Origin of the sequence: Hyphomonas sediminis (assembly GCF_019679475.1) — a bacterium.
Taxonomy (GTDB): domain Bacteria; phylum Pseudomonadota; class Alphaproteobacteria; order Caulobacterales; family Hyphomonadaceae; genus Hyphomonas; species Hyphomonas sediminis.
Window position 1 is genome coordinate 2,577,529 of sequence record NZ_JAIEZP010000001.1, and the last position, 113,370, is coordinate 2,690,898.

Consider the following 113,370-nt stretch of genomic DNA (forward strand, 5'->3'; position numbering starts at 1 on the left):
CCCCGGCAAACAATCAGTAATTCAACCATTATTATTCTGCATTGTAACCCCTCTATGCGCCCCATCTGGACAAAGACTGACGCGCCCTATCTAATTCCCTTTATGACCAATTCGCACCAGACCGACCTCATCGCCCGCCTGCCCAAGGCTGAGCTTCACCTGCATATCGAAGGCAGTTTCGAGCCGGAGCTGATGATGGCGCTGGCGGCGCGCAACAAGATCGACCTTCCGTTCAAGACGCTGGAAGACGCAAAGGCCGCCTACAACTTCTCAAACCTGCAGGAATTCCTCGACCTCTATTATCAGGGCATGCAGGTGCTGCGCACGGAGGAAGACTTCTTCGACTTGACCTTGGCCTATCTCCAGCGCGCCAAGGCCGACAATGTCCGCCATGTCGAGATGTTCTACGATCCGCAGGCGCACACTGAGCGCGGCGTGCCTTTCGGCGTCGTCACCGATGGCATCCTGGCGGCCATCCGGAAGGGCGAGCAGGAACTCGGCATCAGCTCCTATCTCATTATGAGCTTCCTGCGGCATCTCTCCGAAGAAGACGGCTTCGACCTCCTGGTGGAGTCCGAGCGCTGGCACGACAAGTTCGTGGGTGTCGGCCTGGATTCCTCAGAAGTCGGCCACCCGCCGCTGAAGTTCGAGCGCCTCTACCAGCGCTGCGCCGAGATCGGCTTCAAGCTCTGCATGCATGCCGGCGAAGAAGGCCCGCCTTCCTATGTCCGGGAAGCCCTGCTCGACATTGGCGTTGACCGGATCGACCATGGCAACCGCTGCATGGAAGATCCCGAGCTTGTCAGCATCATCCGCGACATGCAGGTTCCGCTGACCAATTGTCCGTTGTCGAACTTGTCCCTCTGCGTCATCGACGATCTGAAGAAAAGCCCCGTGAAAGCGCAGCTCGAGCAAGGCCTGCTCGTAACTGTGAACTCGGATGACCCGGCCTATTTCGGCGGCTATATCGGTCGTAATTACGAGAAAACCGCCGAGGCGCTGGACCTGTCAAACGACCAGCTCATCCAGCTCGCCCGCAACAGCTTCACCGGCAGCTTCCTGCCGGAGGCAGCCATCAAGGCGCATCTCGCGAGCATTGACGAATCGATCGCCTGAAGACTTTCGGCCCACAAAATTGAAACGGCCGCCCCAGTTGGGGCGGCCGATAATTTTTAGCTGTTGGTGGCGGCGGGCTCTGCCTCTTCGTCCGCCTCTTCCTCAGGCTGGACCTGCGGAACCGCGCCCGGCGCCGGGTGGCATGCGCGGACAACCGATTTAAGCATGGGATCGGTTTCGAAGACCATGCCACGCGAGCCCGATACGACGCGCAGATCCCCCGCGCCCGAAGCCAGAACAAAGGTCTGTTGGCTCACAGGTTCAGCCATGCCTGCTGCTGTGTCGGGAGACAGGTCAGGCGCCGCCGGAACGCGTGCATTCCCTGCCGAGGTGAACAGGTCGATGGCGCCGACCGTATCTTCAGCAGATGCCGCCTTGATGACCATCATCTTGTTGCCGGTCTCAGTGTCTGCCGGAATGCAGGACGCTGAAAACAGCATCTCGCCGGTCGCAGAGGTAAACGTTGCCGTGTCCCGTCCGCCTGCGGAAGACCGCTCCCACACGCCTTCCACATTCGTTGTCGTGACTTCCGGCGGCGGCGCTTTTTCTTCTTCAGGTTCAGCTTCCCTCTCTGCCTGTTCGGCCTGCGCTTCCGCCGGCTGATCTTCAGCGACGGGTGCTTGCGTCTGCGCATGGGCCCATCCGGCAATCAGCACGGCGGGGACAAGGGCAATCAACGGGTTCCGCATAATCTGGCTCCTCTGATGCGTCACTTGAGTTTGCCAACGCATCAATTCGCCGCCGGTTTCACCCGCCGCAGCATTGCCCCGAAATGGCCCCGAACATTACGGTTCCGAATAAGTGGAATAAGCCGCTTTCTCCGCGAGCGCTGCGTGCCCGTCGATCATGCGCCGGACCTGATCCTCGCGCACATCGAGTGACCAATCGTCCGCGTTGTGGCTTCCGCCCAAGACAAGACCTGTCTTGCGCGGGAACATGTAGAGCCCGCCCACAATGTAGGAATAATCAATTTCGGGCTGGGGCAGCAGATGTGTCAGCTGGCCACGGATCGGCGTCAGGGTTTCATCGCCAAACAGTGTCCGCGCGCCAAGCCCAGTACAGTTGACAATCACCGGCTGCGCCAATGCCAATACCTCATCCAGCGTCTCGAACCGGCGCGCAATGAACTTTGCCCCGGCCGCCTGCGCATCCTTCATCAGCATGTCGAGGTAATAGTCCGGATCGATCATCAGCGAATGGCAACGCTCTTCATAGGCAAAGCCAAACCGCGTCTCACGCGTCAGGATTTCCAGATCCGGATACAGTTCATCCCCGCCCGGCAGTTCGCGACGCTGCTCCGGCACGGTGTTCGTCAGATCAGAATGCTGAACCCAGCTGACGCCGTATCCCGGTCGGTTCACATAAGGCAGGAAGCCCCGATGCGCCTCGCGCGTCACCTTCGCATTCAAGGCAAGGAACTCTTCGGTCGCCACATCCCGGCTGTAAAGGCTCGACGGTCGCCAGAGCGCCCCAGCGATATTCGAGGTCGTGTTTGGGTGCATCGCTTCGGCATAGACAGTCACCACATACCCCCGCCGCGCCAGGATCAACGCACTGGTCAGCCCCATGACGCCGCCACCAAGCACCGCCACGTCAAGCCGGCCGGCCTCCCCCGCCATCACGGCCGCCCGCTGGCTGGTGCCCCAGGATAGGGTGACGCCGCTGCCGCCATGCCCGTAATTGTGCACCACAATCTTCTCGCCAAAGCGCTCCGCTTCCAGTCGGAACCCCTGTGCCCGGTAGGGCCGCAAGCCAACCACCGTGCGAGTAATCCTGTCGCGCTCTACCAACACCTTCGGAAAAGGCCGCGCAGGCGGCCACGTCACCACGCTCGTCGGCGCCGTAACACAGGCCGCCAGCGCGCTCGCGCCCAACCCCAGAAGAACAGACCGGCGAGTTAGGTTTGGCATCGAAGGCGCTCCTTTTGCGGCATCGTAGGGAGGGAACAGAACTTACCGCAATGGCGCGCCGCAGCCGGGATCCGCCCAACACGTGAAGCATGACACGGCGTGAGTGATCAACGAAAGCGCGTGATCAATGCACGCTGCCCTATAGCGGAGGGGAAAGTTCACGGCTAAACGGCTGAGATGACCGAAACACGCCAGCAAGAACTCCTGACCACCGCCTCGCGCCTGCGCGCAGAGGGCCGGGTTCCCGAAGCCATTTCCGCTTACCGCGCCCTTCTGGGAGCATATCCCGATCTCCCGGACAGCTGGTACAATCTAGGCTGGCTCCTGCGGCAAAGCAGCCAAGCCGACGAAGCTCTGACAGCATACGACGAAGCACTGCGCCGCGGTGTTCAGGACGCCGAAGAGGTACACCTCAACCGCGCTGCGATCTTCTCCGACGCCTTGGCCAGACCCGCCGACGCGAAGGCGGAACTGGAGAAGGCTCTAGAGCTGAACCCGAAATACATCCCGGCGCTGGCAAATCTCGGCAATCTGCATGAGGATCTCGGCGAGCGTGATGCTGCACGTTCCGCATACGAGCGTGGCCTGCAGATCGCGCCGGACAACGCAGTCCTCCTTTATCGGCTCGCGGGCCTCGGAATGGCTGCAGATCGGCAAGACCCTATGATCACCCGGCTGCGCACCCGGATGGCAAAAGCCGACCTTCTGCCCGCAGATAAGGCCTTGCTACAATTCGCCCTGGGCCGCCTGCTCGACAGCTGCGGCGCTTATGGCGATGCGACCGAGAACTTCAAGAATGCCAAGTCGAACGCACGCATTGCTTCCCGCGGCACGCTGGCCCCCTATGACGGTATCAATGAGCAGAAGCGAGCCGAACGCATCGGCGCCGCGTTTGTCGCAGCGCGCGACCGCCGCGCTGGAATAGAAGCCCCCCAGCCTCGCCCGGTCTTCGTGCTGGGCATGTTCCGCTCAGGATCAACGCTTGTGGAACAGATTATCGGCGCGCATTCCGCCGTTGCCGCTGGCGGAGAGTTGGACATGGTGCCCCGTATCGCACGCGGCCTTGGCAGCATGCCGGAACAGATTGCCAATGCTTCGGATGAGCAGATTAAGGAGTACGCGGAAGCCTACCTGAACCGAACCCGCATGCTTTACCCCAGCGCTGAAGTGGTCACCGACAAGCGCCCCGACAATTTCTGGCACGTTGGCCTGATCAAGCTGCTCTTTCCCAATGCCAAGATTATCAACACTGTGCGGCACCCGCTCGATACGTTGATCTCGATCTGGGGGCAAAATTTGGATGTCACCCTCAACTACAGCTTTGAAATTGAAGACATCGCCGCCCACATCCACGCCGAGCGGCGCATGATGAGCCATTGGAATCGCCTGTTTGCAGGAGACATCCTGACAGTTCCTTATGAAGCCGTCGTCCTGCAGCCCGACCAGGAAGTGCGCCGCATTCTCGACTTCCTCGGCCTGCCCTTCGAGCCTGCCTGCCTCGAATTCCACAAGTCCAGCGCCCCGGTGAAAACCGCCTCAGTCTGGCAGGTGCGTGAGCCGCTGCACGACCGCTCTATCGGCCGTTGGAAGAATTACGAGACATATCTGCGTTCCCTGCCGCCGCATCCTGCACTCGATGCGCTTCTGGCGGTTGAACAACCCGCCAAACCAGCCTAGCGCTGCGCCAAATCTTACGCACGGACCGATCCGATGACCGATACCGCCGCCATTCTCTCCCATCTCAAGGCCGAACAGGACGCCGCCTCCGGCGTCGAGCACGGCATCAAGGCCGATGAATGGGAGCGGCTGGTCAGCCGCCTTGGCCGCAAGCCCAACCTTGTCGAACTCGGCATCTATTCGGTGATGTGGTCGGAGCACTGCTCCTACAAATCCTCGCGCCGCCACCTGTCGAAATTCCCCACCAAAGGCCCGCGCGTCATCCAGGGCCCCGGTGAAAACGCCGGCGTGATCGACATCGGCGACGGTCAGGCCGCCATCTTCAAGATGGAGAGCCACAACCACCCCTCCTATATCGAGCCCTATCAGGGCGCGGCCACCGGCGTCGGCGGCATCCTGCGCGACGTGTTCACGATGGGCGCGCGCCCCGTGGCGCTGGTCAACGCCCTGCGCTTTGGCGATCCGAGCCACCCGAAAACCCGCCAGCTCGTCTCCGGCGTGGTCGCGGGCATCGGCGGCTATGGCAACTGCGTCGGCGTGCCGACGGTGGCCGGCGAAACCCAGTTCGACGAAGGCTATAACGGCAACATCCTCGTCAACGCGATGGCCGTCGGCCTCGCAGACCAGGACAAGATCTTCTACGCCCGCGGCGCCCTGCCAGGCCTGCCGATCCTCTATGTCGGCTCAAAGACTGGCCGCGACGGCATCCACGGCGCCACCATGGCCTCCGCCGAGTTCACGGAAGGCGAGGAAGACAATCGCCCCACCGTTCAGGTCGGTGACCCCTTCACTGAGAAGCTCCTCATTGAAGCCTGCCTTGAGCTGATGGCGACCGATGCGATCCAGTCCATCCAGGACATGGGCGCCGCCGGCCTCACCTCGTCCTCCGTTGAGATGGCGGACAAAGGCGGCGTCGGCATCGAGATGGACCTCGACGCTGTTCCCCAGCGCGAAACGGGCATGACAGCCTATGAAATCATGCTGTCGGAGAGCCAGGAGCGTATGCTGATGATCCTGAAGCCCGGCAAGGAAGCCGTGGCCAAGGCCATCTTCGACAAATGGGATCTCGACGCCGAAGTGATCGGCATCACCACCGAAACCGGCCGCCTCGTGCTGAAACAGTTCGGCGAAGTCGTGTGCGACATCCCTGTCGCGCCGCTGGGTGAAGATGCCCCGAACTATGACCGTCCGTGGACGGAGCCGCCGCAGCGCACCGCTTTTGACGTTTCGAAATATCCGGCTCCGGCCAGCTATAGCGATGTCCTCGTGAAACTCATGTCGACGCCCGACATGGCCTCCAAGCGCTGGGTTTGGGAACAATACGATCGCCACGTCATGAACGACACGATCGACAGCTCGCAATCGGGAGGCGACGCCGCTATTGTGCGCGTCCACGGCACCAACAAAGCGCTGGCAATCTGCTCGGATTGCAACCCGCACTATGTGGCGGCAGATCCCTATGAGGGCGGCAAACAGGCCGTGGCCGAAGCCTACCGCAACCTTTCCGCCGTCGGCGCCACGCCGATCGCGATCACCGACAACCTGAACTTCGGCAACCCGGAAAAACCGGCCACGATGGGCTACATCGTCAAGGCCATCGAGGGCATGGCCGAAGCCTGCCGCGTGCTTGAGTTCCCGGTCGTTTCCGGCAACGTGTCGCTCTATAACGAGACCGATGGCAAAGCCATTCCGCCCACCCCGGTTGTCGGCGGCGTCGGCCTGATCGACAATCTCACGAAAATTGCGACACTCAAAGGCGCGCAAGCCGGCGACACCTTGATCATCATTGGTGAAACCGAGGCTGAATTCGGCGCCTCGCTCTACGCCCGCAAATGGCTGGGCGTGAAAGGTGACGATCTTGGCCCGCCACCGCGCGTCATCCTGGAAGAAGAAATCCGCAATGCGGATATTGTTCGCCAGCTGATCGCCAAGGGCCTCGTTCACGCGGTCCACGACATCAGCGATGGCGGCCTTGCTGTTGCCGCCGCCGAAATGGCTCTGGCAGGCAATGTCGGCATCATGCTCGATGCGCAGGAAGACCGCCTCGGCGGCCTTGGCGCGCTGGCCTATCTCTTCAGCGAGACTCAGGGCCGTTATCTGGTCGCCGCGAAAAATGAAGATGCCGTTCTGGACGCGCTCGGCGACACGCCGGGCTTCTTCGCCGGCGTTGTCGAGAATACCGGCGCGATCACCTTCATGCACGATCTGCGCAAGAGCCAGAAAACCGTTCTCCCGCTGAAAGATCTGCGCACTGCCCATGAGGGCTGGCTGCCGGGATACATGAACGCCATCTGAGGTGCTTCCACCCCAAAAGAAACGACGCCCTCCCCCGAATTCGGGAGAGGGCGCCCTCGGCCTGGTGAGCCGCTACCGCTCTTCTCAGAACTTGTAGCCGACACCCAGCATCACACCGCTCGTGTCCGTGCTGTCGAAAGAGTAATAAGTGTAATCACCCTTCAGATAGAGGTTGTCGCTGAGATCATAGCTCATGCCGGCACCAAAAGCCGGACCATCGGCTGAATCTTCCACATTGATGTCGAGACCACCCGGAGTGGCAAGCGATGCATCAAGATCAACATACGCATAGCCGGCCCGGGCGTAAGCGTTCAGCCGCTCCGTAAGCGGAAGGCTCGCCTTACCGTAAATGCCCGTCAGATAGTTCAGGCCGATATCACCGGACGCCGCAATAACATCGCTGAGGTCGCCATCATTGTTGTCGTCGAAGTTGAGAGAGTCCTCGTCGACATTATAGTCGAACTCGCCATCATCAATACCAGTTGCCAGCTCGGCCTCAAGGCTGAAGATGTCGTTGAAACGCCAGCCAGCACGTGCCGCGATAGCATTGGTGTCAACGCCACTGTCGGCGCCGTCAGGCTTGATGTCGAGATACTGGTAACCGCCTTCAAGATAAGGGCCGGTTTCCTGTGCGTGAGCAGCCGCGGCAAGGCCGGTAGCGGCCGTCGCAATAAGCAGGGATCTGAACATTTTGTCTCCTTCCAGAAACGCTACTGAAGATTTGGGTGACCGCCGTTCTGGCGGGGCACGCGAAGACAACGGACAGAAATCCTGTCCGGTTCCAGTGAAACTGCCGCAATCTGCATGTGTTGCATCCGCGCCACACCCCAGATTCAGTTAATCTTTTTGCGATCCGCCGGAATAAGGCATTGTTTCCAAACAAAAGCGGCGGCTGTTGCCAGCCGCCGCCTTCAGACCTGAATAGACCGCAATCTGATTAATTACGCAGATGTCACGCAGCCGGCACCAGGAAGTCGCGCTTTCCAAGCGCCACGCCCTGCTTGCGCAACAGGCCATACGCCATGGCGGCGTGAAAATGCAGGTTCGTCAGCACGAAACCGGAGAGATAGGCTTTCCCCTCCATCGGAACCGTGTTCGGCCCCATCGGGATTTGCAGCGTCACATCGGCATTGGCGTCAATCTTCGCGTCATCGACCGAATTGACGTAGGCAATCGCCTTCTCGCACCGCGCGATCAGCTCCGCAAAGCTCTGCTCCGTATCCGGAAAGCTCGGCATGTCGATCCCGGCAAGCCGGGCCGCGCCCCGCGCCACGGTATCGCAGGCAATCTGCACCTGCCGCGTCACATCAAACATATCCGGATAGAGCCGCGCGGAGAGGAGCACCCTATCCTCCACGTTCAGCGCCCGCGCATAGGCCTCGCCCTTGATGAGGATGCCCTTGAGCGCGCCCAGCGTCTGCGCGGTCGAGGCTTTCAGGATATAGGAGACCATGTTGGTCATTCGGCGTTTCCTTGTGGTTGATCTGTTGCTGCGGCCGGTTCCCGGCGCAGGGCATATATCTGGGGAAGCTCTGCGTCCGCTGCCAGTGCCGCCATGACCAGCGTGTCGGCCGCGCGCACATAGAAGTCGAGCGTCACATTGTCGAAGTCATCGGTCGGCTTGTGATAGTCAGGATGATCCTCCACCCCGAAATAGAGGATCGGAATGCCCGCCTGATGGAACACCGCATGGTCGGACTGCATCGTCCAGTCATTTGGCCCTTCTTCCGGCCGGTCATGCCCCATCAGCAGCGTTACGGGCGCGCCGGCCGCCACCTGGCTCACCATCTCCGCCAGTGCCGGCGTATGATACGTGCCCGACACATAAAGCTCGCCCACGTCAGACCGGCTCACCATGTCGAAGTTCAGATTCAGCGCCACGCGCGAGAGGTCAAACCCCTCCATCCGCGCCAACGCCCGCGCGCCGAGAAAGCCAATCTCCTCCCCGTCCAGCGCCGCAATGAAGATGTCGTGCTCGGGCTTGTGCAGCGCGAAATACTCCGCCACCGCCACCAGCGCCGCCGATCCCGACGCATTGTCGTCCGCGCCGTTGTAGATCTCGCCGCCCCGGATGCCGAGATGGTCGTAATGCGCCGTAATCAGCATGGCTGGTCCCGCGCCCGGCGTCTTGCCCGGGATCATGCCAACAAGGTTGGCCCCCTCGATCGGCGCGGCGTCCGCCTCACGCGGCACAATCGGGAAGCTGTGCGTGTAGGCCTGAAAGCCCGGCAATGGCAGCAGGCCGATTTCCTCGAACCGCTTGTGGATAAAACCGCGCGCCGCTTCGTTTCCGGCCGTGCCGCTCGCACGGCCCTCCAGCGCATCAGAGGAAAGCACCTGCGCCAGGTGCAGCATTTCCCCCGCATCGGCATAGACAGGATGATACGTCACGCCGGGCAATTCTTCGTCCCCGCGCGGCCAGAACAGCCAGACAGCCAGCATCACGGCTATCATCAGGCCGCCGCCCAGCAGCATGTCCCGGTTTGCGTAATGCCAGTGGGCTTTGTGGGGCTTCTTGTCGCTCATGCCTTGACCCTTACGCCGCGCCGCCGCATGTGCCTAGCCCACCGTCCCGCCGAGGAGAGCTGCCATGGGCATGAGCCGCGACACGCTGATGAAATACCTGACGGATGCCTTCCCCGAGGCTGAAATCACACTCACCGACCTCGCGGGCGACGACAATCACTGGCAGGCCGAAATCGTCAGCGCCAAATTCGCCGGCGTGCCCCGCGTGCGCCAACACCAGATGGTCTACGAAGCCCTGAAGGGCGACATGGGCGGCGTCCTCCACGCCCTCGCCCTCAAGACGCGCGCGCCCTGAGCGCCATCTTTTCCGTCACCGATTGACGTAGCGGCCGGTTCGCGGTCTCCTTGGGAAAGCATCCCTGGGAGGGCTCCATAATGATGCGTCAAATCCTGAAACCCGCCATGATAACGGCGAGCGCTGCGGCGCTTGCAGTCGCGCTCGCGTCCTGCGGACCTACCAAAACCAAGATCGACCCCGATGCCATCGCCATGGAAGAAAAGGCGATCGAGGCCCGCGCCTTCCTGAAGGACGCCGAAACACGCATCTCCGCCAAGAGCCATGAGGCCGCCCAGGCCTACTGGAACCAGGCCACCAACATTACCGACGAGACCAACGCCGCCGCCGCCTCGCAGGGCGCCGAGTTCACGAAACTCACCGTCAGCCTCGCCAACACCTCCAAGAAGTTCGATGTGAAGGAACTGCCCGCAGACGTTGCCCGCAAGATGCAGATCCTGCGCAGCGGCATCACCCTGCCAGCCCCCTCGCGCGACGGCACCGCCGAGGAGCTGGCCGACATCACCACCCGCCTCGACGCGACCTACTCGACCGGCAAGTTCCTCTATAATGGCCGCGAGATCGACCTGCTCGAAGCCTCCCGCATCATTCAGGACTCGCGCAATCCGGCTGAGCTCAAAGCCATGTGGGAAGGCTGGCATTCAATCGCCGCGCCCATGGCGCCCGACTATGCCCGCATGGTCACCATCGCCAATGAAGGCGCACGCGAGCTGGGCTATCCCAGCCTCGACCAAATGTGGCTGTCGAATTACGACATGCCGCCCGCCGAAATGGAAGCGGAAGTCCAACGCCTGTGGACGCAGGTGGAGCCCCTCTACAAGGAGCTTCACTGCTACGCGCGCACGCGCCTGAACAGCTATTATGGCGAGGCCGTCCAGCCCGCCACCGGCCCGATCCGAGCAGACCTGCTCGGCAATATGTGGGCGCAAAGCTGGTCGGGTGTTTACGACATCCTCAAGACCGACACGCCCAGCCCCAGCTATGATGTCACCCAGCGGCTTGTCGAACAGGGCTATACGCCGCTGAAGATGGTGCAGACCGGTGAAGCCTTCTTCACTTCACTTGGCCTGCAATCCCTCCCGGAAACCTTCTGGGAACGGTCGATGATCACCAAGCCGGAAGACCGCGAAGTCGTCTGCCATGCTTCGGCATGGGATCTCGATGACTTTGAGGATGTCCGTATCAAGATGTGTACGCAGGTGAATTCGGAAGACTTCTACACCGTGCACCACGAACTCGGGCACAACTACTACCAACTCGCCTACCGCTTCCAGGATTTCCTCTACAAGAACGGCGCCCATGACGGCTTCCATGAGGCCATCGGGGATTTCATCGCCCTGTCGATCACGCCGGAATATCTGGAACAGATCGGCCTCATCACGGCAGAGGAAAAGCCCGGCCCTGACGCCGATACGGCGCTCCTCCTGCGCACGGCGCTCGACAAGATCGCCTTCCTGCCCTTTGCCCTGTCAGTCGACAGCTGGCGCTGGGGCGTCCTCTCCGGCGATACCGCGCCGGAGCAATATAATCAGTCGTGGACGGACATTCGCCTGAAGAACCAGGGCATCATCCCGCCCGGCCCGCGCCCCGCGGATGCGTTCGATCCCGGCGCGAAATACCACATCCCCGGCAACACGCCTTACCTGCGCTACTTCCTCAGCTTCATCATGCAGTTCCAGTTCCACAAGGCAGCCTGCGAGCAGGCCGGCTGGGAAGGCCCGCTCCATCGCTGCTCCATTTATGGCAACAAGGAAGTTGGCCGCCGCTTCGAAGAAATGATGGAAGCCGGCATGTCCGAACCCTGGCCGGACACGCTGGAAAAATTCACCGGCACCCGCGAAATGGATGGCAGCGCCATCATCGAATATTTCGATCCGCTGATGGTTTATCTGAAGGAACAGAATGAGGGCCAGAGCTGCGGATGGTGAGCAGGAAAACAGGCAAGAAGACGCCGATAACCAGGCGCTGGTCTTTTCGGATCTTGGTTACCGGCGCGCTGCTTTGTCTTGGTATATATGTGTCTGATCCAATCGCCAGCCTTTGGGCGTGGATAACACTTTCACCGTCCGGGATGAATACGAGCATCGACCGGCATATGCGGGAAGTGCATTCGGACATCGAGTTTGCGTGCCTCTATACGGTCGATTGTGGCGGCGACACACACGGAATCCGGCGCCTGAACGCACTTTCTAAGAATGATATTTCCGCCATTAAGGACACTATATGGCGCCGGAAAGTTGAAGGGTACTGTCCGCAGGGAGGAGACAATTTCGTACTCAAGCACAGTGATCAGCGCGTCGATATTTTTGTGATGGGCGCGGGATGGGGCGGCGCAAAGGATATCGGCAACATCTACCGTTCAGAAGTTTGCGAGGCATCTTCAGCTTACTGGAGTCGTGAACAAGGTATCCTGCATCCTTTATAGGGCAACGTATCGAGGGTTTAAGAAGGGATAAGCCCCCCACCTTATCCACCACGCCCCACCCGCACCGGAAAACGCGCAACGATTACCTCCCCCCCCAAACCTCACCCCCCGTGTCATCCCGGCCAAGGCCGCGCAGCGGCCGCAGAGCCGGGACCTTCTCGAGGGCGCACGCAAGCGGAGAGAAGGTCCCGGATCGGCCCTGCGGGCCGTCCGGGATGACACCGCAGAAGGAAAACTTATCCGCCCTAGTGCTCCCATCCCGCAAACTCCCCTCATCCTCTCACAAGGAGCCGGGCCGGTACCGTTCGGTTTGTGAGGGGTCGCCCCGGAGGATGGGAGCGGTTGGGGCTAACGGTCCAGCCAATCCCTAGGGACGTTGATCCAGGTGAGCCGGACCAAAAAGCCCGGACTTCTGTAGCAAGCGCACCAACTTCGCGCCTTCCCTGAGTCTCCCTGATTTGGGATTCTCTGGCAATGACAGATCACGTTATTTCAGGGCTGGTACGGAAGCGCGCAGAGCTTGCCGGACAGATTGCCCAGCTACAAGAAGACCTGCGCCACATAGACGGGGCACTGATCGTCTTGGGCTATAGCAACCCGCAATCCATAGACGCCATCAAGCGCAGGCGGCTTCCTGCCATGTTCAGGGCTGGCGAGCTGATGCGCCTGGTTGGTGATGCCTTGAGAGAAGGGCACGCCAAGCCTCACCAGATCACGCTCTACGTCATGGAACGCAGGGGGATGGATCATCAGGACGTGGACTTGCTGGGCCGCGTGAAGGCCAGCGTGCGGGCTTGTGTGAAGCGGATGAATAGAAATAACAGACCTAACGCCCGATTGATTTGAGATACTTAAGTATGCGTTTTGGTATGTAGTCTGAGGCTTCGGCACCCTTGAGAATTTTCTCGACTAGCTCTTCGGACGCGGCGTCGCCGGGCGTGAAGTATCGAAGACCGACCATTTTCGTCAGTCGAGCAGAAACATGCACATCTGCCAACCTGTAGTTCATATAGCTTTTGTGCTTGATGAAAGGATGCTCCCCGACCTCAACAACGCAAGCCGGATCGAAATGGACGCCCTCATAAATGGACGTGACATTGACGAGCAGATGGCACCCTTGCTTGCACGCATCGTTCAGAATGAAGAAAAGATGTTTATCGTCTTTTATGTTGGACGGAATAAATAACGTCCCACACTTCGCTGGGACGTAGGTCATTAGTTCCTCGAAAGAGCAGCTCGAAGCCCGTACTCGGTATCAAGCCGACGAGCCATTTCATCCGCAGTTTCGGGCTTCAGAAACTTGAAAATTCTCTCTCTAGGAATTTCCTTCGAGCTGTCACCCGGATCTTCCCACTCAGGACAAATTTTATGTGTCAACTCGGCCAACTTGAAGCGGTCCATGTCGCCAAAAGTCGCCCAAACCTCTTCCAGAATCCGCTCTTCAAAGCGGCTTAATTGGTCGGAATCATCATCTGTCAACTTTCGGGCCAGCCCGACGGTATGTTTCTCAAGGTCAACAATTAAGTCATCCCATTGTTCGGACTCTGTTTCCCCTTTGATGAGATTGTAGGTCTCCGATACAACGGGACCAAACTTCATTGAGACGAACTTGTCGTACACAACTGGCGATCCAGACCGTTCCATACTGAGCCGGTCCGATAAATACATAAGCTTTACAAGCTTGAGAACATTGATCTTTCCGCCTGCTTTTAAACAAAAGAAGGCGGCGACCTGAGCTGATTTTTTGGGGTCAAATGAGGCTGGCATTGCCTGTTACATATAGCAACGCCTCCATTAACGGAATCGGAATTTTTGCAGTTAGGCCCGCTGCCAGTACCCCTTAAATACCCGGCTGACCGGCGCAGCCATCGCATTGCGGCTTTTCAGCCGCGTTCTTGCTGCAATGTCTGAAGGCGATCGGCTCTTCCACCCTGTCACTGGAAGTCTAGCAGCAATTTTCCTGATGCTGCTGGCTGCGGGCTTGGTGGGCCATAATAACCGCTATCATTCATTCGCGCCTGTTGTTCCTGATACTGATCTCAGCCAACAAATAGCCAACAACGGCGCCCAGCAAACCGAGCAATCCGCCGATCTGAAGGCCCAACAAAGCATGGCTCTGGCTGCCTGGGCCGCTGTTGGCGTAAGCGTTTGCGGGTTGGTGGGATTGTTCTTTACCGTCAGATACGCGCTCTTTGCTTGGAAGGCCGCTGAGAAATCCGCGAACGCCGATAACGAAGCCCTGATACTGACCAGAACCCAGCTTGATGAAGCTCGGGCGTTCAACATGGCCCAAACCCGAGCTTGGTTGTCGGTTCAAGATTTGACGGTTACGAACTTCTATGTCGGTGGGAAACCGAGATTTGAATTTTTGATACGAAATTCTGGCAACACTCCCGCCTATGAAGTTCGCTATATTGCTCAAGTTTTCCTGAGCGACCCGGCAAGTAAGCCAAAAATCAGGTTCTCTAATACTGATTGGCTCTCTAAGATGATTATTGCACCAGCTTATGCCAACACGGGGTACGTAGGCGGAACAATTGAAATGTCCCAATCCATTTATGATGGTATTATGAGCAAGAACATTGTCCCAGTTTTGGCCGGATATATCATTTATCGTGACGTGTTCAAAAAGCGTCGGTTTGTGACCTTTCAAGCCTACTTGGACCCAGAGCACATGGGAGATGGCATCGGCTTTTTGACACTGGCCGAAAAACATAATCACGCAAACTAGCAGCATCCCCCTAATCACGGGCGCCCCCGTTTGGGCTTGGTGCGCTTGCTACATAAGTCCGAAAAAGCCGGTAGAGAAACCCGACTGGCCCGCCTTCCCCGCAAGGAGAAGGCCACGAGAGTTGACGGGTTCCGAGGATCAGCAATCGCACTGCGATTGCCCGAGGGACAGGCAAGACCTGGCAGCGCCGAAGTCATCCCGATAACTGCCCGAAACTCCGGCGGCAGATGCGCGGCGGGCGAGGTGCCCACACCGCAAACACATTTTCTTTCCCGGGCGCCGCGGCGCCCGCCGCGCGAGGCTCCGCATCAGGAGCCAACACCTGCCCCAAACCCGGATGGCCCCGCCAGTCCGGCCAAACTCGCATGGAAACAAACATTGCACACACAGCCTGACATCTCACAAGCAAAGCGCAGGCGCAGGCGGGCTGAGACCGAAGAGCTCAGCAACACCGCCGAGCAAAAAAGGCAAAGCCAGTCCGGCCAATGGCATATGGAACCGCCCCTTGACCCCGCCCGCCCGCCGCATCACATGAACGCAAACGCGGAGATACCCACATGACCGACCAGGCAACCCTCGACGCCATCGACAAGGCCGTCAAAGAAAACGACGTTGTCCTCTTCATGAAGGGCACGCCGACCTTCCCGCAATGCGGCTTCTCCTCGGTCGTGGTCCAGATTCTGGACTATCTGGGCGTCGAATATGTCGCCACCAACGTGCTGGCCGATCAGGCCGTGCGCGAAGGCATCAAGGCCTATACGAACTGGCCAACCATTCCGCAGCTCTATGTGAAGGGCGAATTCGTCGGCGGCTGCGACATTATCAAGGAAATGTTCGAGAATGGCGAGCTCCGCGACCTGATGGCCGAAAAAGGCATCGCGCTCGAAACCGAGTAACTGGTCAGCCAAAAAAGTAGAAATACGCCAGTATCAGCAACGGGATGACCGACATTCCGAACAGGTTGCGCGTGAACACATAAGTGCCCACCCACCGTTCGGTCTCGGCGTCCTCTGCCGGCTTGGTGTGGGTCACCATCTCGACATTGTCGCCCTTGATGACGGTCTCGTCTTTCAGGATGTACTTCTGGAGCGAGCCCTCGGTCAGCAGCGCGCCAAAGTAAAACAGGGCGCTGAACGTGATCGCAGCAAAGGCGAAGGCCAGCGCCGCCGTCGCCACCTCCGGCGCCCGGAACACATCCATCATCCATCCCGCCCCGGCAAAAACAATGACGCCGGCCATGATGGCGACCAGCCGCAAGCGGCGCAGTCTCGCAAAATCCGGCGTTGACGGTGGCTTCTCCATGAGCCTTCTTCCCCAAACCCCAGTTTCATTATAGCAGGGCGCGCATGACGATAACACCCTCCGCCCCCGCCCCGATCCGCCCCACAAAGGCGCCCAAAGTCGGCATCGTGTCCCTTGGCTGCCCCAAGGCGCTGGTCGATTCCGAGCGGATCATCACCCGCCTCCGGGCTGAAGGCTACCAGATTGCACCCGACTATTCCGGCGCAGACCTCGTACTGGTGAACACCTGCGGCTTCCTCGACTCCGCCCGCGATGAAAGCCTCTCGGCCATCGGTGAGGCAATCGAAGCCAATGGCCGCGTCATCGTCACCGGTTGCCTCGGCGCCGAGCCCGAAGTAATCGAGAAAGCACACCCCAAGGTGCTCGCCGTTACCGGCCCCCATCAATACGAAGCGGTCATGGACGCGGTGCATACGCACCTGACGCCGCCGCACAATCCGCACCTCGACCTCGTGCCCGAAAGCGGCCTGCGGCTCACCCCGCGCCATTATGCGTACCTGAAGATCTCCGAAGGCTGCAACAACCGCTGCAGCTTCTGCATCATCCCCAAACTACGCGGCGATCTTGTCTCCCGCCCGATCCACCATGTCCTCTCCGAGGCAGAAAAGCTGGTGGCGGCGGGCGTCAAGGAACTCCTGGTGATCAGCCAAGACACCTCCGCCTACGGACTGGATGTGAAATACAAGCCGGAAACCTGGCGCGGCGGAGAATACCAGACCCGCTTCCTTGATCTCGCCAAAGGCCTCGGCAGCCTCGGCGTGTGGACGCGGATGCACTATGTGTACCCCTATCCCCACGTCGATAATGTCATCCCGCTGATGGCAGACGGCCTGATCACGCCCTATCTCGACATTCCCTTCCAGCATGCCTCCGCCAATGTGCTGAAGGCGATGAAACGCCCCGGCAATCAGGACAAGGTCCTGAGCCGCATCCAGAAATGGCGCGAGCAGGTTCCAGACCTGGCCATCCGTTCGACCTTCATCGTCGGCTTTCCCGGCGAGACGGAAGAAGACTTCCAGGTCCTGCTCGACTTCATCCGCGAAGCAAAAATCGACCGTGCAGGCTGCTTCAAGTACGAGAACGTTGCCCATGCCGAAAGCGGCAAGCTGGAAGGCCACGTTCCGGAAGACGTGAAGGAAGACCGCTGGCACCGCTTCATGGCGGCGCAGGCAGAAGTATCCGCCGCCCGCGCCGAAGCGCAGGTCGGCCGCACACTGGACGTGATCATTGATGGCCCCGGCGAAGAGACCGGCGAAATGATCGGCCGCACGCAGGCCGACGCGCCGGAAGTCGACGCCGTCGTCTATCTTGACAATGCGAGCCACCTGAAGCCGGGCGAAATCATCAAGGCCGAAATCACCGGCGCCGACGATTACGACCTCTACGGCACACCTGCCTGAACTTTCAGCCAGGCGCCTTCCTGCTGGCCGCGGCTGGCTCGCTCGATGAGCGCCTGGATGCGAACCGCATCTATGTCCGCGACGGCAAGTTCCGGACGTCGGCAGGTATTTCTGCAGGCATCGACCTTGCCTTGGCAATTGTGGAAGATGATCTCGGACCGGATGTCGCTCAAAGAGCGGCGCGCGAACTCGGCATTCATCAGCGGCGGCATGGCGACCAATCCCAGTTCTCGGTGATGCAAGATGTTCACCGGGCCAACGGAAAGTTCGACGTATTGATCGACTGAGTCCGCGCCAACCTTTCGCATGACATCCGTGTAGAAACTATCGCGGAAAATGCGGGAATGAGCCCGCAAAATTTTGCGCGGGTTTTCAGATCAGAAGTCGGAACAACGCCCGCTCGGTTTGTTGAAAAACTCCGCCTGGAAGCGGCCCGGCAAGGCGTTGAAAGAACGTCGCTGTCTCTTCAGCAGATTGCATCGGAAACCGGGTTTGGCGACCCGGAAAGAATGCGGCTCGCCTTTCTACGGGTCTATGGACAGCCCCCCATGGTCCTGCGACGCCAAAGCAAGAGGGATACAAATTTCTGAAAATTATCGAAAAACAACGATTGACTTATCGTATTTCGATAACAATATGGACTTCAAGTTACTTCCACCCCCAAGGAGGCCAGAATGTTGAAACCCCTCGCCACTACCGCTGCCATCGCCCTCATCGCGGCTCCCCTCGCCTTTGCTGGCACCAAATCCGTCGACACACGCAATTTCGATCAAATCGAAGTCAAAGGCGCGATGACCCTGATTTATACGCCAGGCCCAAGCACTTCGGTCTCGATCGAAACCGATGGCAACGACTTTTCCGACGCGGATGTATCCGTAGACGGAGATACTTTGGTGATTACGCGCAAAAGCCTGGAAAAGCGTGGCCTGTTCGGCAACGGCGCAAGCCTGAAGGTGTCGAACGACGGCAAGAGCGTCAAGGTCAATGGCAAGAAAGTGCCCGCCTACACCGTTCGCGTCACCAGCCCCGATTTGGAAAGCGTTCGGGTGGCACAATCCTCGCGAGCCGATGTAAGCGGCGTCGACGCTGAAAGCTTCACCGCCCGTACTTCATCTGCCGCAAAGCTGACCCTGTCCGGGCGCGCCAACGATGCGGAGATTGCCGCCTCTTCCTCTGGCGAAATCTACGCGTCGGAATTTGAAGCCCGCACTCTGGACGTGGACGCCTCTTCGTCTGGTGAAGTGGAAATCGCGGTCGCCGGCACTGGCGAAGTTGAAGCTTCGTCGTCTTCCTCCGGTGAGATCTCGATCCGCTCCCTGAACGCCGCAAACTTCACTGTGAACTCGTCGAGCGGCGGCGAAGTAAGCCTTGCCGGCGCCTGTGGCCGGATCAGCATCAGCGCTTCGTCCGGCGCAGACGTGGACGCAAGTGCCCTCAAATGTGAAGTTGCCACAGCCCAAGCCTCCAGCGGCGCCGACATTGAGGCCTTCGCCTCTGTATCGGCAACCGGCTCAGCTTCCAGCGGCGGTGACATCAGCTTTGAAGGCCGCCCCGCCGAGCAGCAGGCGAACAAGTCCAGCGGCGGCGACGTGACTTTCAACTAACGCCGCGCCTGGCCGAAAAGTCAGATTTCATAAGACCCCGGATCATGTCCGGGGTCTTTCCATTTGAGGTCCATCTCTTCGAGTGCTCCGCGAACGAGGCGTGCGATCATGGCGTTCCGGCGCGTGCGGCTGTCTGCGGGGATGATGTGCCAGGGCGCGTGCTTGGTGGAGCAGCGATTGATCGCTGTCTCATACGCGTCCATGAATTGCGGCCACAGCGCACGGTCGTCCAGATCCCCCGGATTGAACTTCCAGAGCTTATGCTCCTCCTGCAGACGTTCCTTCAGCCGGACGCCCTGCTCCTCATGCCCTATATTCAGCATGCATTTGACGATGACGTAGCCGTTCTCGGTTAGGTGTTTTTCGAAGGCGTTGATCTGATCGTAGCGCTGCTCGATGTCTGCTGCAGGCGCAAGGCTGCGGACCTTGGCGACCAGAACATCTTCATAGTGCGAACGATCAAAGATGCCGACATGCCCGCGCCGGGGCACCGCGTTGTGCACGCGCCACAGATAATCCCGCGCCAGCTCCTCGCTGCTGGGCGCCTTGAACGCCTTCACTTCCATCCCCAGTGGCGTGGTATCTTTGAAGACGGATTTGATTGTTCCGGACTTGCCGGCCGTATCCATCCCCTGCAGCACGACGAGCAGCGCACGCTTCCCTTCGGCGTAGAGCTTGTCCTTCAGCTCGTTGATGCAGGCCGCATCCTTCTTGAGGCTGGTCTCGGCCTCCTCCTTGTTCGGGAACAGCGCCTTGTCTTCAGTGGAAAGGTCCTTAAGCACAAAAGGCTTACCTGGGCGTGCAATCAGCGCCTTGCGGACGTCAGCGATAGTCGGAATGGCCAAGAATATCTCCCGGAATAAGAAAAGGCCGCACCAGTCTGGCGCGGCCTTCCCAAAAGTTCAAGAAATTCAGTCGCCTTACGACGAATAGAACTCGACCACCTGGGCCGGTTCCATTTTCACCGGATACGGCACATCGGCGAGAGCCGGGATGCGCTTATAGGTGGCAGTCATCGCTTTGGGGTCGACTTCCACATAATCCGGAATGTCACGCTCGGGGCTGCCGAGCGCTTCGAGCACGAGGGCCAGGTTACGCGATTTTTCGCGGACCTGAACAACGTCGCCCGGTTTCAGGCGAGCCGAACCGATGTTGCAGCGGCGACCGTTCACCGTCACGTGACCGTGGTTGATGAACTGACGAGCCGCAAACACGGTCGGCACGAACTTGGCGCGGTAGACGACGGCATCGAGGCGCGATTCCAGAAGGCCGATGAGGTTTTCAGCCGTGTTGCCTTTTTGGCGCGCGGCTTCCTCATAAACTTTCAGGAACTGTTTCTCGGTGACGTCACCGTAGTAAGCCTTCAGCTTCTGCTTCGCCATGAGCTGCATACCAAAGTCAGAGACTTTGTTACGACGGTTCTGGCCATGTTGGCCCGGCTTGTAGTTGCGCTTGTTGAAGGGAGACTTGGGGCGGCCCCAGATGTTCTCACCGACGCGACGGTCGATCTTGTATTTCGCACTATGGCGACGAGACATATCAATGTCCTTCATTCTTGACGCGGGCCGGTGGACTGCTGCTCAAGAAAAGAGCCCACGATTACAACGGCGGCACCGCATCACCCCGTCATGAAGCGGCGGGTAAAACACCAATATCCCCCTCGCGTCAAGCACGGAGACTGTTAGTATTTCCCGCAAAAATGGGAGGAATCAATGACATCGGTTAATGGCAAGGTCGCAATCGTTACGGGCGGCGCGAGTGGGATCGGTCGTTCGACAGCGTTGATGCTGGCGCGAGACGGCGCCGCCGTCATGGTAACGGACATCGACGAGGCTGGCGCAAAGGCCGTCGCCGCGGAAATCGGCAAGACTGGTGGCAAAGCTGCTGCCTTGAAGCAGGATGTAACTGATGAGGCCCTGTGGGACAGCGTCTTTGCCGATACCAGCGCCCTGCTCGGTGCCCCCTCTATCCTGATCAATAATGCCGGCATCGCGATCGGCGGCGCAATCATGGACTTCACGCTGGCCGACTGGCGCAAGCAGATGGAAGTGAACACTGACAGCGTGTTCCTGGGCACCCGCGCAGCCATGCGCACAATGAAGGGCACCGGCGGAGGCTCCATCGTAAACCTCTCCTCCGTCGCGGGCCTGCGCGGCGCACCCGGCGCCAGCGCATATTGCGCATCGAAAGGCGCGGTTCGGTTGTTCACCAAGGCCGCTGCGATGGAATGCGCACAGCTCGGGCTGAATATCCGAGTGAATTCGGTGCATCCCGGCATCATCGACACCCCGATCTGGCAGAAATCGCTGACCCGGATGACCGAAACGATGCAGAAAGAACAATCCGCCATGCTGACAGCGGCGCATGGTGGCAACGGGCTAGATCCCAACCTCATCGCGGCAGGAAGCGCGCCCCTTGGACGCCCAGGCACACCAGAAGAAGTGGCCGAACTTATCACGTTCCTGGCCTCAGACGCCGCGAGCTACATCACCGGCCACGAGTACGTCGTCGATGGGGGAATGACGGCGCGCTAGAACGGCGTGCCATCCTTACGCGTGTAATTCGGAGAAGCGTCGGAGTATCGGCTCGGGTGCAGATGCATGTCGATGTCGGAGTATCCGCACGCGTCCTTGTCATCCCGCGATCCGGCGATGAGCAGCTTTGCCGGGGCATCACTTTCATTGATGAAGTGGTGCCCGTTCCGGCTGCCCGCAGGAAATCCCGCACAATCGCCCGCCCGCATAAGCTCGCGCCCTTCATCGGTGACCATAACGACCTCACCTTCGAGCACCCAGACGAACTCGTCCTCATGCGTGTGCCAATGGCGCTGTGAAGACCATACGCCAGGGTCCAGCGTGAGTAGATTTACACCAAATTGAGTAAGCCCTGCGGCATTACCCAAGGCGCGCCAATGGCGGTCCCTGCAAGGTTCTCCATAGGGGGCAGGATAACGCGTGCCTTTGCCTTCGGGGACCGTCGAGATGTCGATTTTCGGCATGGCTTGCCCTCCTAAACGATGCCACTCGCGCGAAGCTTGGCAATTTGGTCCGGCGTCAAATCCAGCAGCTCCGTGAGCACCTCTTCAGTGTGCTGACCGATCTCCTCCGGCCCCGCCCAGCGAACACGCCCCGGCGTCGCGGAAAGCTTCGGAAACACATTCTGTTGGCGAATGCCAGGCCACTTCTCGCTCGGCACTTCAGTAAGCGAATCCCTCGCCGCATAGTGTGGATCAGACAGCATATCGGCTGCGCGATAGACCTTCCCGACCGGCACACCGTTTTCGATCATGATGCGCTCGATTTCGTCGATCGTGTAGGCGCTCGCCCATTTCTGGATCAGATCGTCAAGCTGCGCCTGATTTTTCCCGCGCGCGACATGTGTCTTGTAATCGGGATGATCCTTCAGGTCTGGCTGGCCAATCGCAGCACAGAGCCGGGCAAACACCGTATCCTGATTGGCGGCAATGATGACCATGCCGTCGCTGCCTTCATAGATGTTCGACGGCGCGATATTTGGAAGGATCGAGCCGGAGCGCTCTCTTGTGTAGCCTTCAAACTGATACTCGGGGACGAGCGCCTCCATTACCCCGAGTACGGACTCATAGATGGTCGCATCAATCATCTGGCCTTCACCCGTTTTCTCGCGGTGATGCAACGCCGCCAGCGCGCCAACGGCCGCGAAGATGCCCGCCAGGCTGTCACCCAGTGAGATGCCCGCGCGTGAGGGGCGCCGGTCCGCCTCGCCCATGACATACCGCAGGCCGCCCAATGCTTCACCTACAGAAGCGTATCCAGCGCGCGATGCGTAAGGCCCGGTCTGGCCATAGCCCGACACTCGGATCATGATCAGCCGCGGATTGATCTTGCGCAGCTCGTCATATCCGAGGCCCCATTTTTCGAGCGTTCCCGGCCTGAAATTCTCAAGCAGGAAATCGGCCTGCGCGACGAGTTGTTTCAGAATTTCCTGACCTTGTTTCTCGCGCAGATTTGCGGTCACACAGCGCTTGCCGCGCGCGACGACGGACCACCACAAGGGAAAGCCCTCCCGCCCCCAATCGCGGAGTGGATCGCCCTGGCCGGGCGGCTCGACCTTGATTACGTCGGCGCCCATATCGGCAAAGATCTGACCACAGAACGGGCCGGCAATCAGCTGCCCAAGTTCAATGACGCGTAGATCGGTCAGCGGACCGGTGCGCGGAAGCGGCGATGACATGGATTTCCTCCGGAATGCGCCTCTGTTCCCAATCAGGAAAACAGCCTGGCAGCAAGCCGGAGATCAGGTAGACCTTGCGTCAGCGAACCCCGATGCGGCGGCGGGCGGGCTCACCGGACCCATCATTTGCGGGAGGCGGCGGAACCGGCTTCTCATTCAGCACCTTCCCGCGGCTGCCAATCCGGCGACGGATTGGAAGTGTCGTCACGACGGGCGGAACCACGCCTTCAGGCACTTCTCGGCAGATGACCTGATTGCGGCCTGATCGCTTCACTTCATACAGCGCGCCATCCGCACATTCGATGGCGGCGTCCAGCGACGTTTCCGGGCTCATCATGCAGAAGCCGAAGCTTGCAGTTACGGAAACATCCTTGTCATTGACGTCAATGGCGGTGTCTTCAATCCGCCGGCGTAACCGCTCGCAAACCGAAGCCGCCTGCTCCTCGGAAACGCCACTCAGCAGCACCACGAATTCTTCGCCACCCCAGCGGCCAAGGCGATCAAACGGGCCGCGCAGCTCCGAATGGGCGATTGCTGCGATTTCACGAAGCACAAGATCTCCACCGGCGTGCCCATAGAGATCATTCACTTCCTTGAAGTGATCGAGGTCTATCAACACGACAGCGGCGCTCTGCTTTGTGCGGCGCATACGGGCGCGCTCTTCCTCGGCGGCGTGAATGAAAAAGCGCCGATTCAGCAAGCCCGTCAGCGCATCCGTCCAAGCCATCTCTTCGAGCCGGCGCTGATAGGAGCGCATGTGAAAGTCATGCAGCGACGCAATGATAGCCGTTGGCACCGCCACGCAGCCCGACACAAACAGGTTTAACCGGACATAGGACCCGATATCTGTCGGCAGGCCGAGCTTGAAGAAAAACAGCGAGACCGTAAACGACAGCGAAAGCGCCGTGCACGCGACAAGCATGAAAAAGTTCAGCGCGCTCCAGATCTCACTGCGTGCAGTCGTCATTTGCCCGGCTCCTCCTGGCGGCTGATCGCATGTGTTTAACTCAGGAGTTTTGATTTCCGCCTTGCGCGTGCGTTTCAGTTATCGATTGCAATGCAAGGCTGCGTTTACCAAAACCGCCTCAATGCGGTTCTGTCCTGCCACCTGAAGATCGCCTTCCGCCAAGCCTCGGCCGTCAAAAGAAAGATAGAATCCGAACGATCGCCCGCCACGCTCAACCTAACGGTGCTGGCAGCATCACACCTCCCTCACCTCCCGCAACCCCGCCGCCGAGCGTTCAGGCAAACGCCAAATATGGCGGCAGCAACAGTCAAAAAATTCCAAGCCCGGATATTTCTTTCCCAAGGGAATTCAATGTACTGCGGTCGAATTTGACAGTCTTACGCTCTCCATGACGCCACTTCAAAAAACGTTCACCGTGTCCCCGTTGACGCCGCAGGGACTATTCCCTATCTCCGGCACGTCGTTAGCAGTCGGCTCGGGTGAGTGCTAACTGATGCGCGCTTCATGCGGCGCGACGGCCCGTCCGTCACTTTATCCAGTCCCGAGGAAGCTTTTGATCCAAGAGGCAGTGAACATGAAACTTCGTCCCCTGCATGACCGCGTTGTCGTGCGCCGCATCAAGGAAGAAGAGAAAACCAAGGGCGGGATCATCATCCCCGACAACGCCAAGGAAAAGCCGCAGGAAGGCATCGTTGTCGCTGTTGGCAACGGCGCTATCGGCGATGATAACGAGCGCGTTCCGCTCGACGTCAAAAAAGGCGACCGCGTTCTGTTCGGCAAATGGTCCGGCACCGAAGTGAAGATCGACGGTGAAGACCTGCTGATCATGAAAGAAAGCGACATCATGGGCGTTCTGGACAAGTAAGTCCGCCGCTCTCGCTCTCTGACCCCAAGACACATACCAAGAGGTAACTCCTATGGCTGCTAAACACGTCGTATTCGGCGCTGATGCCCGCGAGAAAATGCTCCGCGGCGTCGACATTCTCGCCAACGCTGTGAAAGTGACGCTCGGCCCGAAAGGCCGTAACGTTGTCATCGAAAAATCCTTCGGCGCTCCGCGCACCACCAAAGACGGCGTGACCGTCGCGAAGGAAATCGAGCTGGAAGACAAGCTCGAGAACATGGGCGCCCAGATGCTGCGCGAAGTGGCATCGAAAGCCAACGACACCGCTGGCGACGGCACCACCACTGCTACGGTTCTCGCTCAGGCCATCGTGCGCGAAGGCATGAAGCGCGTTGCCGCTGGCATGAACCCGATGGACCTGAAGCGCGGCATCGACAAAGCCGTTGCAGAAGTCATCAGCGACCTGAAGCATCACTCCAAGAAGGTGAAAACCAACGAAGAGATCGCTCAGGTCGGCACCATCTCCGCCAACGGCGAGACCGAAATCGGCGCGATGATCGCTGAAGCTATGGCGAAAGTCGGCAACGAAGGCGTGATCACGGTTGAGGAAGCAAAAGCCCTCGAAACCGAACTCGACGTCGTTGAAGGCATGCAGTTCGATCGCGGCTACCTGTCGCCCTACTTCATCACCAACGCTGACAAGATGACCGTTGAGCTCGAAGATGCAGTGATCCTGCTTCACGAGTCGAAACTGTCGAGCCTGCAGCCGCTCCTCCCGATCCTCGAAGCTGTTGTTCAGTCGCAAAAGCCGCTGCTCATCATCGCTGAAGACGTGGACGGCGAAGCACTCGCAACCCTCGTGGTCAACAAGCTGCGTGGCGGCCTGAAAATCGCTGCTGTCAAAGCTCCGGGCTTCGGCGACCGCCGCAAAGCCATGCTGCAGGACATCGCAGTTCTCACCGGCGGCCAGGTGATCTCCGAAGACCTCGGCATCAAGCTCGAGAACGTCGGCATGGAAATGCTCGGCCGCTCGAAGCGCGTCTCCATCGACAAGGACAACACAACCATCGTCGACGGCGCCGGCAAGAAGAAAGACATCGAAGCTCGCGTTTCCCAGATCCGCAAGCAGATCGAAGACACCTCTTCCGACTATGACCGTGAGAAGCTCCAAGAGCGTCTCGCAAAGCTGGCTGGCGGCGTTGCCGTGATCAAAGTCGGCGGCGCAACCGAAGTCGAAGTGAAAGAGCGTAAAGACCGCGTCGACGACGCCCTGAACGCAACCCGCGCTGCTGTCGAAGAAGGCATCGTCCCCGGTGGCGGCACGGCCCTGCTCCGCGCTTCGCGCCACATCGACGTTGTCGGCGCTAACGACGACGAAAAAGCCGGCATCGACATCGTTCGCAAGGCTCTGGAAGCACCGCTCCGCCAGATCTCCGAGAACGCAGGCGTCGAAGGCTCGGTGGTCGTCAATACGATCGTCAGCAACAAGTCGCGCTCCTACGGCTTTAACGCCCAGACCGAAGAGTACGGCGATCTCGTCCAAATGGGCGTCATCGACCCGGCGAAGGTTGTCCGCTCGGCTCTGCAGAACGCTGCTTCGGTGGCTGGCCTGCTGATCACGACGGAAGCCGGCATTGCCGAAGCTCCGAAGAAAGACGCTCCGGCTGGCGGCGGCATGCCCGGCGGCATGGGTGGTATGGGCGGCATGGACTTCTAAGTCCGGCCCAACCATCACCTGCATGACCAGACAGCCCTCCGGATCGCTCCGGAGGGCTGTTTACTTTGGGTCACGATTGCAGCCGTGCCCACACCTACGTAGCATCGCGAAAAAGAATGCTGCGGAGGAAAACGGATGGACTGGAATTTCGGCGACATGCTCGATGCCGTTGGCGCGGCGCTCGGCCCTGAGGATCTCGCGCTGGCGCATGGTGACCGGCGTATCTACTGGCCTGAATTCACGGCGCGCTCGAACAGGCTTGCCAGGGCGCTGCTCAGCCTGGGCGCGGTACGTGGCGACAAGGCCGGCTTCTACATGCGCAACCAGCCCGAATACATGGAAGCAATGGCGGCCACCTTCAAAGCCAGCCTGTCGCCCGTGAACGTCAATTACCGCTATCTGGATGACGAACTCGTCTACATCATAGACAACTCGGACTCGACAGTGGTGTTCTTCGATGCCGAGTTCCTCGCCGAAGTCGAACGTGTGCGCACGCGCCTTCCGCGTGTCATCGCCTGGGTTCAGATCGGCGGCGACAAGGTTGCCCCCTTCGCACACGGATACGAAGCGTTGGCGACCGAAGGCGACCCATCCCCTCTCAAAGGGGAGCGCAGCGGCGACGACATTTTCCTGCTCTACACGGGCGGCACGACAGGCCTGCCGAAGGGCGTGATGTGGACCCACAACATCTGGCGGGAAGCCAGCATGGAAGGCATCCGCAAGATGGGCGGCCCGGTCCCTGAAACGATGGATGAGCACGTTCAGGGCGCGCTTGCCCTCGGCCGCTTCTCCCGCCAGCTACCCGCCTGCCCGCTAATGCACGGCACAGGTTGGTTCACTGCCATGGGCTCCATGTTGAATGGCGGCGCTGTCGTCACGCTGTCAGAGAAGACGAAGTTCATCCCGGAGAACCTCTGGGACACCGTTCACGCAAATGGCGTCACGTCGATGGCCATCGTCGGCGACGCCTTCGCCAAACCGATGCTGCAATCCCTCAACGACAACCCCGGCCGATGGAACCTGTCGAGTGTGCTGGCGATTGTCTCATCTGGCGTAATGTGGAGCGCCGAGGTGAAGCAGGGTCTTCTGAAGCACATGCCTCAAGCGGCCCTGAATGACAGCTTTGGGGCATCCGAAGCGGTCGGCTTTGGCAGCTCGGTCACAACGGCAGAAGGCGGTGCACAGACTTCCAAATTCGAGATCGGACCAAGCTGCAAGGTGTTCACGGAGGATGACCGCGAAGTCGCCCCCGGAAGCGGTGAGCCTGGCTTTATCGCCCGCGGCGGGGCCGTGCCGCTCGGCTATTACAAGGACCCCGAAAAGACCGCCAAAACCTACAAGACCATCAACGGCATGCGCTACGCCATCCCCGGAGACTGGTGCACGGTCGAGAAGGACGGAACGATCACGCTGCTGGGGCGCGGGTCCAATTGCATCAACACGGCAGGCGAAAAAGTTTACCCGGAAGAAGTCGAAGAAGCGCTGAAAGCCCACGCGGCCGTCTCTGACGCGCTCGTCGTCGGTGTTCCCGATGACAAATGGGGCCAGGCCGTAACGGCGGTGGTCTCGCTGGATGGTCAGGCTACGGAGGATGAACTCCGCGCCTTTGTCCAGTCGAAGATTGCGCGCTACAAGGCGCCCAAGCGGATCCTGTTCAAGGACAGTCTCGGCCGCGCGCCGAATGGAAAGGCTGACTACAAATCCATCAAGGCGTTTGCCCTTCAGGAACTCGGCATTCCGGGATGATCAATCCGCCTTGCGGCGCACGGTCCGGAAAACTGCTGTCGCCCGCGCCGCAAGGCCGCCATCTTCCTTCACGATCCGCGCATTGACGTGAACAAACTCGCCATCCACCGAAGATACATCGGTATGGGCCTCGATCCACTCGCCTTCACGCGCGATTTCCATGAACTCCAGCGTGAGCCGGATCGTAACGGACATCTTTCCCGTGGCGCTCCAGACCGCCCAGGCCAGCGCGCTGTCAGCGAATGCGGACAGCATCCCGCCGTGCAGGAAGCCCATGCCATTGCAGTGGCGATCGAGCACCCAAAGGCCGCTGCGCATGTCACCCGGCGCGGTCGCCCGGTAGCTCGGGCCATTGTGTAGCGTGAACTTTCCGCGCGAGGGCGTCGGCGAAAAGCCTTCCCGGGGCGCGCGAGGCGCCTCGGTATCAGCCACCGGCTTGTCCAAACAGCCGGTGAACCACCTTGTCGCCCGGCTCAATGCCAAGTTCCTTGGCGCGGCCACCCGGCAGCTCCAGTACGGCGCGAACCGGCACGCCAGGGCCGATAGAGCGCAGCGAGCCCGGCTGTGCGTTGCGCGCGATCGCGACAACGCTGCCATCCTCGAGGATGAACAGCATGTCTAGCGGGATCAGCGTGTTCTTCATCCACATGCTTGCCTGGCGGGTCATGCCGAAGTCGAACAGCATGCCGGCATCCGGGGCGAGGCTCTCACGGAACATGAGGCCCTGCTGGATCTCCTCGGGCGTCGTCGCCATTTCCACCGTGAAGGCGTGCGTTTCGTCGCCAGACTGGATGCTGAGCGGCTCCGTGGGAAGCTGCGCGAAGGCTGCCTGAAGGAACATGGCAGCGGCGAAAACGAATGAGAAGATGAAGCGCGTCATGGCGCTGGTTTACCGGTGGGATTTGCAGGCGGCAAGCGCTGACGCGCGGTTCTAGCGCCGGGCTTTTACAGCCGAGACATGCTCGCCCTTGGAGCCGGCCTCGATCACCACCTCAATGCGCGTGCCCGGCTCGATATCATCATACCCGGCCTTCCGCAGGGCAACTGCATGCACGAACACATCTTCATCCCGTCCGTCGCGCAACACGAAGCCATAGCCGCGCGCGCGATTGAACCATTTGAGGGTCACTTCCTCATAGTCAGGCCGCAGGCCTTTTTCCTGAGCGATGACCGCTCTGGGGCGCTCCATCTCGATGATGTGCACCGTTTGCCAGCCACGCTGTTTCTCCACAGCGTCGCAAACGATCTTCGCGCCTTCATCGGCATAGGATTCGCCATAATCGCGCAGGCAGGAGATGTGAAGCATCACATCGCCCGTAAGCTCTGATTCTGAAGTGGATTCAGCGACAATAAAGCCATAGCCCTTGGCGCTATCGAACCATTTTACACGGCCAATCACGCGCACAGCTGTTTCACCGGCGAGCGCTTCCGTTTCAGATTTCGCTGCAATCTTAGTCATCAACCCAATTTCCCCAGCAAGGAAACCTAGAGCGTGACAAGGCCCTTGTCACGCGATCTTAACCTAGAAAGTGGGGATCTCTGGGTAACGCTGCTCAGAAACCGATCAGTTCTGAGAAAGTCTGGTGGCAGTCCCTAGGGGAGTCGAACCCCTCTTTTCAGGTTGAAAACCTGACGTCCTAACCGATAGACGAAGGGACCGCACCGGCTTGAAGACCGGGCATATAGCGGGTGATTTCGCACCCTGCAACCCGTTTCAAACGCTGTTCTGCAGAAGATTCACAGCATTGATGCATCAATGATTTCAAATTGCACGCGGCGGCGGCCATTCCACTGGTCCGCTTTCAGCCGGCCGGCCACATTCACGCGCTGTCCTGACCGCAACAGATCACCCATTGGCTCATCAGCGGCCCGCCAGGCGATGCATTCGATGCGGCCGGTATTGTTCTCTGCTGTGAAGCGCAGGTGGTTGGCACCGATCCGGCGCGCGCCGGTTGGCATCACTTCAGTCATCGCAAACACCGGCTCCGGCGCGCCCATGCCGAATGGACCGAGAGCGGCAACCTGATCGAACAGGTCGGTTGTCGCGCTGCCCGGAGACAGCACAGCATCAATATGCAGGTCCAGCGCGGCGTCCCGTTCTGCCTTGAAGTCTGCCATATGGGCGACCATCCAGTCGTCAAAGCCAGGCACCTGATGGGGCTCCAGGCTGAGCCCGCCCGCCATTGCGTGCCCGCCGCCAGACAGGATCACGCCTTCGCGCGCCGCTGCGGCGATGGCGTCGCCAAGATTGACGCCGGTAACCGATCGCCCAGATCCCTTGGCGACAGGCCCAAGCCCCTCACCCCATCCGATGACGATGCTAGGCAGGTGGAAGCGGTCCTTCAGGCGGCCCGCCACGATCCCGATCACGCCGGGGTGCCAGCCTTCACCGGATGCGATGATGACGCCCCGCTCCGGATTGGCGGCCAGCGCGCGTTCGGCCTGCGCGGTTGCCTCGTCGAGGATTGCCGCTTCGACAGCGCGGCGCTCATCGTTCAGCGCGTGCAGGCGTTCGGCCAGCGCAATCGCTTCGCCGCGATCGTCCGTCGCCAGAAGCTTCGCCGCGAGCCAGGGATCGCCCACGCGGCCGCCCGCATTGAGGCGCGGCCCAAGCAGGAAGGTCGCGTGATAGACGCTTTCGATCTGGCCAATGCCGCTGACATCGGCCAGCGCGCGCAGACCGATATTCTCGCCGCGCGCCATGATGCTGAGGCCCTGGCGCACGAATGCGCGGTTCACGCCGTGAAGGGGCGACATATCGCAAAGCGTGCCGAGCGCGCAGAGGTCGAGATAATGCAGGATATCCGGCAGCCCCCCGGGCGGCGCCAGATTGCGCTGGCGGGCCAGCCGGTTCATCGCCGCCGCGAACACGAACACCACGCCTGCTGCCGCCAGATGGCCATTGCCGGAGGTGCAATCGGGCCGGTTCGGATTCACGATCGCCGCCGCCTCGGGCACATGGCCGGACATCAGATGGTGATCAATTACCACGACCGGCAGGTCGATGGCCCGCGCCTCGTCCAGCGCCTTCACCGCAGCCGCGCCGCAGTCGACGGTAATCACAAGGTCATAGCCCTGCGCCTTCAGGAAATGGAATGCTTCCGGCGAGGGGCCATACCCTTCTTCCAGCCGGTCGGGCACATAGAGGCCAAGCTCCCTGCCCCAGGCGCGGAAATATCGCGCGAGAATGGCGGAGGACGTGCCGCCATCCACATCATAGTCAGCAAACACGCAAACGCGTTTGCCTTCCAGAATGGCGTTCAGAATGATGTCAGCCGCCTTGTCCATGTCGGCAAAGCTGCTGGGATCGGGAAAGAACTCCCGCAAGGTCGGCGCCAGATAAGCCTGCGCCGTTTCCGGCAGCACGCCGCGCCCGGCCAGCAGGCGCGCGATCAGGTCCGATCCGCCCGCTGCCGGCAACAAACGGCGCACCAACGCCTCGTCCACACCGGCCAGCCGCCAGCGGCGGCCACCCGCCGAGCGTTCGACGCCCAGGAAAGGCGCTGGTTTGGCAGTCGCTGGCTCCGACATTCGGCTTCCTCGATAGAATCAGAGCGTCAGATTAGCCCGAAGCGGCGATTTGATGAAATCGATGGCTGCACAGGACTGGCGAAACCCGCCCATACGGCCTATGGCGGCAGCCAAGTCCCACCAGGAACAAGAGCGAACCATGATTCCCCGTTACACCCGCCCGGAAATGGCCGCCATCTGGACACCCGAATCCCGCTTCCAGATCTGGCTCGACATCGAAACACTGGCTGCAGAGGCCATGGAGCAGATGGGCCAGATCCCACAAGGCACCACCGCTGCCGTGCGCGAGCGCGCCAGGTTTGAAGCTGACCGCATCGACGAGATCGAGCGTGAAGTGAAGCATGACGTGATCGCCTTCCTCACCAATGTCGCAGAACATGTCGGCGATGAAGCCCGCTTCCTGCACATGGGCATGACCTCGTCGGACGTTCTGGACACATGCCTCAACGTCCAGCTCGTCCGCGCAGCCGATCTGCTGCTCACGGGCATCGACCGCGTGCTGGCCGCGCTGGAAAAGCGCGCCCGCGAGCACAAACTCACGCCAACCATTGGCCGCAGCCACGGCATTCACGCCGAACCGACGACCTTCGGCGTCAAGCTGGCCACCTTCCATGCCGAATTCCAGCGCGCCCGCGCGCGCCTGCTACTGGCCAAGGAAGAGGTCGCCACCTGCGCCATCTCCGGCGCCGTTGGGACTTTCGCCAATATCGACCCGAAAGTGGAAGAGCATGTCGCCGCCAAGCTCGGCCTGACGATTGAGCCTGTCTCGACGCAGGTTATCCCGCGCGACCGCCACGCCATGTATTTTGCCGTGCTGGGCGTAATCGCCTCCTCGGTGGAGCGTCTGGCGACGGAAGTGCGCCACCTGCAGCGCACCGAGGTTCTGGAAGCGGAAGAGTTCTTCTCCGCGGGCCAGAAAGGCTCCTCCGCGATGCCACACAAGCGCAATCCTGTGCTGACGGAAAACCTGACCGGCCTTGCCCGCCTTGTTCGCTCGGCTGTTACGCCGGCGCTGGAAAACGTCGCCCTCTGGCATGAGCGCGACATCTCCCACTCCTCCGTCGAGCGCGGCATCGGACCGGATGCGACGATCCACCTGGACTTCGCGCTTCACCGCCTTGCCGGCGTGGTCGAAAACCTCGTGATCTATCCGGAGAACATGCTGGCCACGATCAACTCCATGGGCGGCCTGCACAACTCGCAGCGCGTCCTGCTGGCGCTGGTGGAGAAAGGCGTCAGCCGTGAGGATGCCTACCGCCTGGTGCAACGCAACGCGATGCGCACCTGGAAGAAGGAAGGCCCGCTCAACGAACTGCTGAAGGGCGACGCCGACGTTTCCGCGCGCCTCACGGGCGACGAGATCGATGCGCTGTTCGATCTCGACTACCATTTCAAGCATGTCGACACGATCTTTGCCCGCGTTTTCGGCAAAGCCTAGGACACGCTTCCAAAGTGACCTCGATCAGGGCGGCCTTGCGGGGCCGCCCTTTTCTTTACAGGCACAGCGGTTGACCCGGCCCGCGCCGGGGTGAACATCACGCCCATCCTATCGAGTCGTAGAAGCAGGGCTGATCACATGAAAAAACTCCTCCTCAGCGTAGCACTTGGCGCATTGCTGGCTGCGTGCGCGCCGGACGCGCCCCAAAGCGCCGAGACAGGTGTGGACAAGGCGCCCGCGACGGCAGCCGCCCGCACGCCTGCGGAGGATTTGCATTTTCGGACGCTGGTGCTCGATACCCACCTCGATACGCCCGCGTATTTCCACAATCCCGACTACACCTTCTCCAAGCGTGGCAACTTTGACGAGGACGGCACGCATGTGGACCTGCCGCGCATGAATGAAGGCGGCCTCGATGGCGGCTTCTGGGTGATCTTCACACCGCAGGGTCCGCTCGACGAAGCCTCCTATCTCGCCGCCCGCAACATGGCGGTGCTGCGCCAGATGTCGATCCGCGAACTGGCTGCGAAATATTCCAGCGATGTCGCGCTGGCCTTCTCGACGGCGGATGCGGAGCGCATTGCCGCCGAGGGCAAGAAAATCGTCTTCCAGAGCATGGAAAACGCTTATCCGCTGGGCACCGACGTTTCGATGCTCGACACCTTCTACGCGGGCGGCCTGCGCATGATTGCGCCGGTTCACTTCCGCAACAGCCAGTTTGCCGACAGCGCAACAGACGTGAACCCTGCCTATGGCGGCCTCAGCCCGCTGGGCGAAGCGCTGGTGCGCCGCGCGAACGAACTGGGCGTCATGCTCGATGGCTCGCATGCTTCGGACGAGACCGTGCGGGACATTCTGGCCCTCTCGACGACGCCGATCATCCTCTCGCACTCCGGCCCCAAGGCCGTTTACGACCATCCACGCAACGTGCCCGACGACCTGCTGATCGCAATCGCGGAAGATGGCGGCGTAATCCAGATCAACGCCTATGGCTCCTATCTCGAAGCCCTGCCGGCAAGCCCGGAGAGGCTGGCTGCCATCGCGGAACTCGAGGCGCAGTTTGGCCGGGACACCTCCGCCATGGATGACGCGACACGCGACGCCTATCGCGCGGCCTACAAGGCGCTGAACAAGGCCTTCCCGCCGCCACGCTCCACCTTCGAGAAGTTCATGGAACACCTGCTCTACACGCTGGAGCTGGTCGGGCCGGAGCATGTCGGCGTTGGCGCAGACTGGGATGGCGGTGGCGGCGTCGATGGCATGAAGGACATCGTCGACCTGCCGAAGGTAACGGCGCGCCTGATCGAGGCCGGTTACTCGGAAGAAGACATCGCCAATATCTGGGGCGGCAACGTCCTTAGGCTGATGTCCGAAGTCGAAGCCGCACGCACGGCGGATCTCGGCTCACCGGACGTGCTGAACTGAGCCATCACCTCGCGTCAGGGTTTCCGATTACCGGTTGATGAGGCTGGCGGGCTGAAACAAGGTTCCGCCAGACATCAGAAACTGGAGGAAACCCATGGCCCGCAACCTGTTTGACCTGAGCGGAAAGATCGCCCTTGTGACCGGCGGAAGCCGGGGCCTGGGCTTTGAAATGGTCAAGGCATTTGCGGAGAATGGGGCCGACGTGATCATCGCCAGCCGCAAGCTGGACGCGTGTGAAGCCGCGGCTGAAGAAGTGCGGAAAATGGGCCGGAAGGCATTTGCCTTTGCGGCCCATTGCGGGCGCTGGGACGACATCGACGCGCTGATCGAAGCCTCCTACGGCCATTTCGGGCGCGTGGATATCCTCGTGAACAATGCCGGGTCCGGCCCGCGCATGGCGAGCCATGAGGTGACCGAAAACCTTTTCGATTCAGTGCTGAACCTGAATTTCAAAGGCCCGTTCCGGCTGGCGAGCCAGGTGGCCAAACGGATGGCGGATGGGGATGGCGGCTCGATCATCAACATCTCCTCCTCGGGCAGCCTTGTGCCGCTGCCGCATGTGGTGCCGTACGGCGCTGCCAAGGCGGCGATCAATGCGATGAGCCTGTCGCTGGCGCATGAGTATGCACCGAAAGTGCGGGTGAACACGATCTGCCCCGGCCCCTTCCTGACCGACATTGCCAAGGCCTGGCCCGAGCAGATGCGCCAGTCGGCAGACAACGCGCTGAACCGTCCGGGCTACCCCGAGGAGATCGTCACGGCAGCGCTTTACCTGGCAAGCCCCGCCTCGAGCTTCACGACCGGATCGCTGCTCCGCGTGGATGGCAGCGCGGCCTGACGGCCAGCGCCACACAATGTCATTTCGTGTCAAAGGCCCGCGCTTGCGGGCCTTTTCCGTGTCTTTTTGAGGACTCCCAGTGACAGTTTGGGACACTTCGGGTCATTTTCGGCCCTTGCCTGGGTCGGCTTACCTGAATAATGATACATTATTACATTACTAAAAGTGAGTCCTCCCAGATGAAACGCACGCTCCTGCTGACCGCCCTTTCCGGTCACCTTCTCTCCGGCATTGCCCTCTCTCAGGAGACCGATGCCCCGCGCGTCGAAGCCCCGATCATCGTGACCGCCCCCGGCCCCGCGCGCTCCAGCGACGAGCTGATCGGCAACGCGACGGCGCTCGACCGGGCGGAAATCACCGCGCGCCTTTCCGGCACGCTGGGCGACACGCTGGCAGGTGAGCCGGGCGTTTCGACGACCTTCTTCGGACAGGGCGCGAGCCGGCCGGTGCTGCGCGGGCTTGGCGCCGAACGAGTGCAAGTACTGACCAACGGGATCGGCGTGGTGGACGTTTCCGCCGCAAGCCCGGACCACCAGGTGAGCGCGGACGGCATCGATGCCGACAAGATCGAGATCCTGCGCGGGCCGGCAGCGCTTGCCTATGGCGGGCAGGCCATCGGCGGCGTGGTCAATGTGATCGACGGGCTGATCGTGGACACCCTGCCCGAAGCGCCGGTGAGCGGCGAAGCCTATGGCGCCTATAACAGCGTGAATGACGGCACTGAGGCAGGCGCGCGGGCAGCCTTCACCACCGGGCCGCTGGTCTTCTCGCTTTCCGCTTCCCGGCGCGACTTTGGCGACTTCAACATTCCGGGCCTCGCCGAGTCCCGCCAGCTGCGCCACCGGGAAGAACTGGAAGAAGCGCTGCATGAGCATGAGGACGGCGAAGACCACGACCACGACCACGATCATGAAGACGCCGGCAACGGCACCCTGCCCAACTCCTTCCTCGAAACGCAGACGCTGGGCGCGGGCGTAAGCTGGGTGGGCGAGCGGGCGTTTGCCGGCTTTGCCGTGCGCCAGCAGACTTCCCAATACGGCATCGCGGGCCATTCGCACGCACATGAGGAAGATGAAGAGGAAGGCGCCGAGGAAGACCATGACGAAGCCGCGCCCTATATCGACTTCGAGCAGATGCGCTACGACTTCCGCGGCGGGCTGAACCTTGACGGCGACATCCTGAAGAAAGTGACCGCAACGCTTTCATACTCCGACTACGAACATAGCGAGATTGAAGGCGGCGCGGCGAGCTCCATATTCAAGAGCGAAGGCTTTGAGGGCCGGATCGAACTCGACCATGCGCTGGCCGGCTTTGAAGGCGCGGTGGGCCTGCAATTCCTCGACAAGTCACTCGACGCGAGCGGCGGGGAAGCCTTCCTGACACCGACGGATACACAATCCATCGCCCTGTTCGTTTACGAGACGCGCGACTGGGACAGCGGATTTGGCGTGGAAGGCGGCCTGCGGCTGGAACAGCTGGAGCATGACAATGCCGTGGCCGGAAAGACCGAGTTCGACCTTGTGAGCGCCTCCGGCGGCGTGCACCAGCATTTTGGCGACGGATGGTTTGCCGGGGCGCAGGTGGCCTATACCGAACGCGCGCCCAATGAGAGCGAGCTGTTCGCCTTCGGCCCGCACCTGGCGACCGAACAATTCGAAGTGGGCAATGCCGACCTCAGCAAGGAAAAGGGCCTGAACCTTGAGGCGACACTGCGCTGGCGCGGCGCCAATGCCAGCGTGGGCGCAAACCTCTTCCGCACGAGCTTCACCAACTTTGTGTATCTCGCCCCCGGCACGATCGAAGAAGATGGCGAACTGATCAGCGAGGAGCATGGCCTGCCCGTCTACCTGTTCAGCCAGGATGACGCGACCTTCACCGGCGGCGAGATCTATGGCGAATACTATCTGGATAACGGGCCGCTGGCGGCGGACTGGACCTTCCGCTCCAGCCTCGACTATGTGCGCGCCGAATTCGACAATGGCGGGGACGTTCCCTTCGTGCCGCCGCTGCGCGCCACGGCCAGCGCCGAGGCTGACTGGGAGCGCATCGAAGCGGGCATCAGCCTCGAATGGGCCGACAACCAGAAATATGTGGGCGATGGCCAGCTCGGCACCAGCGACTATACGCTGATCAACCTGCGCACGGCGCTGAAACTCTCCGAATACGGAATTGGCAAGGAAGGCACGCAGCTGTTCTTCGAAGTGCGCAATGCCGGCGATAAGGAAGTGCGCCTGGCGACATCCGTGCTTCGTGACATGGTGCCCATGCCGGGCCGGAATGTGCGCGCGGGGCTGCGGTATACGTTCTGAGGCTTGCGTGTTGTAACGCCCTGCGGGCGCCCCTCACCTCCCACCGCCAAAGGCGGTGGGCCCCTCCTCTCCCGTAAACGGGAGAGGGGTTTGGCGTCGCGCTATTGGTGCCCCCTCACCCCTCTCCCTCTGGGAGAGGAGGGACCCGCGCCCGGAGGGCGTGGGAGGTGAGGGCTGCGGCGCGCGCCCTGCGACAGCGATCAGACGTGGATCACGCGGCCTTCGGCGTCCAGCACGGCTTCGTGCATGGTTTCAGACAGTGTCGGGTGCGGAAAGATCGTGTGGATCAGGTCCTGCTCCGTCAGCTCGCCCTGCCGGGCGATGACATAACCCTGGATCAGCTCGGTGACTTCCGCGCCGATCATGTGGGCGCCGAGCAGTTCGCCGGTTTTCTTGTCGAACACGGTTTTCACCATGCCATTCTCCGCCCCCAGAGCAATCGCCTTGCCATTGCCAATGAAGGGGAAGCGGCCGACCTTGATGTCATAGCCCTTCGCCTTGGCGGCGGCCTCGGTAAGGCCAACGCTGGCGACCTGCGGATGGGAATAGGTGCAGCCGGGAATGTTTGACGCGTCAAACGGCTCGGCATGGTTTTTCCCATGAATGCCTTCGACGCAGACGATGCCTTCATGGCTGGCCTTGTGGGCGAGCCAGGGCGGGCCGGTGAGGTCGCCAATGGCATAAAGGCCGGGCACGCCCGTGCGCCCGAAGCCATCCACCACAACATGAGTTTTCTCGATCTTCACGCCGAGCGCTTCGAGGCCGAGATTTTCGACATTGCCGACGATGCCGACGGCGAGGATGGCGCGGTCGAATTCCTTCGTTTCCTTCTTGCCATCCTTGGTGGTGATTTCTGCCGTGAGCGTATCTTTTCCGGGCTTCAGGTTTTCGACCTTCGCGCCGGTGAGGATGTTCATGCCCTGCTTCTTGAAATCCTTCTCGGCGAGGCCGGAGATTTCAGCGTCTTCCACCGGCAGGATGCGCTCCATTACCTCGGCGACGGTAACCTCACTGCCCAGCTCGTTATAGAAGCTCGCAAACTCGATGCCGATGGCGCCCGAACCGATCACCAGCAGGCGCTTTGGCATCACATCCGGCGTCATCGCTTCGCGATAGGTCCAGACAAGTTTGCCATCTGCTTTCAGGCCGGCCTGCGGAATATCGCGGGCGCGGGCGCCGGTGGCGAGCATTACATGCTTGGCCGTATACGGCGTATCCTTGCCATCCTTGCCCTTGACGATGACCTTGGGCGCAGGCGCGTCCTTCTCCAGACGGGCCGTGCCTTCGATCACGTCGATCTTGTTCTTCTTCATGAGGAACTTGACGCCGTTCGACAGCTGCGAGGCAACGCCGCGCGAGCGCTTCACCACTGCCTCAAGATCGAAAGACGGGTTTTCGATCTTCAGGCCGAAGGATTTGGCATGCTTGGCAAGATGGAGCACTTCGGCCGAACGCAGCAGCGCCTTGGTGGGGATACAGCCCCAGTTGAGACAGATGCCGCCGAGGCTTTCACGCTCGACAATCGCCGTTTTCATGCCGAGCTGGCTCGCGCGGATCGCCGCGACATAGCCGCCGGGGCCGGAGCCGATGACGATGAGATCGTATTGGGTGGACATTTGCATTCTCCTTGGCCTGACGGCTCATGGTGAGCGAAGTCGAACCATGGGCCGCCCGCGCATCCTTCGACTTCGCTCAGGATGAGCTACCCTGTTACTTCACCAGCTAAAGCAGCATCGCCTCCGGCGTTTCGACATAGCGTTTGAACGCTGCGAGCCATTTGGCGCCCTCTGCGCCGCCAATGACGCGGTGGTCGCAACTGAGCGTCACGCTCATGACCGTCCGGGCAACGATGTTGCCGGTCTCGTCCACCACGGCGCGTTTCTCGCCCGCGCCGACCGAGAGGATCATGCCTTCGGGCGGATTGATGATCGAGCCGAACGACTTGATGCCGAACATGCCGAGGTTCGAGATCGAGAAGGTGCCGCCCATATATTCCTGCGGCTTCAATTTCCGCTCCCGCGCGCGGGTGGCGAGGTCCTTCATCTCTTCGGAGATTTCAGCGAGGCCCTTCTCTTCGGCCTTGAAGATGACCGGCGTGATGAGGCCGCCTTCGACCGCCACGGCGACCGAGATGTTGGCGTGCTTGTGATAGGCGATGCCTTTGTCCGTGTAGGACGCATTGCAATCGGGCTCGTCGATCAGGGCGAGCGCGGCAGCCTTGATCAGCAGGTCGTTGACCGAGACCTTCACGCCTTCACGCGCGGCATTGTTGATGGCCGCGCGGGAGGTGAGCAGGTTGTCGAGCTGAATGTCGATGTTCAGCGGGAAATGCGGCACCTGCATGAAGCTTTCGGTCAGGCGGCGCGCGACCGTCTTGCGCATACCGTCGAGCGGCTTCAGCTCATAGCTGTCCGGCGCATAGACACGGTCGTCCAGCACCTGCGGCATGATGAGGCCATCGACGCTGACCGGGCCGCCTTTGGAGGCTTGGGCCGTGGCGGCCTGCGCGCCGGGCTTGGCCGCTTCCACATCGCGCTTGATGATGCGGCCATGCGGGCCGGAGCCTTCGAGGGCGGCAAGGTCCACGCCCTTGTTGGCGGCAATGCGCTTGGCCAGCGGAGAGGCCATGACGCGCGCGCCGCTGGCGGCTTTTGCCGGGGCGGCAGCAGGCGCTGGCGCAGGCGCAGCGGCGGGCTTGGGGGCGGCCTGGGGCTTTTTCTCCTCAGGCTTCTTTTCTTCCGCCTTCGGAGCAGCTTCCTTCTTCGGCGCAGCCTCGGCGGCCGGCGCGGAGACGGCAGACGCATCTTCGCCATCCTCGGCCAGGACGGCGATGACGGTGTTGACCTTCACGCCTTCGGAGCCTTCCGGGACAATGATCTTGGCGACCTTGCCTTCATCGACAGCTTCGACTTCCATCGTCGCCTTGTCGGTTTCGATCTCGGCAATGATGTCGCCAGACTTGACCGTGTCGCCTTCCTTGACGAGCCATTTGGCCAGTGTGCCCTCTTCCATCGTAGGGCTGAGCGCGGGCATGGTGATGTTGATGCTCATCAGAACGCTCCTTCGCAGACTTTACGGGCCGCCTCGACGATATCATCCGCATTCGGAAGGCTGAGCGCCTCAAGGTTTGCGGCGTAGGGGAGCGGCACGTCTTTCTGGTGGACGCGGACCGGGGGCGCGTCGAGATAGTCGAAGGCTTCGGCGACCACGGTGGCGGCGATCTCTGCGCCGACGCCCATGAAGCGCCAGCCTTCTTCGCAGCAGACGAGGCGGTTGGTTTTCTTCACGCTTTCGATGACGGTATCGGTGTCCAACGGGCGCAGGGTGCGCAGGTCGATCACTTCGGCGCTGATACCTTCCTCAGCGAGACGCTCGGCCGCCTGAAGGGCGAAGCCGACCATGCGGGAATGGGCAACCAGCGTGACATCCGTACCCTCGCGCTTCACGGCCGCCTTGCCGATGGGCAGGACATAATCGTCCAGATCCGGCACCGGGAAAGAGTGACCGTAGAGCAGCTCATGCTCCAGGAACACGACCGGGTTGGGATCGCGGATGGCAGCCTTGAGGAGGGCCTTGGCGTCGGCCGCATCATACGGCGCGATGACCTTGAGGCCGGGGATCTGTGCGTACCAGGCCGAATAGTCCTGGCTGTGCTGGGCGCCGACGCGGCTGGCCGCGCCGTTGGGGCCGCGGAACACGATGGGGCAGCCCATCTGGCCACCGGACATGTAGAGCGTCTTGGCGGCGGAGTTGATGATCTGGTCAATCGCCTGCATGGCGAAGTTGAAGGTCATGAACTCGACAATCGGCTTCAGGCCCGCAAACGCGGCGCCGACGCCGAGACCGGCAAAACCATGCTCCGTGATCGGCGTATCGATCACGCGGCGGTCGCCAAACTCCTGCAACAGTTCACGGGTCACCTTGTAGGCGCCCTGATACTGGGCGACTTCCTCACCCATGACGAAGACGCGCTCATCGCGGCGCATCTCTTCGGCCATCGCGTCGCGCAGGGCGTCCCGCACCGATGTCTCGGTGAAGGTGGTGCCATCGGGCAGTGAGGGATCGGAGTGGACAGCGGCGCGCGGCGGCTCGGGCGCTTCAGCGCGGGGGGCCTCCGCTACCGGGGCGGCTTTGGGCGCCTCTTCGGCTTCCTTCGGCGCGCTTTCAGCTGTCGCTTCTGCCTTGGGCGCGGAGGATGCAGCGCTGGAAACGTCTTCGCCATCTGCGGCGAGCACCGCGATGATGGAGTTGACTTTCACGCCCTCAGTGCCTTCCGGCACGACGATGCGGGCGAGGACGCCTTCGTCCACGGCTTCGACTTCCATCGTCGCCTTGTCGGTTTCGATTTCGGCGATCACGTCGCCGGACTTGATGGCATCGCCCTCTTTCTTGAGCCATTTGGAGAGCGTGCCCTCCTCCATGGTGGGCGACAGCGCAGGCATAAGGATGTCTACGGACATTTAGGATACTCCGGAAAACGGAAGAACTTGAAGAAACATCATCACAAGACCGACGACGCCGACGAAGAACACCAGCGAGCGGACGGCCGGAACGCCGAACCAGTAAAGCGGCGCAAAGGCGAGACGCGCGAAAAAGAAGATGGCAGCACCAAGCTCTGTCCACTGATTGGACCGGCCCGACGCCTCCACGAGAAGGACGAGCGGCACGAACATGCACATCGCCTCGACCATATTGGCCGTGGCACGCTTGGCGCGCCCCATCAGAGGGCCATACGGCGCGAGATTGTCCCGCGCGCTGAGCAGTTCCTTGCCGGAATACTGACGGTGACCGGCATACGCCTCGCCGAGAATGTAAACGACGAAGAGCCCCACCGTGGCCGAAAGCCAGGAAAGCTCAACGCTCATCACACACCCTCTTCGATCAGAACATCCGTCCACAGCTCGCTCGGATCGGGCTCCGGGCTCTCCAGGGAGAAGTCGGCGGCCTCTTTCACGATGGCTTTGATTTCGTTGTCGATCTTCTTGAGGTCGTCCTCGGTTGCGTGGCCCAGCTCCAGGATCTGGCCCTTGAGGCCTTCAATCGGATCGTGGTGGGTGCGGATGTCGTCGACTTCCTCACGCTTGCGATACTTGGCCGGGTCGGACATCGAGTGGCCGCGATACCGGTAGGTCTTCATCTCGAGGATGTAGGGGCCCTTGCCGCTGCGCGCATGCTTGACGGCTTTCTCGCCCGCTTCGCGCACTGCCAGCACGTCCATGCCGTCGACTTCCTCGCCTTCGATCTCGAAGGAGATGCCGCGCTTGTACAGCTCGGTCTCGGAGGCGTGGCGCTCAACGCTCGTGCCCATCGCGTACATGTTGTTCTCGATGACGTAGATCACCGGCAGCTTCCAGAGCGAAGCCATGTTGAAGGCCTCGTAAACCTGGCCCTGGTTGGCCGCGCCATCGCCAAAGTAAGCGAGGCTGACATTGTCATTGCCGCGATATCTGTTGGCGAAGGCGAGCCCCGTGCCCAGCGGCACCTGCGCGCCGACGATGCCGTGGCCACCATAGAAGTTCTTCTCTTTCGAGAACATGTGCATGGAGCCGCCCTTGCCGCGCGAAAGCCCGCCAATGCGCCCGGTCAGCTCTGCCATGACGCCGTTGGGGTCCATGCCACAGGCCAGCATGTGGCCGTGGTCGCGATAGCCGGTGATGACCTGATCGCCTTCCTTGAGGCAGGCCTGCATGCCGGTAACCACCGCTTCCTGTCCGATATAGAGGTGGCAGAAGCCTGCGATCTTGCCCATGCCATAGAGCTGGCCGGCTTTTTCCTCGAAACGCCGGATCAGCAGCATCTCGCGGTAGTAATTCAGCATCTCGGCCTTCGAGGCCTTAGCGGGTGCCTTTTTGGTACTTTTAGGTTTTGTCGCCATAACGATGTGCCTCCCAGAGGCTTTATGTCGCCGCATTATTGCAACGACAAGTCAGACCATCGTTGTCAATTTGCAGAGCTACGTTCGGGGGTAAGGAGAACAATTTCTCCCGGATAAGCAAAAGCGAGCTTATCACGTGCTAACGCTTCCACATAATCAGGGTCAACTGAACCTGGCGTAAGACGCCGGATATCCACCCGCAGACGATCGATTTCCTGCTGGATATCGGCCAGTTCGGTCTTGCGGTTTTCCAGCTCTATCTGGGCATCCGTCCAACGGCCAAGCCCCTTCTCCCCCGCGAACGCGTGGAAGGCAAAGTAGAGCACCAGCAAGCTGAGCCCAAGAGCCTGAAGCCGTGAAACCATGCTCATAGGCATGCCGTGCGTTGGTTAAAGGATGGTGACCATTAACGAAAACGGCGCATCCAGAAACAGTTCGGGGCCCGCGAGGGGCCCCGAAACATCACGAAACATCAGTGGAAATCGGTAAAATCAGCTCGCATTGATGCGGGCGAGACCGGCGTACATGCCGATCGGGCCAAGCTCTTCTTCGATACGAATCAGCTGGTTGTACTTCGCAATCCGGTCAGACCGGCTGAGCGAGCCGGTTTTGATCTGGCCGCAATTGGTGGCCACGGCAAGGTCGGCAATCGTCGAATCCTCGGTTTCGCCCGACCGGTGGGACATGACGGCGGTGTAGCCGTGCAGGTGGGCCAGCTCGACCGCATCCAACGTTTCCGACAGCGTGCCGATCTGGTTGACCTTCACGAGAATGGAGTTGGCCGCGCCGCGCTGCAGGCCGATGGCCAGGCGGTCGGGGTTGGTCACGAACAGGTCGTCGCCGACGAGCTGAACGCGGTCGCCCAGCATTTCGGTCAGCGCGATCCAGCCATCCCAGTCGTCTTCAGCCATGCCGTCTTCGATCGAGAGAATCGGGTAACGGCCGCAGAGGTCTGCGAGGTATTGGGCGAACTCGCCCGAGGAGAGCGACTTGCCCTCGCCGGCCAGCTCATACTTGCCATTCTTGTAGAACTCGGTGGAGGCGGCATCGAGGGCGAGCGCGATGTCTTCGCCGGGGCGGTAGCCGGCCTTCTCGATGGATTTCATGATGAAGCCGATGGCCTCGTCTGCCGAAGCGAGGTTGGGAGCAAAGCCGCCTTCATCGCCGACATTCGTGTTGTGGCCGGCGTCATGCAGGGTTTTCTTCAGGGCGTGGAAGACTTCCGCGCCCATGCGGACAGCTTCCGAGATGCTCTCGGCGCTGACGGGCATGATCATGAATTCCTGGATGTCGATCGGGTTGTCCGCATGGGCGCCGCCATTGATGATGTTCATCATCGGCGTCGGCAGGATGCGGGCATTGGCGCCGCCGATATAGCGGTAGAGCGGCTGGGAGCAGGATTCGGCAGCGGCCTTCGCGACGGCCATCGAGACGCCGAGAATGGCGTTGGCGCCGAGACGGGATTTGTTGTCCGTGCCGTCCAGGTCGATCATCAGCGTATCGATCAGGCGCTGGTCGGTGGCGTCCATGCCGGTCAGCTCGTTGCAGATCTCGCCGTTGACGGCATCGACGGCCTTCAGGACACCTTTGCCGTTGTAGCGGGACTTGTCGCCGTCGCGCTGCTCGTGGGCCTCGTAGGCACCCGTGGAAGCGCCCGATGGCACGGCGGCGCGGCCAGTGCAGCCGTCGTCCAGCGTGACATCGACTTCGACCGTCGGATTGCCGCGGCTGTCGAGAATTTCGCGGGCGTGAATGTCGATGATTTCGCTCATGGAGAACGTCCCCTCAGTGGCGTTTTGCGTGCAAATGAAAAGCGCCCCCTGCGAGGTGCAGGAGGCGCCGGAACCCTTAGGCTGGTGCGCTTATGAGCGCAACCGGGGCAAACTAGATTTCGTCGCTCGGCTCGAGGATCTGCTTGCCGCGATACATGCCCGTTTTCAGGTCGATGTGGTGCGGACGGCGCAGTTCGCCCGAATTGGCGTCTTCGATGTAGGTGTTCATCGCCAGACGGTCATGGGAGCGGCGCATACGGGTGCGCGATTTGGATTTCTTACTCTTGGGGACTGCCATGGCACTCTTCCGGAATCTGATGGGACCCACGAGCTTTTGGTTCGTGGGAAAGCGGGCCTGTTAACGCAGGCAGGCGGGGATGGCAAGCGCGAAACGGCAGGATTTTCCCGCCCTGGCGCAGGGATAGGGGATTTCCCCAGGCCCGGACACAAAATGGCCGGCCAATGAGGCCGGCCAAGGTATGCAAGAAGGACGCCGGCGCTTCGCCCTGGCAACTGCCTGATATGGCTCTGCGCCGACAGTTTTAGTTAATACGGGAATGAGTCTGAATGGTGACGCTGCGGTGACGTTATCTGGGGTTCAGGTTCGGGATCACTCGCGCGTGAGGGGAATGGCCCGAAGTGCCGGAAGGCGCAGACGGGGCGCGCTGCTCTGCCTGGGCTAACGCCGCCCTATTCCTCCGCAGGCCGGGTGAAGATGGCTTCGAGGCTGCGCAAGTTCATCCCGTTTTTCAGGTAGTTAGCGGGCGTCAGGTTCACCGCCTTGATCACGCCGCGCTCAACCACGGTGCCCTCCCCGCTCTCGGCGGGCACCAGGTCGAAGTCGAGAATATTGATGCAGCCGGTGTCCTGCTCGAAGCCCGCACTGGCGCCGAGCGGCGCGCCGATAATGTCGGCCAGCAGCATCCGGTTCACGACCTCGTGAGCGACAACCAGCGCTGATGCCCAGTTTGGCCGGGCCAGAAGCGCCGCCAGACCCTCACGGATGCGAATCAGGGCGTCGGCGAATCGCTCGCCGCCGGGAAGGAACTCCGCCCCCTGCTCGCCGGCCTGTTCGAAGGTGAAGGTCATCACCGCCGCCAGATGCTCGGCGGAATGGAAGTCCATATAGCTGCCCGAACGCAGCTCGCCCCAGCGGCCGTCTTCCTCCAGCGCCGGGGCGCCGGGATGCTGGGCGAGGACGAGTTCTGCCGTCTGGCGCGTGCGGGTGAGGCCCGAGCAGAGCGCCAGATCGAAATGCACTTCGGAGAGGGCGATGCCCGCCGCGCGCGCCTCCTCTTCACCCCGCTCCGTCAGCGTGGCGACCTTGGGATCGCGCGCGGCGCGCACGGCCGGGGACGTGTAGTCCACAAAGCCGTGCCGCATCAGATAGATGCGCCGGCGCCCGGTGGTGCCGGGCAGCGCGCTCATCAGCGGGAGACGCCCCAATCCTTGAGGATCTCTTCAGTGTGCTCACCCAGGCCCGGCGGGCGGCCCTGAATGGCGCCCGGCGTGGCCGAGAAGCGCGGAGCCGGCGCGGGCTGAACCACGCCTTCGATCTCGACGAAAGTGCCGCGATCTGTGTTGTGCTTGTACTTCGGCGCGTCCGCCATGGAGAGCACCGGCGCGTAGCAGATGTCGGTGCCTTCCATGATCTCGTTCCACTCGGCCTGGGTCTTGGTCTTGATGACTGCCATGACCTTCTTCTTCAGCTCCGGCCACTGGGCGCGGTTCATCTGGGCGTCGAAAGCAGCATCGGTGAGGCCGGCCTTCTCCCGCAGGATGGCGTAGAATTGCGGCTCGATGGAACCGATGGACACCCATTTACCGTCCTTGGTTTCGTAGGTGTCGTAGAAGTGTGCGCCGCCATCGAGCATGTTGGCCTCGCGGTCGTCGGTCCACACGCCCATGGCGCGCATGCCCCAGAACATGGCCGTCAGCGACGCCGCGCCGTCAGACATTGCCACGTCAATCACCTGGCCCTTGCCGCCATTCTTTACATTGATGATCGCCGCCAGCAGGCCCATCGCGAGATAGAGCGCGCCGCCACCATAATCGCCGACAAGGTTCAGCGGCGGACGCGGGCGGCCATCGCCATCGCCCATCGCATGCAGGGCGCCGGTGATGGCGATGTAGTTGAGGTCATGGCCCGCCGAATGGGCGAGCGCGCCATGCTGGCCCCAGCCGGTCATGCGGCCATAGACCAGCTTCGGATTGCGCGCGAGGACCACATCCGGCCCGAGGCCGTTGCGCTCCATCACGCCGGGACGGAAGCCTTCGATCAGGCCGTCTGCCTGCTCGATCAGCTTCAGGGCGACTTCCACGTCTGCCGGATCCTTCAGGTTCAGGCCGATGGAGCGGCGGCCACGGCCAACGACATCCGCCGCATGGCCCGGCTTGCCACTGCCCGGACGGTCGATGCGGATCACGTCCGCGCCCATGTCAGACAGCAGCATCCCGCAGAACGGCCCAGGCCCGATGCCTGCAAATTCCACAATTCTGACGCCTGCGAGGGGCCCCTGAGCCATGATTAGTCTCCCTTATGTCCAGTTCGTAATGGTCGAGTTAGCGGAACTTTAAGAGCGTAAAGAGCAAAAGGAAGGGGTGCCGCGACGTCGCGTCCGGCCAATCCCAAGCGAGTTTTCAGCGAGTTTCAGGCGCGTACCAGCATGCTGGATTTTTCATTCTACGATCCTCCGATTGAGGTGGCTGCGGGTTCGCCGCGCCTTGAAATGATCGTCGCGCGCCTCAAGGCGGCGGGCCTGCGCCCCTATGTGGCCAGCGAGAAGCTCGACTTCTCGGTTGCAGACCCCCTGCTGGTCGATGTCGACAGCGCGAGCCCGCAAACCGTGACCCATCTCGCCCGCGCCGCGATGATCGGCATGCCCCGCCAGATCGTGCTGGTGAACACCGCCGGCGCGCAGGTGCCCCGCATCGAAGGCGCGGTTCACCTGCGTCAGGATAAAGACCTCTCCACCCTGCGCAGCCGCCTGGCCGCGCTGGCCCGCCGGGGCAGCCGCCAGCGCGAAGCTGCCATCCGCCGCGAGAGCGCGCAGGAACTGGGCGCCAGGCTGCCGCCGGTCGATGTCGATGCTGTTCCCGCCCTGCTCTATCTGGGAGACGGATCCCCCTTCTTCCTGTCGCTGCAAGGCGCCCTGCGCCAGCGCGAAGTGGAGCTGACGGCGGCCTTCTCCCGCCCCACAGCGCGCCAGCATATGGCCAGCAAGCGGTTTGCCGCCGCGCTGATCGATCTCAGCATGGCGCAGGAAGATGCCGGTGGCATGGGCCGCTGGATCTCAGAGGAAGATGGCCTGGCCGGCCTGCCGCTGATCGTCATCAGCCGTCCGCAGGCAGAATATACCGAGCGCGAGCTGGCCCTGCTGAGCCATGCCAGCGAAATCATCGATCCGGCAGAAGACGATGACGTGATCGTCTCGATCATCGAAACGCTGTGCCGGCGCCTGCATGCCAATGCGCCGATGATGCCCCTGCCCGGCCTTTCCACGCTGAAGGTGACCGATCTTGTTTCCGGCCTCTTCACGCGGGGCTTCTTTGAAGCGCACCTGCCCCGCCAGATGCAGGTGGCCCATGAGCAGGCCGAAGCGTTTTCCGTGCTGACCCTGCGGCTGGATGTGGACGCGGCGAAATCCCTGCCGGCCCAGAAAGCCGCCGGCGAGGTTATCCGCCGCCTCATCCGCGACACCGATTTTGCCGCGCTGGCAGAGCCCGGCGTGTTCGTCATCTCGCTGCCCGCAACGCCCTATCGCGGCGGCGTGCGCCTTGCCGAACGGATTGCGGACGGCTTCTCCCGCGCGGGCGACGCGGCGGGCTTCAGCTGGCGCGTGACCGAGCGGCGCAATTACCACACGCCGCAAACGCTGCTTTCAACCGCGCTGATCGGCCCGTTCGTGCGCGCCCGTATCGCGGCCTAGTCTTCGCTCAGCAGGCCGCTTTTCATCGGCTTGGCCCATTTGTCTTCCGGCGCCGCCGCCTTGCGCGAAGGCATGGCAGCAACAGCATCCGTAGAAGCGGGCGAAACAATCCCGCAAGCCGCTTCCAGCTCCCGCAGGAACGCCTTCGCGCTCGACAGGCGGCGCTCCGGCGAGCCACCCATGCCGGAATGGACGAGCTTTGAATCCGGGCGCAGCTTCAGCTGGCTCGGCCGCGTGCGGACGATCTGCATCAGCTTCTGCGGGTCCATAATGGTGTCTGTGCGGAAGGTGAAAACAGCGCCCTTCTCGCCAGCGTCCAGCTTGGCAATGCCCAGCGCCTTGCAGGAAACCTTGATCGCCGTCACGTCCAGCAGCTGGCGCGTTGCATCCGGCAGCGGGCCGAACCGGTCGATCAGCTCGGCAGCAAAGGCTTCGCGGTCCTGCGCGGTCACGATGTCCGACAGGCGGCGATAGAGCGACAGGCGGACATTGAGATCGTCCACATAGTCTTCCGGGATGAGCACGGCGACGCCGAGATTGATCTGCGGCGACCAGTCGTCCGCCACATCGCCCTCATCGGTGGCGCCTGCGCGCAGGGCTTTGACCGCGTCTTCCAGCATCGACTGGTAAAGCTCCACGCCAACCTCTTTCACCTGGCCGGACTGCTGGTCGCCCAGCAGGTTGCCCGCGCCGCGCATATCGAGGTCGTGGCTGGCGAGCTGGAAACCCGCGCCAAGGGAGTCGAGCGACTGCAGCACCTTGAGGCGTTTCTCGGCGCTCTCGGTGATGACCTTATCCTTCGGCGTCGTGAAGTACGCATACGCACGAAGCTTCGAGCGGCCCACGCGTCCACGCAGCTGGTAAAGCTGGGCAAGGCCGAACATGTCGGCGCGGTGTATGATCAGCGTATTGGCGCGCGGAATATCAAGACCGCTTTCAACGATGGTGGTCGAGAGCAGAACGTCATACTTGCCTTCATAGAAGGCGGTCATGATGTCTTCCAGCTCGCCCGCCGCCATCTGGCCGTGGGCCACGATGAAGGAAACTTCAGGCACATGCGTGCGCAGGAAGTTTTCCAGCTTGTCGAGATCGGTAATGCGCGGCGCCACATAAAACGCCTGCCCGCCGCGATACTTCTCGCGCAGCAGCGCTTCGCGCAGCGTGACGGTGTCTTCCTCGGTGATGTAGGTGCGCACCGAAAGCCGGTCGACCGGCGGCGTGGCGATGATCGAAAGATCGCGGATGCCCGTCAGCGCCATTTGCAGCGTCCGCGGAATGGGCGTTGCCGAAAGCGTGAGGACGTGTACGTCCGATTTCAGCTCTTTCAGGCGCTCCTTGTGCTTCACACCGAACCGCTGTTCCTCGTCCACGATCATCAGGCCAAGGCGCTTGAAATTCATTTCCTTGGCGAGCACGGCATGCGTGCCGACCACTACGTCGACCGTACCTTCGGCCAGGCCGTCACGCGTTTCCACCGCTTCGCGCGTGCTGACAAAGCGCGAGAGCGGGCGCACCTTGATGGGCCAGCCGGCGAAGCGTTCTTCAAAGGTCTTGAAATGCTGACGGGCGAGCAGCGTCGTCGGCGCAATCACGGCCACCTGCTTGCCGCTCATGGCCGCGACGAAGGCGGCGCGCAGGGCGACCTCTGTCTTGCCGAAGCCCACATCGCCGCAGACGAGACGGTCCATCGGCTTGCCGGAGGAAAGATCGCTGATCACGTCCTCGATGGCGGACAGCTGGTCGTCGGTTTCCTCATATGGGAACCGCGCGGCGAATTCTTCATAGAGGCCCTGCCCGCTCTGAACGGACTCGGCGCGTTTCAGCTCGCGGGCCGCTGCGATGTTCATCAGCTCGGCGGCCATCTCCAGGATGCGCTTCTTGGCCTTGGCCTTGCGCGTCTGCCAGCTGACGCCGCCCAGCTTGTCGAGCTGGCCTTCGGCATCCTCGGAGCCATAGCGGCTGATGAGATCAATGTTCTCTACCGGGATGAAAATCATGTCGCCGCCCGAATATTCGAGCTGCAAGCAGTCATGCGGCGCGCCGGTCACTTCCAGCGTCTTGAGGCCGACATATTTGCCCACGCCATGATCGACGTGCACGACAAGATCGCCCGGCGTCAGCGAGGTGGCATCCGTTATGAAGCTCGCCGATTTGCGCTTCCGGCGCGGGGCAGCCAGACGGTCGCCCAGAACATCCGCCTCGGAAATCATGGCGATGCCCGGCAGGCTGAAGCCTTCCTCGATGGGCACTTCGGCAACCGTGAAGTCCGTCTTCATGGCCGCGTCCATCGTGTGGACCTGCGCGAGGCCTTTCAGGCCGTGATCGGTCAGCACGTTGATGAGGCGGTCTGCCGAGCCGGTCGACCAGGCGGCGAAGACCACCGGCTTGCCGGACGCATACAGCGTGCGCGCATGGGCGATCACAGTCTCGAAGATGTTTTCGTCCGAACGCAGACGTTCAGGCGCAAAGTCCCGCCCCCGGCGCCCGCCCATGTCGAATGTGTTGGGCGAAGGCTCAGACGGCGAAAACCGCACCACGGCATGGGTCGCCAGCAGGTTGTCGAGTTCTTCAAGGTCGAGATAGAGGCGCCCCGGCGGCAGCACGCGCGCCTTGCGGATGTCGCCGCCGCCCGCCTCAAGACGCGCCGCGTAATAGTCCGCCGCCTGCGCAAGACGCTCATGCGCCGCTTCGCTGGAAAGGTGGCCCAGGCCGATCAGCGCGTCTTCGCCGATATAGCCGAACAGTGTGTCGAGATAGGGATGGAACAGCGCGAGCCAGGATTCCACGCCCTGCCGGCGGATCGAGGCGCGGGCCGCCTCATACATCTGGTCGCCGGATGGGGGACCGAACGTCTCCAGGAACCGGTCGCGGAAGGCGGCCAGCACATTGTCATTGAACAGGATCTCACTGACCGGCGCGAAGGTGACCGCCTCGGCCTTGCCGGTGGAGCGCTGGGTTTCGGTATCGAAGGTGCGGATGGTCTCCAGCACGTCGCCAAAGAAGTCGAGCCGGAAGGGCTCCTGCGCTGTGGGCGGGAAAATGTCGATGATGCCGCCGCGCACCGCATACTCGCCCTGCTCACGCACGGTGCCCGAGCGGATATAGCCGTTGAAGGCGAGATATTCGGTGAGGTCGTCCGCCTTCACCGTTTCGCCGGTGCGGATCGAGAGGGAGGCTTTCTTCAGCGTCTCCAGCGGCGCGGCGCGCTGCACCAGCGAACCTGCCGTGGTGATCACCAGCAGCGGGCCCTGCGATTTCTCATAGCGCGAGATGCGCGCCAGGCCCGCGCAGCGGCGGGCGGCAACAGCCGGCGTCGGGCTGATCCGGTCATAGGGCAGCACGTCCCAGCCCGGCAGGTCCACCTGCTCCAGTCGCGGCGCCGCAAACAGCGCCATGCGCCGCGCAGCCTGCGCCAGCCGGTCGTCGCGCGCCACGTAAACGCCGATGCCGCCGCGCTTCTGAAGCGCTTCGCAGAAGACGATCAGGTCGGCGCCAAACGGCGCTCCGGCAAAAGCGGTTGGTCCGCTCGAGGATGAAAGGACATCAGCGGGTGTCATGGGCATCTCGTTCTGGGTGGCCGCCCGGATGGATCAACCACCGCGTGGGGCGTAGCGGAAGGCGATCAGCTGGTCCAGCACCGGACCCTGATAGTTGGCCGGAACAGGCTCCCGGCTCACAAGCCAGGCAAACATTTCCCAGTCGGCCACGTCGAGCAGGCGTTCGAACTCGTCGAGCCCGGCCTCGTCCAGCGAATCAAGATGCGCGTCGGCAAAGCTGCCGATGAGGAGGTCCAGCTCCCGGAAGCCCCGGCGCCAGGCGCGGAATTTGAGCTTGCTGCGGCGAGAGTCTTCCATGACGCCTCTGGTCCTTCTGCGGGCAGAAAAACTCCAACGCCGTTGGAGTTTCCTTGGAGGAAAATGGCCGCTCGTTGGAGGAACGGTTGGAGTTTTTTCGGCACTTATCCACGGGACAGGCGCGCGGCTATCCACCTAGTTTCGCTGCTGGCGAAAGGCAATTGAAACGCCGCAGATTGTTCCGCGCCGCCCAGCCGCCTAAACTCCCCCCGATGCGTGACGAGCGACTGAATCCCCTGTTTGAACGGCTTGAAACGCTCTCGGGCGTTGGCCCGAAGCTGACGCCGCTGCTGCAGAAGCTGGTGGATGGCAAGTTCGTGTGGGATCTGCTGCTCCACCTGCCTGATCGCTGGCTGGACCGGCGCGTGCGCGAAAGCTTCGCTGACACCGTGCCCGGTGAGATCGCCACGGTTCAGGGCGAGGTGCACGCCTACCACCAGCCATTCAATGATCGATCCCCGCACAGGGTGCAGCTCGTTGATTCAAGTGGATTTTTGACGCTTGCCTTCTTCCGCGCCGATCCGCGCTGGATGAAATCCCAGTTCCCGGTGGGCGCCATGCGCATCGTTTCGGGCAAGGTGGAAGAGTATCGCGGCGAGCGCCAGATCACCCATCCTGACTTCGTGATCGACCCCGCGAAGGGTGAAACGCCGCCCACTGTCGAGCCGATCTACCCCCTCACCGCCGGCCTGACGAACCGCCGGGTCCACACGCTGGCCCTGCAGGCGCTGCAGCACGTTCCGGAAGACCTGCCCGAATGGGCGGACAAGCATCTGATCGCCCAGAAGGGCTGGCCGAGCTTCCGAGAGGCGCTCGTCTGGCTGCATGATCCGCCCGCTTATGACGAAGATCGCTTCGCCCTGGCGCGGGAACGGCTGGCCTATGACGAAGCGCTCGCCCGCGAATCGGCCTTCGCCCTCGCCCGCGCCGCCCGCCGCCAGCGGCCTGCCCCGATCATCAAGGCGCCGCCGAGCGCCGTGAACCGCCTGATCGACAAGCTGCCCTATCGCCCGACAGGCGCGCAGATGCGGGCCGCCGCCGATATCAGTTCCGACATGACGCGCGGCTATCCTATGCGGCGCCTGCTGCAGGGCGATGTCGGCGCGGGCAAGACGCTGGTGGCGGCCTTTGCCGCCGTCGAGGCGGCTGCCGCGGGCTTCCAGTCTGCCTTCATGGCGCCGACTGAAGTGCTGGCCCGCCAGCAATTCGACACGCTGGACGCCCTGCTCTCGCCGCTCGGCTACACAGTCGCCTCCCTCTCTGGCCGCGACCGTGGCAGCGCCCGCGAAGCGACGCTGATGGGGCTGGAAGATGGCTCGATCCAGATCGTTGCGGGCACGCACGCACTATTTCAGGAGGCTGTGAACTTCCGCAGCCTCGGCCTGATCATTGTGGACGAACAACACCGCTTCGGCGTTTCGGACCGGATGAAGCTCGCCACTAAGGGCGACAGCCCGCACATGCTGGTGATGAGCGCGACCCCCATCCCGCGCACACTGGCGCAGACGGTTCATGGCGATCTCGACGTTTCGATCCTCGATGAGAAGCCGCCCGGCCGAAAACCTGTGGAAACGCGCGCTGTGCCCGATACGCGGCTGGAAGATGTGGTCGAAGCCATCGGCCGCGCCCTTCAGCGCGGGGAGCGCGCCTTCTGGGTTTGCCCGCGCGTGGACATTGATGACGACGACTCCTCCGCGGTTGCACGCCACGCCATGCTTGAGGACGAGCTGGGCGTGCAGGCCGGGCTGGTGCATGGGCGGCTCAAGCCCGCCGAGAAGGACACCGCCCTGGAAGACTTCCGCACCGGACGCACGCGCATTCTCGTGGCGACGACTGTGATCGAGGTGGGGGTCGACGTGCCGGAAGCGACAATCATGGTGATCGAGCGCGCCGAAGGCTTTGGCCTCGCCCAGCTGCACCAGCTGCGCGGGCGCGTTGGCCGGGGCGACAAGCCTGCCTTCTGCATCCTGCTCTACCGCCCGCCGCTTGGCGAAACGGCGCATGAGCGGCTGGACACGCTGCGGCGCACGGAAGACGGCTTTGAAATCGCTGAGGCAGATTTCCGCCTGCGCGGCGCGGGCGATGTGCTGGGCGTGCGTCAGGCCGGGGCGACGGACTATCGCGTGATCGACCTGGCAAAACATGCCCCGCTGCTGGAGATCGCCCGCAAGGACGCCGAAGCCGTGCTGGCGAGCGACCCGGAGCACAAGAGCGAGCGTTGGCAGGCCTTGCGCATGGCGCGCGAGCTGCTGACGCCCCGCGTTGCGCAGGGCGCCGACACGGACTCCTGACGATCTATTTGCCGACCGGCATGCTTTCAGGCGCAGCCTGCGGGAAATCCGGCACCACAAGGCCGCCAGAGAAGATGATCTTGGCGCCTTCTTCCACCGTCATGTTCAGGCGCATGACTTTCTCTTCGGCCACATACAGCAGGAAGCCGGAGGTCGGGTTCGGCGTCGTCGGCACGAAGATGCCGATATAATCCTCGCCAAGGCGCTGGCGCAGTTCGCCTTTCACAGGCCCGGCAACGAAGCCGATCACCCAGCTGCCCGCGCGCGGATATTCTACCATCGCGACTTCCTTGTACTGGCCAGCCGTATTGTTCTGGAAGACATCGCGGATCTGCTTGAAGACCGAGTAGACAGAGCGGACGACTGGCACGCGCGTCAGCACGCGGTCCGTCAGGTTCACGAGGAACTTTCCGAGAAAGTTGGTGGCGATTGCGCCCACGAAGGTGAGGAACACCAGCAGGATCAACAGGCCAAAGCCAGGAACCGCATAGTCCAGATAGGTTTCCGGACGCAGGCTGGGCGGCAGCAGCGGCACGACGCGGCTGTCGATGAAGTTGATGAGGAACTGCAGGATCACGAATGTAGCTACGATCGGCAGGGCGATCAGCATGCCGGCAACAAACCGGGCACGCAGCCATCCCAGAATACCCTGTTTGGGAGGCGTCTCCACAGCGACGATCCCGTAATCAGGTTTTTCGTTATCCGACATTCAATAGCCCCTGTGACGTTGCGGCCTTCCTCAGGGTGACCGCTTGGCGCGCCCCTTCTTCCGCGTAATTGTGGCGAAGATGGGAACCGCAAACGATATAGAAAAGGCCCTCACTGAATGGGCCAGAGAGCATTATGGCGCACCCGCCGCGATTGCAGGCCTGCGCCGTCTCTCGGGGGGCGCGAGCCAGGAAACCTGGGCGTTTGAAGTCAATGCCAACGAGAAGAGCGAACCGCTGATTCTACGTCGCGCGCCGGGCGGTGTTTCCGCGCCGCGCGGCTCTGAAGCAGTCACACTTGCTACAGAAGCGGCGCTACTCGCCGCGACGGACAAGGCTGGCGTCCGCGTGCCCGGCGTGCGGCACGTCTCTGCCCCCGGCAGCCTGCTTGGTGAAGCTTTCATCATGAAACGCATCGACGGGGAAACTCTCGGCCGGAAGATTCTCCGCGATGCAGAGTTCGAGACCGCGCGAAGCCGCCTGACACAGCATTGCGGCGAAGCGCTCGCGGGTATTCATTCCGTGCCGCTTGAGAACCTTCCCGAGCTTCCAACCAGCCTGGGACGCAATCAGATCGATAAATATGAGGCGGTCTACCGCGAATTTGGGCTGCCTCGCCCGGTCTTCGAAGTCGCCTTCGCCTGGCTAAAGGCAAATGAACCTGAACCGGCAAAACCCGTGCTTGTGCATGGAGATTTCCGGCTCGGTAACCTGATCGTGGACGCGAACGGCCTGGGCGCTGTGCTCGACTGGGAACTCGCCCATATTGGCGATCCGCGCGAAGACATCGCCTGGCTTTGCGTGAACTCCTGGCGCTTTGGCCAGACGGAAAACCGCGTCGGCGGCTTTGGCGATCTGGGCGACCTGCTGGACGCCTACGCCGCCGCCGGAGGCGCACGCTATCGCCCAGCCGACATCGACTGGTGGGAGATCATGGGCAGCCTGAAATGGGGCGTGATGTGCATGACCATGTATGGCGCCTTCAAGACAGGCGCTGACCCCAGCGTCGAGCGGGCCGCCATTGGCCGGCGCGTGTCGGAAAACGAGATTGATCTCATCAACCTGTTCGAGGGACTTGAACGCCATGCATGACGCGCCTTCCGCCAAGGAACTGATCGAGGCAGTCAAATCCTTCCTCGACAAGACCGCCATGGTGCAACTGCAAGGCCACGCAGCCTTCCACGCGCGGGTGGCCTCCAATGCGCTCGCGACAGTGCTGCGTGAGATGGAGCAGCGCCCCGCCGCCGAAGCCCGCGAACGGGAGCGGCTGCAAGCTCTTCTGAAGTCGGATGAGACCAATGTCGGCGCGCTCAACCAGGCACTTTGTGAGGAAATCCGCGCCGGAAAGCTTGACCTGGCAAGCCCAGGCCTGTTGACCCACCTAAAATCGACCACAATTGACCAATTGTCTGTCGATCAGCCGGGCTATTCGGGACTTCGCACCGCAGCCCGCTAAACCAGCGAGGTTGTGAATGAACAGGGCTCTACTCATCGGAATTGGCGCAGCTGTTGTTGTCGCTGGCGGCATTGCCGCGTGGAAACTCTATCCCACTCCCGAGCCCGAACCCGTCCACCTGCCCCCCTACAACTACTCACTAGCCGAAAGCTGGGACGTGAAACCCACCGAGGAGCCCGCTGCGGTTTGGGAAGACGGCTGGGCCATAGATGTTGTCCAGCTGACAACGGACACCAAACGCAAGCCCGAAGAAGTCGCTGCAGCGCTGAGCGCTATCGGACCGGTGTATGCGCCCAAGCTGCGGAAGCAGCACTTTGGAGACGATGCCGCCGAAGCCCTTCAGCAGTATCTGGAGGAAAACAACCATGGGCGGGCCTTCGTCATTGCGTCGAACCTGCCACTGCCACCCAGCACCGTGCCGTTGATCAACGCCGACCCGATGGTACGCGCACGGTTTGGCGGCGTTTTGCTTCTAGACGGTCAGGTTGCTCCGTTCGCTCCAGGCGTAAACCCCGCCAGCATTTGCTCCGACCGGTTTGGCGCCGGTGAAATCTGCGCCGCAGCAGTGGAGATCGGCAAACAAGACGGCGAATGGGTGATCAAGACACAGGAAGGCGAGCCGATGGGCGGTCCCGTCATCGATGGCTTCGCAGAATGGCTGCATGGCAGCGCGCCGAAGCTCGCCGAACCGCTGGGCGACCTGGAGGAGATCGAAATTATCGACATCCGCCGCCCCGGCCAGACCGACGACTAGGACGCTTTGGCCGCAGGCTGATTTTCCGGTGCGGCGCGCTGAAACGCTTCAAGCTCGCCGCAGGCGGCATCAATAGCCAGCAGGCGCGGGAATCTGTCCAGTCCGACCTTGAAGCGGCGCGCATTGGCCATTTGCGGGATCAGGGCGATCTCTGCGAGGCCGGGCGTATCGCCGAACAGGAACCTGCTGTTTTCAGAGCCAGCCACAGATTCTTCCAGCGCCGTGAACCCACGCACAATCCATTCGGCATACCAACGGTTCACCGCCGCCTCGTCTGCGCCAAATTTCTTGCGGAGGTATCCGAGCGGGCTGAGGTTGTTCAGCGGGTGAATATCGCAAGCGATGACATCCGCGAAAGCACGCACTTGCAGGCGCTGCCAGGGATCTGCCGGCAACAGCGCCGGCCCCGGTAGAGCTTCGTCGATCCACTCGATGATCGCCATCGACTGACCGGCAACGCGGCCGTCGACCTCGATCGAAGGCACACGCATCTGGGGGTTCACACGGCGGTATTCGTCCGTCTTCTGCTCATCGACACCGCCGAGGATGTTGACCGGGATAAGGCTGTAGTCCGCGCCTTTGAGATTGAGCGCGATGCGAACCCGGTAAGCAGCCGAAGACCGCCAGTAATCATAGAGACGGATCACGCCAGATCCTCCAGCTCAAGAATTTTCAGAAGTTCCTCGCGCGCCACGCGGCACTCATCGGCGAATGACGGATCTGCGAGATCTTCCGGTGAAAGGCGGTCGCGGTAAGTGCGGCGTACGGCGGCCTGCAATTCGTCGATCAGTTCTTCATCAAGGATGACGCCGGAATGGCATTCGGCCAGCTCATCCTCCGTCATCACCACGCGCAGGCGCAGGCAGGCGGGACCACCGCCATTGCGCATAGACTGGCGGACATCGACAAACTCTACCCGCCCAATGGGGCCATTGCCCGCAACCATTTGCTCGCAGAAGCGCGCGGTGGACGCTGTTTCCTTCGCCTCCAATGGCGCGACAAGAACCAGTCGGTCTTCGTCCGGGAACTGCAGAAGCTGGGAATTGAAGAGATAGGACCGGATCGCATCTTCGAGCGGAACTTCCGCCTCGGGAACCATAACGGGCTTCAGGTCAAACAGACCATCGCCAGCGCGGCGCAGCGCTTCCAGGGTCGCGGCAGTATCTTCAAAAGCGGCTTCGTGGAAAAACAGTGTATCGAGCGCGCCAACGCAGACCACGTCATTGTGGAAGGCGCCCGCCTCAATCGCACGCTTGGCCTGGCGGACGATAACCGTGCGGGCCGGATCGAGGCCATGGCTGCGGGCAACGGACTCGGCCGCGAGCCGCGTTTGCCGGGCCGGAAAGCCCGCGACGGATTCTGCGGCGTCGCGCCCATAAACAAAAAGCTCCACACCCCTGGCGCCATGCTCCGCGCACAGGCGGACATGATTGGCTGCGCCCTCATCAGAAAAATCCGGATGCGCCGGTAGCGCTGCGTGCACGGCGAACCGATGATCTCCGGCGAAAATCGAAATGAGGCTCGCGGTCGTGTCCGGATGCTCAAGGCTACGGTGAAGCATCGTGGACAAGTTGGCCGGCGTGAAATGCAGCAATCCGTCAGATGTGTCCGCAGACGGAGAGACGGTGGCCGCATTTGCCGTCCACATGGAGCTGGCGGAATAGGCCGCCTTGAGAAGCCGCGGCGCCTGACGGGCCGCTGCCTCGATGATCTGCGTGTCGCTTCCTGTGAAGCCTGCGGAAACGAGCAGGTCAAAGTTTGGCCGTGGCAAGGGCGGCAGGACGCCCTGCACCAGGCCCGCGCGAACGAGGGATCGCATCTTCTCCAGCCCCTGCACCGCCGCTTCGCGGGGATTCGACACATCGCCGGAATTGCGCGCGCTCGCCAGATTGCCATCCGACAGGCCGCCATAATTATGGCTTGGTCCGATCAAGCCATCGAAATTCACCTCCACGGCAGGCTTCATGCGACGGCCTCAACGATCCACGCTGCGGCAGCAAGATGAACCCGGCCATCAGGCCCGGCGAGTTCCTTCAACCTGACTTCGACAGCCGCCTTGATAGACGCCAAATCGAGCGCGCTATCGGAAATGGCACGCGCCAAGGGCCCCATCTCCAGCATAAACTGCGCTGATTCAGCAACGGACGCGCCCGGCAAAGTGAGTGACCCATCCCACGGGGCAATACGGATGTCTAACCATCCGCTTTCCATCAGTATACGCTCGATATATTCCTTATCCGCAAATGCAAACGGGCCGGGAGTTCCCGGCGGAGGCGGCATCGGCGCTTCGGACAACAGCGGCAAGGCAGCCTGCAGCGGCGTCAACGCCCAGGCATTCTCCTGAAGCGACCGCCAACAGGCAAAAGCAATCCGTCCGTCCTTGTGAAGGGATTTCCGGATATTGGCGAACGCCGCCACAGGATCCGCGAAGAACATGACACCGAAGCGGGAGATCGCAAAATCTGCGAGCACTTCCGGCTTCCAGACAGCAGCGTCTCCATTCACGAACGTGGCCTTTGCGCCGACCGCCGCCGCGCGGGCCCGAGCGACCGCCAGCAGAGGCTCTGAAATATCAACACCTGTAACCGCAACGTTTACAGACGAAGCGGCCAGGTTCAGCGAAAGGGCGCCAGCACCACAGCCGATGTCGATCACGCTTTGGCCAGGCTTTGGCGCGATCCGCGAGATGACCGCCTCGGCGAAGGGCGACAGCATCACATCCATACGGTCCGCATCGCGCACCCATTTCTGACCGGCCGGGCCATTCCAATAGTCGATCTGAGCAGAGTTATCCATGTCGTTCCCTTCAGGCCGGAAAACCAGGCGCAGACATGCGCGCGGCTTTGGATGAGAGCTGGCTCGCCTGCGGCCAGGCGCAATAGTCCGCCGCGTAATATGCCCCCGGGCGGAAATTTCCGGACAGACCGGGACCGCCGAAAGGCATGGCCCCGCTTGCGCCGACTGTTGGCCGGTTCCGGTTCAGAATACCCGCGCGCATTTCGGAGAATGCCGTTTCCCAGAGCGCATCATCGTCACTGACGAGCCCACCAGAGAGGCCATATTTCGTATTGTTTGCGACGGTCAGCGCACCTTCGAAAGTCTTTGTCCGGTAGATTTGAACGAGCGGACCAAACAACTCCTCATCCGGAACACCCGTCGCATTTGTCACATCGACGATACCGGGCGTCACGAAGCCGCCGCCCTGCTCGCCCGCCGCCAGCGGAAGGATCGAGCGGCCACCTTTTGCCAGCAGCATTTCGTGGAACCTGACCGCCTGATCCGCCGCATGATTCGACACCAGCGGCCCCATGAAAATATCCGGTTCGTTCCACGCACCGATGCGGAGCCCCCCGGCGCGCGCAGCGATTGCATCCACAACAGCATCCCCGAACGCGCCCTCTGGAAGAATGACGCGCCGTGCGCAGGAACACCGCTGACCAGTCGTAAGGTACGCAGATTGGGCTGCGATGTCCGCTGCCGCATCTACATCGACTGGATCCCAGATGATCAGCGGATTGTTGCCGCCCATTTCCAGCGCCAGCATCACTTCCGGACGGCCGGCGAAATGTTTGTGGAAGAACACACCTGTGCTCGCCGAACCCGTAAACGCGAGGCCGTTGATCGGTTGATCAATCAGCGCGGCGCCCGTCTCGCGCCCGCCCTGAACGATGTTGAGGCATCCCGGCGGCAAACCGGCCGCCTCAAACGCATCCGCCATCAGGGCGGCAACCGATGGAGCAAGTTCGGACGGTTTGAACACACAAGTGTTCCCGGCCAGCAGGGCCGGCACGATATGGCCGTTTGGCAGGTGGCCAGGAAAGTTGAATGGTCCGAACACGGCCATTACGCCGTGTGGCCTGTGAACCAGGCGCGACTGACCAAATGCAGCCGCCTCTTCCCGCTCGCCCGCGCGCTCTTTCATCGCGGCAATCGAAACGGCAATCTTTGCCTTCATGGTCGCCGCTTCGCCCTGCGCATCCCAGAGCGCCTTACCCATGTCACGGCTGATCGCTTCGGCAATCGGAGCGGCGCGCTTACCAATTTCGTCGGCATACCGTTCCAGAATTGCAATCCGTTCCGCAACGGGGGTGCGCGCCCAAACTGCGAATGCCGCGCGACAGGATGCTACCGCCGCGGCGACATCAGCCGCGTCCGCCGCCACCCCCTCCCAACTGGTTTCACCGGTCGCCGGACAATGCTTTGCGAAAGCAGCACCCTTCCCGGAGCGCCACTTGCCATCGATATAGACACCGTTATTCATTATTTACTCCGTACCCAGATGCGCGCCGGCATCCCAGACTTCAGGTGCAGGGCTTCGAGAACTTCAGGCGAGGCGACGATTCCGTCCTCCCCCTTCCTCACAAACTTACCGAGTGAGACCCGAAAATCTGGCAGGCGGTTGCTCGATAACAGGCCCTGCCGGGCGTCGGCATCACCTTCCACGTCCCCAGCCTCGACCGTGACAATCCGGCTCTCCTGGATCGTCCGAATATGGCGCTTCTGGGCGGAGACGAGCGGACCGCCATCAAAGATGTCGACCGTCCTATCGAAATCGAAGCCTTCCCATTGCAGCAGCTTGTAAGCGCCCACGCCATCAGAATGGCAGCGGCCGATCACCTCGCGCGCCTCCGGCGGCAGCAGGTCCACATAGATGGGATAGCGCGGCATCAGATCGACGATGAACTGGTTATCCGTTGTCGCCGAAAGCCGGTCCGCTTCGGCGAAGTCCATCCGGAAGAAATGCCGGCCGAGGCACTCCCAGAAGGGCGATACGCCCATATCGTCCACGACACCGCGCAGCTCGGCCAGCACCTTCTCGCTGAACCGTTCTGGCGCCGCCGCCATCAACAGATAGCGCGACTGCGCGGCCAACCGCCCAGCGCCACCTCCACGATGGTTTGGCTTCAGGAAAAGCGTGCCGACTTCCGTGTAGCCGACATATTCGTTGGTCAGCACCAGCGCGTCCATGTCGAACCGGAGATTGCCTGCCGCATGGCTCGCCTGCGCCAGTGTGATAATGCGGTAGTTGAAGAAGGGCTGGTCAATGCCTGTACCGGCCTTCACAGCGGAGCAGCCGACGACCTGTCCGGTCGGCACATGCTCCATCATCATCAGATACTTTCCGTACTGAAGATTCTTCTGCCGACCGTGGAAAGCACGCTCTGATTTCTCCAGGCGCTCTCTCAGGATCGGCTCATCAACCGGCAGGCTGGTAAATCCGGGACCAGACAGGTCTGCCAGTTCCATCAGGGCATCAAGATCGTCGAGCCGCGAGGGACGCATCACATACTGAGTTGTCATGGTCAGCGTCCCATCAATTCCTTGATACGCTTGCCATCCATCCGTCCATCCGCGAGACGGTTCAGAATCAACGCAGACAACGTTGCCCGCTCTGCAAAGCTGTCGGCAATCACGAACTCTTCGTTGGAGTGAATACGTCCGCCACGCACGCCAAGCGTATCAACGTTCGGAACTCCCGCGGCAAAAATATTGTTGCCTTCGCAAACGCCGCCCGTGTCAACAAACTCAAGGTCGAGCCCGATGGCACGGCCGGTGGCATGCACGGCATCGAACAAGGCTTGCTGCGCTGAATTACGAGGCTTCGGTGGCCGATAGAAACCGCCATGCAGATGTCCATGAATGCCGTCGCGCGCAGCCGCACGAGCAAACAGGCGCTCGACCTCTTTTGTCGCCCAGGCAGAAGCATCGGCATCCGGCGCGCGGGCGCCGAAGCGAACCACCGCCAGATCCGGCACGATATTGACTGGACTTCCGCCTTCAATTGCGCCGACATTGAACGTCACGCCGTCGCGCTGACCGTTCAGCCCCTCAAGGCCCACAACCAGCTCCGCTGCGGCTTCGATGGCACTGCGACCCTCTTCCTTCGCGCGCCCCGCATGCGCGGCGCGGCCATGCAGCACAATGTCAAATACGGCAGACCCCTTGCGTCCCCCGGACATTGCGCCCGTTTCCATAGCCGGCTCATAGGTCATGCCAATTAGCGCACCGGACTTCGCCGCGTCAGTCAGCGCAGCTGAACTGGCGAAATTTCCGATTTCTTCGTCCGGCGTCATCACGATTCGGTATCCGAGACGCTCCTTGAACGGACCAGATTCGAATGTCTTCAGGGCTTCAAGCATAAGGCTGAGCCCCCCCTTCATGTCCGCCATGCCGGGCCCGTTGATCTGCCCATTTTCCAGGTCGCGGATGGTTTCAAATGTTTCAGGCGGGAACACCGTGTCGTAGTGCCCTGACAGGACAACCTGAATCGGTGCGGTAGGTCTCGCAATCACCTGCACTATCGGTCCGGTGTGCATCTGGGTTACCTTCCCATCTGCGCCGACATTGTCGAAGCCGGGCCCTTCAACCAGTGCGACGTCTGCTTCCAACGCGGAAAAGGCATCCGCCAGCTTGGGAGCAAGCGTCTTGAGACCATCGATATTATAACTGCCGGTATTAATCGCCGACCAGCTGCGGGTGCGGGCGATCATTTCGGCGGCGGCCGCGGCGAGGCGCTCACGCGCTGCCTCATCCTCGCGGGAAAGTAGGCTGAGTTCTGTCATAGCTCTTGGTTTCACAGCTCAAGGCAGGCGGCAAGCCTTCGCCTTTCCCCTGCGAAAACAAAAACGGCCCGGCGCAATGCCGGGCCGCTTCCTGTCAGATGACGATCTTCGTTACTGAACGATGATCGTAACTTCCGAACGGCGGTTCAGAGGCTCGCGAACACCGTCAAGCGTTGCTTTAGCGAGTGCCGTTTCGCCTTTACCGTCTTTCGAGATCAGCGTGTTGGCAATGCCGCGCTCGGAAAGAGCTGCTGCAACCACATCAGCGCGGCGAACCGACAGACGTTGGTTGTAGGTAGCGTTACCCGAGGTGTCGGTGTGACCAATGATGGTCACCGAACCAGCTGCGCAACCCTCGACCGAGCGGATGTTCGCCACAGCCTGATCGATAACAGCCGAAGCCTGGCTCGTCAGATCCGAACGATCCCACTCGAAGTAAACCACGAACTCCTGGCTGAGCGCAGAGCACTGCTGGGCCAGAGGCGGAGTGGTCTCTTCCGGCGGCGGAGGCGGCGGAGGAGGAGGCGGGGGCGGCGGAGGCGGCGGCGGCGGAGGAGGCGGCGGAGGCGGCGGAGGCGGCGGAGGCGGCGGAGCGCCGAACGAATACCGCAGACCGATGGTCGCCGTGTGATCCTGATAGTCCGCATCGTAGCTCGGGCCACCGTGCTTGCCGTCGAAGTTCAGATCTTCAACAGTGAAGTACTTGTAGCCAACGTCCATGGTCATGCGCTCGGACAGCTTGAAGCCGACGCCGAGGAGGCCCTGGTAAGCAATGCCGGTCGCTTTGTCGGTGAAACCGTTCAGAGCGCTACCGCCGCTAGTCACCCGGCTGGATGCTTTTGCGTCAACACGCGCACCACCAACACCGAGACCGATGTACGGACGAATCGTGCCGCCTTTGTTGAAGTCATAAAGACCGTTGACCATCAGGTCGGTCACGTTTGCATAGCCGCTTGCCTTGGTAGTAGCGCCTGGAAGCGTGCCATTGATACCCGACGGGATATCGAGCGGGCCACCGCGTTGACCAAGGACGCCCTCGAGGCGAAGACCATTGGCAAATGCGTAACCGAGACCGATGTCAGCGCCGCCGGTTTCGGACGCAGAACCGTCTCCAACCATGGTACCGTTGATGCCGGTAGGAGCATCATAATCCAGGGTGCCGTCGAAGCTGAACTGCGCATCCGCGCGACCGTACCAGCCTTCTTCCTGGGCGTGCGCTGTAGCGCCGGCAGTCGCGAAAGCGGCCGCGGCAGTCGCGCACAACAGAGTTTTCTTCATACCTAATCCCCTTTTGTGTGCCGAAAACGGGATTGTCCTCGGCCGCAGGTTCATACGGGTTTCATCCGCATGCTTTGGTGTTAAACGTTTTTTCCGCCTTCCGCGAGTATTAATCAGGCCATTGCACTCGATTGCGGTGGAAATTTCTACTCACCGAGACCCTTTTGCAACAGGTCCCATATGCCGTCAAACCACGGTTTCTTAACGTGCGCTGAACAGCGATTTACAAACGCTGGTTATCTGACTTGGTTCCATACAAGTTCGATTTATTTGGGCCAAATGGGCGAATTCCACAGAGCAGACGAGAGTCGCCCTTACGCATCATTCACGTGAGTGATTCTCTCAGCGACGATCTTGCGGCGGCAGTCGACAACCAAGCGCCGAGGCAGGAAATCCACCATGCGCAATCATTTCTACTTTTGGGATAAATTTTCGCCGATATCCGGGGCGCAAGGCAGAGCAATTTAGCTCAGAGAGAATGGTACCACCTCCCCGGTTCGAACGGGGGACCTCTAGATCCACAATCTAGCGCTCTAACCAACTGAGCTAAGGCGGCAACCTTTCCGGCGACATACAGCCACAAGAAATTCATTTCAAGCGGCGAGCAGCGCCCTGAAGCACCCGCCCTGCCGCAAAATGATCAGATCTTCACAACCTGATCGAAGTCGAGATCGACCGGAGTGCCCCGACCGAAAATCGACACGGTGACTTTCAGGCGGCCATTGGCTTCGTCGATTTCCTCGACAGCACCTTCGAAGCCCTGGAACGGGCCGTCGTTGACTTGAACCTGTTCGCCAATCTCGAAGCTGACCTTGGGACGCGGACGCTCCGCAGACACATCCACCGACCGGCCGAGAATACGATCAACTTCACGCTGGCGGACCGGAAGCGGCTTCTTGCCCCCCTCAGCGCCGAGGAAGCCGGATACCTTCGGCGTATCCTTGACGAGATGGTAGATATCGTCCGTCAGCTGTGCCTTCATCAGTACGTAGCCAGGGAAAAAGCGCTTCTCGACAGTCTTTTTCTTACCACGCGCGACCTCGACAACCTCTTCTGTCGGCACCTCGATCTCTTCGATCAGGTGCAGAAGGCCCTTACGCTCGGCTTGCTCACGAATCGTGGAAGCCACCTTCTTTTCGAAGTTGGAATAAGCGTGGACGATATACCACTTGGCATCAGGCATGAGGCGGACGCGCTCCGGAAGGTCTGCTTGTGTCTCGGCAGTCATCAGACGCCGCGGACAAAATTCACGAAAAGGGTTATGACGGTATCGGTCAGGAAAAGGAAGATTGCGATCAGGATCGACATGATGACGACGAAGATCGTCGCCTGGATCGTTTCCTGACGAGAAGTCCAGGAGACCTTGTTACCTTCCGCGCGCACCTGGCGCAGGAACGTGACCGGGCCAACCCGCTTTTTCTTTTCCTTCTGGTCCTTACCGGCCATATCATCACTCACTTGAAAGGCGGGCGGATAGCCCTTTTGGGCGTCCACGTCCACGGCAAATATGCATGGAGTTGCCCTTCTGGGCCCCCGATAGCTGCAGATGTGAAGGGAGTTGCGCTTCGATACAAGCCCTCACCTGCCCTTGATCAGAGGAATCAGGGCTTGGCGAACTCCCGCGGCGCAAGCCCCTGCACATCTACTTCTACGGCAAACAGGCTTCCTGAAAGGGGGCGCGCGTCCAATTGCGGAAAGCTGAGGCCAGTTCTGGCAGTGGTTATGAACAAGGTACGCATGTCCGGGCCGCCGATCGCGCAGCCCGTCGGCAACGGCGCAGCGAGGATGATCACCCGGTCCAGCTCCCCATCCGGCGCAAACCGCGCTACGCGTGAGGCGCCGTGAAGACAAACCCAGAGCCCGCCTTCGCTATCCACGGTCGATCCATAAGGCAAACCGCCCAGTTCATGCGTGAATGCGAAGGTTCGCCGGCCCGAAAGCGCGCCGGTTTCCGGGTTCACATCAAACGCCAGGATCTCCGATTCCGCCGCGTCGCAGGTGTAGAAAGTACGGCCATCGGGCGAGAATTGCATGGTCTTGGTGACGAGCACTGAGGGCAGGCGCAGCTGCGCAACGGCTTTGTCGGCACCATAGCGATAGTAGACGCCGCTCGGCTCGCGCTCGGCATCATCCATCGTGCCGAACCAGAAGGAACCATCCGGCGCAACACCCCCATCGCTGGTGCGGTTGGTGGCCGGCTCGTCCTGCAAAACGCAGAGGCGTTCGTACATTTCGTCGGCAGGATCGAAGAAACCGATTTCGCGATCTGCCGCCATCAGCAGGTGACCACCATAAAGCGCCAGACTGCTCGCCTTGACCGGAAGGTCGTATCGCCGGGTGTTGCCAGTACGGGGGTTGTAGCGATGCAATTTGGCCCGGCGGACATCGACCCACCAGAGGAATCCCTCGGTTGGGCTCCAGAGAGGGGCCTCTCCCTGCATACAGCCGGTGGGGGCAACGCATTCGGGGGACAGGATCATGACTACCAGACTATCTCTGTGGATAACGGGGGCGGATTAATCCTCGCCGAGAAGGCCTGCAAGGTCCGCCAGTTCAAACAGGCCCTCCTGCAGTGCTTCGGTGGCGGAAATTTCATCGACATCGGCGCCAAGCGCATCGAAAGCGAGACCGTAAGCCTCGCGCAGCGGATCGTCAGCGACCAGCAGAACTTCGTCGCCCGGATCGTAATGAGTGGCGACATCGCGCCCGATCAGCAGGCCCGCGATGGCGGCAGATTTGAGCGCCGGATCAAGCTGGCCGGTCAGGACCGCTGCCTCCACGGCGAAAACCGGGGGCGCCTCGGCGATATCGAGCGCGCGCTCGACCCATTCGCGGAAGACGGCAGCGTCGAAGCGCTGAGCCACCCCATCGCGCAGCGCCAGGGCGCCGGAGGTGAGCAGGAGATCGCGCAACTCGGTCGTGATCTCGGTCGACATGCGGGTGATGCGGCCATGCTGCAAAGTGATGTGGCGCGTATGCCGGCCAACGATGCAGACGGCGGCGTGATCCTCATCCAATCCAACAAGAACCGTCTCGGTGCCGCAGGAGATATCCGGGGGATAAGTCTGGCGCACCCAGGGGACGATCCACATGCCATCCTGCGGCAGAAGGCTTTCAGACAGTGTCGAAAGCGATACGGGCAGTGTCATTTTGAGTACGTTTGAGGACTCTTCGCGCCCATCCAGGGACAGAATGCCCACTTCGCCGGACACGATGACCGGCACTTCCGGCCATGCGCCAAGCCACTCGGCGACATGAAAACGAATACGGGCGACAAGCTCCGAAGGGGCAAGGTGTTCGGCCTCATGCATGACAGCGGAGGAGAGCACCTCCCCCTCATCATCATACGCCCAGGCTGTCAGCCGGGAGCCGGACCAATTGACACCAATCAGTGCAAGCCTGTCGTTCATCTCACCTGCTATCCCGGCGGCCGGCGCATCCGGCGCCCTAAGGTAACCGGTGTGGGCCACCGACCGCCACAGCGCAAGGCGCAAGATGCCGTATTGCCCTTGCGGGACATGGCGGCGGGCCTAAACACGGGAGACAGGCAGCACAGCGCGGGAGCTGACGGATGACCTCTACCCCATCAACGCCAGAAGAAGCGGCAAATGCGCTAATCACTCTGGTCGACATCATGGCGCGCCTGCGCACGCCGGTAACGGGCTGCCCCTGGGATCTGGAACAGACCTTCGCGACCATCGCGCCCTACACGATTGAAGAGTCGTATGAGGTGGCCGACGCGATCGAGCGCGGCGACATGAGCGACCTGCGCGAGGAATTGGGCGACCTGCTGTTCCAGGTGATTTTCCACAGCCGGATGGCGGAAGAAGACGGCGCCTTTGCACTGGCCGACGTGGTGGACGCGATCAACACCAAGATGATTCGCCGCCACCCGCATGTGTTCGAAGCGGCAGACGGGCGCGACGCCGATGGCCAGACTGCCGCCTGGGAAGAGATGAAAGCCGCCGAACGGGCGGCAAAAAGCAAGAAGGCCGAGGACAAGAGCGCGCTGGCGGGCGTTGCCCTCTCCCTGCCCGCGCTGCTGCGCGCAGAGAAGCTGCAGAAGCGGGCCGCGCGCACGGGCTTTGACTGGACCGAAGCGGCGCACATCTTCGACAAGCTGGAAGAAGAAACCGGCGAAGTGAAGGACGCGATGGCGAGCGGCGACGCCGATGCCATCGAGGACGAAATCGGAGACCTGCTGTTCGTGGCGGCCAATCTGGCGCGGCGGCTGTCGGTTGATCCGGAACAGGCCCTGCGCCGGGCGAATGCGAAGTTCGAACGCCGCTTTCGCGCGATGGAAGCCGCCGCAGCCAAAGCCGGCGTCGACTTTGCGTCCCTCAGCCTCGACGAGCAGGAAGCCTACTGGCAGGGCGTGAAGAAAACCGAACGGGCGTAACCCGCACGCGCCGCCCCGACGATCAACCGAGCGCGGCGATCAGCTGACGGACACGCTCGGCGGGCGGGCCGGACACTTCGAGGACGCGCGGGCCACCTTCGAGCAGGCCCAGATCATCCTGGCGCAGGATGGCCTTGAGGCGGCGGTCCACCTGGCGCCGGAGTTTGGGGTATTCAATCTCGATGCTGATTTCGTCTGGCTGCTGCAACGGCACGAAGACGATCAGGTCCAGGCTGCTGAGCGCTTTTTCCATCCGGCCCAGCAAACGGCCCTGCGGCGTCCACTCGAACCCCTCCTGCGCGCTGACGACATCGAGATAGGCAACGAGGTCCAGCGGGCACCGGTCGAAGATGACATCCTCGTCGGTGACCTGCTCTCCGATCAGCGCGCAACTGCTTTTGAGCTGCTCTTCCAGATCGGCCGTATTCGGCCCATCGGCGAAGGCCATGCCATCCTGTGCGAGCAGCCAATAGGGCTCCGGCACGCCCTCATAGGCTCGCACTGCCGACACGAAGTCTTCGATCAGCGTGGACTTGCCCACGCCGTGCGTTCCGGTGACTGCAATACGCATGCGCGCTCCCCCCCTTGTCCTGCGGGCTTAGGACAGGATGGGTGGGGCGGCAATCGCGGAGCCCGCTCTATCCTTCGACTTCGCTCAGGATGAGCTTCTCTGGCGCAGCGCTATTTAGCTCATCCTGAGCGTCCTTCGTCGGGCTCAGGATGAGGTCGAAGGATGGGCGGGATTCAAGCTATTGAAATAATGGCCGCCAAGGCTGGAAATTCTGTTCGGAACTGCCCTAGACGTTCGGCGGACAGGCGGACCGAAACATCCGTACCGCCATCTTCCAGCTGCGCTTCCGCCGTTACCTCGCCGTGCTGGTGAAGCCAGGCGCGAGCCTTACCGTCAGCAGTGCCCAGCCTGACTGAAATTTCCGTCCGGCCACGGAGAAGTGATTTCTCGATCAACGCCAGCAGCGTATCGATGCCCTCTCCCGAAAGTGCGGAAACGGCAGCGGCGGGCGGGTCTTCCGTGATCGCCGCCAGAGCGGCCAGCGACTCCGCGCGCTCCGGCGACAGGGCGTCCATCTTGTTCCAGGCTTCGATGATCGGCGGCAAAGGCAAACCGGATTCAGATTCCAGCCGCTCGAGCACCTGCATCACATCATCCGCCTGCTCCATATCCGACGCGCTGGCGCGGTCGCGCACATGGATGAGCAGGTCGGCCTGAAGGGACTCTTCGAGCGTCGCCTGGAAGCTGTCGATCAGGTGGGTCGGCAGGTCCGTGATGAAGCCGACCGTATCGATCAGGGCAGCCTCGCCCAAGGTGGGCAGGTCCAGCCGCCGGATGGTCGGATCAAGCGTGGCGAAGGGCATGTCCTTGGCGAACACGTCCGCGCCGGTCAGCCGGTTGAAAAGCGTGGATTTGCCCGCATTCGTGTAGCCAACGAGCGCGACCACAGGCTTTCCAGAGCGCCGGCGCCCTGCCCGCTGGACCGCCCGCGTGCGTTTTACTTCTTCAAGATCACGCCGCAGACGGAGGATCTTGTCGTCCAGCATCCGCCGGTCGGCCTCAAGCTGGCTTTCGCCGGGGCCGGAGAGGAAGCCGCCCCCGCCGCGCTGACGCTCCAGGTGGGTCCATGTGCGGACAAGACGCGAGCGTTCGTAGAGGAGACGGGCCAGCTCGACCTGAAGACGGCCCTCTTTTGTGCGCGCCCGAAGGCCGAAGATTTCAAGGATCAGACCCGTCCGATCAATGACCTTCACACCCAGACGCTTCTCAAGGTTGCGTTGCTGAACTGGCGTCAGCGAGGCGTCGATCACCGCAAGCGTGGCGTTCGTCTCGGCAATATCAGTCGCCATCCTGTCCAGCAGACCGCCCGACAGGAGGAAGGAAGAATTCACTTCACGAACATGGTCTGGCCGGATGAACCCCAGCTCACAGCCGAGCGCTTCGACGAGACCGGCAGTTTCGGACAAACGGTCCGGACCCGGCCGGTCTCGCGGCGTGAACCACGGGATCACGACGCCGGCAATTTCCGGCGCAGGAAGGCGGTCAATCAGTTTTTCTTGCAAACGCGATCAGTCTCCGTCGAGTTCCTCGTCGAAGAGCTGGACGGGCGCGCTCGGCGCGATGGTCGAAATGGCGTGCTTGTACACCAGTTGCGGTGGGCGCCCGTCGCCCCGAAGCAGGATACAGAAATTGTCAAACCAAGTGACGACACCCTGAAGCTTCACACCGTTGACGAGGAAGACGGTGAGCGGGGTGCGGGATTTGCGGACGGCGTTGAGGAAAGTGTCCTGGAGATTCTGCTTCTTGTCGGCGGACATCTGTTTTTTCTTTCTTATTTTGTTGTCTTATTCTGCGCAGCTAAGGTCATTGTTTCCCCTGCGCAAGGGTGTTCCCCCTTTACCCCCGCCAGAAGCTCAGGGAAAGGGCCGGAAGCACAGTCAGGATCTCCACTCTGCCCAAAACCATGGCAATGGCGAGCAGAAGCTGGCCAAGCGAGCTCAGACCTTCCGTAGCCTGCGCGATGAGGCCGCCCGAATTGGTAAGCGCGCCGATGGAAAGCCGGATCGAGTCTTCGAACGGTATCTCGAAAAAGGACAGAATCGCCATCACCGAAAACAGTGCGGCGGCATAGACGATGAAGTAGACCCAGACGCCGATCACACTGCGCTCATCCAGTTCTCTGTCACGAAACCGGAAGCTGAGGATGGAACGGCGATAGCCGAGCTGGCGGAATTCCTGCCCTGCCCTCTGCCCCAGCACGATGAAGCGCGCGATCTTGATGCCGCCAGCCGCGGAAAGAGCCGAGCCGCCGATCAAGGCGGGCAGCACAGCGATGGTGAGCGGCACGTTAGCGTCGCGCGCGGCCTGCGAGAGCGGGATGCCCGAGGTCGACAGGTTGCTGAGCGACCAGCTGAGGCCAGTGTCCAGCGAGATGCCAACCGGGATGAGCGCAGCGGCGAAGACCAGCATCAGGGCGAAGAAGACAACCGTTTCCGGATCAGTCAGCGCAGACTTTACCGCCCCGATGCGCAGCGGCAGCCAGACGGCGAGGCCCAGCGCGCCGATCATCAGGCCAGCGGCCATGACGATTTCGGCGACCGGATTGGGCGGCAGCGCGCGGACGGCATCGGGCAAGACGAGACCGGTGGAAATGACACTGACGGCATCGGCGAGCGCACGCACGGGGGGAACACCGGACACCAGAAGGAGCAGCAGGATGAACCCGATGGTGATCGACAACATCACGCCGACGGCAATCGCGATACGGGGCATGGCGTCGAAATAGCTCGACTCCGGCAGCGTGAAGAGAACCGTGCGGTGGACGCCGGGGCCGCCGAGATTGATCGCTGCGAAGACACCGGCGGCCATAATGATGGCAGCATACGTTCCCAGGAGATGCAGCAAGCCGCGCCAGTAAAGCAGGCTGACGGGCCAGGCTTCGGGAAACTGGAGGATGGAGTGGCCGGTGGTGGTGATGCAGGAGGCCGCCTCATAGAGCGCGACGGTGACCGAGTTGTTGGCGACGCCGAAGATGAACGGCAGCGACGCAGCGACAGGGGCAAGGAACCACCAGAGCAGGACGACAGCCAGCGCATCGGACGGGCGCGCCCGGCGGCTGGGCTTGGGCGCCAGCAGCAGGACGCTGGAGGCGAAGACCGAAATGCCGAGCGTGGTGGCGCCGAAGGAGATGAGCTGGGAGGTTTCGCCCAGCGCCCAGGCCAGCAGGGTCGCCGATGCGGCGCATCCTGCCAGGATCAGCATCAGGAAAGCCAGAACACGGACGACGGATGTATAGTTCATCGATCAGAAATAGTCCGGGTTGACCCGGAAGAACTTCTCAACCGAGCGGACCATCTCGGCTTCGTAGAAAATGATCAGGTGGTCCTCGGCGCGGACAATAACCTCATCGTCGGCCATCAGCACCTCATTGCCGCGCACGACAGCAGCCGCGGTGACGCCTTCGGGAAGATCATCATAGCCGAGCGGCTTGCCGATGAGGGACGAGCTTTCGAGGGTGACGCCTTCGGCGACCTCGGCCATGCCGTCTTCCAGAGACTGCAGGCTGAGGATGCGGCCCCGGCGCATGCGCATGAGGATCTGAGAGACTGTCAGCGCCCGCGGATCGAGCACGGTATCGACGCGCATGTCCGGTGCGAGGCCAGCCAGTTCGGGCGAGTTGATGAGGGCGAGCGCGCGCTTGGCGCCTGCACGCTTGGAGAGGTTGGAGATCAGGAGGTTTGCCTTGTCGTCATCGGTGATGGCGATCACAAAGTCGGCGCGATCGACGCCGCCCTCGGCCAGAATCTCCGGGCTCAGACCATCGCCCTGGATGACGATGGAGCGCTTTACTTCGGCAACGGCCTTGTTGGCGCGGGCGCCGTCGCGCTCGATCATGCGGACGCGGATATGGCTTTCGCGCTCCAGCATCTTGGCAACGTGGAGGCCAACATTACCGCCGCCGACGATGACGACGTGATCGAGGCGGCTTTCGGCGGTGTTGAAGATGGAGGTGAGGCGGCTGGCATGGGCGTCCAGCACAGCGACATAGGCGCGGTCGCCTGCTTTCAGAACATCCTTGCCGCGCGGGGCGTGGATCGTGTCGCCGCGCCCGATACCGATGACCCGGGCGGAAAGATCCGGGAACAGGCCCTTGATCTGATCGACAGCAACATCGACGAGTGGATTGTCCGCACGCAGATCGAAGCCCAGCAGCTTGACCATGCCGCCGGCGAAATTGGCGCTCATGATGGTGCCGGGCGTGCGGAAACGCTGGAGGATCGCGTCGCCGACCTCGGCTTCCGGCGAGATCACCATGTCGATGGGCAGGCCTTCGCGCGAGAAGATGTTCTTCCAGGCAGGCTCCAGATAAGAGCGGTCGCGGACGCGGGCGATCTTGAACGGGGTGGAGAAGACCGTGTGGGCGATCTGGCAGATCACCATGTTGATCTCGTCAAAATGGGTGACCGCGATAATCATCTCTGCGTCAGCCGCGCGGGCACGCTTGAGCACGTCGGGGTGCGCCGCGTGGCCGACGATGCCGCGCACGTCGAGGTCGATGGAGACCTGATCGACGAGATCGGGATCTTCATCAATGATGGTGATTTCGTGCTTCTCGCGGGCAAGACGGCGCGCGATGCCCTGCCCTACCCGTCCGGCGCCGCAGATCAGAACGTGCATAGTCTCAAGCCTTCAGCGTCTGCTCAGGAATCCTGACGGACGCCCGTGGATATTCCCAAAGCCTTTAATTTTCGGTGCAGAGCGGAGCGCTCCATTCCGATGAATTCGGCCGTACGGGATATATTTCCGTTAAAACGTGTGATCTGCAGGGTAAGGTATTCCCGCTCGAACTGCTCGCGCGCATCGCGCAAAGACAGGCCAACCAGCTCTGCAGAGCCCGATTTGGAGGTTTGCGCCGGACCGCCGCGTCCCTGATCGCGCGGCAATTCGTCCACGCTGATCGGACGGCCCGTATCGGCGGGCGAGAGAATCAGGATGCGTTCAACGAGATTGCGCAGCTGGCGGATATTCCCCGGCCATTCCATCGACTGCAGGACGGCGAGCGCCTCGGACGAGAAGTTCCGGAATGTGAGGCCTGACGTTTCGGCAATGCGCTCGCAGAAATAGTTGGCGAGATCCACGATGTCGTCCCGGCGCTCGGCCAGCGAAGGCACGCGCAGCGGCACGACGCTGAGCCGGTAGAACAGGTCTTCCCGGAAGTTGCCCGCTTCGATCTCTGCTTTCAGGTCTTTCGTGGTGGCAGCCATCACGCGGACATCGACGGTCACATCCGAGCGGCCACCGACACGCTGGAAGCGCTGCTCGGTCAGGACGCGGAGGATCTTGTTCTGGGTGCCGATTGGCATGTCGGCAACTTCATCGAGGAGAAGCGTGCCGGTGTGGGCCCGCTCGAACAGGCCAACGCGCACGGTGCGCCCTTGCTGGTCTTCCTCACCGAAGAGGGCGATCTCCATCTGGTCTGGCGCAATCGTTGCCGCGTTGACGACGACGAACGGACCGGTAACGCGGGCGGAGTTCTTGTGGATAAGGCGCGCAGCCAGTTCCTTGCCGACACCAGCCGGGCCTGTGATGAGCACCCTGGAATTGGTGGGGGCAACCTTATCAAGCGAAGCACGCAGGGCAGTTGCAGCCTGGCTGTTTCCGATCCAGCGTTCTTCATCGCCGGCACGGTTGCGCAGGGCGGCATTCTCATAGCGGAGCGCAGCAGATTCAATCGCGCGCTCGACGACCAGCATGAGACGGTCTGCCTTGATCGGCTTTTCGATGAAATCGAACGCGCCCCGGCGGATCGCCGCGATCGCTGTTTCGATATTGCCGTGGCCGCTGATCACGATGACCGGCAGGATGGGGTCGATCGATTTCAGGTATTTCAGGACCGAGAGGCCATCCATGCCGCTGCCCTGGAGCCACACATCAAGGATTACGAGGCGCGGCGTGCGCGAGCGCACTTCTTCAATCGCGCGCTCGGCGGTGTCGGCGGTGCGCACTGCGTAGCCTTCGTCCCCAAGGACGCCGGCCATCAGCTCACGGATATCTGGCTCATCATCTACAACCAGGATGTCGAGTGCCATGCACAAGTCTCCTCTACAAACTCAACGGGTAAGGCACACGGCCTTCGCCGCCGCCATCTTCTGTGGATACGTCGTCGCCCTGCATCGCCAGCGCGCCGTTTTCAGGAAGCACCACCCGAACCCGCGCGCCGCGCAGGCCATCGGGCCGGTTCTGAAGCGAAATGGAACCGCCATGATCGACCAGGATACGGTTCACGATGGCAAGGCCGAGGCCTGTGCCCTTCTCGCGCGTCGTCACATAGGGCTCCAGCAGCCGGTTGCGCACTTCGGCGGGGAAGCCGGGGCCATTGTCTTCAATGATCACCTCAAGGCCGCGCACATCCTGTTGGAGGATGATGCGGATATGGCCGGACACGTCGTTCTCGATCGGCTGGCCCTCGATAGCCTCTGCCGCGTTTTTCAGGAGGTTTCCGAACGCCTGCCCCAGGAGCCGGTCATCGCCCAGGAAAGGCGCCTTCTCCAGATCGGTATCCAGCTCGATCTCGATATCGGGCGAGACGACGCTCTGCGCGAAGGCGGCGGCCTGCAGCAGCTCGCGCATATCAAACGGCGCAACGCTCGGCTTGGGCATCCGGGCAAAGGAGGAGAATTCCTCAACCATGCGGGCGATGTCGTCTACCTTGCGCAGGATGGTTTCCGTGCACCGCTCGAACACGCCGTCGGCATCGTCGATCTTCGGGCCGTAGCGGCGGCGCAGGCGCTCCGTAGACAGCATGATCGGCGTGAGGGGGTTGCGGATTTCATGGGCAATGCGGCGGGCGACATCGCGCCAGGCGAGCTGGCGCTGGGCTGTGACAAGCCGGGTCGTATCATCGAAGGTAAGGACACAGCCGCCTTCCGGACCAGGCGCCGTCTTGAGGCGGATATTGCGCGCCTCGCCGCCGACCGTCACATCCAGCGTTGCATCGACTGGCGCGCCGCGCTCAAGCGTATCACGCACATAGCGCTCAAAGTGCGGGGCGACCTCTGACAGGAGCGCGCCTTCGGCAATCTCTGCATGGCCGAGCAACTCGGCAGCAGAGCGGTTTGCGACACTGATCTGGCCGTTGGGGTCCACGCGCATGACGCCGGCGCCAAGCTCGGCAAGCAGGGTTTCCACAAAGCGGCGCCTGTCTTCCTCGTCGTTCCGGGCACGGACGAGCGCTTCGCGCTGGTTGTCGAGCTGCTCGGTCATCGCATTGAAGGAGTGACCAAGGGCATGCAGCTCATCGACCGGGCCGCTGACAGGTACGCGAACGCTGAGATCACCATCGCGCACGGCGTGGGCCGCGGAAGCCAGGCGCCCGATGGGACCGGTGACACGGCCCGCCGCCTCAAGGCCAAGACGGCCCGCAAGCAGCAGGACAAGGCCCGCAATCTGCGCATAGCCGATGATGAAGATTGTCTGCAGGCGGCCCCCGCTCTGCTTGGCAGCGTAGTATTCTTCCAGCGCGGTTTCAGCTTCGCGTAAAGAACGCGCCGCATTCCTGTCGAACACTTTCACCGCGTAGATATAGCCGTCGAGCGGCTCGGAAATATGGATAAGCGCCGTGGCGATGCCCCGGCCTTCATACAGCGTCGTGGCGACGGCGCCCTGATCGGCCTCGGCATAGGCCGACTTTGGCGGCAACAGGAGGATAGGGTCCTGCACGCTGGCTTCAGCGACAAGCTCCACGCCATCGGCGCCGAGCAGCGCGATGGTGAGGAAGTCGCGGCTGGCGAGCTCCGTGCGCAGGCCATCGAAGAAAGCCGTTGAGGCATAGTCATAGATGGCGCCGTCAACACCATCTGCGTCAGGCGCTGTCTCGATGGTCTTGTCGACCTGGCGAGCGAAGCTTTCGACATCGAGCGCCGCCAGGCGCATGTCTGAATCGAAGGTCGACTGGAAGCTCTCGACATAGGTGCGGAAGATTTCCGCATTCTGCTGCATCAGATGGTCCACACGGTCGCCCAGCCAGCGGTCGAGCCCGCGGGTGATGAAGGCGCCCATGAACATGGCCACGACCATCGCCGGGATCAGCGCGGAAAAGCCGAACAGGAGGACGAACCGCCGGGCGAGCTTGCCGCTGCCTTCGGCCTTGTCGACGCGGATCTTGAGGTATTCCCGCGTGACGATGATGGCGAGAACCGTGAGGAGGATGAAGTTGAGCCCCAGGAGCCACGGCGTCGCGCCTGCGGTCGGATCGTCGGGGTTCACATCGGAAATTGCCATAAAGGTTGCAAACACTGCAACCAGGGCCGCAATGATGAAGAGCCCTTCGAAAAGAGCCCAGCTCGCTTTGTTGGCCTGGGTGTTCGTTGTGCTCGACACTTACTTTCCGGCTCTATTGGGGCCCCCGCCCCGTTGCAAATAGGACACAAATTAAGTGTCCCAATCGCAACAGTGGTGCACTAAAGCCACAGACCGGTGTGTCGTCAATCAGTCTTCTGCAATGCCGAGGGCGTTGATCTTGGCCCGCAGCGTGTTGCGGTTCATGCCCAGCAGCTGCGCGGCGCGGACCTTGTTGCCCGAGGTGACCGACAGGGCGAGACGGATCAGCGGGCGCTCCACACGGTTAACAACCGATTCGTGGACATTGGAGCCCTCCCCCTCACCGCCGGAGACGAGATCGCCCATCACATAGCGGTGCAGAAGCGCCTCGATCTCCGCCTCGAAGCCGATGCTCGTGCCGGTCTGCTCGGCAACGCCCATGCGCATCTCACGCTCGACATCCATGACGGTGATTACGGTATCGGAGCTGAGCACGGCCAGGCGCAGGACCAGGTTTTCCAGCTCGCGCACGTTGCCCGGCCAGTCATAGGCGGCCATCAGGTCGAGCGCGGACTTGTCGAAGGTGCGGGCAGCGAGCCCCTGGCGCTGGGCACGGATGAGGAAAGCGCGGGCGAGCTCCGGGATGTCTTCCTTGCGCTGGCGCAGCGGCGGGATGGCAAGGCGCATCACGTTGAGGCGGTAAAAGAGATCTTCGCGGAACTTGCCGTCTTCCACGAGGCGGCCAAGATTGCGGCGCGTGGACGCGATGAGGCGGGCGCCGCCGGGTTCGCGGAGCAACTTTACAAGCTGCGCCTGCGCTTCGGCCGGCAGGTCGCCAATCTCGTCGAGATAAAGCGTGCCGCCCTTCATGCGGACAGCGCCGCCATTGCCATCGGTGCCGAAGAGTTCGCGGTTGATTTCAGACGGCGGCATGGCGGCGAGGTCGAGCGCGACGAACTGGCCACGCTTGGACTGGCCGAGCTGATGGATGGCACGGGCGGCGAGTTCCTTGCCCGTGCCGCTCTCGCCCTCGATGAGGACGGTGAGGTCGGTGTTCATCACCTTGGCGATCAGGCGATAGACTTCCTGCATTGCGTCCGAGCGGCCGATCAACGGGAGGCCAGCATCCGCGACCGCTTTCTGCGCTTCTGGGTGAATCGCCTTGTCCGGCGCGGGCGAGGCTTTCAGCGCGCGGCGCACGAGGCTGGAGAGCACATCAATGTCGAACGGCTTGGGCAGGTAGTCAAAGGCGCCATGCTCGGCGGCAGAAGCCGCGGTGAGGATGGTGTTCTGGCCGCTCATTACAATGAAGGGCAGCTCCGGACGGGCGAGCTTCATCGAGGGCAGAAGGTCAAAGATCGACGTGTCACCCAGATAAACGTCGGTGACGACCACATCTCCCTCGCCATTGCGTACCCAGCGCTGCAGCGCGTCGGGCGAACTGGTGGCCCTGACTTCATAGCCGGCAGATACCAGCGTCTGGTTCACGACGAGCCGGATGCTGGCATCGTCTTCGGCGAGGAGTACGGTTTTCTCGGCCATGGATTACGCCTCCGATAGCGGTAGCAGGACAGTGAAACGGGTTGCGCCGGGCTGGCTGTCCACTCGGATCTGCCCACCATGCGCGTTGACGACTTCGCTGACGACGGAAAGGCCCAGACCCCGGCCGCCGGACTTGGTGCTCTGAAACACATCGAAGATTGTCGCCTGGCGCTCGCGCGGGATGCCCTGACCATTATCCTCGAAGGAGATCAGCATGGCGCGGCGCAGGCCGGAGCCGAGACGCGCCTGGCGCATGGCAAGGCCAGCAGCGTAGGCGGTGCGGATGACGACTTCGCCCTTGCGGCCGCCTTCCGAGGCAGCCTCGGCGGCGTTGCGCACGATGTTCTGGAAAGCCTGCTGCAGGTGATCAGGATCGCCCATCATATCCGGCAGCGACGGATCATATTCGCGGCGGAACTCGACACGCGTGCCCATCGCCGCGCGCTCGGACGCGACGACCTTGTCGAGCAGCGCGTGGACGTTGCACGCCTGCATCCGCGGGGCAGAGAACAATTCAAAGGCCGAGAGGCGATTGACCAGACGCTCGATCCGGCGGGCTTCGTCCTTGATGATGTCGAGCAGTTCGGACTGGCCAGCCTGCGCCTGACGCTCCAGAAGCTGGGCCGCGCCGATGATGCCAGCAAGCGGATTTTTCACTTCGTGACCGAGGATGCGGCCAAAGCCCGCCGCCCCGGCAATCCCTTCGCCGGAATCCCGGACCGGGGTTTCAGAAAGGGCAAGGATAAAGTTGCCGCCCTCAACTGTCCGCAGACGGATATCACAGATGAGACCGGCCTGCATCGACGGGCCGGCGATCGGCGTGGCCGGCGCCGCGATTTCGGCGGGGTCACGGTCCGCCCGGTCGATCAGCTCGAACAGGAGGGAGTCGTGATAAACGACTTCGCTGAGCGGGCGGCCTACGAGGGCGCGCCGCGACAGCTTGAAGAGGTCCTCTGCCGCCGGGTTCACATTCCCGATACGGCGGCGCTGATCAATATGAAGCAGCGCAATGGGGGACAGATCAGCGAGGCCGGATGGCCGCACACCTGTGAGCGTATCCACGACTATACCACCTTTTCCAACTTCTGACCGAGATAGACCTGGCGCAGCGCGGCAATGAGTTCGCCCGCATCCCCGATCCGGCAGAGATCGGCGCGCAGTTGCCGGCGCTCGACTGCCGGCAGATCGATTTCAAGTTCGTCGATGGCGGCAGAGATATGCTTGCGCACCATCTTGAGGCCGAGGCCGGCGCCATAAAGCTCGGCCGAGTCCTCGATCTGCTCACACAGGCTGGCGAGCTGCTCACTCAGGCCGGGCTTGCGCCAGGCGCGCCCTTCGAGCGCGGCAGCAATTTCGCCAACGAGCCAGGGACGCCCCATGGCGGCTCGCCCGACCATGACGCCGTGAGCACCAGACTGGGCGAGCGCCTCGCGGGCGCTGGCCACATCAGCAATATCGCCATTGACGATGACCGGGAGGCTGACCGCCTCGACTGCGGCGCGAACCGCGGCCCAGTTTGCGGCGCCCGTGTAAAACTGGCAGCGCGTGCGACCGTGGACCGTGAGCATGCAAACGCCCCGGTCTTGCGCCATGCGGGCCAGCTCCGGCGCGTTGAGGTTCTGATCATCCCAGCCGAGACGCATCTTCAGCGTGACCGGTCGGCCAGCGGCGCCTTGCATGGCCGCGTCGATGATTTCACCCGCCAGCGGCAAATCCCGCATCAGGGCGGAGCCGGACTGACCGCCGGTCACCTGTTTGGACGGGCAGCCCATATTGATGTCGATCACATCGACGCCCGCCTCAGCCATAAGAACGGCGCCGGCGAGCATGTCTTCCGGGCGGCGGGCGGCAAGCTGGACAATCCAACTGCCCTCGCCTTCATGACGGCAGGTTCTGCGGACGACATCCGGACGGGCCTGCGCGAGGGTTTCCCCTGCAACCATCTCCGACACGACGGCGGGCGCGCCGAAATGCACCGCTTGCCGCCGCATGGGGGCGTCAGTTGCGCCAGACATCGGCGCCAGCCAGACCTTGGGTGCCTCAAAATTGGTCATACTCTTATCTCACCGACTTTTCATTTTTTCGCAAGCGCACAAATCATGGGCAAATATTTCCCCTATTCGGGACATTCCGCGGAGTAGCCAGCCGCCTGCAGCTCGCTTACAAGCCCGAACATGACTGAGGCTGTAGCAATCATCGTCGCCGGAGGCACCGGCCAGCGCGCAGGCGCAGAGCGCCCGAAACAGTGGCAGATGCTGCTGGGAAAGCGCGTAATCGACTGGTCTATAGACGCCTTCTGCACGCACCCTCGGATTTCGCAGGTGGTGGTGGTGGCCGGGCCGGAGCTGGGGGCACTGCCTGAAGGCGCGCCGATAGTGCAGGCAAATCCGGGCGCTACGCGGACGCAATCGGTGCTGAGCGGGCTGGCGGCAGCGACGCTGGCAGACGACGCGGTGGTCCTGATCCATGACGCAGCCCGGCCCGGCATCGATGCGGCGACAATCAGCGCGCTCATCGAAACGCTCTCGGACAAGGCTGTGGCCGCATCGGCCCCGGCCATGCCGGTTGCCGACGCCCTGAAGTCAAATCAGGGACAAAACTGGACAAATGTGGACAGGACGGGGCTTTTCCGGGTGCAGACGCCGCAAGCCTTCCGTCTTGGCGAAATCCGCGCCGCATTGAGCGCGGCAGGGCCGGACCTTGTGGACGACCTGGCCGCCATCGAAGCCGCCGGGGGAGCGATCAGGATGGTGCCCGGCTCGGCCCGCCTTTCCAAGATTACCTATGCTGAGGATTTCGACATGCTCGCCCGCCTCCTCTCCCCCGCTGGCACCCCGCGCATCGGCAAGGGGTATGACGTGCATGAGTTCGAGGCCGGCGATCATGTGACGCTCTGTGGAGTGGCGATCCCGCATATCGCCAAGCTGAAAGGGCATTCGGACGCCGACGCCGCCTGGCACGCGCTGACCGATGCCATCCTTGGCGCCGTCGCGCTGGGCGACATTGGCGACCACTTCCCGCCCTCGGACCCGAAATGGAAAGGCGCTGACAGCGGCATCTTCCTGAAGGAAGCCCAGAGGCTGGCCGAGGCGAAGGGCTACGTCATCGCCAATTGCGACATCACGGTGATCTGCGAGGCGCCCAAGGTGAAGCCGCACCGCGAAGCGATGCGGGAACGGACGGCGGAGCTGCTCGGGCTTCCGCTCGACGCGGTGAGCGTGAAAGCGACGACGACCGAGGGGCTGGGCTTTACCGGACGGCGCGAGGGAATTGCGGCAGAGGCTGTGGCGTTGCTGGTGCCGAAGGGCTAAAGCGGCTGAAAGCCGGAGAGCTTCCTGGGTCCCGGTCTTTGGACCTTCGGCCCAAAACCGGGATGACGAAACCTTAGCGCTCGCTTTCCGGCGTCATCCCGGAAATCGCGCAGCGATTGTCCGGGACCCGGCAGCCCCTGCCCTTACCTCGCGGCATTATTTTCAAGGCACCGGCTTCATGAGAGCCTTCCGCTCAAAAGAAGACCGGGAGGAAAGCGTGGACGATATTCTGATTACCGAGAAGCGCGGGCATGTGACGGTTCTGACGCTGAACCGGCCTGAGGCGATGAATTCGCTGGATTACGAACTGTATGACGCGCTGGAAGATGCGGTGCGCACGTCTGATGCACGGGCCATTGTGATTACGGGATCGGGCACCCGCGCATTCTGCGCCGGGGATGACGTGAAGAAGATCCTCTCCAAGGGCGCGCCGGTAACGCCGGAGCGGGCGGCCAGGGCGAAAGACACGGGCGGGCTGACCCCAGCGGCGGACGCCCTTCTGCATACGGATATTCCGGTGATCGCGGCGATCAACGGCTTTGCGCTGGGATGGGGCGCGGAGCTGGCGATCATGGCGGACATTCGCGTGATGGCGGACACAGCGAAGTTTGGCGAGATTTTCGTGACGCGCGGGCTTTGCTGCGACGCGCCGGGGCTGGGGCGGTTGGCGCAACTTGTCGGCCGGGAGAAAGCCAGCGAGCTGCTGTTTACCGGCGATGTGATTGACGCGGCAGAAGCCAAGGCAATCGGGCTGGTGAGCCGCGTGGTAGCGCAAAACGATCTGTTGCCCACGGCGCTGGCGCTGGCGGAGAAGATCGCCGCGAACCCGCCTCAGGCGGTGCGCGCGCTGAAGGCGGGCCTGCGCCGGACGCTGGACCCCGATTGGCGCGATGCCGGCAAATGGGCGATCACCGAAATCCGCCGCCTGATGCAGACCGCCGACGCGAAGGAAAGCGCCGCCGCCTTCATCGAGAAGCGAAAACCGGTCTTCACGGGAAACTGAGGGAGCGCTAATCAGGAGCCATGTTTCCAGAACGTCTTCGCAACCTCGCCATGCTGGTGCTCGACGATGCCGAGCGCGCCCGCCTGAAGATCGCCACCGCCGAAAGCTGTACGGGCGGCCTTGTCGCCGCGCTGCTGACGGAGATCCCCGGCTCATCCTCCGTGGTGGATCGCGGCTTTGTCACCTATTCCAACAAGGCGAAGGAAGAGATGCTGGGCGTGCCCGGCGATGTGCTGGCCGATTTCGGCGCGGTGTCCGAACCCGTCGCGCGGATGATGGCGGAAGGCGCGATGGCGAACAGCCGGGCGAACATTGCTGTCTCGATTACCGGCGTGGCCGGGCCAGGTGGCGGGACGCCGATGAAGCCTGTGGGCACGGTGCACATTGCCTGCGCCCGTGAGAACCGCGCGATCATCCATGAGATGCTGCAACTGGGCGACATCGGCCGCGACGCGATCCGCATGGCATCGGTTGAGACCGCGCTGAACATGATCCAGGCGCAGATGCGCTGAGCGCCCTCAGGCGAGCGGGGCAGAATACCGGCGGCGGGCTTCTTCGAGGAAAGCGCTCAGGATACGGTCTACCGCGAGATCGTGATTGGCGGCGGCGAGGAAACCGATCACGGGGTTCCTGAATTCGTAATTGATTTCCAGCGACACATCCGAGGCGCCCGCGACGCTTTCGGTAATGCGCCATTCGGCAAAGAGTTTGCGGAACGGGCCACGCACAAGGGCGGCGGTGACGCGGGCGGCGGGCTCATCCGCGACGACGCGGGTGGAGAAGCGCTCGGTGAAGCCTTTGAAGCCGACGACGACTTCGCCCAGACATTCATTCACGCCGGGGCCTGCCTCACGCTGCTCCGACACGCGCAAGGCCGTGATCCATTTGATGAAACGCGGATAGGCGGCAATGTCCGAGACCAGAGCAAAGCACTGGTCTGGCCCATAGGGCACACGGAGGGTCTTCGTGAAACGCGGCACGGGGCGCCTTAGGCCTTGCGGGCGGCAAGCTGGGCTTCGCGAGCCGCGCGCAGGCGCTCGAAGTCTTCCCCGGCATGGTGGCTGGAGCGCGTGAGCGGGCTGGCCGAGACCATGAGGAAGCCCTTGGCGCGGGCGATTTCTTCATACGCCTTGAACTCGTCCGGCGGGACGAAGCGATCAATGGCAGCGTGTTTCCGCGTCGGCTGGAGATACTGGCCGATAGTGATGAAATCGACGCCGGCGGAACGCATGTCGTCCATCACCTGCATGATCTCCTCCTTCGTTTCACCGAGGCCGACCATGAGCCCGGATTTGGTGAACTGGGAGGGATCGCGGTCCTTCACCTTTTGCAGGAGGCGCAGGGAGTGGAAATAGCGCGCGCCGGGGCGGATGGAGAGATAGAGGCGCGGAACGGTTTCGAGATTGTGGTTGAACACGTCCGGCTTGGCATCGATGACCCGGTTCTCCCAGCCATCCTTGCGCAGGAAGTCCGGCGTGAGAATTTCGATGGTGGTGGCCGGGGCCGCCGCGCGGATGGCGTTGATCGTGTTGACGAAGTGCATCGCGCCGCCGTCTTCCAGGTCGTCACGGTCCACCGAGGTGATGACAACGTGGGAAAGGCCCATCTCAGCGACGGCTTCGGCGACGCGGCGCGGTTCGTCCTCGTCCACACCGGGCTTGGGCTTGCCGGTGGCGACGTTGCAGAAGGAACAGGCGCGCGTGCAGAACTCACCCAAGATCATCATGGTCGCGTGCTTCTTGTCCCAGCACTCGCCGATATTGGGGCAGCCGGCCTCTTCACAGACCGTGACCAGTCCCTTGGACTTCACGATATTGCGCGTTTCCGAATAGCCTTCGGAGGTCGGCGCCTTCACGCGAATCCATTCAGGCTTACGCAGCACAGGCGTATCGGGCCGCCCCTGCTTTTCGGGGTGGCGGGGGCGCGGGGCGCCGGTGCGGGCATCGATGAGGTTGGCCATGAGCGCAAAATGGCCTTTCGGCACGATTCCATCAAGCGGGGGACACCGCAGAAGACCCATGCGAGACTGGGAATATATGTTGCAGATATGACGCAACATGACAGAATATTTCATAAATCGGCAGAGACCGTAGCGATTCAGGGCGGAAACCCATGCAACAATCGATGATCCCGCTGGTGCCCGCGCCGCTGGAGTATAAGCCGCAGCGCACCCGGACCGACATGTTTTCCGCGCTCATTCGCGCCTCGCGCGAGTTTGGCGTTAACCGCGCCATCCTCGTTGACGGCGACGAGCGGGAACTCAGCTACAAGGAAATCATCCGCGGCGCATTTGCACTGGGCAGCGCCCTGAAGAAGGGCACGCGCAAGGGCGAAGCGGTGGCCATCATGCTGCCCTCCGGCGCCGGCGCGGTGATCGCGTTCTATGCCGTATCCGCCTATGGCCGCGTGCCCGCCATGCTGAACTTCACCGCCGGCGCGCGGAACCTGAAAGCCGCGCTGAAGGCGGCGAAGGTGAAACGCGTGGTGACGGCGCACAAATTCGTCGAGCTGGGCGGGCTGGAAGAATTGATCGGCGAACTCTCGAAGGTTGCCGAAATCGTCTATCTGGAGGACGTGCGCGAGAACCTGTCGCTCGGCAACAAGCTGTCGGCGGTGGCGGGCATGATTTTGCCCGGCATGGTGGCGGCCAAGCCAAACTACAAAAAGCCGGGCGTGATCCTGTTCACCTCGGGCACCGAGGGCGAGCCCAAGGGCGTGGTGCTCAGCCATGAGAACATCATGGCGAATGTAGAACAGGTGCGCGCGCATATCGGACTGGGGCCGGACACAGACATCCTGTTCAATCCGCTACCGACCTTCCATTGCTTCGGACTGACCGTGGGCGCCGTACTGCCGCTGGTGGCGGGCATCAAGGTATTGTTCCACCCCTCACCGCTGCAGCCGAAGGAAATCGTGCGGCGCATCAAGGAGAGCGGGGCAACGCTGCTGCTGGCGACCGACACATTCATCTCGCAATATGCCCGCACGGCCAATGATGGCGATCTCGACAGCATTCGCCTTGCCGTCTGCGGCGCAGAACGCGTGAAGGACGAAACGCGCAACTATGTGCGCCGCAAATTCAATATCGAGATCCTCGAAGGATATGGCGTAACCGAAAGCTCTCCGGTAGCGGCGGCCAACAAGTGGGAGGATAACCGTCCGGGAACGGTGGGTGTTTTGATGGCCGAGATGGAGACCAGGCTGGTCCCCGTGGAGGGCATTCCCGATGGCGGACGCCTGCACATCCGGGGCCCGAACGTGATGATGGGCTATGTGCGCGCGACAAACCCCGGTGTGATCGAGCGACTGATCGATGGCTGGCACGACACGGGCGATATCGTGGCCTTCGACGAAGATGGCTTCATCCGAATTCTTGGCCGCGTGAAACGCTTCGCCAAGATTGGCGGTGAGATGGTCTCTCTGGCCGTGGTCGAAAATTGCGCCGCTGCTGTGTGGCCGGACAATATGCACGCTGCCGTCACCCTGCCCGACCCCAAAAAGGGCGAACAGGTGATCCTGCTGACGGACGCCCCCGAGGCGAGCCGCGACGCCGTGCTGATCTGGGCGCAGCGCCATGGCGTGCCGGAAATTTCCGTGCCGAGACGGGTTTTCAAGGTCGATGGAATCCCGGTTCTGGGTACCGGCAAGGTGGACTACACCTCGGTTCGCATCCAGGCCGAGAAGCTGATGAACGACTGATCGAGGCTTGGCCTTCGGGCTGCCTCAGGCAGCTGGCGACAGGGCCATCTCGTCCTCATCGAAGAATTCGCGGATGATATCCGCCGTCTCTTCCGAGCGCGTCACCAGGAACAGGTGACCGCCACCTTCAATGACGCGCAGGCGGGAATCGGGCAGCGCGAAGTTCAGGATGTGGCCATTGGCGAGAGGCACGATGGAGTCCTCGTCTCCCATGATGACCAGCGCCGGCATCTTCAGGAAACGGATGAACGGCAGGCTGGACCAGCCGGCAAAGGCCAGAAGCTGGTAGAGATAGCCCTTGGGGTCCGGCGGCAGCAGGTTGCTGATATGGCTGTCGGCCGACGGGTCCGCCAGGTCGCCATAGAGGGCCGCAAAATTCTCGCGCATGAATTCGGGATCGGTGTAGCGGCGCGTGTCGACCATCTTGGTGAGCGAGGCCGGGCGGCCGGGCACCATGGTGACGCCGGCGGTGGTGGCACATAGGATGAGGCGCTTGACGCGGCTGCGATACTGGAAGGCGAACTGCTGGGCCAGCGCGCCGCCCCAGGAGACGCCCATCACATCCATTTCATCGATGCCGAACCGGTCCACCAATTTGCGGATCCAGCGGGCGAGCATCCAGTGGCGATAGGGCCATTGGGTGACCGGACTGAGGCCGACGCCGGGCACATCCAGCGTGAGAATGGCGCGGTCCGGGAACATGTTTCCGAGGCCGGAGGCAAGCTCCAGATTGGCGCCGATCCCGTTGAAGAAGACCAGCGGACGCCCGCCTTCCCGCCCCTCCAGCGGCCAGTAGGCCGCGCGCAGGAGGATGCCATCGACATCCTCCATCGTGATGACAGGTTCGCGTGTTCCAGACGACATCAGCGGTTCCTCGCGTTTGGCGCTCAGTCGTTGAAGACGTAGCGGCCGGGCGCCGCATAAATGGGCGGAAAGGCCTCGTTGCCAAGCTCTTTAGGTGCTATTTTCAGGGGACCGGAGCGCTCTTTCAGCCACTGCCCCCAGAGCGGCCACCAGGAACCGGCCTGCTCCTGCGCATTTGCGGCCCATTCATCCGCCGTCGGCTTGATTTCCGTTCCGCGGAAATACTTCGCCTTCGGATTGCCCGGCGGATTGATCAGGGATTGCAGGTGGCCGCTGGAGGAGAGAATGAACTCGACATTCTTCGAGCCGAGCAGCGCGGGCGTGCGGTAGCAGGCTTTCCAGGGCGTGATGTGATCGGTCACGCCTGCGACGACAAACGCATCTGCCGTAACCTTGCTGAGGTCTGCCATATGGCCCGCAACCTCTACCGTGCCCGGATTATCGAATGGCTGCTGGAGGGCCACATCCAGATAGTCCGAATGGAGCTGGGCCGGAAGATTGGTCGTGTCGTTATTCCAGTAGAGCACATCATAGGGCGGCGGATCTTCGCCCATGAGGTAGTTGTTGACGACATAGTTCCAGATGAGGTCGTTCGGACGCATCCAGGCGAACATACGGGCAAGGTCATCGCCCTTCAGGATGCCGCGTGACTTTGAATATTTCCGCGCGATTTCGAGGCTGCCATCGGAAACGATCTGACCGATATCGCTGTCGTCCCGCTGCGGGTTCAGCACGCAGACCATGAAGGTGAGCGAGTTGATGCGCTTGTCGCCGGCGGCGGCAAGAAGGCTGGCGAAGGTGGCGGTGGTGATGCCGCCCGAGCAGGCGCCGGAGACGTTAAGCTTGGGCGATTTGGTAATTTTGCGGACGACTTCGCTCGCCTGGATCAGGCTGTCGATATAGTCGGCCAGGCTCCAATCCTTGTGCTTCTTCGTGGGATTGCGCCAGGAGATAACGAAGGTCTGCTGTTCCATGGCGAGCAGGAACTGGACCATGGACGTCATCGGCGTCAGGTCCATGGCGTAGAACTTGTTGATCTGTGGGGGGATGATCAGGATCGGGGTCTTGTGGACCTTTTCCGTCAGCGGCTGATACTGGATCAGCTCGAGCATCTCGTTTTTCCAGACCACCTGCCCTTTTGACGTGGCCAGGTTCTCACCGACCTTGAAGGGGCGTTTGTCCACCTGAGCCGGGAGGCCGCCATTCTTGGTGAGGTCGTCATACAGGTTTTTCATGCCCTTGAGCAGAGACAGGCCGCCAGAGTCCACGACGCGTTTCGTGGCGGCAGGATTTCCGACCAGGGTATTGGTGGGCGCCATCGCATCGGTGATCATGCCCATGACGAATTTGGCACGCGCCTGCTCCAGCTCCCCCATCTGAACTTCGTTTACCCAGTTGTGGAGGTGTTCCTGCGTGGCAAGGTAAGCCTGCATGCCACGCTTGTAGAAGGGATTGTGTTCCCAGGCGGGGTCCTTGAAGCGGCGGTCTTTCTTGTCGGCCGCGCGGGTCGACTTACCCAGCAGGATTTGGGTGTTTTCGTTGGTGATCTTGCCAACCATCTTTGCGGTGGTGACCGGATTGGTCATGGTCGAGCGCAGCATCATGGCGACGGCGCCAAGCAGTTCCTGCCGGTTGAAGCCGCCAAGCAGCGGGTTCAGTGCAGCGGTGTTTTCGGCCGCATTTCGGGCGATTTCGTCTTTAGGCGACGTCACGGTATTCCTCCCCAGGGTCCTCCGGACTGTCACCAGGACCACTCCCAGCCGCCGGTTTTAACCATGATCCCTTTCTTTTCCTGAAAGAGAACACGGCAAAGTTTATGACAAAATTCGTTTCACAGTCAGTTTTCTCTGTCAAACTGCTCTGAAAGCCCATGAAAACACGCGACCGTATCCTTCAGGTGAGCCTGCTCCTCTTCAATGAAGAAGGAGAAGCGCAGCTTTCGTCTGTCGATATTGCCAACGCGCTCGAGATAAGTCCGGGTAACCTCTATTATCACTTCAAGGGCAAGGACGCGATTATCCGAGCCTTATATGACCGGTTTGAAGAGGAGATGCGCGTTATCCTGCGCGGCTCCAGCGGGGGCGTTGCCTCGATCGACGACAACTGGGTTTACATCTACATCCTGCTGGAAGAGATATACGACTTCCGCTTCTTCTACCGGGATCTGGCGGGGCTTCTGGCCCGCTATCCCGACCTGGCCGGACGCTTCCGCAGCCTGATTGCCGAGAAGCGCCAGACCATTCTCCGTATCCTCGAAGACCTTGCGAAGCTGGACGCCATCGACATCGACCCTCGCCTGAAGGATCCGCTTACGGATCAGATCATCACCACGCTGACCTTCTGGCTGGCGGGGGATGCCCTCTCCCGGGAAACCCATGACGGCCCTGCCCTGATCCACAAGACCGTGTTTCAGGTGATGTGCCTCATCGTGCCCTATATGGGCGCGGCAGGGCCTGCCGCGCTGGGCGACATGATCCGTCATTTCGAGGAAACAAAGTCCTGATGCGTACTATCTGAGACCAGCAGGCCACCTTTCTGGCAGCCTGCCCGATCCCGGATGGTGGATTTAGCTGGCGAGGTTCTTTGCCTGCTTCGCCCATTCGCCCTTCAGCACGCGGCCACGGGCGCCGATCTCTGCGTCGAGCGCTTCAAGCTCGGCCTTTTTCATAGCGGCCAGCTGTGCAAAGCGCGTGATGCCGGCAGCATTCAGTTTTTTCGCCATCGCCGGACCGATGCCGGTGATCTGCGTCAGGTCGTCTGCCGCTTCCGCTTCCAGCGGCTCCATGGCGGCTTTCACAGCCTTGGAAGCGCGGGTGGCGACGCGTTTGGCAGTCTTGGCAACGTCCGCGCCGGTTTCCGAAGCAACAGCTTCGATTTCGGTGGTGAGGCGGGCGATACGCTCTTTCAGGTGAAGATCGTTTGCCTTGGCGCGGGCTTTTGCCGTGACGCTGGCGACTTCATCTTCCAGCTTATCGACGCGGCGGGCGAAGGCTTCACGCGCCGTACCGAGACCTTTGACGCCGAGCAGGTCGCGCATGCGCTCCATGCGGGCTTCAAACTGGGTTTGCGCTTTCGACTGGAACTCGCGGGCTGTCTCGACGGCCTTGGCAACATTGCCGGTAGCCTTGGTGAAACCCTCATTGCCTGCGAGGCGGGCGCGAACGTCATGCTCGATGGCGGCGCCGCGCTTGACGAGGTCTTCGAAGACTTCGGCAGACTGCTTGTTCACGACGGTCGCGCCAGCAAGGGCGGTGTCGTAGGCTTTGCCATAGGCGCCGACGCCGGCGAGCCAGATCTTGTACGCCATCTCGGTGGAGTGCGCCTCGATTGCCTTGCCTGCGGCCTCTGCTTTGGTGCGGGCGGCGGTTTTGGTGGTTTTCTTGGCCATGAGTTTCTCCCTGGCAGCTTGGTTCATGGGGCTGGGTTTAGGGAAAAAGTCTAGAAAGCGCATACTAATCGCCACCCAGCGCTTGATACCCGCAGCGGAACCCCTCTATCCACTCTGGCAGCAGATACAGAGGAGACCTCCCATGAGCGCAGTCGAATATCAGGTGGACGGCAAGACCTATGAAGGCTGGTTCGTCATGCCCGAAGGCAAGACGAATGTTCCCGTGGTGGCAATTGCCCATGCCTGGGGCGGCCTGACGGACAATGAAAAGCAGAAGGCCGGCATCGTGGCGAAAGAGTTCGGCTATGCCGCGTTCGCCATGGACGTTTATGGCAAGGGCAAGCGCGGCACGACCGTGGAAGAATGCCAGGCGCTGATGAACCCGCTGGCTGGCGACCGCGCCGAGCTTCAGAAACGCCTTGCGGGCGGCCTTGCCGCAGCGAAGGCGCAGGCGGGTGTGGACGCTTCGAAAGCGGCTGCGATCGGCTTCTGCTTCGGCGGTCTCTCCGTACTCGACATGGCCCGCGCAGGGCATGACGTGATCGGCGTTGCCTCATTCCACGGCCTGCTGGGCGCAGCGCCCAACATTGCCGAGCCGAAGATCAAGGCGAAGGTTCTGATCGAGCATGGCTGGCTCGACCCTATGGCGCCGCCGGAAGACGTGCTGGCGATTGCCAAGGAGTTCCACGGCGCAGACTGGCAGCTGCACGCGCATGGCCACGCCTACCACTCCTTCACGACGCAGGGCGCCAACAACAAGGAAATGGGCACGATTTACGACGCCGACGCCGACCGTCGCAGCTTTGCCTACCTGAAGACGTTCCTCGCAGAACTCTTCGCTTAAGCGCCTCTCGGTTCATCCGGATACAGAAAAGGCGGAAACCCGGATTGGGTTTCCGCCTTTTTTATTGGATTGTGTTTTGGTTCAGTCTGCGCGGAGCGCGTAACCTGCCGAACGAACCGTACGGATCGGGTCGTCCCCGCCTTCCTGACGGAGCGCCTTGCGCAGGCGGCCGACATGCACGTCCACCGTACGCGCCTCGACATACACATCCGAGCCCCAGACTGTATCAAGCAGCTGTTCGCGTGAGAAAACGCGACCAGGATGTTGCATGAAATAGTCGAGCAGGCGGAATTCCGTCGGGCCGAGATGGATGTCTGCGCCGCCGCGCGAAACACGGTGGGCAACACGGTCGATCTCGATATCGCCGACCGAAAGACGGTCTTCCTTGAGGCCGGGGCGAATGCGGCGCAGAACCGCGCGAACACGCGCCATCAGCTCGGTGGTCGAAAAGGGCTTGGTGACGTAATCGTCAGCACCCGTATCAAGCCCGCGGATCCGGTCGCTCTCCTCGCCACGCGCGGTAAGCATGATGATCGGAAGGTTCGGGTTGACGCCTGTGGCCCGCACGCGGCGGCAGATTTCGATGCCGCTGACCTTTGGCAGCATCCAGTCGAGCAGGAGAAGATCGGGAGCGCGCTCCTCGATCATCATCAGAGCCTCCTCACCATCCGCGGCAACGGCGACATCGTAGTCTTCGCGGCGCAAATTGTAGAGCAGGAGCTCCGAGACAGCGCTTTCGTCTTCTGCGACAAGCACATAGGGTTTCATCAGTTGGCTCCGTGGTGGATTGTTCCGGTGCCCATCATACCTGGTCCAGCTTTGGCCGATCCGTGGCAGACAGATAGTCCCCCGTTGCCTGGTAATAGACAAACTCGGCGATATTGGTGCAATGATCGCCCATCCGTTCCAGGTTCTTCGCTATAAAGAGCATGTGCGCGCCAGCGGTGATGCGGCGCGGATCTTCAATCAGGTAGGTCAGCATTTCGCGGAACACCGCGTTATAATGCTGGTCGATGTCATCATCCGATGCCCAGACATTCCGCGCGAGCACGGAGTTACCGGTGGCATAGGCATCAAGCACTTCGTTCAGCTGGCGCGCTACAGGGCGCGACATGCGCAGCACCGCGTTGCGCATTTCCATGCTGACATGATCATCCAGCCGCAGGGAGCGTTTGGCGATGTTCTTGGAGAGGTCGCCAATGCGCTCCATCTCATTGGAAATCTTCAGTGCCGAGAGGATCATGCGCAGGTCATGCCCCATCGGTTGGCGGCGGGCGATGAGGCTGACAATCTGCTTTTCGATCTCAGCTTCGATCACGTCCACCTGGGGATCGCGCGCGATAACCTCTTTCGACAGGATCGGATCATTGGCGCTCAGCGAGCGGCAGGAGTCGGTGATCATCGTTTCGACGATGCCGCCCATACGCATGATATCCGAGGAGAGCCGGTCCAGCTCATCCGAATAGGCAGAAACGATATGATCCGACATCTGTTCCTCCGTCAGCCGAACCGGCCGGTGATGTAATCTTCCGTCCGCTTTTCGCGCGGATTCGTGAAGATCTGTTCCGTCTCACCGATTTCAATCAGATTCCCGAGATGGAAAAAGGCCGTGCGCTGGCTGACGCGGGCAGCCTGCTGCATCGAGTGCGTAACGATGACGATGCAGTAGCGCTTGCGGAGCTCGTCGATGAGTTCCTCAATACGCGCAGTGGCGACCGGGTCGAGCGCCGAGCAGGGTTCGTCCATCAAGATGACTTCAGGGCGCACGGCAATCGCGCGCGCAATGCAGAGACGCTGTTGCTGGCCGCCCGATAGACTAGTGCCCGGCGCGCTGAGGCGGTCCTTCACCTCTTCCCAAAGGCCGGCGCGGCGCAGGGATTTTTCGACGATTGCGTCGAGATCATCCCGGCTGGCGGCGAGGCCATGGATGCGGGGGCCGTAGGCAATGTTGTCGTAGATCGACTTGGGGAACGGGTTCGGCTTCTGGAACACCATGCCAACGCGCGAGCGCAGGAGCACGGCGTCGATGGAATGATCATTGATGTCCTGACCATCCATAAGGATCTGGCCTTCGACACGGCAGCTCTCGATCGTGTCGTTCATCCGGTTCAGGCAGCGCAGGAAGGTGGACTTGCCACAACCCGAAGGGCCGATGAGCGCGGTCACCGCGCGATCCGGGAACTCCATCGACACGCCGTGGATGGCCTGCGTCTCACCATAAAACACGCGAATATCGCGGCAATCGATGCGCGGCGGCGGCGCGGGCGGCGCGTCTGCTGCCGGGGCCAGCACTGTGCCGGCGGCCTGCTGCGGCGTGTGATCCGTATCCATTACCATCTCCGCTCGTACCTGCGTCTCAGAAATACCACCAAACCATTCATCAGTAGAAGTACCGCCAGAAGCACAACGATCATCGCCGAGGTCATCGGCTCCCAAGCGCGTTCGGCATTGTTCGACCAACTGTAGATGAGCACCGGCATGACGGTTGACTCGTCCGTCGGGCCTTTGGGCACATCGCCGACGAAAGCGACCATGCCGATGAGCAGCAGCGGCGCGGTTTCACCCAGCGCGCGGGCCATGCCGAGAATAGCGCCTGTAAAGATGCCCGGCGCAGCAAGCGGCAGAACGTGGTGGAACACCGTCTGCATCTGCGAAGCGCCGATGGCGAGCGCGCCCGACCGTACCGATGGCGGCACGGCTTTCAACGCTGCGCGCGAGGCGATGATCACAACCGGGAACGTCATCAGCGCCAGAACAAGCCCGCCCACCAAGGGCGCGGATCGGGGCATGCCTAGGAAGTTCAGATAAACCGCCGCACCAAGCAGGCCAAAGACAATCGACGGAACGGCGGCCAAGTTGTTGATGTTGACCTCGATGAAGTCCGTCAGCCGGTTCTTCGGCGCGAACTCTTCAAGGTAGACCGCTGCCAGCACGCCAATCGGAATGGCGACAAGCGCTGTGACGACCATCGTGAGCAGAGAGCCGACAAGTGCGGCGAGACCACCGGCGAGTTCCGGATAGGTCGAGTCCGAATTCGTCAGCAGTGTCCAGCGCGGCACGCGGGAAATGCGGCCCATGTCTTTCAAGGCGAGCGTCCAGGCGATCTGCCGATCTGAAACAGTGCGCTGGGCTTCGGGCAGCGCGATGATGCGCGCGGTGGCCGAAGCGCCCGTGAAGGCGTCCAGCGAACCTGTGAGCAGCTCGATGCGGGCGTTTCCGGCTTCAATGCCCGTGAGGCGTCCCGTCGCCCGGCCTGCTGTGAGCAGGACGGATCCCTGGCTGAGGTCAACGCCTTCGCTCTCCAGCGTCGCCATTGCTGTTTGCACCGGCTTGAAGGCGCCCTGCCCGGTCAGCGTGGCGAAGCCTGCTTCATCGGGCGTTACGGTAGATATTGCGCCTGCTTTCACGCGGCGTTCGGGCACTGCCTGGCCTTTGAGGTAAAGGTCCAGGTCGTCATTAAGCGGAGCAGTCAGCTTAATGCTGTGCCCGATCAGCTGGGGATGGGCAGCAACATTCCGGGCGGTGGGCAGGACGGCCAGTCGCGTAATGAATTCCGAAAGTTCCGTCCGGCTTGCGCGGTCGGCGTCCTCCTCCGGGAATGTTGCCAGCAGGTTATCCCGCGCCAGTTCCCAGAAGCCATCGACGTTGCGCGCAATGTCTTCGGGCGTGTCTTCACCCGGCGGCGCCACGATGGCCGGATCTAACGAGATTTCGTAGCGCACGACATTGTAGGTCGCCGCCGAGATTGCCTGAGAGCCAATCGACAGAGCAAGCAGCACCAGCGCGCTGAGCGCCAGCAGGATCGCGCCCATGCCGTAATAACGGAAGCGCACATCGGCCGCGCGCCGGCGCTTCAGGCGCTTGATGGCCGCTGGCGTGGAGAGAGGAGAGGCTGTCTGATCAGTCATACTTTTCCCGGTATTTCTGAACGACGCGCAGGGCGATCACGTTGAAGAGAAGCGTGACGGCGAACAGCACCAGACCGAGCGCAAAGGCGGACAGGGTCTTGGGATCGTCAAAGCCGGTTTCGCCCGTCATCAGCGAAACGATCTGCACAGTGATCGTTGTAAGGTCGGAGGTCGGGTCCATCGAAATGCGGGCCGACTTGCCGGCCGCCATGACGACGATCATGGTTTCGCCAATCGCGCGGGACACCGCCAGCAGGAGCGCCGCGATGATGCCCGGCAGCGCCGCCGGAACGACGACCTGCCGCACCGTTTCCGATTTCGTGGCGCCGAGCGCGTAAGCCCCGTCGCGCAGGGTTTGCGGGACAGCGTTGATCACGTCATCCGATAGCGACGACACGAATGGGATCACCATGATGCCCATGACAAGACCGGCGGCCAGCGCGCTGGTGGGCTGGGCCGCCAGCAACGGCTCGCTGGCGAGGCCCAGATTGATCAGGGTTTCGTTGACCCAGATTGCTGCCGAACGTACTGCCGGGGCGACCACAAGAAGCGCGAAGAAGCCGTACACAACGGTCGGGATACCGGCGAGGATCTCCAGCACCGGCTTGATCCAGGCGCGCGCCCTGGGGCCGGCATATTCGGAGAGGTAAATCGCTGAGAACAGGCCGATAGGCGCAGCCACAAACATTGCGATCAGCGCGATCATGAAGGTGCCAAAGAACAGCGGCAGCGCGCCGAACTCGGCTTCCGTCTGCGCGTTCCAGCGCGTGCCGAACAGGAAGTCCCAAAGCGGAATAGCGCGGAAGAACTGCAGGCTTTCATACAGCAGCGAGGTGATGATGCCGACTGTGGTGGCAATGGCGACGGCGGCGCAGAGGAAGAGGACGCCCTCCATGCCGCGCTCGACCAGCGTGCGTGCGCGGAAGGCAGCAGCCAAGCGACGGCGGGACAGCAGCAAGCCTAGCCCTGCCCCGAGGATCATCAGGGCAAGCGCGCCAATGTTCAGGCCGCCGCGAATTTCGAGGTATCGATTGGTAACGGCCGAAAAGACCCGGTCAGTGCCTGCATAATCCTTCGAGGCAGCCGCCTGGGAAACGGAGTCCAGATACACCGTGAGTTCGGCGGGCGAGAGCAGATCGAAAGCTGCAGGCAGCTCACTGGTAAGCTGGCTTCGCGAAATGCCTTCCGCGCCAATGCTGTAGGCGAGCGCCACGACCACCGCCGGAATGACGGCCCACATAGCGACAAAGTAGCCGTGATAGTTCGGGCGGGAGTGCAGCTCAACGGCGCCCGAAAGCAGGAAGTGTTCCGCACGCACCCGGCCAAGGAAGAATGCGCCGGACGCAAAGACCGCGATCAGCGCGATCAGGAGCCAGCCCATTGGCAGATGGCCAAGCTGCTGCAGCATGAACTTCCTTCCGGGGTGTATCGCGCCCCAAATAGTGGAAGCAGGCGACAGTTATGTGACAATCTTCTGTATTTCCTGACGCAGGCCCCCGACTATTGCGCCGCCCCGTCAAAGGCGCCATGTGTTCGGGATGACAAATCCAGCGGATTCAAAGGCTATCTGGCACGGAACGACCGTTCTGGCCGTGCGCAAGAATGGCAAACTCGTGATGCTCAGCGACGGGCAAGTGTCGATGGGCCAGACAATAATGAAGGGCAATGCCCGCAAGGTGCGCCGGATCGCCGGCGGGGCGATTCTCGCCGGCTTTGCCGGGGCAACGGCGGACGCCTTTACCCTGTTCGAGCGGCTGGAAGCCAAGCTGGAACGGTTTCCCCACCAGCTGCAGCGCGCCGCGGTGGAGCTGGCGAAGGACTGGCGAACGGAAAAATACCTCCAGAAGCTGGAAGCCCTGCTGATTGTAGCGGACAAGAACTCCACCCTCGTGATCACCGGCGCGGGCGACGTTCTGGAGCCGGAATTCCCGGTCGTTTCCATCGGCTCCGGCGGCAACTACGCCCTGGCGGCGGCACGCGGCCTTTACGACTATGAGGACGACGCCGAGGTGATCGGCCGAAAGGCAATGCAGATCGCCGCCGATATCTGCGTCTACACCAACAGTCATTTCAGCGTAGAAACACTGGATGTTTGACCGTTCTGACATCCGCGCGGCCGAAGAGGCCGGGATCCTTACCCGTGATCAGGCAAACAGGCTCGACGCCTTCCTGATGACGCGGGCGGACCCGGCTGTAAAAGCCGCCGCAAGTCAGCCGGAAAACCTGCGCTTCCTGAACAACTTCAACGACATCTTCATCACCATCGGGATCGTGATCCTGGCGATGGGCCTCACAGCGGTGACGGCGCTGTTCTTCGGGCCTCAGTTCTGGGGAATGGTGACCGGTGGCCGGGCGGGCGCGTTTGGCGCCATGATCCTGATGCCGGTGGCAATCATCATGTGGCTGATCGGCGAATATTTTGGGCGCCGCCGCCGGATGCTGCTTCCGACCATGGCGGCGATCACGATCTTCACCGGCTATACCGGCCTCTCCATCGGCATGATCTCCAGCGGCATCACAGGCATGAATGCCGAAACAGTGACCAGCCTGACGGGCGCCTGGAAAACGCTGGGCCGGTCGGGACTCGGCACATTCTTTGGATGCGGCGCAGCTGCAGCGCTCGCCTGGCTGCGCTTCCGCCTGCCCTTCTGCATGTTCCTGATGGCAGTCTCGGCGGCAGCGGCGGCCTACACATTTGCCGGCTTCTTCGGGGATGCGGGGCTCGTGTTTGGTGGGCTTTTGTCCCTGCTTATCGGCCTGACGACGCTGACTGTGGCGATCTGGTTTGACGCACGGGATCCGGGCCGCATCAGCCGGCTTTCCGACAATGCGTTCTGGCTGCATGTGGCGGCGGCGCCGCAGATCATACTGGGGCTTCGCGGCATGGTGATGGGCTCCCCTACCGCCAGCCCCGATACAGCGCAGGCAGTCGTACTCATGGCGGGCCTTGCCCTGCTGGGCCTGCTGTCGCTGGCGCTGAACCGGCGCGCACTGATCGTTTCCAGCCTGCTGAGCTTCTGGCTGGCGCTGGGCGAAGTTGTCAGCGCCATGGGCGGGGGTGTTTCGACCACCTTTATCGCCACCGCGCTGCTGCTGGGCACCGGCATCATTGCGCTGGGTGGCGGCTGGCACACGGCGCGCCGCGCGCTGCTGAAAGTGCTGCCCAGAGGTGGCATTGCCGCCCGGATGTTCCCACCTGAAGCGGTGTAAAAAAACTCCAACGATTCCTCCAACGAGGCAGCCTTTTCCTCCAAGCGTTGCCCAGATTCCGACAGACAGATTCAGACACGCCATGAAACATCTCACGCCCCGCGAAATCGTCTCCGAGCTTGATCGCCACATCGTTGGCCAGGCCGCCGCCAAGCGCGCTGTTGCCATTGCCCTGCGCAATCGCTGGCGGCGCAAGCAAGCGCCCGAAGCGCTGCGCGGCGAGATCACCCCGAAAAACATCCTGATGATCGGGCCGACGGGCGTGGGCAAAACCGAAGTCTCCCGACGCCTTGCGCGCCTTGCCAATGCGCCCTTCCTGAAGGTCGAGGCCACCAAGTTCACCGAAGTCGGCTATGTCGGCCGCGATGTGGAGCAGATCGTGCGCGACCTTGTGGAAGCGGCTGTTTCCATGATCCGCGAACAGAAGCGCGCCGGCGTTGAACAGGCCGCACGCGACAAGGCCGAGGAACGCCTGCTGGACGCGCTTGTCGGCGCTGAAGCACAAAGCTCGACCCGCGAAGTGTTCCGCCGGAAACTGCGCAGCGGCGAACTCGACGACAAGGAAGTCGACATCGACTTTGCCGAGACGGGCAACCCCATGCAGATGCTGGACCTGCCCGGCCAGGGCGGCTCGATGAGCATGATCAACCTGAGCGACATGCTGGGCAAGGCCATGGGCGGGCGTACCCGCCGTGTGCGGACGACTGTAAAGGAAGCGGCGCGGCCGCTAATCAATGAGGAAGCCGACAAGCTGGTGGACGAGGAGCAGATCGTCCGCGAGGCAGTCGCCGCGGTTGAGGAAGACGGCATCGTCTTCCTGGACGAGATCGACAAGATCGCCGCGCGCAAGGATCGTGGCGGCGCCGATGTGAGCCGCGAAGGCGTACAGCGCGACCTGCTGCCGCTGATCGAAGGCACAACGGTTTCGACCAAGCGGGGATCGGTGAAGACCGACCATATCCTGTTTATCGCCTCTGGCGCGTTCCACGTTTCCAAGCCGTCCGACCTGCTGCCCGAACTTCAGGGCCGCCTGCCGATCCGCGTGGAGTTGGAGCCCCTCACCCGCGACGACTTGCGCCGCATTCTGGTGGAGCCGCAGGCGAGCCTCATCCGCCAGTATGAAGCGTTGATGGCGGCGGAGAATGTGACGCTGGTCTTTGAGGACGCGGCCATCGACCGGATCGCAGACCTTGCCGAAGCGGTGAATAAAAGCGTCGAGAATATCGGCGCCCGCCGCCTGCAGACGATCCTTGAGCGCCTGCTGGACGAGATCAGCTTTGATGCACCCGACAAGTCTGGAGAAACATTTACGGTGACGGCGGCTTATGTTGACGACAAGGTCGGCACGCTGGCAGGCAATGCGGACCTTTCGAAGTTTATTCTTTAGAGGCACACAATGATTGACGAACGCACCGGGACTGACATTTACGATCCGGTTTTCGTCAAAGACCTGTTCGATCGTTGCTCTGGAAAATACATCGCGTTCAGCTATGCATGCTCGCTAGGCTTCACCGAGCGGTGGCGCCGACAATGTGTTGAGCTTCTCGACCTGTCGGACTGCCCCGATCCGACTGGCTACGATTTGATGGCGGGAACCGGCGAAGTCTGGCCACATCTGTTCAAGGCCGCACCAACACTTTCGAAGATCACAGCGATTGATATTTCGTCGGGGATGCATGTTCGCGCGCTCGATCGCCTGCATCGACATCGGGCACATAAGATCGAGTTCATTGAGGACAACGTACTCGATAGCAAACTAGAGACTGCCAGCGCAGATTTCGTTGTCTCGACTTTCGGCCTCAAGACATTCAACCCAGACCAACATCAGGCGCTAGCTGCTCTTGTTGCGCGTGTTCTGAAACCGGGCGGGCGATTTGCTTTGATAGAAGCGTCTGACCCGAAAGGGTGGTTTCTGCGTCCGCTCTATATGTTCCACCTGAAACAGGTTTTGCCGACGGTGGAGCGGCTATTTCTGAACGGCGCTCAGGACTTTTCCATGATTGGTCAGTACAGCACCAGTTTTGGCAATGCTGCTGCTTTCACTGAATTTCTTCGAGCGGAGGGTCTCGAAGCCAATTGCAGGAAATTCTTCTTTGGGTGCGCGACCGCAGCCTTCGGTCACAAGCCTTTCACTTGATTGTCCTAACCCTGCCCCTCAATGGCTGCGCGGCGGATGGGCAGGTGTTTCTTGCCCCATTCCTTCATTATGCTGAGGGCCGGGCGCAGTTCCTCGCCCCTATCCGTCAGCACATAGTCATACCTTTTGGGCGTTGTTGAATAGGCGCGGCGCTCGAGAAGACCAAACTCGACCAACCGCTTCAGGCGGTCCGCCAGGATATGGCGGGTCATACCGCCGGACTCTGCGAACTCCTCAAACTTCGACTTGCCGAGGAAGCAGTCGCGCAAGATGAGCAGCGTCCAACGGTCTCCGACGACGGACAGGGTCCGCGCGACCGGGCACCAGTTATCGTTCAGTTCCGACCATTTCATGTGGAAAGCTTACCGCACCTTACGGAAAGTTCCAGAAAGAAACGCTCGGGAATTACGAATTCCGGGGTCTTTAAGCGAAAATTCCGGCGTCTTCTGCCAGTTGCTTGTAAGAAACCACGGGGCGCGGACCGATATGGGAGATGACTTCAGCGGCCGCGATATGGCCCAGGCGGGCACAGGTGGCCAGCGGCAAGCCGCGCGCGATACCGAACAGGAAGCCGGCGGCATACTGATCGCCCGCACCAGTCGTATCAACCACGGAGGTTACCGGCTCGGCTGCCACGATGATCGGTTCGCCCTCACCGAACACGACGGAACCCTTCTCGCTGCGCGTGACAGCCGCCACGGCGCAATCGGCATGTAGCGCCTTGAGGGCGGCGTCAAAGTCTTCCGTCTCATAAAGTGAGAGAAGCTCAGCTTCATTTGCAAAGACGATATCGACATAGCCTTTGACGAGCTGGCGGAAGCTCGCGCGGTGGCGGTCCACGCAGAACTTGTCCGACATGGTGATCGCAACCTTGCGCCCGGCCGCCTTGGCGATCTCGGCGGCGTGGATAAACGCTTCCTTCGCTTCGTCCCGATCGAACAGGTAGCCTTCGAGGTAGAGGATCTGGCCGCTGCGCACGAGGTCTGCATCGACATCCTCTTTCGAGAACAGGACCGAAGCGCCCAGGAACGTGTTCATCGAGCGGTGACCGTCGTCGGTAACGAAGATGATGGAGCGGGCCGTTGCCGGGCCTTCTTCCAGCGGGCGCGTGTGGAAGGGCACGCCGGCCTTCATCATCTCGCGCATGAACTGGTGGCCAAGATCATCATTGGCGATTTTGCCGATATAGGCCGACTTGCCGCCAAAGCTGGACAGGCCGGCAATCGTGTTCGCACCGGAGCCGCCAGAGGTGATGACTGCATCTTTCGCCAGCGCGGTCAGTTCTTCTGCGCGCGGCTCCTCGATCAGCTGCATAGCATCCTTATGGATGCCGAGGCGGGCGAGGAAATCATCATCGGCGCGGGCAAGGACATCAACGATGGCATTGCCGAGGCCGACGACGTCGAATTTTGCTTCAGTCACTGGGGGCTGCTCCTGGAAAATCGTGAAAACTCAGGTGCCCCGCGCCTTGCCAGACGCAGCGCGTGGACACAAGACCCGGACACCGCTAGAGCGCAGATCAAGCTGGATTACGCCTATTCCACCACCATAAAGACGGGCCCAACCACATGAAAAAAGTCGCCTACCTCGCCAGCCGTGTCACCATTCCCGGCTCAATGATCCGGCGTACGGATGCCTTTGAGCATGACTACATGATGGACGCGCTGCGCCCCGCTTTTGCGGCGCGCGGAATGGAGATTGTGGATGTGTGCTGGGACGATCCCAAGGCGGACTGGTCTTCCTTCGACGCGGCCCTGATCGGCACGACCTGGGATTATTGGGACCGGCTGGAAGAGTTTGTGGCAACTCTGGAACGCATCGGCAAACTGACGCAGCTGCACAATCCGGCACGCCTCGTTCGCTGGAACAGCCGGAAGACATACCTGCGCGAACTGGAAACCAAAGGGGCGCGCCTGATCCCCACGCTGTGGCTCGATCACTGCGGCGAAGCAGAAGCCAAAGCGGCATTCGACCAGCTGGGCGCAGACACACTTGTCTTCAAGCGCCAGGTGGGGGCGGGCGCGAAAGACCAGCACAAGCTGAGCCGCGGCGAGCCCGTGCCAGAGATGCCCCACGCGATGATGGCGCAACCCTTCCTGCCGATGATCCAGAAGGAAGGCGAACTCTCCTTCATCTTCATCGATGGAAACCTCAGCCATGCGCTGGTGAAGCGCGCCCAACCGGGCGACTATCGCATCCAGTCGAGCTATGGCGGGCGCGAAGAGGTCATTCATCCGACACCGGAAGACCTTGCGGCGGCGCATGCGATCCTGGGTGCGCTGGACGAGATACCGCTCTACGGCCGGGTGGACATGCTGCGCGGAGACGATGGCGGGCTTCTGCTGATGGAACTCGAAGTTATCGAGCCTTACCTCTACCCCAAAGAGGGACCGGAACTTGGAGCGCGCTTGGCCGCCGGTGTGGCCCGGCGGCTCGGCACCAGCTAGTCAGTTGCCCGCTTCGGCAGGCGCGCAGGCAATGCCGCTCAGCGCATACATCTCCCCGCCTTCGCGCGAGCGGACATAGCAATCTTCTCCCATCAGCACGATGTCGAAGACGATCGGCATTGCCGGACTATTGCTCTCATGCGGACCAGGCGGCGGGGGCAGAACGGAGATCATCGACTGGACGGTCGGATCGCTCGCCCCAAGCTGGATCTGAGCGCGATTGACAGCCTTGGCCAGGACGCCCGTGACTTCCGCCATCGTTTCAGGCGATTTGTCCGCAAGAACTGCGGGGCGGAGCGTTCCCTGACAAGCCCCCAGAACGGACATGGCAGACATCATCATGATACGGATCGGCGTTTTCATGGCACTCACCGATCCCCTGGCATGGTCATGTCACGGTTTTGCTCGATCGGCGATGGAGTGGGGAAATTGAAGACAGAGTCTTCAAGCGCCCTAGCCGAAAGCTGAACGCTGGTCCGGCCGGCTTCGGCAACTGCAGCGGACGGACAGGCCAGCGACCCGCGATAACTGATCGCCGCTGCCAGAAGGCGCTCTGCGGGATCACCCAACTCACGGGAAAAATCGTCCGCTACCTGACAACCCGGCAGGCGAACGCCAAACGATGCCGGAGAGTTGTTCGGAATAAAACCATCCGCATAATCCCCGAAGCCGGTATTGTTCACGCCCTGGAACTGGATGGTGTAATAGGTCTCCCCGCAATTGTCTGTTGGGTAGAATCCGTAAGGCTTTCCGCATGTCGTGTTGCCGATCAGGATCACTTCCACATTGATCCCGCGCAGACCGTTGATGACGGCCTCACTGGCGCTGCAGGTGCCAGCGGTCGACAGCACAAAGACACGCGGCAGGTTGAGGCTGGGCAGCGGCGTCCCCGAGGCTAGCGAGAAGTCGAGCCCCTGCGTGTAGAAAGGCACCGGGTTGTTCGTCTGTCCCGTCACTGGATTTCGGTTTCCAGCCGCCGCATTGAAGCGGAGACGTTCAAAAGTCTGGTTCTGCGTGCGCGCGTTGCCGGCGACCATGTAGCTGAGCTGGGATGCGACGGCGAGCAGACCGCCCCCGTTGTAGCGCAGGTCCAGCACAAGATCGCTCACGCCTTCAGCCTGCATCTGAAGCATCGCCTCATAAATCTCGCGCTCGCTCGAGAATGGGCTGAACGTGTTGAACAGGATGTAGCCTACCTTTGTGCCCCGGCCATTGGGGTTTGTACCCGTCTCGATGATCGCCGTTCTGTTCACCGGCTTGGCGGAAAGGTTGACGGAAGTGAGCGACACTGTTCGCGTAAACCCGTCCGCATCCTGAACGGTAAAACTGTTTGTCAGCCCCGCAGTCTCCGGAAACAGAGCAGCGTTTAGCTGGTCGATATCTGATTGAGAATTGGAGTTTACGAGATCGATGCCATTGATGCGCAGGATGCGCGACCCCCGCTCAAGATTGGCCTGACCGGCAACAACTGTTGAAGCTGGTGAGTTCGGAACCGTGTAACGAATACGAAAGTCGCGCGGCGGCGTTGTGGAGAAAGCAACGTAGCTGGCGCCATAAGTCGCCGTTGGCGCTGCGTTGCGCGCGGCCAGGTAATCCTCCGTAGGCTCACTGAAATGGAAGTCATCCTTGTCTTTGCCCGACGCGGTCTGGGCGAATGTGCGCAACACATCAAAGTAATCCAGCCGGTTAGCATAGTTTGCCGGATTTCTGTCGGTGACTTCCGTGTTCCAGAGATAGGTCTCGTTCGTCCAGGAGCGCAGCCAGAAGCGCTCGAGCAGGGCGCTGCCCTGAACATCGGGAAAGCGATTACCTTCGATGTCTACGCCGGTCCTGACGACTTCACAGCGGTTCACGAAGTTGCTTGCCGGCTCGAACGAGCCCTGCGCCCAGACCGGGCCGGAGGTTGGAGGCGGCGGGGGCGGAGGTGACGCAGACCCACCTCCACCACCCCCACCGCATGCCGCCAGCCAGACAGGAGCAGCCAGTGTCAGCACAGCAGCCGCAGCGGCCCGAATAGACGTATTGCGTGAGTGCTTCTGATGTGTGGCCAACTGAACTCTCCCAGATTTCGTTTCCCTTACGATAAACGGGTTAGCCTACCGCTCGCAAAGGTCAATCACTCATACGCCCTTAGGTGGACGGGACGGCTTTTTCGGCCCGAGCGCCGCGCGCTTGGATGGATCCTGTGTTTTCGGCTTGAAGGCACACAAGTCGGCAATCACGCAATGCCAGCACTCGGGCGTGCGCGCCTTGCACACGTAGCGCCCATGCAGGATCAGCCAATGGTGGGCACCCTTCTTGAACTCAACCGGTGTGATGCGCTCGAGCCCTGTCTCGACATGGTCGGGTGTCTTGCCGGGCGCCAGCCCAGTCCTGTTGGAAACACGGAAGATGTGAGTATCGACCGCAATGGTCGGCTCGCCGAAGGCTTCGTTCATGACGACATTTGCCGTCTTGCGCCCCACCCCCGGCAGCGTCGTCAGCTCGTCGCGCGTGCGTGGGACTTCGCCGCCGAATTCATCTAGAATTTTCTGGCTGAGCGCGATGACGTTCTTGGCCTTGTTCCGCCAGAGACCAATCGTCTTGATGTAGCCGGCGACGCCCTCTTCCCCGAGCGCCAGCATTTTCTCCGGCGTGTCGGCAACAGCGAAGAGCTTCCGCGTGGCCTTGTTGACGCCAACATCCGTCGCCTGCGCTGACAGCGCAACAGCAACCAGCAATGTGAACGGGTTCACGAACTCCAGTTCGGTTTTCGGATCGGGGCGGTCTTCGGCCAGCGCTGCGAACAGCTCTGTTGCCTTGGCGCGCGTGAATTTTGAGCGCGGCGCGGACTTGACGGTCTTTCGAGCGGGTTTTGCAGTATCAGCCATGGGGTGAGGCATAGAGCGCCCTTTTCCGGACGCAAGGGCATGCTAGCTCTTTGCGAATGCAATCTGCCCAAGAGACCATCTACATGGATGCCGTGCTGACGCCCAACCGGTCGCTCAGCCGGCAGGGCTTCTTCATTGCCATGCTCGCGATTGCAGTCACCTTCTTCCTCAACGGCCTGATGTTCTGGTCGATGGGCGCCCTGCCGATCCTCGGCTTCATGGGGCTGGATGTGCTGGCCATCTGGCTGGCGTTTCACATCTCCTTCAGGCGCCAGAAGGAAGAAACCCGGGTGACCGTCACCGCACGCGCGATTTGCCTGCACCACAAGGACGCCAAAGGCGGCGAAAAGTTTGCCGAAGTTCCCTCCGCATTCGCCCGCGTGAAACTCGCAGAGCCTGCAGGACCGGGCGATTGGCTTCGAATCGAACATGGCAAGACGGCCTGGGTGATCGGCCGCTTCCTGACGCCTGACGAACGGAAGTCCTTCGCGTCCGCGCTCCGCCAGGCCCTCGCTTCCGCTCGTGCAGAGCGATATCCAGCCTGACCCGCAAAAAAATGACGCAAGCGTCATAGTTTTTTCAAAAGGGCTGTGTTAAAACTTTCCCCAGCGACGCGATACGCCCCGCAAAGAGGGCGGAATTACTGGAGGATTGGATATGGCCGCCGATACCGTTTCATTCGTAAACCACCCGGCACTGCAGCGCCCGAAGGTGACAGAGCGCGAGCCGCTCCACCCGCACAATATGCGCTATGGCGCAGACATTCCCCCTGCCTCCGAGATTGACCTCTCCACCCTCGACCTGATCGACGGCGAACTCTGGCGCCAGGGCAAATACTGGGACCGTTTCGCGCGCCTGCGGAAGGAAGACCCGCTGCATTATTGCCCCGACAGCTTCCCCGGCCCGTTCTGGTCGGTGACCCGCTATGAAGACGTGATGGCGATCGACACCGATCACAAACGCTTCTCTTCCAGCTGGGAATATGGCGGCATCACACTGGGCGAGCCCTTCAGCGATTTCGAACTGCCGATGTTCATCGCCATGGACGAACCGCGCCACTCCGAACAGCGCAAGACCGTGCAGCCCGCTGTCGCGCCAGACATGCTCAAGATCTACGAGCCGCTGATCCGCAGCCGCACGCAGGAAATCCTCGACTCCCTGCCCGTGAACGAGCCCTTCGACTGGGTCGACAAGGTTTCGATCGAGCTGACGACCATGATGCTCGCCACGCTGTTCGACTACCCGTTCGAGAAGCGCCGCGACCTGACGCATTGGTCTGACGTGTCCACCGGTATGCACAATCCGGACATCTGCCCCGGCGGCGAGGAAGAATGGCGCGCCACGATGATGGAATGCCTCATGGCGTTCATGACCATCTTCCAGGAGCGCAAGCAGCAGCCGATCAAACATGACCTGATCAGCCTTCTGGCTCATGGCGAGAAGACCAAGGACATGACCCCGCAGGAACTGCTGGGCAACGTCATCCTGCTGATCGTCGGTGGCAATGACACGACCCGCAACTCGATGACGGCATCAGTCTATGCCCTCAACAAATACCCGAAAGAGTATGAAAAGCTGAAGGCCAACCCGGCGATCATTCCGAACATGGTGTCGGAGACGATCCGCTGGCAAACGCCGCTCGCCTATATGCGCCGTACGGCTCTGGAAGATGTCGAGATGCACGGCAAGACCATCAAGAAGGGCGACCAGGTCGCCATGTGGTACGTGTCGGCAAACCGCGACGAGAGCTTCTGGGAAAACCCGAACGACTACATCATCGACCGCCCGGACGCGCGTCGGCACATTTCCTTCGGCTTCGGGATTCACCGCTGCGTCGGTAACCGCCTTGGCGAGATGCAGCTTCGCATTCTCTGGGAAGAACTGATGGCCCGTTTCGAGCATATCGAAGTTCTGGCCGAGCCGTCCCTGACGCAGAACGCTTTCGTGAAGGGCTACACCTGGATGCCAGTCGTGCTTCACCCGAAGTAAGGCTTGGCGGCAACTGCCTCTCCTGATTAGACCTCCTGTCAGACATGACAGGAGGTTTTTTCATGGACGTTTCCACGGCCGTCGATCAGCGGATTTCAACGCGCGCTTTCCTGCCGGATGCCCCCTCGGCAGACGAGGTGAAAGCCTGGCTCACCGCCGCTCAGCGCGCGCCGTCGGGTGGCAACACCCAGCCCTGGCGCGTGATCGTCGTGACGGGTGAGGAAAAGGACAAGGTGGTCCAGCTCGCGCAGGAGAAACTCGCCGGCAATCCACGCGGGGAGCCGACTGACCGGCCGATCTACCCCAAAGACCTGTGGGAACCTCATGAAGCCCGCCGCCGCCGCGTGGGTGAGATGATGTATGAAGCCCTCGGCATCCCGCGCGAAGACCGTGCTGGGCGTCTCGCCTGGTTTGCCAACAATTACCGTTTCTTCGGCGCGCCGGCAGGCCTGTTCCTCGTGATCGACGAGCGTATGGGCCATGGCCAGTGGGGCCATGCGGGCATGTACCTTCAAACGCTCGCCCTGCTGGCCGAAGAACGCGGCTGGGGCACCTGCTTCCAGGAATGCTGGGGCATCCTGCGCCCGACGCTGAAAGAACATTTCGGCCTCGCGCCCACGGAAATGATCTGGTGCGGCGTCGCCTTCGGCAAGCCGGACAAGACCCACCCGGTCAACACACTGCGCGCTGAACGCGCGCCGCTGGAAGAGATTGCGGAGCTGCGCGGCTTCTAAGCCTCGCTTTTGCCCAAATACCGCCGCAAGGGCGCGGTTTGATCCGTATCATGATCACGCGCCGCGCCCTTCTGGCCACTGGCTTGGCCCTGCCCTTGCTGCCTTCGGTAAGCCGCGCCGATCCGCCGCCCGAATGGACCGCGAAACTGCTCACGGCCGCCCGGCAGCAGATCGGCGTGACCACTGGCTACGACCCCTCCTATGTCACGCTCGACTATCCCGGCGGGGACATTCCCCGGAACACCGGCGTCTGCACAGATGTCGTGATCCGTGCCTATCGGGACGCCTTTGATGTGGACCTGCAGGAGCTGGTGCACATCGACATGAAAGCCAATTTCACCAGCTACCCGACGACCTGGGGCCTGACGCGCACGGACAGGAGTATCGACCATCGGCGCGTGCCAAATCTTGAGCGCTACTTTACGCGCAAGGGCCTGAAACGCGACGTGCCGGGACAGAGTGCGGACTGGCAGGCCGGCGACCTCGTCACCATGCGCCTTGGCGGGCGCCTGCCGCATATTGCCATATTCTCAGGGTATGATCCGGTTACGGAACGTGCGCGCTATATCCACAATATTGGCGGGGGCACGCGTGAGGAAATCATGCTGGCGGATTATGACTATCCGATGCGATTTCGCTTTCCGCCACCTGAGGCCTGACGGCTAATCCGGAAACCTCCAGCGGCGCACGGTCAGGTCTATCTCGCGGTCCGTTCTGACGGCCAGCGCGCCCGCAAAGCCTTCCGCCGGCTCAAACTCTACCAAGCGCCAGCTACCGAATTCGTAATTTTCCCAATGCGCCTCGACGAGCGCAGGCGACCCTTGCGTGGACAGATCCACGGTGAAACTTTTTCCAGAGACGGAGAAGCCCGAACCCAGCGCTTTCAGAACCGCTTCTTTCGCAGTCCAGAAACGATAGAATTTCTGCATGCGTTCACGCGCACTCAATCCGCTCAGTGTTGCGATCTCTGCTGGTGAGAAAAACATGCTTTCCACGTCCTCGGTCAGCGGCTGGATACTCTCGATATCCACGCCGGCAACATCCTCACAGATCACAAGCGCCGCAAGACCGCCGCTATGGCTGAGATTGAACGAATACGGACAATCCACGTCAACCAGAAAAGGCCGGCCATGTTCGCCTGCGCCAAACTGAAAGCTCCCCGGAGCGCGGTTCAAGGCAGCCCCCAGAATACCGCGCATGCCCGCGCGCGATGCGGCCCACCTTTGTTGCAAAGTGCTTGTGACGAAGCGTGCCGCCCGCGCCTTTTCATCTTCGGAGAGCCAATGATCGGGCGACGCCATATCGAGCGACCATATCCAGACGTCAGCAGGGATCGCGGCACCCGACACGTTGGGCCTACTCGTCGTCGCGCCAGGTATCCATCGGCTGCTGTGGCACGCGCGTCTCC

110 protein-coding genes, 2 tRNA genes and 1 pseudogene (1 of these 113 only partly in view) are annotated in these 113,370 nt (G+C 61.7%); 42 read left to right on the plus strand and 71 right to left on the minus strand.

Annotated features, from left to right (window positions below):
- Positions 1-102 precede the first annotated feature (102 nt).
- The gene (locus tag K1X12_RS12675; protein ID WP_220987935.1) at positions 103-1,116 is read left to right on the plus strand and encodes an adenosine deaminase; all 1,014 of its coding nucleotides are present in this window, start codon (positions 103-105) and stop codon (positions 1,114-1,116) included.
- Positions 1,117-1,172: 56 nt separating this feature from the next.
- On the opposite strand, the gene K1X12_RS12680 is transcribed toward K1X12_RS12675, so the two are convergent.
- Positions 1,173-1,805 (minus strand): hypothetical protein, encoded by a 633-nt coding sequence (locus tag K1X12_RS12680; protein WP_220987936.1) that lies wholly within the window; start codon positions 1,803-1,805, stop codon positions 1,173-1,175.
- A 96-nt stretch (positions 1,806-1,901) separates the two neighbouring features.
- The gene (locus K1X12_RS12685) at positions 1,902-3,026 is read right to left on the minus strand and encodes an FAD-dependent oxidoreductase (protein ID WP_220987937.1); all 1,125 of its coding nucleotides are present in this window, start codon (positions 3,024-3,026) and stop codon (positions 1,902-1,904) included.
- A 177-nt stretch (positions 3,027-3,203) separates the two neighbouring features.
- On the opposite strand from K1X12_RS12685, the gene K1X12_RS12690 reads away from it, so the two are divergent.
- Positions 3,204-4,703 carry a tetratricopeptide repeat-containing sulfotransferase family protein gene (locus K1X12_RS12690; protein WP_220987938.1) on the plus strand — a complete coding sequence of 500 codons (1,500 nt, stop codon included), beginning with the start codon at positions 3,204-3,206 and terminating at the stop codon, positions 4,701-4,703.
- A 33-nt stretch (positions 4,704-4,736) separates the two neighbouring features.
- On the plus strand, positions 4,737-6,998 hold the full coding sequence (gene purL, locus K1X12_RS12695) for a phosphoribosylformylglycinamidine synthase subunit PurL (protein WP_220987939.1): 2,262 nt from the start codon (positions 4,737-4,739) through the stop codon (positions 6,996-6,998).
- 84 nt (positions 6,999-7,082) lie between these two features.
- Here the strand turns inward: purL and K1X12_RS12700 are convergent, their stop codons facing one another.
- The 3 genes from K1X12_RS12700 to K1X12_RS12710 form a co-directional block, all read right to left on the minus strand.
- Positions 7,083-7,688, minus strand: a complete 606-nt coding sequence (locus tag K1X12_RS12700) for an outer membrane protein (RefSeq protein ID WP_220987940.1) — start codon at positions 7,686-7,688, stop codon at positions 7,083-7,085.
- A gap of 262 nt (positions 7,689-7,950) precedes the next feature.
- The gene (locus K1X12_RS12705; RefSeq protein WP_220987941.1) at positions 7,951-8,460 is read right to left on the minus strand and encodes a DUF1993 domain-containing protein; all 510 of its coding nucleotides are present in this window, start codon (positions 8,458-8,460) and stop codon (positions 7,951-7,953) included.
- Positions 8,457-9,524 carry a M28 family peptidase gene (locus K1X12_RS12710; RefSeq protein WP_220987942.1) on the minus strand — a complete coding sequence of 356 codons (1,068 nt, stop codon included), beginning with the start codon at positions 9,522-9,524 and terminating at the stop codon, positions 8,457-8,459. The genes K1X12_RS12705 and K1X12_RS12710 overlap by 4 nt, the downstream gene beginning before the upstream one ends.
- Positions 9,525-9,588: 64 nt before the next feature.
- Here K1X12_RS12710 and K1X12_RS12715 point away from each other — a divergent pair, with 64 nt between their 5' ends.
- The 4 genes from K1X12_RS12715 (at position 9,589) to K1X12_RS12730 (ending at position 13,090) form a co-directional block, all read left to right on the plus strand.
- The gene (locus K1X12_RS12715) at positions 9,589-9,819 is read left to right on the plus strand and encodes a BolA/IbaG family iron-sulfur metabolism protein (RefSeq protein ID WP_220987943.1); all 231 of its coding nucleotides are present in this window, start codon (positions 9,589-9,591) and stop codon (positions 9,817-9,819) included.
- A gap of 80 nt (positions 9,820-9,899) precedes the next feature.
- Positions 9,900-11,747 carry a M2 family metallopeptidase gene (locus tag K1X12_RS12720; protein WP_220987944.1) on the plus strand — a complete coding sequence of 616 codons (1,848 nt, stop codon included), beginning with the start codon at positions 9,900-9,902 and terminating at the stop codon, positions 11,745-11,747.
- Complete coding sequence (locus tag K1X12_RS12725; protein WP_220987945.1) at positions 11,741-12,244, plus strand: hypothetical protein; 504 nt, start codon at positions 11,741-11,743, stop codon at positions 12,242-12,244. The genes K1X12_RS12720 and K1X12_RS12725 overlap by 7 nt, the downstream gene beginning before the upstream one ends.
- A gap of 474 nt (positions 12,245-12,718) precedes the next feature.
- Complete coding sequence (locus tag K1X12_RS12730) at positions 12,719-13,090, plus strand: hypothetical protein (RefSeq protein WP_220987946.1); 372 nt, start codon at positions 12,719-12,721, stop codon at positions 13,088-13,090.
- On the opposite strand, the gene K1X12_RS12735 is transcribed toward K1X12_RS12730, so the two are convergent.
- Positions 13,071-13,460, minus strand: coding sequence for a hypothetical protein (locus K1X12_RS12735; protein ID WP_220987947.1), 390 nt, complete (start codon positions 13,458-13,460; stop codon positions 13,071-13,073). The two genes, K1X12_RS12730 and K1X12_RS12735, sit on opposite strands and share 20 nt — an antisense overlap.
- On the minus strand, positions 13,460-14,011 hold the full coding sequence (locus tag K1X12_RS12740) for a Panacea domain-containing protein (protein ID WP_220987948.1): 552 nt from the start codon (positions 14,009-14,011) through the stop codon (positions 13,460-13,462). The genes K1X12_RS12735 and K1X12_RS12740 overlap by 1 nt, the downstream gene beginning before the upstream one ends.
- Before the next feature lie 107 nt (positions 14,012-14,118).
- Between K1X12_RS12740 and K1X12_RS17225 the strand changes: the two are divergent.
- The 3 genes and pseudogenes from K1X12_RS17225 to grxD all read left to right on the plus strand — a co-directional run.
- Positions 14,119-14,193: pseudogene (locus tag K1X12_RS17225) on the plus strand (hypothetical protein); the annotation flags it as partial.
- Positions 14,194-14,207: 14 nt separating this feature from the next.
- The gene (locus tag K1X12_RS12750; RefSeq protein WP_220987949.1) at positions 14,208-14,975 is read left to right on the plus strand and encodes a hypothetical protein; all 768 of its coding nucleotides are present in this window, start codon (positions 14,208-14,210) and stop codon (positions 14,973-14,975) included.
- Positions 14,976-15,532: 557 nt separating this feature from the next.
- On the plus strand, positions 15,533-15,871 hold the full coding sequence (gene grxD / locus K1X12_RS12755; RefSeq protein ID WP_220987950.1) for a Grx4 family monothiol glutaredoxin: 339 nt from the start codon (positions 15,533-15,535) through the stop codon (positions 15,869-15,871).
- Between the two features lie 4 nt (positions 15,872-15,875).
- On the opposite strand, the gene K1X12_RS12760 is transcribed toward grxD, so the two are convergent.
- The gene (locus K1X12_RS12760; protein WP_220987951.1) at positions 15,876-16,277 is read right to left on the minus strand and encodes a hypothetical protein; all 402 of its coding nucleotides are present in this window, start codon (positions 16,275-16,277) and stop codon (positions 15,876-15,878) included.
- 44 nt (positions 16,278-16,321) lie between these two features.
- Here K1X12_RS12760 and rimO point away from each other — a divergent pair, with 44 nt between their 5' ends.
- On the plus strand, positions 16,322-17,677 hold the full coding sequence (gene rimO / locus K1X12_RS12765; RefSeq protein WP_220987952.1) for a 30S ribosomal protein S12 methylthiotransferase RimO: 1,356 nt from the start codon (positions 16,322-16,324) through the stop codon (positions 17,675-17,677).
- On the opposite strand, the gene K1X12_RS12770 is transcribed toward rimO, so the two are convergent.
- Entirely contained in the window at positions 17,659-17,985 is a 327-nt protein-coding gene (locus tag K1X12_RS12770) for a hypothetical protein (RefSeq protein WP_220987953.1), read from the minus strand. The genes rimO and K1X12_RS12770 overlap by 19 nt on opposite strands.
- Before the next feature lie 18 nt (positions 17,986-18,003).
- Here K1X12_RS12770 and K1X12_RS17230 point away from each other — a divergent pair, with 18 nt between their 5' ends.
- Together K1X12_RS17230 and K1X12_RS12780 are read left to right on the plus strand one after the other, a co-directional pair.
- A complete protein-coding gene (locus K1X12_RS17230) occupies positions 18,004-18,267 on the plus strand; it encodes a helix-turn-helix domain-containing protein (RefSeq protein ID WP_369426168.1) in 264 nt (87 codons plus the stop codon).
- Positions 18,268-18,351: 84 nt separating this feature from the next.
- Positions 18,352-19,281, plus strand: a complete 930-nt coding sequence (locus K1X12_RS12780) for a GIN domain-containing protein (RefSeq protein WP_220987955.1) — start codon at positions 18,352-18,354, stop codon at positions 19,279-19,281.
- A gap of 20 nt (positions 19,282-19,301) precedes the next feature.
- Here K1X12_RS12780 and K1X12_RS12785 read toward each other — a convergent pair whose 3' ends face one another.
- Positions 19,302-20,126 carry a polyphosphate kinase 2 family protein gene (locus K1X12_RS12785; protein ID WP_220987956.1) on the minus strand — a complete coding sequence of 275 codons (825 nt, stop codon included), beginning with the start codon at positions 20,124-20,126 and terminating at the stop codon, positions 19,302-19,304.
- A 75-nt stretch (positions 20,127-20,201) separates the two neighbouring features.
- Positions 20,202-20,819: a 30S ribosomal protein S4 gene (rpsD, locus tag K1X12_RS12790; protein ID WP_220987957.1), complete on the minus strand. Its 618-nt coding sequence runs from the start codon at positions 20,817-20,819 to the stop codon at positions 20,202-20,204.
- Positions 20,820-20,993: 174 nt separating this feature from the next.
- Here rpsD and K1X12_RS12795 point away from each other — a divergent pair, with 174 nt between their 5' ends.
- Positions 20,994-21,815, plus strand: coding sequence for an SDR family NAD(P)-dependent oxidoreductase (locus K1X12_RS12795; RefSeq protein WP_220987958.1), 822 nt, complete (start codon positions 20,994-20,996; stop codon positions 21,813-21,815).
- On the opposite strand, the gene K1X12_RS12800 is transcribed toward K1X12_RS12795, so the two are convergent.
- The 3 genes from K1X12_RS12800 to K1X12_RS12810 all read right to left on the minus strand — a co-directional run bounded on the left by K1X12_RS12800 (position 21,812) and on the right by K1X12_RS12810 (position 24,460).
- On the minus strand, positions 21,812-22,279 hold the full coding sequence (locus tag K1X12_RS12800; RefSeq protein WP_220987959.1) for a cupin domain-containing protein: 468 nt from the start codon (positions 22,277-22,279) through the stop codon (positions 21,812-21,814). The two genes, K1X12_RS12795 and K1X12_RS12800, sit on opposite strands and share 4 nt — an antisense overlap.
- A gap of 11 nt (positions 22,280-22,290) precedes the next feature.
- Positions 22,291-23,493: a CaiB/BaiF CoA transferase family protein gene (locus K1X12_RS12805; RefSeq protein WP_220987960.1), complete on the minus strand. Its 1,203-nt coding sequence runs from the start codon at positions 23,491-23,493 to the stop codon at positions 22,291-22,293.
- Positions 23,494-23,572: 79 nt separating this feature from the next.
- A complete protein-coding gene (locus K1X12_RS12810) occupies positions 23,573-24,460 on the minus strand; it encodes a GGDEF domain-containing protein (protein WP_220987961.1) in 888 nt (295 codons plus the stop codon).
- A 574-nt stretch (positions 24,461-25,034) separates the two neighbouring features.
- Between K1X12_RS12810 and groES the strand changes: the two genes are divergently transcribed.
- The 3 genes from groES (at position 25,035) to K1X12_RS12825 (ending at position 28,767) form a co-directional block, all read left to right on the plus strand.
- On the plus strand, positions 25,035-25,325 hold the full coding sequence (gene groES, locus K1X12_RS12815) for a co-chaperone GroES (RefSeq protein ID WP_220987962.1): 291 nt from the start codon (positions 25,035-25,037) through the stop codon (positions 25,323-25,325).
- A 52-nt stretch (positions 25,326-25,377) separates the two neighbouring features.
- Entirely contained in the window at positions 25,378-27,021 is a 1,644-nt protein-coding gene (groL, locus tag K1X12_RS12820; protein ID WP_220987963.1) for a chaperonin GroEL, read from the plus strand.
- Between the two features lie 135 nt (positions 27,022-27,156).
- Complete coding sequence (locus tag K1X12_RS12825) at positions 27,157-28,767, plus strand: acyl-CoA synthetase (protein WP_220987964.1); 1,611 nt, start codon at positions 27,157-27,159, stop codon at positions 28,765-28,767.
- Here the strand turns inward: K1X12_RS12825 and K1X12_RS12830 are convergent, their stop codons facing one another.
- The 5 genes from K1X12_RS12830 to recJ all read right to left on the minus strand — a co-directional run bounded on the left by K1X12_RS12830 (position 28,768) and on the right by recJ (position 32,298).
- Positions 28,768-29,199: a PaaI family thioesterase gene (locus K1X12_RS12830; protein WP_369426122.1), complete on the minus strand. Its 432-nt coding sequence runs from the start codon at positions 29,197-29,199 to the stop codon at positions 28,768-28,770.
- On the minus strand, positions 29,192-29,647 hold the full coding sequence (locus tag K1X12_RS16960) for a DUF192 domain-containing protein (protein WP_225907974.1): 456 nt from the start codon (positions 29,645-29,647) through the stop codon (positions 29,192-29,194). The genes K1X12_RS12830 and K1X12_RS16960 overlap by 8 nt, the downstream gene beginning before the upstream one ends.
- A 51-nt stretch (positions 29,648-29,698) precedes the next feature.
- Positions 29,699-30,226: a cold-shock protein gene (locus K1X12_RS12835; protein WP_220987966.1), complete on the minus strand. Its 528-nt coding sequence runs from the start codon at positions 30,224-30,226 to the stop codon at positions 29,699-29,701.
- Between the two features lie 125 nt (positions 30,227-30,351).
- Positions 30,352-30,426 (minus strand) — tRNA-Glu (locus K1X12_RS12840).
- Positions 30,427-30,504: 78 nt separating this feature from the next.
- Positions 30,505-32,298, minus strand: coding sequence for a single-stranded-DNA-specific exonuclease RecJ (gene recJ / locus K1X12_RS12845; RefSeq protein WP_220987967.1), 1,794 nt, complete (start codon positions 32,296-32,298; stop codon positions 30,505-30,507).
- Positions 32,299-32,437: 139 nt separating this feature from the next.
- Here recJ and purB point away from each other — a divergent pair, with 139 nt between their 5' ends.
- The 4 genes from purB to K1X12_RS12865 all read left to right on the plus strand — a co-directional run bounded on the left by purB (position 32,438) and on the right by K1X12_RS12865 (position 38,308).
- Complete coding sequence (gene purB / locus K1X12_RS12850) at positions 32,438-33,736, plus strand: adenylosuccinate lyase (protein WP_220987968.1); 1,299 nt, start codon at positions 32,438-32,440, stop codon at positions 33,734-33,736.
- 138 nt (positions 33,737-33,874) lie between these two features.
- A complete protein-coding gene (locus tag K1X12_RS12855; RefSeq protein ID WP_220987969.1) occupies positions 33,875-35,161 on the plus strand; it encodes a dipeptidase in 1,287 nt (428 codons plus the stop codon).
- A 94-nt stretch (positions 35,162-35,255) separates the two neighbouring features.
- Entirely contained in the window at positions 35,256-35,999 is a 744-nt protein-coding gene (locus K1X12_RS12860) for an SDR family NAD(P)-dependent oxidoreductase (RefSeq protein ID WP_220987970.1), read from the plus strand.
- 179 nt (positions 36,000-36,178) lie between these two features.
- Positions 36,179-38,308, plus strand: coding sequence for a TonB-dependent receptor (locus K1X12_RS12865; RefSeq protein ID WP_220987971.1), 2,130 nt, complete (start codon positions 36,179-36,181; stop codon positions 38,306-38,308).
- Positions 38,309-38,508: 200 nt separating this feature from the next.
- Here K1X12_RS12865 and lpdA read toward each other — a convergent pair whose 3' ends face one another.
- From lpdA to K1X12_RS12915, 10 genes are all read right to left on the minus strand, one after another.
- Positions 38,509-39,924, minus strand: a complete 1,416-nt coding sequence (gene lpdA, locus K1X12_RS12870) for a dihydrolipoyl dehydrogenase (protein WP_220987972.1) — start codon at positions 39,922-39,924, stop codon at positions 38,509-38,511.
- Positions 39,925-40,030: 106 nt separating this feature from the next.
- Entirely contained in the window at positions 40,031-41,359 is a 1,329-nt protein-coding gene (locus K1X12_RS12875; RefSeq protein ID WP_220987973.1) for a pyruvate dehydrogenase complex dihydrolipoamide acetyltransferase, read from the minus strand.
- Positions 41,359-42,768, minus strand: coding sequence for a pyruvate dehydrogenase complex E1 component subunit beta (locus K1X12_RS12880; protein WP_220987974.1), 1,410 nt, complete (start codon positions 42,766-42,768; stop codon positions 41,359-41,361). Before K1X12_RS12880 ends, K1X12_RS12875 begins: the two co-directional genes overlap by 1 nt.
- Positions 42,769-43,173, minus strand: a complete 405-nt coding sequence (locus K1X12_RS12885; protein ID WP_220987975.1) for an MAPEG family protein — start codon at positions 43,171-43,173, stop codon at positions 42,769-42,771. It lies immediately after the preceding gene.
- Positions 43,173-44,183, minus strand: a complete 1,011-nt coding sequence (gene pdhA, locus K1X12_RS12890; RefSeq protein ID WP_220987976.1) for a pyruvate dehydrogenase (acetyl-transferring) E1 component subunit alpha — start codon at positions 44,181-44,183, stop codon at positions 43,173-43,175. Before pdhA ends, K1X12_RS12885 begins: the two co-directional genes overlap by 1 nt.
- A gap of 65 nt (positions 44,184-44,248) precedes the next feature.
- Positions 44,249-44,554: an FtsB family cell division protein gene (locus K1X12_RS12895; protein ID WP_220987977.1), complete on the minus strand. Its 306-nt coding sequence runs from the start codon at positions 44,552-44,554 to the stop codon at positions 44,249-44,251.
- Positions 44,555-44,674: 120 nt separating this feature from the next.
- Positions 44,675-45,955 carry a phosphopyruvate hydratase gene (gene eno, locus K1X12_RS12900; protein WP_220987978.1) on the minus strand — a complete coding sequence of 427 codons (1,281 nt, stop codon included), beginning with the start codon at positions 45,953-45,955 and terminating at the stop codon, positions 44,675-44,677.
- 112 nt (positions 45,956-46,067) lie between these two features.
- Positions 46,068-46,253, minus strand: coding sequence for a 50S ribosomal protein L32 (gene rpmF / locus K1X12_RS12905; protein ID WP_035595912.1), 186 nt, complete (start codon positions 46,251-46,253; stop codon positions 46,068-46,070).
- A gap of 392 nt (positions 46,254-46,645) precedes the next feature.
- Positions 46,646-47,383 carry a histidine phosphatase family protein gene (locus K1X12_RS12910; protein ID WP_220987979.1) on the minus strand — a complete coding sequence of 246 codons (738 nt, stop codon included), beginning with the start codon at positions 47,381-47,383 and terminating at the stop codon, positions 46,646-46,648.
- Complete coding sequence (locus tag K1X12_RS12915) at positions 47,383-48,480, minus strand: CaiB/BaiF CoA transferase family protein (RefSeq protein ID WP_220987980.1); 1,098 nt, start codon at positions 48,478-48,480, stop codon at positions 47,383-47,385. Before K1X12_RS12915 ends, K1X12_RS12910 begins: the two co-directional genes overlap by 1 nt.
- Positions 48,481-48,621: 141 nt before the next feature.
- Here K1X12_RS12915 and K1X12_RS12920 point away from each other — a divergent pair, with 141 nt between their 5' ends.
- Positions 48,622-49,884: a nucleotidyl cyclase domain-containing protein gene (locus K1X12_RS12920; RefSeq protein WP_220987981.1), complete on the plus strand. Its 1,263-nt coding sequence runs from the start codon at positions 48,622-48,624 to the stop codon at positions 49,882-49,884.
- Here the strand turns inward: K1X12_RS12920 and mfd are convergent.
- Both mfd and K1X12_RS12930 read right to left on the minus strand, forming a co-directional pair.
- Positions 49,881-53,441, minus strand: a complete 3,561-nt coding sequence (mfd, locus tag K1X12_RS12925) for a transcription-repair coupling factor (RefSeq protein WP_225907975.1) — start codon at positions 53,439-53,441, stop codon at positions 49,881-49,883. The two genes, K1X12_RS12920 and mfd, sit on opposite strands and share 4 nt — an antisense overlap.
- A gap of 33 nt (positions 53,442-53,474) precedes the next feature.
- The gene (locus K1X12_RS12930; protein ID WP_220987982.1) at positions 53,475-53,738 is read right to left on the minus strand and encodes an FAD assembly factor SdhE; all 264 of its coding nucleotides are present in this window, start codon (positions 53,736-53,738) and stop codon (positions 53,475-53,477) included.
- 212 nt (positions 53,739-53,950) lie between these two features.
- Here K1X12_RS12930 and recG point away from each other — a divergent pair, with 212 nt between their 5' ends.
- The gene (recG, locus tag K1X12_RS12935; protein WP_220987983.1) at positions 53,951-56,029 is read left to right on the plus strand and encodes an ATP-dependent DNA helicase RecG; all 2,079 of its coding nucleotides are present in this window, start codon (positions 53,951-53,953) and stop codon (positions 56,027-56,029) included.
- A gap of 4 nt (positions 56,030-56,033) precedes the next feature.
- Here the strand turns inward: recG and K1X12_RS12940 are convergent, their stop codons facing one another.
- Complete coding sequence (locus K1X12_RS12940) at positions 56,034-56,738, minus strand: DUF502 domain-containing protein (protein WP_220987984.1); 705 nt, start codon at positions 56,736-56,738, stop codon at positions 56,034-56,036.
- Between the two features lie 43 nt (positions 56,739-56,781).
- Here K1X12_RS12940 and K1X12_RS12945 point away from each other — a divergent pair, with 43 nt between their 5' ends.
- Genes K1X12_RS12945 through K1X12_RS12955 form a run of 3 tightly spaced genes read left to right on the plus strand, consistent with a single transcriptional unit; the run spans position 56,782 to position 58,946 of the window.
- Positions 56,782-57,828: a phosphotransferase family protein gene (locus tag K1X12_RS12945; protein ID WP_225907976.1), complete on the plus strand. Its 1,047-nt coding sequence runs from the start codon at positions 56,782-56,784 to the stop codon at positions 57,826-57,828.
- Positions 57,821-58,192 (plus strand): DUF6285 domain-containing protein, encoded by a 372-nt coding sequence (locus K1X12_RS12950; RefSeq protein ID WP_220987985.1) that lies wholly within the window; start codon positions 57,821-57,823, stop codon positions 58,190-58,192. Before K1X12_RS12945 ends, K1X12_RS12950 begins: the two co-directional genes overlap by 8 nt.
- Before the next feature lie 16 nt (positions 58,193-58,208).
- The gene (locus K1X12_RS12955; RefSeq protein WP_220987986.1) at positions 58,209-58,946 is read left to right on the plus strand and encodes a hypothetical protein; all 738 of its coding nucleotides are present in this window, start codon (positions 58,209-58,211) and stop codon (positions 58,944-58,946) included.
- Here the strand turns inward: K1X12_RS12955 and maiA are convergent.
- From maiA to K1X12_RS13015, 12 genes are all read right to left on the minus strand, one after another.
- Positions 58,943-59,590, minus strand: coding sequence for a maleylacetoacetate isomerase (gene maiA / locus K1X12_RS12960; protein ID WP_369426169.1), 648 nt, complete (start codon positions 59,588-59,590; stop codon positions 58,943-58,945). The two genes, K1X12_RS12955 and maiA, sit on opposite strands and share 4 nt — an antisense overlap.
- Positions 59,590-60,912 carry an N-succinylarginine dihydrolase gene (gene astB / locus K1X12_RS12965; protein WP_220987988.1) on the minus strand — a complete coding sequence of 441 codons (1,323 nt, stop codon included), beginning with the start codon at positions 60,910-60,912 and terminating at the stop codon, positions 59,590-59,592. The genes maiA and astB overlap by 1 nt, the downstream gene beginning before the upstream one ends.
- On the minus strand, positions 60,909-61,742 hold the full coding sequence (locus K1X12_RS12970; protein WP_220987989.1) for a class I SAM-dependent methyltransferase: 834 nt from the start codon (positions 61,740-61,742) through the stop codon (positions 60,909-60,911). The genes astB and K1X12_RS12970 overlap by 4 nt, the downstream gene beginning before the upstream one ends.
- A gap of 10 nt (positions 61,743-61,752) precedes the next feature.
- Entirely contained in the window at positions 61,753-63,207 is a 1,455-nt protein-coding gene (gene astD / locus K1X12_RS12975; RefSeq protein ID WP_220987990.1) for a succinylglutamate-semialdehyde dehydrogenase, read from the minus strand.
- On the minus strand, positions 63,207-64,247 hold the full coding sequence (locus K1X12_RS12980; protein WP_220987991.1) for an arginine N-succinyltransferase: 1,041 nt from the start codon (positions 64,245-64,247) through the stop codon (positions 63,207-63,209). The genes astD and K1X12_RS12980 overlap by 1 nt, the downstream gene beginning before the upstream one ends.
- A 2-nt stretch (positions 64,248-64,249) precedes the next feature.
- Positions 64,250-65,509 carry a hydrolase gene (locus K1X12_RS12985; protein ID WP_220987992.1) on the minus strand — a complete coding sequence of 420 codons (1,260 nt, stop codon included), beginning with the start codon at positions 65,507-65,509 and terminating at the stop codon, positions 64,250-64,252.
- 111 nt (positions 65,510-65,620) lie between these two features.
- A complete protein-coding gene (locus tag K1X12_RS12990; RefSeq protein WP_220987993.1) occupies positions 65,621-66,787 on the minus strand; it encodes an OmpA family protein in 1,167 nt (388 codons plus the stop codon).
- Between the two features lie 479 nt (positions 66,788-67,266).
- Positions 67,267-67,343: transfer RNA gene (locus tag K1X12_RS12995), tRNA-His, on the minus strand.
- 84 nt (positions 67,344-67,427) lie between these two features.
- The gene (nusG, locus tag K1X12_RS13000) at positions 67,428-67,970 is read right to left on the minus strand and encodes a transcription termination/antitermination protein NusG (RefSeq protein ID WP_220987994.1); all 543 of its coding nucleotides are present in this window, start codon (positions 67,968-67,970) and stop codon (positions 67,428-67,430) included.
- Between the two features lie 44 nt (positions 67,971-68,014).
- Positions 68,015-68,233: a preprotein translocase subunit SecE gene (gene secE / locus K1X12_RS13005; protein ID WP_220987995.1), complete on the minus strand. Its 219-nt coding sequence runs from the start codon at positions 68,231-68,233 to the stop codon at positions 68,015-68,017.
- A 155-nt stretch (positions 68,234-68,388) separates the two neighbouring features.
- Positions 68,389-69,267 carry an SMP-30/gluconolactonase/LRE family protein gene (locus K1X12_RS13010; RefSeq protein ID WP_220987996.1) on the minus strand — a complete coding sequence of 293 codons (879 nt, stop codon included), beginning with the start codon at positions 69,265-69,267 and terminating at the stop codon, positions 68,389-68,391.
- A 36-nt stretch (positions 69,268-69,303) separates the two neighbouring features.
- Positions 69,304-70,197: a 2-dehydro-3-deoxygalactonokinase gene (locus K1X12_RS13015; protein WP_220987997.1), complete on the minus strand. Its 894-nt coding sequence runs from the start codon at positions 70,195-70,197 to the stop codon at positions 69,304-69,306.
- A 161-nt stretch (positions 70,198-70,358) separates the two neighbouring features.
- Here K1X12_RS13015 and mazG point away from each other — a divergent pair, with 161 nt between their 5' ends.
- On the plus strand, positions 70,359-71,186 hold the full coding sequence (gene mazG / locus K1X12_RS13020; protein WP_220987998.1) for a nucleoside triphosphate pyrophosphohydrolase: 828 nt from the start codon (positions 70,359-70,361) through the stop codon (positions 71,184-71,186).
- Between the two features lie 22 nt (positions 71,187-71,208).
- Here mazG and K1X12_RS13025 read toward each other — a convergent pair whose 3' ends face one another.
- From K1X12_RS13025 to K1X12_RS13070, 10 genes are all read right to left on the minus strand, one after another.
- Positions 71,209-71,757 carry an AAA family ATPase gene (locus K1X12_RS13025; RefSeq protein WP_220987999.1) on the minus strand — a complete coding sequence of 183 codons (549 nt, stop codon included), beginning with the start codon at positions 71,755-71,757 and terminating at the stop codon, positions 71,209-71,211.
- A gap of 173 nt (positions 71,758-71,930) precedes the next feature.
- Positions 71,931-73,259 carry a GTPase HflX gene (gene hflX, locus K1X12_RS13030; RefSeq protein ID WP_220988000.1) on the minus strand — a complete coding sequence of 443 codons (1,329 nt, stop codon included), beginning with the start codon at positions 73,257-73,259 and terminating at the stop codon, positions 71,931-71,933.
- A gap of 6 nt (positions 73,260-73,265) precedes the next feature.
- Entirely contained in the window at positions 73,266-73,514 is a 249-nt protein-coding gene (gene hfq / locus K1X12_RS13035; protein WP_220988001.1) for an RNA chaperone Hfq, read from the minus strand.
- Positions 73,515-73,593: 79 nt separating this feature from the next.
- Positions 73,594-74,997, minus strand: a complete 1,404-nt coding sequence (locus K1X12_RS13040; RefSeq protein WP_220988002.1) for a potassium transporter TrkG — start codon at positions 74,995-74,997, stop codon at positions 73,594-73,596.
- 3 nt (positions 74,998-75,000) lie between these two features.
- Positions 75,001-76,374: a Trk system potassium transporter TrkA gene (gene trkA, locus K1X12_RS13045; RefSeq protein ID WP_220988003.1), complete on the minus strand. Its 1,374-nt coding sequence runs from the start codon at positions 76,372-76,374 to the stop codon at positions 75,001-75,003.
- Positions 76,375-76,397: 23 nt separating this feature from the next.
- Positions 76,398-77,786 carry a nitrogen assimilation response regulator NtrX gene (ntrX, locus tag K1X12_RS13050; RefSeq protein ID WP_220988004.1) on the minus strand — a complete coding sequence of 463 codons (1,389 nt, stop codon included), beginning with the start codon at positions 77,784-77,786 and terminating at the stop codon, positions 76,398-76,400.
- A 13-nt stretch (positions 77,787-77,799) separates the two neighbouring features.
- On the minus strand, positions 77,800-80,076 hold the full coding sequence (locus K1X12_RS17235) for a sensor histidine kinase (RefSeq protein WP_220988005.1): 2,277 nt from the start codon (positions 80,074-80,076) through the stop codon (positions 77,800-77,802).
- A 108-nt stretch (positions 80,077-80,184) separates the two neighbouring features.
- On the minus strand, positions 80,185-81,558 hold the full coding sequence (locus K1X12_RS13060) for a sigma 54-interacting transcriptional regulator (RefSeq protein ID WP_220988006.1): 1,374 nt from the start codon (positions 81,556-81,558) through the stop codon (positions 80,185-80,187).
- A gap of 3 nt (positions 81,559-81,561) precedes the next feature.
- Positions 81,562-82,620: a two-component system sensor histidine kinase NtrB gene (locus K1X12_RS13065; protein ID WP_220988007.1), complete on the minus strand. Its 1,059-nt coding sequence runs from the start codon at positions 82,618-82,620 to the stop codon at positions 81,562-81,564.
- A 2-nt stretch (positions 82,621-82,622) separates the two neighbouring features.
- Entirely contained in the window at positions 82,623-83,612 is a 990-nt protein-coding gene (locus K1X12_RS13070; RefSeq protein WP_220988008.1) for a tRNA dihydrouridine synthase, read from the minus strand.
- 120 nt (positions 83,613-83,732) lie between these two features.
- Here K1X12_RS13070 and K1X12_RS13075 point away from each other — a divergent pair, with 120 nt between their 5' ends.
- From K1X12_RS13075 to K1X12_RS13085, 3 genes are all read left to right on the plus strand, one after another.
- Positions 83,733-84,869 carry a bifunctional 2-C-methyl-D-erythritol 4-phosphate cytidylyltransferase/2-C-methyl-D-erythritol 2,4-cyclodiphosphate synthase gene (locus tag K1X12_RS13075; protein WP_220988009.1) on the plus strand — a complete coding sequence of 379 codons (1,137 nt, stop codon included), beginning with the start codon at positions 83,733-83,735 and terminating at the stop codon, positions 84,867-84,869.
- A 217-nt stretch (positions 84,870-85,086) separates the two neighbouring features.
- Positions 85,087-85,872, plus strand: a complete 786-nt coding sequence (locus K1X12_RS13080; RefSeq protein ID WP_220988010.1) for an enoyl-CoA hydratase/isomerase family protein — start codon at positions 85,087-85,089, stop codon at positions 85,870-85,872.
- Between the two features lie 20 nt (positions 85,873-85,892).
- On the plus strand, positions 85,893-86,384 hold the full coding sequence (locus K1X12_RS13085) for a CinA family protein (protein ID WP_255563940.1): 492 nt from the start codon (positions 85,893-85,895) through the stop codon (positions 86,382-86,384).
- A gap of 6 nt (positions 86,385-86,390) precedes the next feature.
- On the opposite strand, the gene K1X12_RS13090 is transcribed toward K1X12_RS13085, so the two are convergent.
- A complete protein-coding gene (locus K1X12_RS13090; RefSeq protein ID WP_220988011.1) occupies positions 86,391-86,852 on the minus strand; it encodes a type II toxin-antitoxin system RatA family toxin in 462 nt (153 codons plus the stop codon).
- Positions 86,853-86,860: 8 nt separating this feature from the next.
- Positions 86,861-87,832, minus strand: coding sequence for a lipoyl synthase (lipA, locus tag K1X12_RS13095; protein WP_220988896.1), 972 nt, complete (start codon positions 87,830-87,832; stop codon positions 86,861-86,863).
- Positions 87,833-87,984: 152 nt separating this feature from the next.
- Here lipA and K1X12_RS13100 point away from each other — a divergent pair, with 152 nt between their 5' ends.
- Positions 87,985-89,571 (plus strand): AMP-binding protein, encoded by a 1,587-nt coding sequence (locus tag K1X12_RS13100; RefSeq protein ID WP_220988012.1) that lies wholly within the window; start codon positions 87,985-87,987, stop codon positions 89,569-89,571.
- 24 nt (positions 89,572-89,595) lie between these two features.
- On the opposite strand, the gene K1X12_RS13105 is transcribed toward K1X12_RS13100, so the two are convergent.
- Together K1X12_RS13105 and K1X12_RS13110 are read right to left on the minus strand one after the other, a co-directional pair.
- A complete protein-coding gene (locus K1X12_RS13105; protein WP_220988013.1) occupies positions 89,596-90,435 on the minus strand; it encodes an alpha/beta fold hydrolase in 840 nt (279 codons plus the stop codon).
- Positions 90,436-90,458: 23 nt separating this feature from the next.
- Positions 90,459-92,147 carry an alpha/beta fold hydrolase gene (locus K1X12_RS13110; RefSeq protein WP_220988014.1) on the minus strand — a complete coding sequence of 563 codons (1,689 nt, stop codon included), beginning with the start codon at positions 92,145-92,147 and terminating at the stop codon, positions 90,459-90,461.
- 158 nt (positions 92,148-92,305) lie between these two features.
- Between K1X12_RS13110 and K1X12_RS13115 the strand changes: the two genes are divergently transcribed.
- Positions 92,306-92,938: a TetR/AcrR family transcriptional regulator gene (locus tag K1X12_RS13115; RefSeq protein ID WP_220988015.1), complete on the plus strand. Its 633-nt coding sequence runs from the start codon at positions 92,306-92,308 to the stop codon at positions 92,936-92,938.
- A gap of 63 nt (positions 92,939-93,001) precedes the next feature.
- Here K1X12_RS13115 and K1X12_RS13120 read toward each other — a convergent pair whose 3' ends face one another.
- Positions 93,002-93,823: a helix-hairpin-helix domain-containing protein gene (locus K1X12_RS13120; protein ID WP_220988016.1), complete on the minus strand. Its 822-nt coding sequence runs from the start codon at positions 93,821-93,823 to the stop codon at positions 93,002-93,004.
- A gap of 142 nt (positions 93,824-93,965) precedes the next feature.
- On the opposite strand from K1X12_RS13120, the gene K1X12_RS13125 reads away from it, so the two are divergent.
- On the plus strand, positions 93,966-94,667 hold the full coding sequence (locus K1X12_RS13125) for a dienelactone hydrolase family protein (RefSeq protein WP_220988017.1): 702 nt from the start codon (positions 93,966-93,968) through the stop codon (positions 94,665-94,667).
- 81 nt (positions 94,668-94,748) lie between these two features.
- Here the strand turns inward: K1X12_RS13125 and phoB are convergent, their stop codons facing one another.
- Genes phoB through pstC form a run of 5 tightly spaced genes read right to left on the minus strand, consistent with a single transcriptional unit; the run spans position 94,749 to position 99,983 of the window.
- Positions 94,749-95,435 carry a phosphate regulon transcriptional regulator PhoB gene (gene phoB, locus K1X12_RS13130; protein WP_220988018.1) on the minus strand — a complete coding sequence of 229 codons (687 nt, stop codon included), beginning with the start codon at positions 95,433-95,435 and terminating at the stop codon, positions 94,749-94,751.
- Between the two features lie 34 nt (positions 95,436-95,469).
- Complete coding sequence (gene phoU / locus K1X12_RS13135; RefSeq protein WP_220988019.1) at positions 95,470-96,156, minus strand: phosphate signaling complex protein PhoU; 687 nt, start codon at positions 96,154-96,156, stop codon at positions 95,470-95,472.
- Positions 96,157-96,167: 11 nt separating this feature from the next.
- Positions 96,168-96,998 carry a phosphate ABC transporter ATP-binding protein PstB gene (gene pstB / locus K1X12_RS13140; RefSeq protein ID WP_225907978.1) on the minus strand — a complete coding sequence of 277 codons (831 nt, stop codon included), beginning with the start codon at positions 96,996-96,998 and terminating at the stop codon, positions 96,168-96,170.
- Positions 96,998-98,575 carry a phosphate ABC transporter permease PstA gene (gene pstA / locus K1X12_RS13145; protein ID WP_220988020.1) on the minus strand — a complete coding sequence of 526 codons (1,578 nt, stop codon included), beginning with the start codon at positions 98,573-98,575 and terminating at the stop codon, positions 96,998-97,000. The genes pstB and pstA overlap by 1 nt, the downstream gene beginning before the upstream one ends.
- Complete coding sequence (gene pstC / locus K1X12_RS13150) at positions 98,568-99,983, minus strand: phosphate ABC transporter permease subunit PstC (protein ID WP_220988021.1); 1,416 nt, start codon at positions 99,981-99,983, stop codon at positions 98,568-98,570. The genes pstA and pstC overlap by 8 nt, the downstream gene beginning before the upstream one ends.
- 130 nt (positions 99,984-100,113) lie before the next feature.
- Here pstC and hslV point away from each other — a divergent pair, with 130 nt between their 5' ends.
- From hslV to K1X12_RS13170, 4 genes are all read left to right on the plus strand, one after another.
- Positions 100,114-100,671 carry an ATP-dependent protease subunit HslV gene (gene hslV / locus K1X12_RS13155; protein WP_220988022.1) on the plus strand — a complete coding sequence of 186 codons (558 nt, stop codon included), beginning with the start codon at positions 100,114-100,116 and terminating at the stop codon, positions 100,669-100,671.
- Complete coding sequence (locus tag K1X12_RS13160; protein ID WP_220988023.1) at positions 100,664-101,785, plus strand: hypothetical protein; 1,122 nt, start codon at positions 100,664-100,666, stop codon at positions 101,783-101,785. The genes hslV and K1X12_RS13160 overlap by 8 nt, the downstream gene beginning before the upstream one ends.
- A gap of 82 nt (positions 101,786-101,867) precedes the next feature.
- Positions 101,868-103,172, plus strand: coding sequence for an ATP-dependent protease ATPase subunit HslU (gene hslU / locus K1X12_RS13165; RefSeq protein ID WP_220988024.1), 1,305 nt, complete (start codon positions 101,868-101,870; stop codon positions 103,170-103,172).
- A gap of 9 nt (positions 103,173-103,181) precedes the next feature.
- Positions 103,182-103,922, plus strand: coding sequence for a class I SAM-dependent methyltransferase (locus K1X12_RS13170; protein WP_220988025.1), 741 nt, complete (start codon positions 103,182-103,184; stop codon positions 103,920-103,922).
- A 5-nt stretch (positions 103,923-103,927) separates the two neighbouring features.
- Here the strand turns inward: K1X12_RS13170 and K1X12_RS13175 are convergent, their stop codons facing one another.
- Together K1X12_RS13175 and K1X12_RS13180 are read right to left on the minus strand one after the other, a co-directional pair.
- Positions 103,928-104,275 (minus strand): winged helix-turn-helix transcriptional regulator, encoded by a 348-nt coding sequence (locus K1X12_RS13175; protein ID WP_220988026.1) that lies wholly within the window; start codon positions 104,273-104,275, stop codon positions 103,928-103,930.
- Positions 104,276-104,345: 70 nt separating this feature from the next.
- A complete protein-coding gene (locus K1X12_RS13180; RefSeq protein ID WP_220988027.1) occupies positions 104,346-105,344 on the minus strand; it encodes an adenosine kinase in 999 nt (332 codons plus the stop codon).
- A gap of 146 nt (positions 105,345-105,490) precedes the next feature.
- Here K1X12_RS13180 and K1X12_RS13185 point away from each other — a divergent pair, with 146 nt between their 5' ends.
- Positions 105,491-106,369, plus strand: a complete 879-nt coding sequence (locus K1X12_RS13185; RefSeq protein ID WP_220988028.1) for an ATP-grasp domain-containing protein — start codon at positions 105,491-105,493, stop codon at positions 106,367-106,369.
- Here the strand turns inward: K1X12_RS13185 and K1X12_RS13190 are convergent, their stop codons facing one another.
- From K1X12_RS13190 to nth, 3 genes are all read right to left on the minus strand, one after another.
- Entirely contained in the window at positions 106,370-106,732 is a 363-nt protein-coding gene (locus K1X12_RS13190) for a hypothetical protein (RefSeq protein ID WP_220988029.1), read from the minus strand.
- A 5-nt stretch (positions 106,733-106,737) separates the two neighbouring features.
- Complete coding sequence (locus K1X12_RS13195; RefSeq protein WP_225907979.1) at positions 106,738-108,420, minus strand: S41 family peptidase; 1,683 nt, start codon at positions 108,418-108,420, stop codon at positions 106,738-106,740.
- A 69-nt stretch (positions 108,421-108,489) separates the two neighbouring features.
- Positions 108,490-109,239 carry an endonuclease III gene (gene nth, locus K1X12_RS13200; protein WP_225907980.1) on the minus strand — a complete coding sequence of 250 codons (750 nt, stop codon included), beginning with the start codon at positions 109,237-109,239 and terminating at the stop codon, positions 108,490-108,492.
- Between the two features lie 56 nt (positions 109,240-109,295).
- Here nth and K1X12_RS13205 point away from each other — a divergent pair, with 56 nt between their 5' ends.
- From K1X12_RS13205 to K1X12_RS13220, 4 genes are all read left to right on the plus strand, one after another.
- Positions 109,296-109,784: a DUF2244 domain-containing protein gene (locus tag K1X12_RS13205; RefSeq protein WP_220988031.1), complete on the plus strand. Its 489-nt coding sequence runs from the start codon at positions 109,296-109,298 to the stop codon at positions 109,782-109,784.
- Positions 109,785-109,896: 112 nt separating this feature from the next.
- Positions 109,897-111,228 carry a cytochrome P450 gene (locus tag K1X12_RS13210; RefSeq protein WP_225907981.1) on the plus strand — a complete coding sequence of 444 codons (1,332 nt, stop codon included), beginning with the start codon at positions 109,897-109,899 and terminating at the stop codon, positions 111,226-111,228.
- 62 nt (positions 111,229-111,290) lie between these two features.
- Positions 111,291-111,962 carry a nitroreductase gene (locus K1X12_RS13215; protein ID WP_220988032.1) on the plus strand — a complete coding sequence of 224 codons (672 nt, stop codon included), beginning with the start codon at positions 111,291-111,293 and terminating at the stop codon, positions 111,960-111,962.
- 50 nt (positions 111,963-112,012) lie between these two features.
- Positions 112,013-112,621, plus strand: a complete 609-nt coding sequence (locus K1X12_RS13220) for a DUF1287 domain-containing protein (protein ID WP_220988033.1) — start codon at positions 112,013-112,015, stop codon at positions 112,619-112,621.
- A gap of 3 nt (positions 112,622-112,624) precedes the next feature.
- Here the strand turns inward: K1X12_RS13220 and K1X12_RS13225 are convergent, their stop codons facing one another.
- Positions 112,625-113,311, minus strand: a complete 687-nt coding sequence (locus tag K1X12_RS13225; RefSeq protein WP_220988034.1) for a 4'-phosphopantetheinyl transferase family protein — start codon at positions 113,309-113,311, stop codon at positions 112,625-112,627.
- A gap of 7 nt (positions 113,312-113,318) precedes the next feature.
- A protein-coding gene (scpB, locus tag K1X12_RS13230; RefSeq protein WP_225907982.1) for an SMC-Scp complex subunit ScpB crosses the window boundary here: on the minus strand, positions 113,319-113,370 show its 3' portion. 950 nt of this gene lie beyond the right edge of the window; the window shows 52 of its 1,002 coding nt (coding positions 951-1,002); the start codon falls outside the window, past its right edge; the stop codon is at positions 113,319-113,321.

Coding starts and splice junctions, on each gene's coding strand:
- K1X12_RS12675 (WP_220987935.1), top strand. CDS start 103: ATGACCAATTCGCACCAGACCGACCTCATCGCCCGCCTGCCCAAGGCT.
- K1X12_RS12680 (WP_220987936.1), bottom strand. CDS start 1,805: ATGCGGAACCCGTTGATTGCCCTTGTCCCCGCCGTGCTGATTGCCGGA.
- K1X12_RS12685 (WP_220987937.1), bottom strand. CDS start 3,026: ATGCCAAACCTAACTCGCCGGTCTGTTCTTCTGGGGTTGGGCGCGAGC.
- K1X12_RS12690 (WP_220987938.1), top strand. CDS start 3,204: ATGACCGAAACACGCCAGCAAGAACTCCTGACCACCGCCTCGCGCCTG.
- purL (WP_220987939.1), top strand. CDS start 4,737: ATGACCGATACCGCCGCCATTCTCTCCCATCTCAAGGCCGAACAGGAC.
- K1X12_RS12700 (WP_220987940.1), bottom strand. CDS start 7,688: ATGTTCAGATCCCTGCTTATTGCGACGGCCGCTACCGGCCTTGCCGCG.
- K1X12_RS12705 (WP_220987941.1), bottom strand. CDS start 8,460: ATGACCAACATGGTCTCCTATATCCTGAAAGCCTCGACCGCGCAGACG.
- K1X12_RS12710 (WP_220987942.1), bottom strand. CDS start 9,524: ATGAGCGACAAGAAGCCCCACAAAGCCCACTGGCATTACGCAAACCGG.
- K1X12_RS12715 (WP_220987943.1), top strand. CDS start 9,589: ATGGGCATGAGCCGCGACACGCTGATGAAATACCTGACGGATGCCTTC.
- K1X12_RS12720 (WP_220987944.1), top strand. CDS start 9,900: ATGATGCGTCAAATCCTGAAACCCGCCATGATAACGGCGAGCGCTGCG.
- K1X12_RS12725 (WP_220987945.1), top strand. CDS start 11,741: ATGGTGAGCAGGAAAACAGGCAAGAAGACGCCGATAACCAGGCGCTGG.
- K1X12_RS12730 (WP_220987946.1), top strand. CDS start 12,719: ATGACAGATCACGTTATTTCAGGGCTGGTACGGAAGCGCGCAGAGCTT.
- K1X12_RS12735 (WP_220987947.1), bottom strand. CDS start 13,460: ATGACCTACGTCCCAGCGAAGTGTGGGACGTTATTTATTCCGTCCAAC.
- K1X12_RS12740 (WP_220987948.1), bottom strand. CDS start 14,011: ATGCCAGCCTCATTTGACCCCAAAAAATCAGCTCAGGTCGCCGCCTTC.
- K1X12_RS12750 (WP_220987949.1), top strand. CDS start 14,208: ATGCTGCTGGCTGCGGGCTTGGTGGGCCATAATAACCGCTATCATTCA.
- grxD (WP_220987950.1), top strand. CDS start 15,533: ATGACCGACCAGGCAACCCTCGACGCCATCGACAAGGCCGTCAAAGAA.
- K1X12_RS12760 (WP_220987951.1), bottom strand. CDS start 16,277: ATGGAGAAGCCACCGTCAACGCCGGATTTTGCGAGACTGCGCCGCTTG.
- rimO (WP_220987952.1), top strand. CDS start 16,322: ATGACGATAACACCCTCCGCCCCCGCCCCGATCCGCCCCACAAAGGCG.
- K1X12_RS12770 (WP_220987953.1), bottom strand. CDS start 17,985: ATGCGAAAGGTTGGCGCGGACTCAGTCGATCAATACGTCGAACTTTCC.
- K1X12_RS12780 (WP_220987955.1), top strand. CDS start 18,352: ATGTTGAAACCCCTCGCCACTACCGCTGCCATCGCCCTCATCGCGGCT.
- rpsD (WP_220987957.1), bottom strand. CDS start 20,819: ATGTCTCGTCGCCATAGTGCGAAATACAAGATCGACCGTCGCGTCGGT.
- K1X12_RS12795 (WP_220987958.1), top strand. CDS start 20,994: ATGACATCGGTTAATGGCAAGGTCGCAATCGTTACGGGCGGCGCGAGT.
- K1X12_RS12800 (WP_220987959.1), bottom strand. CDS start 22,279: ATGCCGAAAATCGACATCTCGACGGTCCCCGAAGGCAAAGGCACGCGT.
- K1X12_RS12805 (WP_220987960.1), bottom strand. CDS start 23,493: ATGTCATCGCCGCTTCCGCGCACCGGTCCGCTGACCGATCTACGCGTC.
- K1X12_RS12810 (WP_220987961.1), bottom strand. CDS start 24,460: ATGACGACTGCACGCAGTGAGATCTGGAGCGCGCTGAACTTTTTCATG.
- groES (WP_220987962.1), top strand. CDS start 25,035: ATGAAACTTCGTCCCCTGCATGACCGCGTTGTCGTGCGCCGCATCAAG.
- groL (WP_220987963.1), top strand. CDS start 25,378: ATGGCTGCTAAACACGTCGTATTCGGCGCTGATGCCCGCGAGAAAATG.
- K1X12_RS12825 (WP_220987964.1), top strand. CDS start 27,157: ATGGACTGGAATTTCGGCGACATGCTCGATGCCGTTGGCGCGGCGCTC.
- K1X12_RS16960 (WP_225907974.1), bottom strand. CDS start 29,647: ATGACGCGCTTCATCTTCTCATTCGTTTTCGCCGCTGCCATGTTCCTT.
- K1X12_RS12835 (WP_220987966.1), bottom strand. CDS start 30,226: ATGACTAAGATTGCAGCGAAATCTGAAACGGAAGCGCTCGCCGGTGAA.
- recJ (WP_220987967.1), bottom strand. CDS start 32,298: ATGTCGGAGCCAGCGACTGCCAAACCAGCGCCTTTCCTGGGCGTCGAA.
- purB (WP_220987968.1), top strand. CDS start 32,438: ATGATTCCCCGTTACACCCGCCCGGAAATGGCCGCCATCTGGACACCC.
- K1X12_RS12855 (WP_220987969.1), top strand. CDS start 33,875: ATGAAAAAACTCCTCCTCAGCGTAGCACTTGGCGCATTGCTGGCTGCG.
- K1X12_RS12860 (WP_220987970.1), top strand. CDS start 35,256: ATGGCCCGCAACCTGTTTGACCTGAGCGGAAAGATCGCCCTTGTGACC.
- K1X12_RS12865 (WP_220987971.1), top strand. CDS start 36,179: ATGAAACGCACGCTCCTGCTGACCGCCCTTTCCGGTCACCTTCTCTCC.
- lpdA (WP_220987972.1), bottom strand. CDS start 39,924: ATGTCCACCCAATACGATCTCATCGTCATCGGCTCCGGCCCCGGCGGC.
- K1X12_RS12875 (WP_220987973.1), bottom strand. CDS start 41,359: ATGAGCATCAACATCACCATGCCCGCGCTCAGCCCTACGATGGAAGAG.
- K1X12_RS12880 (WP_220987974.1), bottom strand. CDS start 42,768: ATGTCCGTAGACATCCTTATGCCTGCGCTGTCGCCCACCATGGAGGAG.
- K1X12_RS12885 (WP_220987975.1), bottom strand. CDS start 43,173: ATGAGCGTTGAGCTTTCCTGGCTTTCGGCCACGGTGGGGCTCTTCGTC.
- pdhA (WP_220987976.1), bottom strand. CDS start 44,183: ATGGCGACAAAACCTAAAAGTACCAAAAAGGCACCCGCTAAGGCCTCG.
- K1X12_RS12895 (WP_220987977.1), bottom strand. CDS start 44,554: ATGAGCATGGTTTCACGGCTTCAGGCTCTTGGGCTCAGCTTGCTGGTG.
- eno (WP_220987978.1), bottom strand. CDS start 45,955: ATGAGCGAAATCATCGACATTCACGCCCGCGAAATTCTCGACAGCCGC.
- rpmF (WP_035595912.1), bottom strand. CDS start 46,253: ATGGCAGTCCCCAAGAGTAAGAAATCCAAATCGCGCACCCGTATGCGC.
- K1X12_RS12910 (WP_220987979.1), bottom strand. CDS start 47,383: ATGAGCGCGCTGCCCGGCACCACCGGGCGCCGGCGCATCTATCTGATG.
- K1X12_RS12915 (WP_220987980.1), bottom strand. CDS start 48,480: ATGGCTCAGGGGCCCCTCGCAGGCGTCAGAATTGTGGAATTTGCAGGC.
- K1X12_RS12920 (WP_220987981.1), top strand. CDS start 48,622: ATGCTGGATTTTTCATTCTACGATCCTCCGATTGAGGTGGCTGCGGGT.
- mfd (WP_225907975.1), bottom strand. CDS start 53,441: ATGACACCCGCTGATGTCCTTTCATCCTCGAGCGGACCAACCGCTTTT.
- K1X12_RS12930 (WP_220987982.1), bottom strand. CDS start 53,738: ATGGAAGACTCTCGCCGCAGCAAGCTCAAATTCCGCGCCTGGCGCCGG.
- recG (WP_220987983.1), top strand. CDS start 53,951: ATGCGTGACGAGCGACTGAATCCCCTGTTTGAACGGCTTGAAACGCTC.
- K1X12_RS12940 (WP_220987984.1), bottom strand. CDS start 56,738: ATGTCGGATAACGAAAAACCTGATTACGGGATCGTCGCTGTGGAGACG.
- K1X12_RS12950 (WP_220987985.1), top strand. CDS start 57,821: ATGCATGACGCGCCTTCCGCCAAGGAACTGATCGAGGCAGTCAAATCC.
- K1X12_RS12955 (WP_220987986.1), top strand. CDS start 58,209: ATGAACAGGGCTCTACTCATCGGAATTGGCGCAGCTGTTGTTGTCGCT.
- astB (WP_220987988.1), bottom strand. CDS start 60,912: ATGAAGCCTGCCGTGGAGGTGAATTTCGATGGCTTGATCGGACCAAGC.
- K1X12_RS12970 (WP_220987989.1), bottom strand. CDS start 61,742: ATGGATAACTCTGCTCAGATCGACTATTGGAATGGCCCGGCCGGTCAG.
- astD (WP_220987990.1), bottom strand. CDS start 63,207: ATGAATAACGGTGTCTATATCGATGGCAAGTGGCGCTCCGGGAAGGGT.
- K1X12_RS12980 (WP_220987991.1), bottom strand. CDS start 64,247: ATGACAACTCAGTATGTGATGCGTCCCTCGCGGCTCGACGATCTTGAT.
- K1X12_RS12985 (WP_220987992.1), bottom strand. CDS start 65,509: ATGACAGAACTCAGCCTACTTTCCCGCGAGGATGAGGCAGCGCGTGAG.
- K1X12_RS12990 (WP_220987993.1), bottom strand. CDS start 66,787: ATGAAGAAAACTCTGTTGTGCGCGACTGCCGCGGCCGCTTTCGCGACT.
- nusG (WP_220987994.1), bottom strand. CDS start 67,970: ATGCCTGATGCCAAGTGGTATATCGTCCACGCTTATTCCAACTTCGAA.
- secE (WP_220987995.1), bottom strand. CDS start 68,233: ATGGCCGGTAAGGACCAGAAGGAAAAGAAAAAGCGGGTTGGCCCGGTC.
- K1X12_RS13010 (WP_220987996.1), bottom strand. CDS start 69,267: ATGATCCTGTCCCCCGAATGCGTTGCCCCCACCGGCTGTATGCAGGGA.
- K1X12_RS13015 (WP_220987997.1), bottom strand. CDS start 70,197: ATGAACGACAGGCTTGCACTGATTGGTGTCAATTGGTCCGGCTCCCGG.
- mazG (WP_220987998.1), top strand. CDS start 70,359: ATGACCTCTACCCCATCAACGCCAGAAGAAGCGGCAAATGCGCTAATC.
- K1X12_RS13025 (WP_220987999.1), bottom strand. CDS start 71,757: ATGCGTATTGCAGTCACCGGAACGCACGGCGTGGGCAAGTCCACGCTG.
- hfq (WP_220988001.1), bottom strand. CDS start 73,514: ATGTCCGCCGACAAGAAGCAGAATCTCCAGGACACTTTCCTCAACGCC.
- K1X12_RS13040 (WP_220988002.1), bottom strand. CDS start 74,997: ATGAACTATACATCCGTCGTCCGTGTTCTGGCTTTCCTGATGCTGATC.
- trkA (WP_220988003.1), bottom strand. CDS start 76,374: ATGCACGTTCTGATCTGCGGCGCCGGACGGGTAGGGCAGGGCATCGCG.
- ntrX (WP_220988004.1), bottom strand. CDS start 77,786: ATGGCACTCGACATCCTGGTTGTAGATGATGAGCCAGATATCCGTGAG.
- K1X12_RS13060 (WP_220988006.1), bottom strand. CDS start 81,558: ATGGCCGAGAAAACCGTACTCCTCGCCGAAGACGATGCCAGCATCCGG.
- K1X12_RS13070 (WP_220988008.1), bottom strand. CDS start 83,612: ATGACCAATTTTGAGGCACCCAAGGTCTGGCTGGCGCCGATGTCTGGC.
- K1X12_RS13075 (WP_220988009.1), top strand. CDS start 83,733: ATGACTGAGGCTGTAGCAATCATCGTCGCCGGAGGCACCGGCCAGCGC.
- K1X12_RS13085 (WP_255563940.1), top strand. CDS start 85,893: ATGTTTCCAGAACGTCTTCGCAACCTCGCCATGCTGGTGCTCGACGAT.
- lipA (WP_220988896.1), bottom strand. CDS start 87,832: ATGGCCAACCTCATCGATGCCCGCACCGGCGCCCCGCGCCCCCGCCAC.
- K1X12_RS13100 (WP_220988012.1), top strand. CDS start 87,985: ATGCAACAATCGATGATCCCGCTGGTGCCCGCGCCGCTGGAGTATAAG.
- K1X12_RS13105 (WP_220988013.1), bottom strand. CDS start 90,435: ATGTCGTCTGGAACACGCGAACCTGTCATCACGATGGAGGATGTCGAT.
- K1X12_RS13115 (WP_220988015.1), top strand. CDS start 92,306: ATGAAAACACGCGACCGTATCCTTCAGGTGAGCCTGCTCCTCTTCAAT.
- K1X12_RS13120 (WP_220988016.1), bottom strand. CDS start 93,823: ATGGCCAAGAAAACCACCAAAACCGCCGCCCGCACCAAAGCAGAGGCC.
- K1X12_RS13125 (WP_220988017.1), top strand. CDS start 93,966: ATGAGCGCAGTCGAATATCAGGTGGACGGCAAGACCTATGAAGGCTGG.
- phoB (WP_220988018.1), bottom strand. CDS start 95,435: ATGAAACCCTATGTGCTTGTCGCAGAAGACGAAAGCGCTGTCTCGGAG.
- phoU (WP_220988019.1), bottom strand. CDS start 96,156: ATGTCGGATCATATCGTTTCTGCCTATTCGGATGAGCTGGACCGGCTC.
- pstB (WP_225907978.1), bottom strand. CDS start 96,998: ATGGATACGGATCACACGCCGCAGCAGGCCGCCGGCACAGTGCTGGCC.
- pstA (WP_220988020.1), bottom strand. CDS start 98,575: ATGACTGATCAGACAGCCTCTCCTCTCTCCACGCCAGCGGCCATCAAG.
- pstC (WP_220988021.1), bottom strand. CDS start 99,983: ATGCTGCAGCAGCTTGGCCATCTGCCAATGGGCTGGCTCCTGATCGCG.
- hslV (WP_220988022.1), top strand. CDS start 100,114: ATGACAAATCCAGCGGATTCAAAGGCTATCTGGCACGGAACGACCGTT.
- K1X12_RS13160 (WP_220988023.1), top strand. CDS start 100,664: ATGTTTGACCGTTCTGACATCCGCGCGGCCGAAGAGGCCGGGATCCTT.
- hslU (WP_220988024.1), top strand. CDS start 101,868: ATGAAACATCTCACGCCCCGCGAAATCGTCTCCGAGCTTGATCGCCAC.
- K1X12_RS13170 (WP_220988025.1), top strand. CDS start 103,182: ATGATTGACGAACGCACCGGGACTGACATTTACGATCCGGTTTTCGTC.
- K1X12_RS13175 (WP_220988026.1), bottom strand. CDS start 104,275: ATGAAATGGTCGGAACTGAACGATAACTGGTGCCCGGTCGCGCGGACC.
- K1X12_RS13185 (WP_220988028.1), top strand. CDS start 105,491: ATGAAAAAAGTCGCCTACCTCGCCAGCCGTGTCACCATTCCCGGCTCA.
- K1X12_RS13190 (WP_220988029.1), bottom strand. CDS start 106,732: ATGAAAACGCCGATCCGTATCATGATGATGTCTGCCATGTCCGTTCTG.
- nth (WP_225907980.1), bottom strand. CDS start 109,239: ATGGCTGATACTGCAAAACCCGCTCGAAAGACCGTCAAGTCCGCGCCG.
- K1X12_RS13205 (WP_220988031.1), top strand. CDS start 109,296: ATGCAATCTGCCCAAGAGACCATCTACATGGATGCCGTGCTGACGCCC.
- K1X12_RS13210 (WP_225907981.1), top strand. CDS start 109,897: ATGGCCGCCGATACCGTTTCATTCGTAAACCACCCGGCACTGCAGCGC.
- K1X12_RS13215 (WP_220988032.1), top strand. CDS start 111,291: ATGGACGTTTCCACGGCCGTCGATCAGCGGATTTCAACGCGCGCTTTC.
- K1X12_RS13220 (WP_220988033.1), top strand. CDS start 112,013: ATGATCACGCGCCGCGCCCTTCTGGCCACTGGCTTGGCCCTGCCCTTG.